Raw genomic sequence first — 114,388 nt, 5'->3', positions numbered from 1 at the left:
GCTGGACCCCGGAGCGGCGCACGCGCTGCTGGCCCCGCTGGTCCGGGGCGGCGCCCCGCTCGGCTGGCTGGAGCCGCCCGGCACCGACGAGGTCACGGCCCTCCTCGACCGGGTCCTGACCGCGGTACGGGCCGGTGACGGGTCGCTGCGCGCCGCGTATCTCGGCGAGGACCTGGTCGGGTTCGGCTACTGGCTGCGGTACACCCGCCCCACCCACCGCCCCCACGCCGACCTGGAGCGGCTCGCCGTGGACGGCGCCGCCCACGGCCACGGCATCGGCCGCGCCCTGACCGCGGCGCTCGTCGCCGACGCCCGCCGGGCCGGGATCGAAGTGCTCACCCTCGACGCCCGTGGCGACAACACCCGCGCCATCGGCCTCTACGAATCACTGGGCTTTCGTGAGTACGGCCGCCTGCCGGACTTCGTGGCGGTCGGGCCGCGCCGCTACGACAAGGTGTTCCACGTGCTCGACCTGCGCCCCGGCCGCCACGGCGGCGGCGCGGAGGACGCCGCTCAGGGCAGCCGCAGCGTCACGTAACGGATCGTGTCGCCCGGCAGCAGATACCGCTCGACCTCGACGAAGCCCTGCGTGAGCGCGAAGCGCAGCCCGTCCTCATTGGACTCCAGCACCACCGTCTCGACGGCGCCCGGCCGCAGCTCCCGCGCGTGCGCGAGCCCGCGCGCGTACAGCTCCCGGCCGAAGCCCCGCCCCCGGTGTGCGCTGAGGACCCGCGCGATGACCGTGACCACCGGCTCGTCGTCGGTCGGCGGCCGTACCGTCATGTTTCCGACCAGGACGTCGCCGAGGTAGGCGACCTCCAGGAGGTGGCGTCCGCTGCGCTCCCGGACGTCGTCCAGGGACAGCGGATGCGTGGGGATGACCGTGTTGTGGACGGCGCGCCAGTCCTGGACGAAGGCGTCGGGGCGCACGCGTTCGATGCGAAGTGTGCTCACCTGCACAGCGAAGCGGGCGCGCCCCGAGGCGTCAACCGTGATTCGGGGCGCGGCCCGCGGCTCAGGCGGTCGACGTCCAGCGGATCTGCGTGCTGCACAGGGACACGACCAGCGCCGAGGCGGCCACGGCGCCCAGGCCCCAGACCAGACCGGTCGCGTTGGCGATGAAGCCGATCACCGGCGGCCCCGCGAGCAGCCCCGTCGTGCCCATCGTCGCGACCAGCGTCAGCGCGTCCGAACCCTGACCGGCCGCCGCCACGTACACGCACGGCGTCACGGCGGCGATGCCCAGGCCGACCGCGGCGAAGCCGATCAGCGCCGGGACCACGCCGCCGCTGAGCAGCGCGATGGCCAGGCCCGCCGCGGCCAGGGCGCTGCCCGCACGGACGATCAGGCCGTCACCCCAGCGGCTGCGCCAGCCGTCGGCGAAGAGCCGGGCGAGCACCATCATGACCGAGACGACGGCGATGCCCATGGGCGCCAGTTCGGCCGAGGCCTTGGCGACGTCCTTCATGTAGATCGCCGACCAGTCGTTCATCGCACCCTCGGTGACCGTGCCGAAGGCCATCGCGCAGCCCATCCACAGGGTCATACGGGCGGGCAGTGTCCACTTGCCGCGGCTCTTGGCACCCCGTTCCTCCGCGACCGCGACCGCGTCCTCCTTCTGCTCCTGCGCCTCGGCCGCCTCGTCCTTGGCCGCGATTTGCTCTTGCGTCAGCAGCCCGGTCCTGGCGTACGCGGTCAGCAGGAGCAACAGGACGGCGGCGGCGCCGAAGTGCACCGCCATCGTCGAGGTGACGGTGTTCATTCCGGAGGCGAGCAGGGCCGCGCCGAGCGAGCCGCCGCTGAAGGTCGCGTGCAGCTTGGCCATGGCGTTGCGCCGATGGACGGCCTCCAGCGCCGCGCCCTGCGCGTTCATCGCCACATTCAGGCAGGCCACGAGCACCCCGTCACATCCCATGACGAGCAGCGCGACCGGGTAGTTCGGCATGACGGACAGCGGGATGAGCAGCAGCGTCAGGCCGACGGCCGAGAGCAGCGACAGCAGCCGCGAGCCCAGCCGCCGCATCAGCATCGCCACCAGCGGGAAAGCGGCGGCGGCGCCGATGCCGGTGGCCATCAGCAGCAGCCCCACCTGCGCGGCGGTCAGGTCCAGATGCGCCTTGATCGCGGGCAGCCGCGACGCCCAGGTGGCGTACTGGAAACCCAGCGAGAAGAAGAGCGCCCCGATCGCCAACTGCCCGCGCCGGAACGGATCGTGAACGTGCAACACAGGCGTTATCCCACTTCGTTTCGCGTTGGTGCCCCGCTCAGCAGGCCGCTGGTCGGCGTCGGACTCTCGACGGTCGGCGCGGTCGGCAGCGCCATGGACATGTACACCGAACCGGCCCCGTAGCTCTCGGAGTTCACGACCTCCTTCTGGGCGGCGAAGCCGTTCGCCGCCCAGAAGGTGTGACTGCCGCCGACCGCGACGAGCGACATCTGCTCGTATCCCTGCCGGAGCGCCCGCCCGGTGAGGTGGTGCAGCAGGCGTTTGCCCAGGCCCCGGCCGCGCAGATCCTCGGCGATGACGAGGTCGTGCACATGCAGATTGCGCGAGCGGAAGACCACCTCCTCGCCGCGGGCGAGGTCGGGCGCCTGCGAGACCGGGTACGGCAGCGCCAACAGGTAACCGGCGAGCCGCTGTTCGACGTCGAGGACGAAGCACGTCGTCGGCGACGCCCACGCCTTCGACTCCAGCGCGGCTCGCCCCTCGGACAGACCGAGCGAGGTGTAGGCGGCGGCTTCGAGCGCGACGAGGTCCGCCCAGTCGCCGTCGCCGACAGGGCGGACGCGCGCGTGCTCCGTCACCGCGCGCCGGGATGTCTCGCGGTCGCTCACCTGTCGTGCTCCTTCCGCGGGCGGCCCGGCCCGTCGCCCGCGCCGCGTACGCACACGTACGGCAGCGGGCTGAAGCCGTTGAACCCCTGAGTCATGTAACTGACGGCGTAGGCACCGCTGGACAGCACCCACACCGGGTCGCCCGACACGACCGACTCGGGTACCGGGACCAGGCTGTGCTCGCGCGAATAGGCGTCGTCGCTGTCACAGGTTGGACCGGCCACGGTGGCCTCGACGCGCGGGGTGTCGGGGTGGGTGGGGAAGACCAGCCGGTACTGCAACTCGTCCATCTCGTACAGGCCGTTGAACTTCCCGCAGCTCAGGTAGAGCCAGCGGTGGGCCGTGCCGTCCGCCGCGTGCCGGGTGGACAGCCGGGAGACGTGCGCCCGGACGGCCCCGTGGTCGGCGACAAGATGGCGGCCCGGCTCCATCACGAAGCCCAGGCCGTCGCCCGCCGCCTCCCGGCACCGCTGCATGCCCTCGCGGATGACGGCGAAGATCTTGTCGATCGGCGGGTCGAGCGGCCTGCCGCGCTTGTCGAGATAGCCGAGCGCGGGCAGGCCGCCGCCCAGATTGACGTACCGCGGCGGCATACCGCGCTCGCCGAGCACGGTCAGCGTGTCGACCAGTTGCTCGAACGCCCGCTGCCACGCCTCGGCCGTCATCTGCTGCGAACCGACGTGCACGGAGAGCCCGGCTGGCCGCAGCCCGGACTCCCGCGCCTTCTCCAGCACGGCCACGGCGTCCTCGGCCGAGCAGCCGAACTTGTTGCTCAGACCCCAGAGCGCTCCGTCACCGTCGGTCGCCAGCCGGCAGAACACCCGCGAGCCGGGGGCGTGCGCCGCGACGGCGGCGACGTCCTCCAGGCTGTCGGTGGCGAAGTCCCTGACACCGAGGCGATAGGCCGCCGCGATGTCCCGGTCCGACTTGACGGTGTTGCCGTAGTGAATTCTCCCGACCGCGACGCCGGAGCGTACGGCCTGCTCGATCTCGTTGATACTCGCCGCGTCGAATCCGCTGCCTTTCGCGACAAGACAGGCGAGCACTTCGTCCACGGGACAGGATTTCATGGCGAAGCGCACCGCGATTCCCGGCAGCTCGCGCAGCAGGGAATCATAGCGTTCCTCGATACCGCTGAGATCGAAGACGATCCGGTCCTCGGCGCTGGCCGAAAGAGCGGCGAACAGTGAGGCGTTCTCGTGCGTCATGTGCGGCGTCAGCCAGGCAGCCGCTGGAGTGTGTCGAGACCCGTTTCCCTGCTCGCCCGAATCATCGCCGACCATGTTTCCGTCAACAGGGCGTAGTCCTCGATGTCCCCGCGGGCCTCGTCCAGCAACCGCTCGCGCCGCTCCGTGAGCGAGTCCGCGAATTCCGCGTACCTGCCGCCGAGCTTGCGGTAGGACCGGTCGAGGATGTCCAGCCGCTCCACATTCTCCGCACGGTCCAACAGAGCGCTGTCCCGCAGCAATTCGGCGACCGCGGCCACCCGTATCCGGTGGTCGTCGTCCAGCAGCGCGGAACCGGCCTCGGCCATCCGGTCGTACACGGCGTTGAGATACAGCATCGACAGGAAGAATTTGGCGAAGCGCAAGTGATACGCCATGAACCCGGCGTCCGTCTTCCGCTCACCGGTGTGGTAATTGACGATGTTCCGGTTGTGCAGGACACCGGGCAGCGTCGCGTCGTGGACGAGGTGGATCAGGAAGTAGTCACTGCCGATCGTGTCCGTCGCGGGCATCAGCGGGACCTGCTCATGGACCCCGTGGAAGGCGATGTTGCACATGTCGACCCGCATCGGGTCGACCAGGGTGAGCGTCGAGTGGTCACCCGCGAAGGGCTCGTGGCCCGCGCCCTTGAAGGACTCGTCGACCAGTTCGCGCTTCTTCCGCGACGACCAGTGGACCGGCGCCCACAGCCCGACCACGTCGTAGTAGGCGTCGCGGTCGAGCCGGTGCATCTCCTCGATGTCGACGGACATCTCGCCGATGAAGGAACTGCCCACCATGGAGACGGTCTTGCCGGTGTGCGCGTCCGCCAGATCGGTCTCGGTCACCCCGGCCGCCGCGTCGCCCGCCCGCTTGCCGAGCGACAACAGCTCATGGTGGACGGGGAAGACCGGCAGACCGTCCACGGACTGGTAGCGGCTGTCGGAGTCCCTGCGGTGCACGGACTCGCAGCCCAGCGCCGCGGCGATCAGGAACGCGCGGTTGGTGCAGGCGCCGTACGAGAGCCCGGCGGGCAGCATCAGATCGAGCAGCAGCTCGGGCTTGTCCGGCGCGGCCCGCTCGATGACCCGCCGCAGGAAGTCGCGCTGCTCCGCCTCGCCGAGGTGGTGCACGACGACGCCCGGTACGGCCGGCAGACCGCGCACGACCCGAGCGTGCTGCTCGCGGGCTCCGGCGTCGGAGGAGTCCAGGACCAGCAGACGCACCTCGACGTCGAAGTGCGTGGCGGCGTGGGCCGCCTCCTCGTGCACCGCCGATATCGTTGTCGCGCAGGGCCTGTTGGTGGGAAGCGTCAGGCAGATTCGGCGCATGTCCGCTCCCCGGTCCCCTGGTCCGCGGACGGCTGCTTCCAGGAGTCGCGGCCCAGCAGCTTGGCGCCCAGGTCGGTCAGCTCCGCGGGTCCGTACCGCAGGGACTCGTGCCGGGTGGCGTCGCCGACCAGCGTGCCGTTCCACTCCGGAGTGCTGAGCGTCCGCCAGGAGTTGACGCGCGAGTCCCGCAGCTCCTGGTGCGACTCCAGGGCGGGCATCATCGAGAGGTACTGGGCGGCGCGGACGCCGCTCTGCGAGGTGTTGGGCGCGACGCCGTGCGCGAGCAGCCCGTTCCAGATCAGCAGGTCACCGGCCTTGAGATCGGGCTGGATGACGGGGTATTCGGCGCGGTCGACGCTCGGCCGGATCGGGTCGCGGTCCTCCGGCTGGAGCGCCTTCCACTCCTCGAACCGGTGGAAGAGGTCGGGTGCGCACTGGAAGCCGCCCTGGTCGGGCTTGGTGTCGTTGAGCGCGATGATCCCCTGGACGCGCTGCGGGAGCACCTCCAGCGTGGTGTCGATGTCCCAGTGCAGCGTGATGTCGAAGCCGCGCTCGGTCGGCGCGATGTGGGCGCGGTCCCGGTTCTTGATGTTGGGCGGGTTGAGGTTGAGCCGGTCCAGCGTCACCCACAGCTCTTCGCAGTCCCATACGTCGACGAAGGCGTCGTAGACGCGCTGCGACTGCCGGCTGTCCCACATGAGCTGGTGCTGGTAAGCCTCGACGAAACCGTAGATGTGCAGTTCCCTGTCGAGATCCGAGCGGAACTCCCGCTCCTCGTACCAGGTGTCCGGGCGGGCCGGATCAAGTCCCTGGAAATTCCAGGCGAATTCCAGGAGCTCGTCGGCCGCGACGGCGGGTATCGCCTGCCGCACCACGACGTATCCGTAGGTCTGCCAGAAAGTGAAGTCCTCTTCCGACAGCACACGGAGTTTCTGTGTCTTGCGGAGGTTCCGCAGCGGAGTCGGTGTGAGGTAGGTCTCGCCGTCCGAGCTGAAGTACGGGCGTTCGGAAGAGGCTCGAAAAGAATGATCAGGCGCCGACAAAGCAGTCGCTCCAGGGTTCGGTTCTCTGATGCGGATCGCCCCCGGGCTTTCCTTCGGCCGGGACGGATCGGCCGTGTGGGGACAGGCAATCGCGTCCGGTGCCGAGAGTGGTTCTGGGCGACCGCCACTACATGTGCCTACGCCAAAGCACGGCGGAACCGTGCGTTGCCGTCGGTGGGCGAGTGGGTGCGTACGGCAACGGACGTTCGCAACTTGCCCATCATTCATGGCACTACGCCGCGCTTGTCGCTCGCTGAACTCGCGTCCCACTAAAATGGATTAGACCAACCGCCCATGTCAACCGTGGAGTTGACGTGTCGCGCCGCCCGAAGGCGGCGATTCGGCCACCTCGTCGCCGTGCGCGATCCGGGCCCTACCACGGGTGACGCGGCTTCCCCGGCGGCGACGGACCAGGTCAGGCGCGGTCTCCCGGACGCCCCGGCCGATGTGGCCGGTGTACGTGCGTCAGGCACTTGACACCCCAGATCACGCTGGGCGAGTATCCGGATGGTCTGTACCAATGTCCGCCGTGTCACAAATGCGTTGGCTCTACGTGGAAGGCCCAGTTGATGTCCTCCAGCACGCCCGACAAGGAGCTGCGACGACTCGCGCTCTCCGTTCTCCAGCCCGGCTTCGTGGGGACGGAGGCGCCGGAGTGGGTGCTGCGGGCCATCGGTGACGGCCTGTCCTCCGTCGTCCTCTTCTCGCGCAACATCGCCTCGCCCCAGCAGGTGGCCCGGCTGACCGCGCAACTGCGCGCCGAGAACCCCGCGTTGATCATCGCGATCGACGAGGAAGCCGGGGACGTCACCCGTATCGAGTCCTCGACCGGCTCCACCCGGCCCGGCAACTTCGCGCTCGGCGCCGTGGACGACCCCGACCTCACCGAGTCCGTCGCCCGCGACCTCGGCCGCCAACTGCACGCCGCCGGCGTCAGCCTCAACTACGCGCCCAGCGTGGACGTCAACTCCAACCCGGACAACCCGATCATCGGGGTGCGCTCCTTCGGTGTCGACGCCGGTCTGGTCGCCCGGCACGCGGGCGCCTGGATCCAGGGCCTCCAGTCGGCCGGAGTCGCCGCCTGCGCCAAGCACTTCCCCGGTCACGGGGACGTCGCCGTCGACTCCCACCACGGCCTGCCCAGCTACGACGCCGACCTCGCGACCATCGCCGCCCAGGCCCTGCCGCCCTTCGAGGCCGCCGTCCGCGCGGGCGTGCGCGCCGTGATGAGCGGTCACCTCCTCGTGCCCGCCTACGACCCGCACGTTCCGGCCACCCTCAGCAGCCGCATCCTCGACGGGCTGCTCCGCAAGGAACTCGGCTTCGACGGCCTGATCGTCACCGACGCCATCGAGATGGGCGCCGTCACCGACCGCTACGGCATCGACGGCGCCACGGTGAAGGCCGTCGTCGCGGGCTGCGACGCGGTCTGTGTCGGCGGCGAGAACTCCGGGGCCGACACCGTCGACCTGCTCACCGACGCGCTCGCCGACGCCGTACGGTCGGGCGACCTCACGCAGGCGCGGCTGGAGGAGGCGTCCGAGCGGGTCCGCGCCTTCGCCGAGTGGTCGACCGGCCTGGCGCGGGCGGTTCCGGTCAATCCGGTCAGCGGCGACATCGGTTACGTCGCCGCCCGCCGCGCCATACGCCTCGGCGGCTCCGCGGGCGACGTCCTCCCGCTGACCGCGCCCCCGCACGTGGTCGAACTGGTGCCGTCCACCAACCTGGCCATCGGCAAGGAGACCCCCTGGGGCGTCGCGGCCCCGCTGCGCGAGCGGCTGCCCGGCACCACCTTCGTCCGCGTCCACCACCAGGAACTCGCCGCCGACGCCGCTCTCCTGGAGTCGTACGCGCTCGCGCCCGCCGCCGGGCGCCCGCTGGTCGTCGTCGTCAGGGACGCCTCCCGCAACAAGTGGATGGGCCGCGCGCTCGCCGAACTCGCCGGGGCACGTCCCGACGCGATCGTCGTCGAGATGGGCCTGCCGGGCGACTCCGTCCAGGGCGCCGCGCAGATCTTCACCCACGGCGCGACGGCCGCCTCCGGTGTCGCCGCGGCGGAAGTCCTGGTGGGCGCGCGGTAGTCGGGCCGGGCCCCGGCGGGGTCCGCGCCTTGGGCGGGTCCGACGACCACCGGGGGATACTTGGCCCGAGGCGGTCCGCGGCCGGAGACTCCGGTACGCGGCCACCGCGGTCCGAGGGGGAGCCATGATGCGGACGATGTTCGATCGTGACGATCTGTCGCCGCCGGACCGGCTGGCGGCCCTCAACGAGCTGTTCGTCACCAGCGAGCACCCGATGAGCCTGTCCAGCCGGGAGGCGGAGGACTTCAGGGCGTCGGCCAGGACCGTCGACCTCGCGGCGGTGAACGTGGTCGAGCTGAGGGTCTCGCCCTCGCAGGTCGTCCGCACGCCGAAGATGGTCCGCCAGGCGGATCCGGAACTCCTCTGCCTGGCCATGGCGCCCTCGGGCAAGCTCGTCATGAGCCAGCTCGGCCGCGAGGCGGTCCTGGAGTCGACGGACATCGCCCTCTACGACAGCTCGCGCCCCTTCGGACTCCAACTCGGCGCGGGCGGCGAGCCCACCACACTCGTACGCGTCCACATCCCGCGCGCACAGCTCGGACAGCCCGCCGACCGGATCGAACGCCTGCTGGCCCGGCCCTTACCGGGACAGGCCGGATTCGCGGGCATGCTCGTGCACTTCCTCACCGGCCTGACCACGCAGGCGGCCTACCGCCCCGACGACCTCGGGCGGCTGGCCCGTATATCCGAGGACCTGCTCACCGCCGTCGTCGCCCACCACCTCGACGCGGAAGCCGCCCTCCGCGAGGACTCACGCCGACGCACACTCCTGCTGAGCGTCGAAGCCTTCGTCCAGCAGCATCTGCACGACCCCGACCTCTCGCCGACCCACATCGCCGACGCCCTGCACGTCTCCGTCGGCTACCTCCACCGGCTCTTCACCACGCGCGAGACCACCCTCGCCGCCTGGATCCGCCGCCTCCGCCTGGAGCGCGCCCGCCGGGACCTGCGCGACCCCGCCCTCCGGGACATCCCCATTCACCGCATAGCCGCCCGCTGGGGATTCAAGGACCACTCCACCTTCACCCGTTCCTTCCGCACCGCCTACCACCTCTCGCCCCGCGACTACCGCCACGCGACGGGGAGCAGCGAACCGTAAACGGCTGGGCTCAGCGGCACCATGTCGTGCCGCATGCCTGAGGACGCCATGCCTGAGGACGCGATGGCTGAGCGCGCCATGCCTGAGCGCGCCTCTTACGCGTCAGGACCGCCCCCGTCGCCGTCGCCGTCGCCGTCGCCGTCCCCGTCCCCGTCCCCGTCCCCGTCCGCCGCGGCGATCTCGCCCAGCGGCACGGGGAAGGCCAACGGGCGGGTGGCCAGGCCGCGGTGGTCGGCGGCGGTGGCGGGGCGGCCGGTGAGGGCGGCGCTGATCGCGGTGGTCGCGAAGCCGCACACGCGGCCCTGGCACATGCCCATACCGGGGCGGGCGAGCTGCTTGAGGGTGCGCGGGTCGTCCGCGCCCAGCGTGCGGTGGGCCTCGTCGAGCGCCGCGAAGGTGACCTCCTCGCAGCGGCACACGACCGTGTCGGGTGTGAGCCACGCCGTCCAGTGCGCCGGGACCGGATGGGCGGTGTGCATCGCCGCGGCGAAGCGGCGACCCCGCCGGATGCCCGACCGCAGACGGCGTACGGCGCCGCGGTCGTAGGACCGGCCCAGGTCGGCGGCCACGGCGATCCCGCTCAACCGGCCCTCGCGCAGGGCGAGCGCGGCGCCCCCGACCCCGGTGCACTCCCCGGCGAGGTAGACGCCGGGCACGCTCGCGCGCTGCCACGCGTCCACCGCCGCGACCAGTGAGCCGTCCACGTCCACCCGCGTCCGCGCGCCCAGCGCCAGCGGCAGTTCGAGAGCGGGGGTGAAACCCCAGCCGAGCGCCACCAGATCCGCCGCGACCTCGGTGGCGCGCGCGGTGACGGGGCGGCCGTCGCGGCCCAGCGGCGCCACCCGGACCGCGCGGACGCGCGTCCCGCCGAGGATGTGGGTGACGACGGTCCTCGTCCGGTACGGGATACGGTGGCGCGCCAGCAGCGCCGCGTACCGCGCCGCCTCCACCGCCTTGGCCGGTTCCCGCGCCGCGCCGCCGGCCTCGCGCAGCCAGCCGCGCAGCGTGTTCGCCTCGCAGACCAGGGGTACGTCCGCCCCGGCCGCGGCGAGGCCCGTCGCCACCGGGAGCAGGAAGGGGCCGGTCCCGGCCACCACCGCCCGCCGCCCGGCCAGGGTGCCGTCCGCCTTGAGCAGCGCCTGCACGCCGCCCGCCGCCATGACACCGGGCAAGTCCCAGCCGGGAATGGGCAGTTGGCGGTCGTATCCGCCCGGACAGAGCACCAGGGCGCGCGCGGCCACCGTCACGGCCGGTGCGCGGGCCGTGTCGTGCGCGGGCCGGGTCCTGAGAATGAAGCCGTCGGCCCCGCGCTCGGCCCGCCAGACCTGCCGGCCGTACAGCGTCCGTACCCCGGCTCGGGACAGCCGCTCCGTCAAGTCCGCGTACGTGCCCAGGTGGTGGTGTCCCTCGTCGGCGCGCGGTCCCCCCGGTCCGTGCCGCCAGAACTGGCCGCCGGGGCGCGCCGCCGCGTCGACCAAGACGACGCTCAGCCCCGCCTCGGCGGCGGTCGCCGCCGCGGCCAGCCCCGCGGGACCCGCGCCCACCACCGCGACCTCGGCCCGCGCGACCTCGGCCTCCGCCGTCGTGGCGGCGCCCGTCATCGGTCGGTGCCTTCGTACGTGGCGGGCGCCGTCTCCAGCCGCATGCCGTCGGCCGCCGGCACCTGGCAGGCGCGCTGGTCGCGGTGGCCGTCCACGGTGATCAGGCAGTCGAAGCAGACGCCGATCCCGCAGAACAGGCCGCGCGGTCGGCCCTCGACGCGGGTCGACCGCCAGGCGACGATGCCCGCCGCCATCAGGGCGGAGCCGACGCTTTGGCCCTCGCGGGCAGGGACGGGCCGGCCGTCGAGGAACACGGTGCAGGGCGCCGCGAGGTCGTCAGCGTGAGGGGGCACGGGGTTCCTCCTGCGGTTCCTCGGTGGGCGGGCTGGTGTCGAAGCGCTCGGGGGCGAAGGGCGCGAGGTCCAGCGGTACGGCCTGGCCGGTCAGCGCACCGACGAGCAGGCTGGCCGTGCCCGCCGACAGACCGATCCCGGCGCCCTCGTGCCCGCAGGCGTGCCACAGCCCCGGCGCCCGCGGGTCGGGGCCGATCACCGGCAGGTGGTCGGGGCAGTAGGGGCGGAAGCCGACGTAGGAGCGCAGCGCCGGGACCGAGGCCAGGAACGGGAAGAGCGCGATGGCCTTGCGGGCCAGCGCCGCGGGGACGGCGGGGGACAGCCGCCGGTCGAAGCCGACGCGTTCGCGCGAGGAGCCGATCAGGACGGTGCCCGCGCGGGTGCCCTCCACCACGGGCGACGTCTGGAGTGCGGCGTCACCGCTGGCCACATCGGCGACGTACTCGGCGGCGTAGACCTTGTGCCGGATGACCAGGGGGAGCGGTCGGGTGACCAGGACGGCGCCGCGCCGGGGGAGCACCGGCACCCGTACTCCGGCCAGCGCCGCCACGTCGCCCGCCCACGGCCCCGCCGCGTTGAGCACGGCCGGGGCGTGCACCGGACCGCGGTGGGTGTCGACGCCGGTGATCCGTTCCCCGGACGTGCGGAAACCGGTCACCTCCGTGCCGGTCCTGACCCGCGCGCCCGCCTCACGGGCCAGGCGCAGCAGGTGCGCGACGACGAGCACGGGCTGCACCTGGGCGTCCTGCGGGTAGAACGCGCCGGAGACCAGCTCCCGCGACAGCAGCGGTTCGTAGCCGGGCAGTTCGTCGCCGGACACCTCGACCGCCTCGACGCCGAGGGTGCGCTGATGCCGTACGAGCGTGGCCAGCGTCCCCGAACCCTGCGCGGTGGCGGCCACGACGAGACCGCCCTTGGGCTCGTACTCCCACAGGCCGGCGTGTTCCGCGAGGTCCTCACGCCACACGCGCAGTGAGAGCAGGGCCAGATCGAGCTCGGGGCCCGGCTCCTTGTCGGAGACCAGCAGATTGCCCTCGCCCGCGCTGGAAGTGCCGCCCGCCAGCGGACCGCGGTCCAGGACCGTGACGTCGAGACCGGCGCGCGCCGCGAAGTACGCGGCGGCGGCCCCGATCACGCCCGCGCCGATGACGACCAGGTCCGCGGTGTCGGACGCCGTGGCCGGGCGCGGCGCCGTTCGCGACGCGGGCGGGTGCGGTGTGCGCATGGCGGCCTTCCCGGTCGCAGGTCAGGGGCGGGGCGTGGGGTTCACGGGCGGGTGCGGGCGGGGGGTCCACCGGCGGGTGCGGGCGCGGGGTCCACCGGCAGGGCACTACAGGAGGAATCCCGCGGGAAAGGGGTCGTCGGGGTCGAGCATGTACTGGGCGGTACCGGTGATCCATGCCCGCCCGGTGACGGTCGGTACCACCGCGGGCACGCCGCCGACCTCGGTCTCCTCCACCAGACGGCCGACGAAGCGGGTGCCGATGAACGACTCGTTCACGAAGTCGGTGTCCAGCGCGAGCTCCCCGCGGGCGTGCAACTGCGCCATCCGCGCGCTGGTCCCCGTACCGCACGGGGAGCGGTCGAACCAGCCGGGGTGGATGGCCATGGCGTGCCGGGAGTGGCGGGCGGTGGAGCCGGGCGCGGTGAGATAGACGTGGTGGCAGCCGCGGATGTCAGGGCGCTCCGGATGGACCGGCTCGTCGGCCTCGTTGATCGCCGCCATGACGGCCAGGCCCGCCTCCAGCAGCCGTCCGCCCTCCCGCCGGTCGAAGGGCAGGCCGATCCGCTCCAGGTCGACGACGGCGTAGAAGTTGCCGCCGAAGGCGAGGTCGTAGCCCACCTCGCCGAGGCCGGGCACGGTGACGGTCCGGTCCAGCGCGTGCGCGTAGGAGGCGACATTGCGCAGCGTCACCGACCTGGCGGCGCCGTCCTCGACCGCCACCTCCACGGTGACCAGCCCCGCCGGGGTGTCCAGCCGGATCACGGTGACCGGCTCGCGGACCTCCACCATGCCGGTCTCGACCAGCACGGTCGCCACCCCGATGGTGCCGTGGCCGCACATGGGCAGCACCCCGGACACCTCGATGAACAGCACGCCCCAGTCGGCGTCGGGCCGGGTCGGGGGCTGGAGGATCGCACCGCTCATCGCGGCGTGCCCGCGCGGCTCGTACATCAGCAGGGTGCGCAGATCGTCCTTGTTGGCCATGAACCACGTACGCCGCTCGGCCATGGTGCCGCCCGGCAGGACGCCCACGCCGCCGGTGATCACACGGGTCGGCATGCCCTCGGTGTGGGAGTCGACGGCGTGGAAGACGCGCCGCGCCCTCATCGGCAGCCCTCCGCGACCGCGGCCTTCGTCAGCTCGGTGATCCGCGCGGCGACGTCGTCGGGCAGCGGACCGCGCGGCGGACGGCAGGGGCCGCCGTACCGTCCGGCCACATCCATGGACAGCTTGATGGCCTGGACGAATTCCGTCTTGGAGTCCCAGCGCAGCAGCGCGTGCAGCGAGCGGTAGAGGGCGATTCCGGCCGGTACGTCGGCGGGGTCGTCCGACGTGATCAGGCGGAACATCTCGACGGTGGTGGCCGGGAAGGCGTTGGTGTACCCCGCGATCCAGCCGACCGCGCCCGCGAGCCCCAGCTCCAGCACCATGTCGTCGGCGCCGACGATCAGGTCCAGGCCCGGCGCCGACTCGGCCAGCAGATAGGCGCGGCGCGGATCGCCGCTGAACTCCTTGACCGCCACGATCAGATTCTCGGCGTGCAGTTCGGCGAGCAGGCCGGGGGTGAGGTCGACCTTGGTGTCGATGGGGTTGTTGTACGCGACCACGGGCAGCCCGACCCGCGCGGCCTCGCGGTAGTGGGCGACGACGTCGGAGCGCGAGGCCCGGTAGGAGTTGGGCGGCAGCAGCAGGACGGAGGCGGCGCCGGCCTCCGCCGCCCGCTCGATCCACTCGCAGACCTCCCGCGACCCGTACGCGGCCACGCCGGGCATCACCCCGAAGCCCTCGGGGGCCGCCTCGATCGCGGTCCGCATCACGCGGGTGCGCTCGTCGATACTGAGGGTCTGGTACTCGCCGAGCGAACCGTTGGGGCACACGCCGTGGCAGCCGCCGTCGGCCAGGAACCGGACGTGCTCGCCGTACGCGTCGAGGTCGACCGAACCGTCGGGGCGGAACGGGAGCGCGGTGGCGACGTAGACCCCGTGCCAGGGCTGCGCCTGGGTGTCGGGCATGCGGTTCTCCTCACGGGAAGGGCGGACGCGCCGCCTCGGCGGTGCGAGGACGACGGGGGCCGGGCGGGCGAACGAGCGCTCGCGGGCCGCGCGTTGGGCGCCTGGACGCTGACGGGGGCGCCGCGACGGGAGCCCGGATCGGTGGTGCGCAACGGGCTACGGACCGGCCGCCGGGACCGTGGGCGCTGCGCTGTCACAGTAGCTGTGCAATGGCACTGACGCCAGGCCCCGACGGATCTTCGAGCGAACAGCGCGAGGACGTGCGCCTTTGCCCCTTTCGTTCCCGGCTCGCGCGTCCGTGGATATCATTGCGCCGCACAATGAAACCTCATTGACCCTCCGCCCTGTCGCCGCCGTACCCCGCCCGGCTGTCATCCTGACCTCGGACAGGCGATGCGCCGGCCGAGCGGCGGGGCGCGGGAGAGCCGAAGGGCGGGGCACGTGAGCGGTGGGCAGAGCGTCGACGGCCGGGAGACCCAGCGGGACCGGGTGCGCAACGAACTGCGCGCCGCCGTGGTCTCCGGGGACCTGATCCCGGGCGCGGTCTACTCCGCTCCCAGCCTGGCGGCGCGCTTCGGCGTGTCCTCCACCCCGGTGCGGGAGGCCATGCTCGACCTGGTCAAGGAAGGGCTCGCGGTGGCCCAGCCCAACAAGGGCTTCCGGATCACCGAGGTCTCCGACCAGGACCTGGACCAGATCACCGCCGTCCGCCTTCTGATCGAACCGCCCGCCGTACGCGCCGTCGTCCCGCTGGTCCCCGCCGCCGACCTGCCCCTGCTGCGCACGCTCGCCGAGCACATCGTCGTCGCCGCGCGCGCCGGTGACCTGGTCGGATACGTCGAGGCCGACCGGATCTTCCACCTCACGCTGCTGGGCTACACCGGCAACCGGCACCTGGTGAACGTCGTCGCGGGTCTGCGCGCGCGGACCCGGCTGCTGGGCCTCGCGCCGCTGCTCGCCGACGGCAGCCTCGTCGAGTCGGCGATGGAGCACCACCAGCTCACGGACTTCGTGGAGTACGGCGACGCGGTGGGCGCCGAGCTGATGATGCACCGGCACATCGGGCATGTCCGGGGGCTCTGGGCGGCGCGCTGACGTCCCTTCCGTCCGCGTAACACAGGTTTTACCGGGCGGATCGGACGAAATTTTCTCCCCGCCCGGCGGCGCTCCGCGCGGGCTCGGCCCCGTGCGGCCCGGGGGAGTCAACTCGCAGGTGGCGGGCGGGCGTTGAGCGCCCGGGCGACGATTTCCCGACCCGCTCGCGAGCCCGGTCGGATGGCTTGAACGGTGCCCTGTGCGTCGTCGCCGATTCAAGAACTTCGTGATCGACCGTTGACCGCACCCTTGTCGCTCACTTAGCGTCCTGCTCACCCCAGTGGAAGCCAAGTTCCAATGAATGGAAGTTCAGGTGAACGCTGTGAACCCGGACGATCCGTCGGCCCTCGACGCCCGATTGACCGATGTCAGCAAGACCTACCCCGGCGGCGAGACCGCGGTGACCAGCATGAACCTCGGTGTCAGGCGAGGCGAGTTCTTCTCGCTCCTGGGACCGTCGGGATGCGGCAAGTCCACCACGCTGCGGATACTCGCCGGTCTCGAACAGCCCACGGAAGGCACCGTCGCCATCGCGGGCAAGGACATGACCGGAGTGCCGCCCAACAAGCGGCCGACCAACCTGATCTTCCAGAGACTGGCGCTCTTCCCGCACCTCACCGTGGCCGAAAACATCGCTTTCGGTCCGAAGATACGCCGCCAGTCACGGGCGGAGATCCGGTCGACCGTCACCGACATGCTGGACCTGGTCGACCTCGCGGGTTACGCCAACCGCAAGCCCGCCCAGTTGTCCGGCGGCCAGCAGCAGCGGGTGGCGATCGCCCGCGCCCTGGCCAACAAGCCCGCCGTACTGCTGCTCGACGAACCCCTGGGCGCGCTGGACCTGCGGCTGCGGGTGCAGATGCAGCGCGCCCTGAAGCAGATCCAGCAGGAGTCAGGGACCACCTTCGTCTTCGTCACCCACGACCAGACCGAGGCGTTCACCATCTCCGACCGGATCGCCCTGATGAACCAGGGCCGTGTGGAGCAGGTCGGGCGGCCCGACGAGCTCTACGACCGCCCCGCCACCGAATTCGTCGCCACGTTCCTCGGCGACACCAACATCATCCGCGGCGCCGTCGCCGACCGGGTGCTGCGCGCGGACGGCTTCACCTGCCGCACGCCGGGGCCCGGCACGGCGCTGTCGGTCCGGCCCGAGGCCATCGCCATGCGGCCCCGGCTGACCAGCGACTTCGACAACCGCTTCACCGCCCGCGTCACGGACCTGACCTTCCAGGGAGCCAGCATCCGCTTCCAGGTGGCCGTGGCCGACTCCAGGCAGGAACTGGTCGTACAACTCCCCGCCAAGGACGCACGGGGGATCGCCACGGGGGACGAGGTCGAGATCGGCTGGCCGTCCGACGCCGCCGTCATGCTCGGCGCCGACTCCTAGGACTCGTCCGCGCGACGGGCCACCGGGCCTGTCCGCGCGACAGTCCCGGCCGAGCGCGGGCCCACCACCAGAAGTGCTGTGACCACCCAGGGAGAGACCATGCACAGCAACACGGGCAGATCGAACGGGGACAAGGCGGCGGCGGCCGGAGCCGCGTCGCCCGCAGGGGAAGGCACCGGCCGTACCCCGGTGTCGCGGCGCTCGCTGCTGACCGGCGGCGGCGCGGTGGCGGCCGGACTGTTCCTGGCCGCCTGCGCCTCGAACAAGCAGCCCGGCACGTCGGCGAGTTCGGGCGCGGGCAAGGGAGCGGGCAAGAAGCTCACCATCACCATGACGCCCTTCGCGGGCGCCGATCTCGGCCTCATGCCCAGGGAGTTCGCCAAGGAGTACCAGGACAAGCACCCCAACGTGCAGATCAAGATCGACGACACGCTCAACCTCGCCAAGCAGACCGCCGCCTACCAGGCGAACCCGCACAAGCCGCTGAACAACCTGGTCTTCTCCAACGGCGGCGCGACGGCCACCGGCAAGGCCACCGGTATGTACCTCAAGCTGGACTACAGCAAGATCCCCAACACCTCGCAACTGCACGCCCAGTTCGTCGAGCGCGACCACTGCGGTGTGGTGTTCGGCGCCGACCAGATGGGGCTGGTCTACAACACCAAGACCTACCCCAAGGGCTTCGCGTCCTGGACCGACCTGTGGTCGCCCGACCAGCGCGGAAAGCTCTGTTTCTTCACCATCCCCTGGTGGGCCATCGGCATGGCCGCCAAGCTCAACGGCGGCGGCTGGGACAACATGGACCCCGGCTTCAAGCTGTGGATCGAGCACGCCAAGAACATCCGCACGATCGTGACGGCCAACCCCCAGTTCCTCAACGTGCTCTCCACCAGCGAGGCCCCGCTGACCTCGCACTACCTGGGCACCTCGACGGCCTGGCACGCCCAGGGCGCGCCGCTGGGCTTCAGCCGCCCCACCGAGGGCGCCTTCTTCGACCCGGTCGGCGTCAACATCAACTCCGGTTCCTCCGACGACCAGCTCGAGGTCTGCTACGACATCGTCAACGAGATGCTCCAGCCCAAGTGGAACCAGCGCTGGGTGGACACCTCGGTCGAGATCCCCGCCTCCAGCACCTCGAAGCTGACCCCGAAGCTCCAGGCCATCCCGGCCATCGCCGCCGGCGCCGACCAGAAGTTCGTGGACGTCGACTGGGACACCGTCGGCAAGAACATGGCCGCCTGGACCGCGCGGTGGAACGAGGAAGTCGTCTCCAAGATCTGACGGCCCCGTTCGTACGACTCAGTTCCGACGGCTCCAGATTCTTACGGCTCAGCCCTCACGGACCGGTTCCGACAGCCCGGTTCTCACGGCTCAGCCCCGACGACGTCCACCCCACGACCGGAAGGACCTGCACGATGGCGGACAACCCTCCAGGCGGCATACGAGAAGCCGCCCCGGTGAGCGGGGCGGCGACGGCCACGGCGGAGCGCCCGGCCCCGGAGAAGCCGGGACCCCGCCGAGCGCAGCCCAAAGCCTTCACCGGCAAGGGCCGCGACCGGCGCACCGCACTCCTCCTGCTCGCGCCCAGCATCGTGCTGCTGCTCGCGGTGTTCGCCTTCGCCATGGAGTCGCTCGTCGAGTACTCCCTGCAGAAGTACCAACCCGGTGGCGTCAACACCACCAACACCCTGGCCACATGGACGAAAGTCCTCACCAGCTCCTACTACTGGTCGGTGATCTGGCAGACCGTACTCGTCGGTCTGCTGGTCACCGCGATCACCGCGGTCGTCGGCTACCTCACCGCCCTGGCACTGCACCACACCAAGCGGACCGGCTGGCGCAACGCCGGATACGCGGTGGTCTTCTCCTCGCTGGTCTTCTCCGGCATCGCCAGCGTCTACGCCTGGCAACTGCTGCTCGGCCAGGAGGGTTTCCTCAACTCCGCGCTCGGCCTGTTCGGCATCGGCCCCGTCCACCTGCTCTACGAGCGCAGCGCCGTCGTCATCGCCCTCGTGCACACCCTGCTGCCGCTGATGGTCCTGCCGATCAGCAGCACCTTCCGGCAGATCGACGGCACCCTCGCCGACGCGGCCGACGACTTCGGCGCCTCCCGCTGGCGCACCTTCCGCTCGATCACCCTGCCGCTGAGCGCGCCGGGCCTGATCGCCGGATGCCAGCTCACCTTCGCCCTGACCATCTCCAGCTTCACCGCCCCCAGCCTCCTGGGAGGCGGGCGGGTCGCGACCCTGTCCACCAGCATCTACTCCCTGGTCGGCACCACGGACTATCCGGGCGCCTCCGTCTGCGCCCTGGTGCTGCTGATCCTCGCGCTGGTCTCCACCGGAGCGTTCGTCCTCCTCCAGCGCCGGTTCGCCGAGGCCGACCAGGGCGGAGTCACCATCAGCCCCTCGCCGCCCCGTGGCATCCGCGGACTCGGCGTATGGATGGCCGTGCTGTACGCCTTCCAGCTCGTGCCCGCCGCGATCGTCGTGATCAGCTCGCTGTCGTCGGTCTCCTACGGGGTATGGCCGCCGCCCGGCTTCTCCACCCGCTGGTACACCAACCTCTACCACCAGGACGGCGTCATGGACGCCTTCGTCGGCAGCCTGTGGATCGGGGCGCTGGTCGCGGTGCTCGCCGTCCTGCTCGGCTCCGCCGGCGCGGTCGCCCTGGTCCGCTACCGCTTCCGGGGCAGCGGGGTGGTGCAGTCGGCGCTCTTCTCACCCGTCGTGGTGCCCAAGATCGCCTTCGGCTTCGCCGTGTTCATGCTGCTCGCCCGGGCGGGTCTGCCCTCCGGCAGGTGGGCGGTGGTCCTCGCCCACACCGTGGCGACCGTGCCGTTCGTGATCGTGCTGCTGTCCGCCGCCCTGACCCGGGCCGACCGCACCCTGGACTACGCGGCGATCGACCTCGGCGCCTCGCCGCTGCGCGCCTTCCTGCGCACGACGCTGCCGCAGATCGCGCCCGCCCTGCTCATCAGCGGCGTCTTCGCCTTCCTCGTCAGCTTCAACGAGATCGACCTGTCGATCTTCCTGCTCACCTCCGACCAGCAGACCCTGCCGGTGTGGATGTACGGCTACCTCAACAACTACCAGGACCCGACCCCCGCGGCCCTGTCCACGATCATGACCGCGCTGTCGGTGCTCGTCGTCGGACTCGGCGCCCTGCTCCTGCGTGTCGTCCAGCGCGGCCGACGACTGGAGCTGTGACCGACCGCCACCACCGCATCGGGCCACGCCGCACCCGCGTCCGCGTACCCGCACACCACCCGCCTTCGTACCACCAAGGAGACCCCCGATGGCTGAGCTGTTCCCACGGCTGCGCCACGTCTGCGACCTGGACGCCGCCTACCTGCGCGAATACTCAGGACTGCACGACGAGTACGACGGCACGATCGTCGACCTGTCGCCTGCCGGGGTGGCCTCGGCGCTGGCCGCGCTGGGCGGTCCCGCGCTGGACGACGCGCACGACGAAGCACAGCTCGCCGCCACCGAGAACGCGATGCGGACCCGGTTCGGCCGTATCCGCCAGCACCGCTGGGACCCCTGGGTCCACATCGAGGCGCTGGACCTGTCGCCGTACGACCGGCCCTACGACGACGAGGCGGTACGCGTGCGGGCCAGGCGCCGCCACCTGCGGCTCTGGCCGGACGCCGTGGACAACGCGATCGAGGCGCTGGACGAACTGTCGTCCTCCGTCGCCGGGATGTTCCTGCCCGCGGCGCGCGGAATGTCCGCCGAGGTCCGCGCCGACGACGGCGAGGACGGCGTACGCGCCCTGGCCGCGCTGGAACGGCTGACCGCCCACCTCGAACGCGCGGCGCGCGAGGCCGCTCCGGCAGCGGGACTCGGCAGGGCCGACCTCACCGCGCTCCTCGGCTGCGAGGACCGCGTCCCGGTGGACCTGGACGAACTGGCCGCCATGGCCGACAGCGAGTACGCGCGGATGAGCGACATCCTGGACGACGCCGCGGCCCGGCTCGACCCCGCGGGCGCCGACGACCCGGCCGCCAGGACCCGGCGGCTCAGCGCCCGGGTGCGCGCCGACCACGGCGACTTCCCGCGCATCCTCGCCGACACCCAGGCCCAGGTCGCGCTGGCCGCGCGCTTCGTGCGCGAGCGCGAACTGGTGCCCGTCGTCGACGAGGCGTGCGTCATCGAACCCAGCCCGCCCGCGCGGAGTTGGGCCGCGGGCCGGGTGAGCTGGACCGCGCCGTGGGAGACGCGCGGCCACTCGCTCTTCCACGTGACCGGACCCTCGCCGCACTGGTCGCTCGACGACCACCGCGCCTGGCTGTCCCGGTTCAACCGGCCCGCGATGGCCGTGATGGCCGTCCACGAGATCGGCCCCGGCCACTGCAGCCACGCCCTGATGATGGGCAAGGTCGACCGGCCGATCCGCAAGACGCTCTGGTCCGAGCTGTTCTTCGAGGGCTGGGCGCACTACGCCGAGGAGATGATGTGGGAGGAGGGCTACCAGGACGACAGCCCCCTCTACCAGTTCGGCATGGCGCAGGAAGCCATGATGCGGGTCGTCCGCGTCCAGGCCGCGCTCGGCATCCACACCGGCGCCCTCACCCTCGACGACGCCATCGCCCTCTTCGAACGCAAGGCGTTCCTGGCGGGACCGGCCGCGCGGGCCGAGGCGCTGCGCGGTGTGTGGGAGCCGACGTACATCCGCTACACCTGGGGCAAGGTCCTCATGCGGCGGCTGCGCGACCAGGCGAAGTCCGCGTGGGGCAGCGGCTTCACGCTGCCGCGTTTCCACCGTGAGCTGATGGCCTTCGGCTCCCCGCCGGTCGGCCTGGTGGCCTCCGCGATGGGCATCGGCCCGGCGCCGCTCCCGCAGCCGGGTCCTGGCGCACCGGCGGACCAGGGGAGCGGACCGGCATGACGGCGGGCCAGCGGCCGGTCGTGGACCGGGCACTCGAACAGGGGCGGAAGGACTCCGCCCACGGCGGCACCGCCATGGTCTCCGCCATGCACCCGGCCGTCGCCGACGCGATGCTCGACGTCCTGCGGCGCGGCGGCAACGCCATGGACGCGGTGCTCACGGCCGTCCCCCTGCAAGGCGTGGTCGAACCGCAGATGACCACCCTGGCCGGTGGCATGTCCGTGCTCTACTACGACGCCGCCCGGCGCGCTTACGACTACATCGACGGCGAACTCGACCACACCCGCGACAGCCCGCCGGTCTCCGCCACCTGGGACCACTACGTGACGGTGGACGGCGCCCTCGGCGCCTCCTCCGGCCGCCGCGTCGCGGTCCCCGGCGCGGTCGCGGGCATGCACCTGGCCATGGAACGCCACGGCAGCATCCCCTGGGCCGACTACTTCGCACCCGCCGTCGAGGTCGCCGCCGCCGGCTTCCCGATGTACTCCTTCCTGTACGGCGAGGCATTCGAGGCCGCCGCGGGCCGGTTGGCGGCGCACCCTTCGGGCCGCGCCGAATTCCTGCCCGACGGCCACGTACCGCCCGTCGGGGCGCGGCTGGTCCGCCCGGCGCTGGCCGAGACGATGCGGCGGATCGCCGCCGACGGCCCCGACCACGTCTACCGCGGCGCGTGGGCGTCGCGCTTCGTGGCCGCGGTCCGCGAGACCGGCGGCACCGTGACCGCCCGCGACCTCGACGACTACACCGCCCGCGCGAGCCGCCCGGTGCGGCGCGCCTACCGGGACCACGAGATCGTCGGCGCCCCGCCCCCGTCGTCCGCGGGCATCCTCATCGGCCTCGTGCTCGGCATCCTGGAACACTTCGACCTGCCCGCCCTGGGCCACTACACCCGCGACGCCGAAGCCCTCGAAGTGCTGCGACGCGCCATGGCGTTCGCCGAATTCTTCACCGAGCGCTTCGTGAAGGACCCGCTGTCCTTCGACCTCCCGGTGGACGAACTCCTCTCGCCCGACTTCACGGCGTCGCTGGCCGCGCTGATCCGCGGCAACACCCGACGCGACCCGGCGCCCGCGAGCGGCGGTACGGTCCGGCCGCCCGGCGCGCCGCACGCCCACAACACCGACCACGTCGTGGCGGTGGACGGCGCGGGCAACATGGCGTCGCTCACCCACAGCGTCTACGGCACCACCTTCGGCACCGGCCTGGTCGTGGACGGCGTCCACGTCAACAGCGGCAACAGCTTCCCCGGCACCGGCGACGGCGACGGGCGGCGCGTCCTGTCGCCCTTCCCGCCCACCATGGTCGCCCGCGACGGAACCCCGCACCTGGCCCTCGGGTCACCGGGCCTGTCCGCGCGCGCCACCGCGATCGTCCTGGCCAACCATCTCGGATACGGCCTCGACCTGGCCGAGTCGATCGACGCGCCGCGCTTCCAGGGCGTCCAGACCGACCAGCCGTTCACCGTCGAGGCACGGATCGACCCGCGGGTGCTCGACGCGCTCGCCACCCGCTACGGCGCCGACGTACGACTGACCACCCCCTACTTCTGGCACTTCGGATCCGTCCACGCGGTGGAAGTCGACGCGGACGGCCACCGCCACGGATACTGCGACCCGCGGCGCCCGGGACGGGCCACGGGATGGTGACCGACCCGCCCGAACAGCCGCCCAACGCAACCGACTTGGGACGACAGGAGACGCACGTACCCATGGCAGAGGACACCGAAGTCCCCGTACCGGCCCCCAGCGAGAACACCAAGTCACCCAGCTACATGGGGCGCATCCTCAACTTGCTGGAGCAGTCCGTGGTCGCCGAGGGCGCACCGCTGACCCTCACCGAACTGGCGGCGGCGGCCGACGCGCCGCTGTCCACCGTGTCCCGGCTGACGGCCCAGCTCGTCACCTGGGGCTTCCTCAACGAGACCACCTCGCACCGCTTCGTGCCCGGCCGACGGCTCGCCGCCATGGCCGCGGCCGTCAGCGAACACCTCTACAGCAACGACCGCCTCCAGCAGGCCACCCGGCTGCTCACCGGCGTCACCGGCGAGAGCACCACCGCCGGACGCATCGTCGGGAACAGCATGTTCATCATCGCCCGCACCGAGTCCGAGCAGCCGCTGCGCGCGGTGAACCGCATCGGCGAGTTCATACCGCCCGACAACTCCGCGCTCGGCAAGGCCATCATGTCCCGGCTGCCCCGCGCCCGGCAGCTCGCGCTGCTGCGCGGCGCCGACGTGGCGGACCCCGAGGCCACGCTGGAGAAGATGCAGCCGGAGCTGGAGGAGGCCAGGCGGCGCGGCTACGCCGTGGACGAGGAGACCTACAGCGTGGGCCTGCGCTGCCGGGCCGCCGCTGTCGTCGGCCCCGACGGCGTCGCGGTCGCCGGACTCTCCATCAGCGGACCCGCCGCCCGCTTCACCCTCGACCTCGCCGAAGGAGCCGTTCCCGCGCTGCGCCAGGAGGCGTCCGCGATCGGCGACATGCGGTGACCCCCGCCGGGGCCGGGGACACCGTCCCCGGCCCCGGCGACGACAAGAACCCGAGCACCGATCCCCGTATCAGTACCCGTATCAGCAAGGAGACACAGCGGATGAGCGACACCACAGCCACCGGTACCCCGGCCGCGCAGCCCGGCCACACCGTCGAGACCGTCCCCGTCACCCGCGTGGACAACGGGCACGACCTCGCGCTCACCGTCCATCGCCTGACCGGCGCCCGGCCGGGGCCCACCCTCGTCGCCTTCGGCGGCGTCCACGGCGACGAGGCCATGGGACCCGAGGAGATCCGCAGGTTCGTCTCGTCGGTCGACCCCGCGGAACTGGCGGGCACGATCGTCGCCGTACCGGTGGCCAACCCGTACGCGTACGCGGCGATGTCCCGCTTCACGCCGCAGGACGGCCTCAACCTCAACCGCATCTTCCCCGGCGACCGCAACGGCTCGGTCACCGAGCAACTGGCCGCCGTGCTCGCCGAGATCATGCTTCAGGCCGACTACTTCGTGGACTTCCACTCCAGCGGCCTGTACTCCACGGTCGAGTACTCCTACATCATGGACGACGGCCGGGAGATGGCCACGTCCTTCGGCGCCGCGCTGCTCTACCACCACGAGCCCTACGAGGGCACCTCCAACGCGTGGGCGATCAAGAACGGCATCTCCTCGACCGTCTGCGAACTGGGCGGCGGCGGGCAGCTCACCGACGCCTTCCTCGACAAGGCCGTACGCCAGGGCCGCAACATGCTCAAGGGCATCGGGATGCTGGAAGGCGCCCCCGAGGCGATCGTCGAGCAGCAGACGGTGATGACCGAACTCGTCACGCTGCGCCCGACCAAGGGCGGCACGATGATCTCCCACTTCACCCCTGACCGGCTCGGCGAGGTCATCAAGGGGGGCACGGTGCTGGGCGAGGTCGTGGACCCGTACACCTTCGAGACGCTGGAACAGCTCGTCGCGCCGTACGACTCCAACATCCTGGTGCTCAGCCGCGAGGGCTACTCCCGCACCGCGCCGGGCGACTACGGCTTCATGGTCGGCAACGCCGGCACCACGACCACCGTCGACGAGCTGTTCGGCGCCTGAGCGCAGGGGCGCGAGCCAGCGGGCGACGGGTGTAGCGGAGACGAGGAGCGGCGTACCGGCATGGACATCAGACACGTCCACGTGGTGGACCCCGAGAGCGAACAGATCCTCAGGGACCGGCGGATCACCCTGGAAGGAGACCGGATCACCGCCGTCACGGCCGACACCCCCGACCCACTCGCGCCCGGCGACGTGGACGGCACCGACCTGTACGCGGTCCCCGGCTTCATCGACTGCCACGTGCACGTCACCTCGGTGACCGCCGACGAGTGGGCCGACACCGGGATGGCGCCCAGCTACGTCACCGCCCACGCGCTACGGGAACTGCGCGCGATGCTCGAACGCGGCTTCACCACCGTCCGGGACGCGGGCGGCGCCGACGCCGGGCTGGCCGACGCCCTGGACGAGGGGCTGGCGCCAGGACCCCGGCTGTACGTGTGCGGCAAGGCGCTGTCGCAGACCGGGGGCCACGGCGACCTGCGCCCCCGTGGCCGCTACCACGCCGACGACCATCCGGCCGTGCCCGGCATCGGCCGGATCGTCGACGGACCCGACGCACTGCGCACCGCCGTACGCGAAGGCGTACGGTCCGGGGCGTCGTTCGTGAAACTCATGCTCTCCGGCGGGATCTCCAGCCCCACCGACCGGATCGACACCCCGCAGTACAGCGAGGACGAGATCCGCGCGGCGGTCGACGAGGCCGCGCGGACGGGCGTCTACTGCGCCGGGCACGCCTACACCCCGCAGGCGGTGGCCCGCGCGCTGCGCCTGGGCGTACGCACCATCGAGCACGGCAATCTGATCGGCCCGGACGAGGCCCGGCTGTTCGCCGAGCACGACGCGTACTACGTGCCGACGCTGGTGACGTACACGGTGCTGGCGCAGGAGGGTCCGCTCCACGGGCTCCCGCCCGCGAGCACCGCCAAGGTCGCGGCCGTCCGGGACAGCGGCCTCACCGCGCTCGCCCACGCCCACGCCGCCGACGCCCCGATCGCCTTCGGCACCGACCTGCTCGGCGCGATGCACGTCCACCAGTCGCGGGAGTTCGCGCTGCGGGCCAGGGTACAGCCGGGCTGGGCGGTGCTGCGCAGCGCCACCACCACCGGCGCCCGGCTGCTCGGCGCGGCCGGTGAACTCGGTGTGCTCGCGCCCGGCGCCCGCGCCGACATCGTCCTGACCCGCCACAACCCCGCTGTCCACGTCGAGCGGCTGGCGGACCCGGAGGCCGAGGTCGCCGCCGTCTTCTCACGAGGCCGCCTCGCGGTACGCCGCTAGGCGCCGCCAGGGCCCCGGCGCCGCACGCGGCAGCACCATCACACGAGACAGGGAGCCGTATGCACCACCCACCGCACCTCACCAACCCGACCCGCGCGTGCGGGAGTTCGAAGGTCTTCCCGGTCGGCCTTGGCGGCATGCTGCTGTCCATCGAAGGGCGCCCGGACCGCGCCCGCGCCACGGCGACGATCCACACCGCGCTCGACGCCGGAGTGACCCTCATCGACTCCGCCTCCGCCTACCACACAGGTGCCGACGAAGTAGGCCACAACGAGACGCTGATCGCCGACGCGCTGGAGAGCTGGGACGGCGACGCCTCCGGAGTCACGGTGGTGACGAAGGCGGGCCGGGTCAGACCGGGCGACGGGCGGTGGCTCACCGACAGCAGCCCCGACCACCTCGTCCGCTCGGCCGCCGCGTCCCGCGACCGGCTCCGCCTGGACCGTATCGAGCTGTTCTTCCTGCACGCCCCCGACCCGGTGGTGCCGATCGCCGACTCACTGACGGCGCTGCTCCGGCTGGTCGCGGACGGGACCGTCACCTCGGTCGGTGTCTCCAACGTCACCGTCGCCGAACTCGACCAGGCACACGAGCTGTTGGGTGACGCCCTCGTCGCCGTGCAGAACGAGTTCTCACCCAGCGCCGTACAGCACCGCGCGGTACTGCGCCGCGCGGAGGAACTCGGTCTGGCGTTCCTGGCCTGGCGGCCGTTGGGCACCATCGGCACGAAGGACGACGAACTCACCGCCGCCTTCACCGAGATCGGCCGCGCCCACGACGCCAGCCCGCAACGCACCGCGCTGTCCTGGCTGTTGTCCACCAGCCCGGCCCTCATCCCCATACCGGGCGCCCGCCGCCCGGAGACGATCCTCGACTCAGCCCGCGCCGCCGAATTGCACCTGGGGGAGGACGAAGTGAGCCGACTGGACGCGGCGGTCGCGAGCCGCGTGCCGTCCTAGGGAAGAGGAGTTCCGAAAAGGCCGCGCCTCAGGAGTGGGGCCGCGCCATCCGTACGACCGCGGTCCCGCGCTGGAGATCGACGGTCGTACGGTTCGCGGGCGCGCCGTCCTCCTCGTCGTCCCGCAGCACGAGGGCCGACTGCCGCTCCTTCAACTCGTTCTGCTTGCCCGGCGAGAAGCTCGCGTGCAGCATCTCGAAGCCGGTGGACGAGATCTGCCCCTGGCGGCCAGGGCCGCGCCACGGCAGGATTCCGGCCCGCCCGGCCCGCATGAGCATCTGATCGGCGAAGGCCACCAGGGTCAGCAGGATGACCAGACCGGGCAGGGTCATGAAAACGACGAACGTCATGCCCCCAGTATCGCCGTCCGGGCGCCGGTGATCCATGGGCCGGCAGGGGCCGGTCCGGCCCGCGCGCCACCTCGTCGGCCGCGCGAGGCGCCCGGCGGGAGGCTCCCTCTGGGCATGGTGCTGGGCGGTCTCGTGACCGCGGGGACCGCTCACGCCGATGTGGCACCAGGGGTGTCGATCGACCTCGGCGGCGCGGGCGGCGGCGACTTCATCGCGGACACCGGCACCGGCGGCAGGCCCGACACCATTCCCGCGGGCGCTCCCAGCTTCCCGAACTGGGGACGGACCGTGGCCCACCCGATCCCCGCCGACATCTGGAACACCTCACGCGTCGGGGACTCCTCCTACCGCGTCCCCGGTCTCACCCCGGGCGCCGACTACCAGGTCCGTCTCTACTTCATGGACTGGTACTACACCCACTCCGGTCAGCGTGAGTTCGACGTCACGATCGACGGCGCCAAGGTCCTGACCGACTTCGACATCATCGGCGCGGCCGTGGCGGCGGGCGCGGACGGCCAGGAAGCCTTCGGCGTCGAGAAGGACTTCCCCGTCACCGTGGACGCCTCCGGCACCCTCTCCCTCGACTTCACCCGCGGCTCCGCCAACCAGGCCCAGGTCAACGCCATCGTCGTGACGCCCGCGAGCTGACGACCCGCCTCCGGCACGCATCGTCCACGTGATCGCGGTCGGCCGGACGGTGCCTCGATGGCGGGTCCGGCTGACCGCGCTGCCGTACGGGGGACCGGGACCCCGGTCCGGCTACGGGCGGCGGCGGGGCTTGCCGCGCTTCGCGCCGCCCGTACCGCCGCTCTTGCCGCCCTTGCCTCCGGCACCCCGGCCCGGCGCGGGCTTGCGGCGCGCCTGCGACACCTTGTCCGGGCGCTTGTCCTTCGCGTCCTTGTCCTTCGCGGCCTTCGCCCCCGGTGCGGACGGCTCCGGGAGCGGCCGGCCGCGCGTGCTGTTGACGGTGCGACCGCGCACGATGCCGATGAGGTGTTCCACCAGATCCGTGGTCTCCTCCTGCGGCCAGGACAGGGCGACGCGGGACTCGGGCGCGTCCGGGACCGGCCGGTAGGTGAGGTCCCTGCGGTGGTGCAGCCGCGCGAGCGACTGGGGGACGATCAGCAGGCCCACACCCGCCGCGACCAGTTCCACGGCGTCCGCCGTGGTGGCGGGCCGCTCCTTCGCGGGCCGCCCCGGCGGCGTCTGCCAGGTGAGGGTGTCGTCCAGGGGACGCAGCACGATGTCGTCCGCGAGATCGGCCAGCGACACCTCGTCGACCGCCGCGACCGCGTGGTCCTTGGGGACGACTACCACCGTCGTCTCCGTGTAGAGCGGGATCGCGCTGAGGTCCGCGCCGTCGACCGGCAGCCGTACGAATCCGGCGTCCGCGCCGGACCCGCCGCCGTCCCGCAGCGCGCCGAACGCCTCGGCGGCGGGCACCGGGACCAGGGTGAGCGGGACCTCCGGCAGTCGCTCGTTCCAGATCCGCACCCACTTGGTCGGCATCACGCCCGGAACGTATGCGAGCCGGAACGAAGGAGGTACTTCCGAACCTGTCACCCCAGCAGGTTATCCGCTGGTGGTCGGAGGTGGCGCACGCGCTCGTTACCCTTGACGGCATGACGTCGCAGCAGACCGCCCAGACCATGAAGCCCGCGACAGCGGCGAAGAAGCTGGGTGTGTACCTCCAGGCCACACCCGCCGAGTTCCAGGAGGGTGTCGTCTCGCGCACCGAGCTCAACGCGCTCCAGGCCGATCCCCCCGAGTGGCTGGTGGAACTGCGGCACAACGGACCGCACCCCCGCCCCGTCGTCGCGTCCAAGCTCGGCGTGTCCATCGCGGGTCTCGCGCGCGGCGGCGTGACCGAGGCGCTCACCACCGAGGAGATCGAGGCGCTGAAGCGGGACCAGCCGCAGTGGCTGGTCGAGGAGCGTGCCGTGCAGGCGGAGGTCCGCAAGGAAGCGGTGCGGATCAAGGAGAAGAACGCGGAGCGCGCCGCCCGTACCCGCTGACCTTTTTCCGCTGACCCGTACCCGCTGACCTTTGTCCCCCGACCTTTTTCCGCTGACTCCGGCGCGGATTCGTTGACCACATATTGACCAGTGGTAAGAACGGGGTCCATCATCGGTGCGTCGCCGAACACCTCGGCGTCCGGACGCCGAGACACCGGCACTCGCCCCGCGCGGACAGGACTGGTGGGCCCATGGTCAGCAGCGAGAGCCGCTGGGAGAAGCGGCAGCGGATCCGTACGCACCTCCTCGACCTCGTCGAGGAGACCGCGACCGGACGACCGCTGCCCGGTGAGCGCCAGCTCTGCGAGACCCTGGAGGTCTCCCGCCCGACGCTGCGCTCGGTGATGGACGACCTGGTGCGCGACGGACTGCTGATCCGGGCCCACGGGCGCGGCGTCTTCGTCGCCGAGGACAAGGTCGCCCAGCGCCTGGGGCCGGCCGCGGGGCCGGGACCGAGCATGGGCGTCGGCGGTGTGGACGGCGCGTGGACCAGCCGCACCGTGGAGTTCACCGCCACGGCCGCCGGACCCAGGATCGGCCGCCGCCTCGGCACCGCCCCGGCCGACCGGATCCTGCGGATCGCCCGGCTGCGGCTGGTCGACGGCGACCCGATGTGCGTCGAGACGCTGCACATACCGACGGCGCTGGTCCCCGGCCTCACCGCCCACGACCTGGAGACCGACTCCTTCTACCGCCTGCTCGGCAGCCGGTACGGCATCCTGCTCACCCGCGCCTCACAGCTCATCGAACCGACCGTGGTGGACGAGGCCGAGGCCGAACTGCTCGGCGTGCCCGTCCACACCCCGGCCCTGCTCTTCGAACGCGCCGCCAGGGACGCGGACGGGCGCGTCGTGGAGTTCACCCGCTCCGTCTACCGGGGCGACCGGTACCGCATCCTCACCGAACTGTCGCTCGCCCCCGAGCCCGACAGCGGACGCGTCCTGGGCGGCTCCTGGTCGGCGGCCTCGCGCGTACCGGGCGCCGACACCCTGGTCCTCGACCCCTACTGGAACGACAACGGGTAGCCCCCGCGCCCACCCACGACTCCTCCGTCACCCCCCACCCCGCGCCGCCGCCCCCGGCCGACGCGGCGCACCCCCACGCCCCGAAGGGACGGATCATGCTTCGTCGCAGGCTCATCCTCGCCACGGCCGCCGCCTGTTCGGCCGCCCTCGCCGGTGCCATGGCCGCGGGCGCCATGACGACCGACAGCGGTACGTCCGGACCCGGTACGTCGGCCGCCGCGTCGAGCGGCGCCGCCCACCGGCCGCCCGCCGCCCGTACCGCCGCCTCCGCCGTACAGCTACAGACCTGGCTCTACCCCGGCTCCGCAGGCGACTCCACCTGCACCGCGTCGAGCGAATACGCCGACAACCGGGTCAAGAACGGCGCGCTCAAACCCGAGTACTGGAGCGTCACCGGCAAGGGCAAGGTCAGCCTGGAGACCACGGCCGCCGGGCTCTGCAACACCTACAGCGCCGCCAACGTCGCCGACCTCAAGGCGCACTCCGCCTACCAGTACCCGACCGTCTCCGGCATGACCACCGCCGACGTCCACGCCCTGGTCAGCAGCAGTGCCAACCGAAGCGACGCCGTCTCGCAGCTCACCTCCTTCGTGGTGACCAACCAACTCACCGGCGTGGATGTCGACATGGAGGACTACTGGTCCTGGAGCGCCGTTGACTTCACCAACTACAAGACCTTCCTCGGCCAGCTCGCGACCTCCCTGCACGCGCAGGGCAAGAAGCTCGTGGTCGACGCGCCCGCGATGACCGAGGACGCCGCCTTCTACGACTACGCCGCCGTCAGCGCCAAGGGCGTCGACGAACTGGACATCATGGCGTACGACGAGGAGTTCGACACCGCGCCCGGCAGCCGCTGCCTGCCGATCACCCCGCTCGCCTGGCTCAAGCAGGTCACGCGGTACGCGCAGAGCAAGATCCCGGACCCGTCGCGGCTGGTCATCGCCCTGCCCTCGTACGGCATCAGCGCGCCCGACCCGTGCGACCTGGACGCGGTCACCGGCAACATCCAGTTCAGCGACATGAAGCACAGCCCCGGCTTCTCCACCGACCCCAGCACGATCGCCGCCCGTCGCGACGCCTCTTCCGGAGAGATCCGCTGGGTCTCCGGAGGAAAGCTCTACGACTACGTGGACAGCACCGCGCTCAACTCCAAGCTGGCGGTGCTGACCTCACTGGGCGTCACCAAAGTCTCCGTCTGGTCCCTCGGCGGCGGGAACCCCTGGTTCACCGGGTGACTCTCCGTCAGTGCGGGTGAAGCGCGCGACCCGCGGGACCGGCCCGAGTCCGGTTCCGCGTACGCCGCCTGACGCGCCCTCATGAGGCACTCGCGCCGAGCTTCACCACGACGGCCCGTTTCCCTCCGCGGTCGGTCGGTGTCAGGCTGTGGCCATGAAGGGGCACATTCCGCAGGAGACAACGAGTTTCGTCGGCCGTACGGCGGAACTCGCGCGGCTGGACATGGCGTTGGCACACCGCCGGCTGATCACCCTCACCGGGCCCGGCGGAGTCGGCAAGACGCGGCTCGCGCTGCGGGCGGCGGCGCGCGCGTCGGTCGGCCGCGTCGCCGTGGAAGTCGCCGCGGAACAGGAGCCGGGCGCGGACCGGCGAATCGGTTCTGCGGAAGACACCGACTCCTCCCGCTTCCCCGACGGCACCTGGTGGGCCGACCTCGCCACCCTCGACAGCCCGCACCTGCTGCTCGCCACCGTCAGCGACGCCGTCGACCTCGCCGACCACTCACCGCGGATGCCCGTCGAGGCACTGTGCGAATGGCTCGCCGACAAGCGCCTGTTACTCGTGCTCGACTCCTGCGAGCACCTGATCGAGGCGTGCGCCCACCTCGTCGGAGAACTGCTGACGGCCGCGCCCGGCCTGACCGTACTGGCCACCAGCCGCCGCCCGTTGGCCTCCGCCGTGGAGGAACTGATCGACGTCGCACCGCTGTCGGCCGAAGGACAGGACGCGCTCGCCCTCTTCAACCAGCGCGTCACCGGCCGCCTCGGCCACACCCCGCTCGCGGAACCCGGCGCGGCGGAGGCCGCCGCGACCATCTGCCGCCGCCTCGAAGGGATACCGCTGGCCATCGAACTGGCCGCGGCCCAGGTCGGCCCCGCCACCGTCGCCGACGTCGCCGACCGCCTCGGCTCACGCTTCGACGTCCTGTCCCGCACCGGCTTCGTCTGGCCCCGGCGCCACCAGACACTGCGCACCGCGATCGGCTGGAGCCACGAGCTGTGCACCCCGCAGGAACGGCTGCTCTGGGCCCGGCTCAGCGTCTTTCGCGGCGCCTTCGACCTGGCCGCCGCGGAAGCGGTCGCCACCGGCGGCCCGCTGCGCGCCGCTGACGTCGCGCCGACCCTGGAACGGCTGGTCACCCAGTCGGTGATCATCAGGGCGGCCCCCGCCGACGACGCGTCGAGCGGCGCAGGACACCGCGAGCGCTACCGCATGCTCGACACGATCCGCGAGTACGGCGGTGAGTGGCTGCGCGAGCTGGGCGAGTCCGCCGCGACCGCCCGCCGTCACGCCGACTACTTCACCGGCCTCGCCCGCTGGGCGGACGGGAGCTGGTCGAGCCCCGACCAGCTCCTCGGCTACCGGGTGATCGAGGACACCCACCCCGACCTGCGCTCCGCCCTCGACCACTGGCTCGTCCACGACCCGGCGCAGGCCGCCGAACTGGCCGGGCTGCTGGTCTACTTCTGGACCTGCTGCGGCCACCTCAAGGAAGCCCGCTCCTATCTGGAGCGCGCCCTGGAACTGCACACCGCGCAGGACCGGGCCCGCGCCCGCGCGCTCACCGGCCTCGGAGCCACCGTCACCCTCCAAGGGGACTACGCCCTGGCCACCGAGATCAGCGCCGAGGTGGAGGCCGCGGCCGAAGCGGGCGGCGACCAGGAGGAGCGGATCGCCGCCGCCTGCCTCACCGGCCTGCTGGGTCTGCTCATGGGCCAGCCGCGCAAGGCACTGGACGCGGTACGCGCGGCGCTCGGCGGCGCGCCCGGCTTCGCCTTCGACTCCCCGGACCGGCTGCGCTGCAACCTCGTCGAAGTGCTCTCCCTCACCGCCCTCGGGGACTTCGCCGAAGGCCGCGAGCGGGCCCTCGAACTGCGCGAGCACTGCGTACGCACCGGCGAGGTCTGGACCCGCTCCTACCTGGACTACCAGCTCTCCGTCGTCGCCCTCTTCTCCGGCGCCCCCACCGAGGCCATCGGCTACGCCCGCACCATGCTGGAGAGCAAACGCCTCATCGGGGACGCCTTCGGCATCGCGCTCGGCCTCGACCTGCTCGCCGCGGCCCTGGCCGCCGAGGGCCGGGCCGAGCAGGCCGCGTCGGTCTACGGCACCGGCGGCGCCTATTGGCGCAGCGTCGGCCACCCGCAGCGCGGCGCGCCGGAACTCCAACTGGTGCGCGAGCGCTGCGAGGAGACGGCCCGCGCGGCGCTCGGCGACCAGGCGTACGCCGCCGCGTACGCCCAAGGGTCCACCGCCCACGGCCCGACCGCCCTGGCCGCCGCCCTCCAGCCGGACAACCACACCGCGTGAGCGGCCCGTTCACCCCTGCCGGAGACCCGCGAGGGAACGGCGCGGCCGGTCGGACATCCGTCGGCCGGGGCCGGGGGGAGGTCGGCCCCGGCCGACGGGAACGTGCCGCGCTGTGGGGTTCGCGGCACCGGGCGGGAAGGAAGTAGGAGGCGGCGAAGGTCAGTTGGAGAAGTCCTGCGTCATCCAGACCGTGCCGGAACTGTCGCGGTAGACGTCGATGCCGATGTGCGTGTAGCCGCTGCTGAGGATGTTGCGGCGGTGGCCGTCGTCGGGGGCCTTCTCGTCGAGCATCATCTGCGTCAGACCGACGGCGCTCGCGGCGATCGCGGAGGCGGAGGAGCCCACACCGCCGCCCTCGCCGATGTTCTCGCCCGCCGACGTCCAGTGCACCCCGGCGGCCGTCTCGCGGTCACCGAAGGCCGGTTCGCCCGGGCACTGGTGGGACAGGCCGCAGCCGGACGCCATCACCTGATTGTGCGCGGCGGCACTCTTGTTGAGCCCTTCGAGCAGCGTGTACGGGGCGAGGCCCTCGGCGGCGCGATTGCGGTTGATCAGGTCGAGCACCTGCTGCACGGCGTCGCCGGCGCTCGGCGGGTTCGTCGCGGCGGGCGGTGCGGGAGTCGTCGCCGAGGGGCTGGGCGCCGCCGTCGTGGGCGCGGTGGTCACCGGGGTGCCGGTCGGCGTGGCCGTCGGCTTGGGGCTCGGCCGTCCGGGGCGCGGGCGGTGCGTGGTGGAGATGGTCGCGGCGGGGGCGGTGGGCCGGAAACCGGCCGGCTTGCCGCCGGGCCTGTGCCCGGCCGACGCGCTCGTGTCGCCGGAGCCGGAGCCGGACCCGGAGTCGCTGTGCCCGGCGGTGGGCGACCCCTGATGCGGCGCCCCGAGGCAGGCGAAGGCGGTGCCGCCACCGAGTACGGCCAGAGCCGCGGCTCCGGTCACCGCCATGCGTATCCGCGGCTTGCGCCTCGCCCTGTGCTGGCCATGGGCGGAGTTACGGGAGTGGGCACGGCGGGACGAACTCATCGCTGGCACCTCGTGGTGGGGGAGACGTGTCGTGAGGGGGACCCGCTCACAGGAACGGTCCGGCGGGCACGACCCTAGGCGGCCGGAGCCGTCCGATCAGCCGCCCCAGCCCAACTTCACGTTCCCCTAAGGAAAGCCGCAGATTCCGCTGAGCCCCGCCCCCGGCCGGGCGTCCGCAGGACCGCGGACACCGCTGAGCCCCGCCCCCGGCCGGGCGGGCGAAGAACCGCGGACACCGCGCCTCACCAGGACACCTCGCTGGTGACCTCCTTCGCCTGCGGACGCAGCGTCGCCGTCAGCTCCGAGCGGTGGCGCGCCCCGGTGAAGGTGATGGTGAGGGTGTCCGGCGCGCTCTGCCGGGTGCTCGTGGTGAAGCCGATCGCGGGCACCGCCGAGACCAGGCACACCGCGTCCGCGCCGAACCGTATCGACGCCTGACCGCCCGTCGACTCGAAACTGTGCGTCCCGGCGCCCCCTTCGCAGTCCGGCGGCCGGGAGGCGGTCGACGGCGGCGCGGCCGGCGCGGAGGACGGGCTGGTCGCGGTCGCCGTCGGGCGACGGGTCGAGGGGGACGGCGACACCGCGGGCTTGCGGGTCCGCGTCGGCGACTGCCGGGGCGTGGCCGTCGGCGAGCCGATCACCACGGAACTGGGCGAGTTGGTGGCGATCCCGGCCGCCACATCCCGCGCGGACGGCGGCAGCGGCGCCGTCGAACCCACCACGAAGCGCACGGTCAACGACACCGCCGTGACGGTGAGGACCGTGCACGACAGCCAGATCAGGAAATGGCGCAAGGACCGGGGCACCGGGCCATCATGGCCGATCCGTTACGGTGTGCCGCATGGCGAGCGTCCTTGTCGTAGAAGACGATCCCGGCATACGTGCCGAACTGATCGGGATACTCACCCGCGACGGGCACGAAGTCCGCAGCGCCGCCGACGGATTCAGCGGATTGCGCGAGGCGACCAGAACGCCGTTGGACGCGGTGATCCTCGACCTCGGCCTGCCCGACCTCGACGGCGGCGACGCGCTGCGCATGATCCGCGGCATCTCCCGCGTACCGGTCCTGATCGTCACCGCCAGGGACGACGAGGCCGAGATCATCCGGCTCCTCAACGCGGGCGCCGACGACTACCTGGTCAAACCCTTCTCCGGCGGACAGCTCACCGCCCGCCTCGGCGCCGTCCTGCGCCGCTCCGCGGGCCCCGACGGCAGGACCGGCGCCCCCAATCTGCGCGAGCCCGTCACCCTCGGACCGCTGCGCATCGACCCCGGACCCCGCACCGTCCACCTGCACGGACACGAAGTCCCCCTGACCCGCCGCGAGTTCGACCTGCTGTCCTTCCTCGCCGCCAACGCCGACACCGTCGTGTCCAAACGGCACATCCTCACCGAGGTCTGGCGCGACCCCTACGTCGAGGACCAGACCATCGACGTCCACCTGTCCTCCCTGCGCCGCAAACTCGGCGAGAGCGCGGCGGCGCCGAGCCTGCTGCGTACGGTGCGCGGCGTCGGCATCAAACTGGTGACCCCGCGGTGAGAGGGACCCTCGCCAGGGTCGCCCTGGCCGTCACCTCGATGGTGGCCCTGTCCTTCCTCATCCCGCTGGGCCTGCTGGTCCGCTCCGAGGCCCGCAACCAGGCGATCACCGCCGCCGAGCAGCGCGCCGCCGCCCTGGCGCCGGTCCTCACGCTCACCGACGACCCGGCTGCCGTACGGCAGGCCGTCTCGGGCCTCGACCCGTCGGGAAACCTGGCGGTCCACCAGCCCGACGGCCGCTCCATCGGCGCGGGCCACGCACCCCACTCCCTGCTGGTGCGCGCACAGCACGACGGCGAGTCACTGGCGCAGGACCTGCCGGGCGGCGGCTGGGTCTACCTCCAGCCGGTCGTGCTGCCGCAGGGCCGGGTCGCCGTCGTCGAGGAATTCGTCCCCGAAGCCGAGCTGAACCGCGGGGTGAACGCTTCGCTGACCGTGATGGCGCTGCTCGCCGTCGGCCTGGTCGTCGGCTCCGTCCTGGTCGCCGACCGCCTCGCCTCCCGCGTCGTACGGTCCTCCCGCAACCTCTCCTGCGCCGCCAACGCGCTCGGCCGCGGCGACCTGGAGTCCCGCGTCGACCCCATGGGGCCGCCGGAACTGCGTGAGGCCGGGCAGGCGTTCAACGCCATGGCCGCACGCATGCTGGAACTCCTCGCCGTCGAGCGGGAATTGGTCGCCGACCTGTCCCACCGTCTCAGGACACCCCTGACCGCCCTCCAGTTGGCCACCGAACGCATGGGTACGGGACCGGACGCCGCCCCCGTGGCCACCGCGGTCGCCCAGCTCGAAACACAACTGCACGCCGTCATCACCGCGGCCCGCACACCGCTGGCCGTCGGACACATGGGCGCGCCCCAACTCGACCGGCCCGAGCAGGTGTTGTGCGCCGCCACGGTGATCGTCCGCCGCCGCGCCGGATTCTGGACGACGCTCGCGGAACAGCAGGGCCGCCCCTGCCTGGTGGAAGTGACCGGCGAGGACGCCCTGATCGACCTGCCGGAGGACGACCTCGCCGCCGTCATCGACGCGCTCGTCGGCAACGTCTTCCGGCACACCGCGCCCGGCACCGCCTTCGCGCTGCGCCTGGTGCGCGCCGCCCAGTCCGTCACCCTCACCGTCGAGGACGCGGGCCCCGGCATCCCGGACCCCGACGACGCCCTCGTCCGCGGCGCCAGCACCGCGTCCACCGGCCTCGGCCTCGACATCGCCCGCCGCGCCGCCGCCGCGACCCGCGGCGCGCTGGACATCGACCGCGGCCCGATGGGCGGCACCCGCGTCGCCGTCCGCTTCGGCCTCGCCTCACCGCCGCCCAAGCGCGGACCGCTGCACCGCAGGCGGGCCCGCTTGCGCAAGTCGCCGGTCTGACGCGGCGGCCACGAAGGAGTCCTGCCCCGCGGCCGAGGGCGTGGGCCGCGGTGGCCGATTCAGCGCTGGGGAGCCGGTACCGCTCGCGCGGTGAGCCGGGTCCAGCCGGCGGGCGGTGCCAGAAGCGTGCGCACATGCGGCCTGCGCGTGCGCAGCCGCACCTCGCCCCGGTAGCCGCTCAGGATGAGGTGGCCGAGGTGTTCGAGGGCCCTGACGGCGAAGCCGCTCGCCGGACACATGCCCTCGCCCTTGCCGAACGGCAGGTAGGACCGCCGCTGTTCGTCGGTCGGCCGCTGCCAGCGCGAGGGGCGGAAGTCCAGCGGCGCCTCCCAGACGGCCGCCGACCGGTGGATCGCGTGCGTGCCGATGAGGACGTGCTCGCCCTCGCGGACCTCGGCCCCGGCGATCTCGTGGTCGGCGGCGGCCACTCTCATCAGTCGCCAGGCGGTCGGATACAGGCGCAGCGCTTCCCTGACCAGGTGGTGGACCTGCTCCCGCCGCACCGTCGGGGTGTCGTAGCCGTGCCGGACCCCGAGCAGCACCACCCATTCGAGCGTCACGCCGGTGAAGCCGACCGTGGACAGCACGAGGCGTTGCAGCACCTGCGCGCGATCGGCCGTCGACAGCTCGCCGGGCAGCCCCAGCACGAGGTCGACCAGATCCCGCGCTCCGTCCTCCTGAGCGGACAGCCGCCCGAGCTGTTCGGCGAGCCCGGCCCGGACGGCGGGCACCGTACGGTGCGAGCGTCTCAGCACATGGCCGACGACGTCGTCGGCGACCACACTCGACGTCACATACGTGTCGACGAGCGCGTTGATCGCGGTGTGGCTCCGGTCCGCGATGACGGGGGCGAAGTACCGCCGGACCACCTCGACGCCCCAGTGCTGGTGCCGCAGACGGCCGCGACCGTCACACACCTCGCCGAGAGCCGCGTCGAGGTCGAAGGACGACGCGGGATCGTGCCGGGCCAGGACCTTGAGCAGTTCACGCGAGGCTTCGCCCCTGACCGCCGGGGGCAGGGACTCCGGCCCGAGGCGGAAGAACCCGGACTGGGACAGATAGTCGCCCGCCTGCTCGACCAGCACGTCACGGGCCGCGTCGGCGTCGGCCACGAACAGGGTGCCGAAGCGCAGCCGGAACGGCCCGTCACGGCCCGCCGCCTGCTCCTCCCACCGCCGCAGGTCCGGCCACAGACTCTTCCTGTCGAGGAACACGGGTCGCCCGCCTTGTCGGATACGGGACGGAACGCGCGCCGCGTACGGCCGCCCGTCCCGTCCCCGCGCGGAGAAGACGTCAGGCGTTGTGCCCGTACCTGTCGCCGTACTGGTTGCGCCGCGCACGCGCCTCACCGCTGAGCGCGCGAAGGCTCCTGACGATCCATGACATCGTGGCCGTCCTCCTTGTCGGTCCGAGTGGTGCCCGGTCCTGCTGCGGGCGTCAGTCCTGCTGCCCGTAGCCGACGAAGTACCCGTGCCACCGTGCGCGCATCTCGCCGCTGAGCGCCCGAAGGCCGCTGGTCACCCATGACATGGCGTACTCCTTGTCGGTCGGTGCTCCCGGAAGGTGACGGTACTCCCACGAGCGAACCGGGCGAACCGCCGAAACCGGCCAAAGACGGCGCGAGGCGCGCCCGGTGGACCGGGCACGCCCCACGCCGTCGGACCAGGGGTCAGCCGAAGATCCACTTCTGGTTGGCGGCCCCGCCGCACGTCCAGGTCTGCAACCGCGTCCCGTCCGCCGACGCGTTGTCCTTCGCGTCAAGGCACTTGTCCGCGCCCGTGTTCGTCAGGTCGTGGGCGTCGGTGTACTTCCACTGCTGCGCCTTGGTGCCGTTGCACGTGTAGAGCTGCACGGCCGCGCCGTCCGCCGTCGAACCGCCGTCCACGTCGAGGCACTTGCCCAGCGCCCGTACCGTCCCGTCGGCGCCGAGCGTCCACTGCTGGGCCACATTGCCGGTGCAGTCGTGGAGCTGGACCGGCGTACGGTCGGCCGACGCGCCGCCCGCCACGTCCACGCACATGCCGCCGATGCCCTTGATCGAGCCGACCCGGTCGGAGCCGCCAGACCCGCCGGCGCCGCCGCCCGCCGTCGTGCCGGAGCCGCTGTCCCACTGCGACGCCCGTACGTAGTCGACCGTCATCGTCTGCGGGAAGGACGTCGAACCGTCGGGCGAGCCCGGCCAGTCACCGCCGACCGCCAGGTTGAGGATCAGGAAGAACGGGTGGTCGAACACCCACGTGTTGCCGCCCGCGTCCGACGGCGTACGCGTCTGGTAGACCGTGCCGTCCACCGTCCAGGTGATCGCGCTCGGGCTCCAGTCCACACCGAAGGTGTGGAAGTCGTCCGCGAAGGCCGCGCCGCCGGGCAGTGTGTACGGGGACCCGATACCGGCCGCGCCCGAGTAGCCGGGGCCGTGGATCGTGCCGTGGACGGTGCCGGGCTCCCGTCCGATGTTCTCCATGATGTCCAGCTCACCGCTGCGGGGCCAGCCGACGCTGCCGATGTCGCTGCCCAGCATCCAGAACGCCGGCCAGATGCCCTGGCCGCGCGGGATCTTGATGCGGGCCTCGAAGTGACCGTACGCCTGCGTGAAGGTCGAGGCCGTGTTCAGCCGCGCCGAGGTGTACTTACAGGGTCCGTACCAACAGGACAGCCCGGTGTCGGAGTTGGGCCGTGCGGTGATCACCAGGTGCCCGTCGCCGTCGAGAGCGGCGTTGGAGGTGCTGTCGGTGTAGTACTGCAACTCGTTGTTGCCGTTGCCCGAACCACCCTTCTCATGCGTCCACTTGGCGGGGTCGGGCGCGCTGCCCGCGGGGCCGTCGAACTCGTCGGACCAGGTCTGCCGGCCCTCGGCGGCGTCCGCCCTCGACGTGCCGGGACCGGTCGTCGCCACCAGGACGGCGGCCACCAGAGCGGCGGCGACCAGGACGACCAGTCCGCCGAGCGGCCATCTGCGTGCGCGGTGTGCAGCCATGGGTTACGTACCTTGTCTGTGGGGGAGATCAGGGTTCGCGTCGGCGGCGGCCGGGCGTACGGCGTCGGGGGAGGCGGGGGCCGTGGCCGGGGGAGCGCTCTCACGGGAGCGACGACCGCCGCCGACGGCCCCGATGCTACGCACGGTCACCCTGCCCGCCAACCCGCCCGGACAGCCGCCCGCACGCCCGTGACGTGCCCGAACTGCGAGGACGCCGATCGGCCCGAGGCGCTGATAAGCCGCCCTTAACCGGCCCTTAAGACACGGCGTTCGTGATCGTCCGTCACCGGCCGGACCTCCCGCGCCGCCGGACCGGCACCGACCCTCGGCGTGCCCAGGAGGACTCGGCTAGGGTACGGACGAGTCCGGGCCCCGAGACGTGACGGGCAGACCGGCCGCGGGCCGAGCGTGGGGGAGACAAGGTGGGCGCAGCCGTTCCGAGCGGCACGGATGAGCCGAACGAGCCGTCCGCCGCTGAGTCCGAGGTGACCTCCGTCGTCGTGCACGCCTCCGGAGCGGTCGTCACCCGCCGCGCGCGCGTCACGGTGCCGACCGGAACCGCAGAGACCACCGTCCGCGTCGAGGGCCTGCCGCCCACGCTCTACGAACAGTCGCTGCGCGGCCGGGTGGTGAACGGCCCGCACGGGCTGCGCGTGACCGACGTACGGCTGGACGTGGGCGCCACCGTGCACCGGGGCGAGCAACTGCCCTCGCTGCGGCTGGACCTGGAGGACGCCGAGGACCAGCAGTCCCGGCTCCAGGACCGCAAGTACCGGCTGGAGAACGAGATCGAGGAGGTGGCGGCGCTGCGCGCCGAGCCGCCGCAGCCGCGCAGGGGCGACCCGCCCCGCTGGGCGCCCGTCGAGTCCTTCCTCGCCCTGGCCGGATTCGTCGACACCCGACTCGGCGTCCTGCACGAGCGGTTGCGGGCCACCGAGGACCAACTGGCGCGCGCCGACCACGACGTGGACGTCCTGCGGGCGCGACTGCACCAGTCGTCCACCGCCCTGAGCGCCGAGCGCACCGACCCGGCCGTCGGCGCGGTCGTGACACTGGCCTCCGAGGTGACCGACACGACCGACGTACCGGACGCGTCGGCCGACGCACCGGACGCGCCCGAAACCCGCGAGGACACCTCCCCGAACGACGAGGCCCGGACACCCGCCGACGCCCCGGCCGAGATCGACGTGGAGGTCGAGGTCGAGTACCACGTCCCCGGCGCCACCTGGGTCCCCACCTACCAACTCCGCCTGGACGGCACCAGCGGCGCGGGCACGCTCGTCCTGCGCGCCTGCGTCGCCCAGCGCACCGGCGAGGACTGGTTGGGCGTACGTCTCGCGCTGTCCACCGCGGACCTGCTGCGCCGCTCCGACGTGCCCGAACTGCGGTCGCTGCGGATCGGCCGCGCCCAGCAGGAACCGCAGACCCCCGGATGGCGCGAACCGCCGCCAGGGCTCGCCGAGTTGTTCACCGGCTATGACGGCGCCGCCGCGGCGCACCCCGCCGCGTCGCGCGGTCCGGCCCGGCCGTCGGGCCCGGGCGCCCCCAGGTCCATGAACGCGTGGCTCGGCGGCGTCGAGGACGACCTGGAAGAGGCCGACCTCTCGCCGGACCTGGCGGCGGGCGGCGCGTACGGACCCGCGGAGCCCGGCGGCGCGGCCGAGGCCGTCGGCTACGGCGGTTCGTTCGGCGGCCCGGTGCCCGCACCGGGAGCGGCGCCGCCCCCGGCTCCGCTCCCCGCCGCGGCGCCCATGTCCCAGGCGCACGCCGAGCCCGCGACGGACCGCGCACGCGGCAGGTCGGCGCCCGTCGCCCGCAGCGCCCGGCGCAAAACCGCCGCGCCGCCCGTACCGCCGCCGTCCACCGCGCCGTCCGTGGACATGCTCGACTACGGCCGCCTGACCGTCGCGGGTCCCGGCGCGGGCGCCGAGCGCGGCACGCTGCGACCGGAAGCCGCCCCGATCGCCACCGTGGTCACCGAGTACCGGCGCAGGGCCGAGACCGTCGGCCGCCTCCCGCGGCCCGCGCACGCGGTCGACGTACGGACCTCGGCCGGCTCCTTCGACTACCGCTTCGACACCGCCGCGCCCGCGGACGTGGTGTCCGACGGCGCGTGGCACATCGTGCCGGTCAGCGAGGTGCCGGTCGTGACGGAGTCGCTGCACGTGTGCGTCCCCGCGGTGGACACGGCCGTCTTCGGCACCGTCCTGGTCACCAACACCTCCCCGCACGCGCTGCTCGCCGGTCCGGCCGACGTCATGGTGGACGGCGACTTCGTCCTCACCGCGGCCCTGCCGACCCTCGCCCCCGGACAGCGGCAGGCGGTCGGCGTCGGCGTGGCCGAGAGCGTCCAGGTGGCCCGCCGCACCCACATGCGCGAGTCCACCGCGGGACTGCGCGGCGGCACGACCGTCCTCGACCACACCGTGGAGATCGAGGTCGCCAACCGCCTGCCGTACCCCGTCGTCGTCGAGGTCCGCGAGCGCGTACCGGTGTCGACCGACAAGGACGTCCGTATCGAGGAGCACCGGGCGCGACCGGCCTGGACGGAACCCGAGGAACCGCTCACGGGCCAGGACGGCTCGTACGTCCGCGGAGCGCGCGTGTGGCGCGTGGAGTTGGCACCCGGCCGGACCACGACGCTCACCGGAGGGTTCGAGGTCCGCCTCCCCGCGGGCAAGTCGGTCGTCGGCGGAAACCGGAGGAAGTGAACCGTGACCACCCCGGAGACCCTGACCGACGGGACCGGCGCGCCCGGCGCCGATGACACGCCCGCCGAGCCGGACGCGCTCTTCCTCCCGGTCACCACCGTGACCTGCCTGGAGGACCGCGCCCAGGTCGAACGCACCGGCACCGCGCGGCTCACCGCGGGCGTCCAGCGCCTGCGGATCGGCCCGGTCACCCCGCTGACCGTCGACCGGTCCCTGCGCGCCGAGATCTCCGCGCACACCGAGGGGGACGACGACACGGACCTCGGCGCGGACGGTCCGCGCGTGTTCGACGCCCGCGTCATCCGCACCTACACCCCCGCGCCTCCCGGCGGGCCGGGCCCCGACGCGTCCGAGCTGCGCCGCGAAGTCGACTCCCTGGAACGGGAGATGCGCGAGGTCGGACAGCTGCGGCAGCGCCTGGAGAGCGCGCTGGCCGTGGTCCACCAAGCCAAGGCCGATCTGCACCGCGACATCGTGCAGGGCGCGGGAGCGGGCGCCGCCGACCCCGAGCGCTGGGCCGACCGCCTGGAGCGCGTGGACGAGGACGCCGAGACCCGGATCGGCGAACTCCACCGGCTGCGCCGCCGCGAGCACGACCTGAACGAGGAACTGCGCACGGCGCGTACGGCGTTGGCGGCCACCGAGACCGAACCCCCGGTGCTCACGGCCTTCGTGGAACTCGTCGTGGAGGCGCCCGAGGCCGGTTCCGCGCGGATCCGCGTCGTGAGCCTCGTCCCGTGCGCGCTGTGGCGCCCCGCCTACCGCGCGACGCTAGCCGCCGACCGCGACAGCGTCACCCTGGAGACCGACGCCTTCGTGTGGCAGGACACCGGCGAGGACTGGAACGGCGTACGGCTGTCCCTGTCCACCGCGCGCCCGACGCTCGCCGCGGCCCCGCCGGAGCTGACCGAGGACGTCCTGACCCTCAGGGAACGCACCGTCGAGGAGCGCCGGACCGTCGAGGTGGACCTGCGCGAGGAAGACGTCACGACCGTGGGCGGCGACTCGGCCGCCGACACCGCAGGCGGCGCGGGACCGCTGCCCGGCCTGCACGACGGCGGCGCGGTCCGCGTCCTGCACGCCCCCCGCCCCGTCACCGTCCCCTCCGACCGGCGCCCGCACCGCGTCCACCTGTCGGCCTTCACCGCCGCCTGCCGCACCGAGGACACCTGCGCCCCCGAACTGTCGCCCCTGGTCGTGACCACCGCGCGGTTCCCCAACGCCGCGGGCCACGTCCTGCTGGCCGGCCCCGTCGACCTGGTGCGCGACAGCGGCTACACCGGCCGGGCCACGATGCCCTTCGCCGGTACGGGCGAGGACGTACGCCTGTCCTTCGGCAGCCAGGACACCTTCCGGGTCGTCCGCCACACCGAGGAGCAGCGCGACACCACCGGTCTCGCCGGGATCAACCAGCGCACCGTGATCACCCGTCAGGTGCGGCTCTTCGTCTCCCGCCTGGACCAGCCGAGCGCCGAGCACCCCGGCGACGCCGGCCGGCCGGGCGCCGACCTCACCCGCGAGGTCGTGATCCGCGAACGCGTCCCCGTCTCCGAGGTCTCGGCCGTCGAGGTCCGCACCCTGCCCGACCGCTGCCGCCCGGCGCCCGACGAGACCGACGACGACGGCATCGTCCGCTACGTCCAGCGCCTGGCTCCCGGCGAGCGCCGCGAGATCACCCTCGTCTACGAGGTCAGCGCGTCGAGCGCGGTGACCGGTCTGTGACGCGGCCCTGACGCCCTTACGCAGGACCGCCGTTCAGCCCGCTGCCGCCCGGTAGGGGCGGTAGAATTCGCGCAACTCCCGCGCGTACAGCTCGGGTTCCTCGAACGCCGCGAAGTGGCCGCCGCGCGCGGGCGCGGTGACGCGTACGGCGTTGGCCGTACGCTCGAGCCAGGCCCGCGGCGGGCGGGCGATGTCGCCGGGGAAGAGCGAGAAGCCGGAGGGCACTTCGACGCGGCGGGTGAGCTGGGCCGACGGGATCGCGGAATTCGCGTGGTACATCCGCATCGACGAGGCGATCGTCCCGGTGAGCCAGTAGATTGTCACGTTGGTGAGGATCTCGTCCTTGGTGAAGCTCCGCTCGATGTCGCCGCCGCAGTCGCTCCACGCCCGCAGCTTCTCCACGATCCACGCGGCCAGCCCCGCGGGCGAGTCCTGGAGCCCGACGGCCGCGGTCTGCGGCTTCGTACGGTGCATGGCGGCGTATCCGCCCTCGGCCGCGCCCCAGGCGGCGGTCTGCTGGAACCAGGCGCTCTCCTCGGGTGTGAGCTCCGCCGGATCGCCCGCGAAGACGGGCAGGCCGCCGTCGGTGCGGTGGACGGCCACCACCCGGTCGGGGTGGTCGAGCCCGAGATAGCGGCTCACATGGCTGCCGATGTCCCCGCCCGCCGCACCGAACCGCGCGTAGCCGAGGACGTCCATCAGCTCCGCCCACAGGCCGCTGACGGCGACGGAGTCGAGCGGCCGTCCCGCGGCGGGGCGGTCGGAGTACCCGTAGCCCGGCATGTCGGGCACGACCACGTCGAAGGCGTCGGCCGGGTCGGCGCCGTGCGCGGCCGGGTCGGTGAGGAGCGGGACGACCTTCGCGTACCGCCAGAAGGAGTCCGGCCAGCCGTGGCTGAGGACCAGCGGCAGGACGGGCCCCGTGGGCGCGACGGCGCGGGCGTGGACGAAGTGGATGCCGAGCCCGCCGATCGGGGCCCGGAACCGGGGGAGCCGGGCCAGCGCCGCCTCCTGCGCCCGCCAGTCGAAGCCGTCCGCCCAGTAGGCGACCAGTTCGCGGAGGTAGTCCAGGTCGGTTCCGAGCGACCAGCCCGCGTCCTCGGGCGCGTCCGGCCAGCGCGTCGCGCGCAGCCGGGTCCGCAGGTCGTCGAGCGCGGCGGCGTCGGCCCGCGGGGCGAAGGGTTCGGGGCGGGGCGGGGCATCGGGCATGGGACGCATGCTAACGCCGCGTACCCCGGCGGCCCCGGAACGGGGGAGCGTGGCGAATCCGGACGTCGGCCACTGGTAGCCGACCGTTCAACAGGTCGTCTCCCGCAGGGGTCTGGCCTCCGCCCATGCGTCACGGAAAGATAACAGGTATGGACCGAACGGCCTCGATGTTCCGGGGTGTTCGGTCCCACTGGTGCTCTCCCGCACCGCCCGTCTCCGCCACCTCCGCCATGTCGAACGGAGCAACAGATGTCCGACCACGGGATCTCCCGCCGCAGCGTCCTCGCGGCCACCGCCGCCGTCGGCGCGACCGTCGCCGTCAGCGGCGTCACCGCCGCGACCCCGGCCGCGGCCGCGACCCCGGCCGCGGCCGCGACCCCGGCCGCGGCCGCGGCCCCCACGCTGCCGAACGGCACCAGCAAGGACAAGGTCCTCGTCGTGGGCATGGACGGCCTGCGCCACGACAGGATCGACGCGGCCACCGCCCCCCACCTCAAGTCCCTGATGGCGAACGGCACCTACGGCACCAGCCTGCTCTACGCGAGCCCGATGGCGGCCACCGTCTCCGGCGCCGGCTGGTCGACCATCGCCACCGGCGTGTGGCCGGACAAGCACGGCGTGAAGGACAACACCTTCGCGGGCAAGAACTACGGCGCCTACCCGGGCTTCATCAAGCGCATCGCGTCCGTGAAACCGGCCCTGTCCACCTACGTGGCCGTCGACTGGAAGCCGCTCGACGCGCAGGGCACCTTCACCGACGGCGCGGACGGCAAGGTCGTCTACGACGGCGACACAGCCGACTACATCGTCACCGACGCCCAGATCGTCGCCGACTCCGAATCCGTCCTGCGCGATCAGAACCCGGATGTCGCCTTCGTCTACTTCGGCAACACCGACGAGGTCGGGCACGCCTCGGGCGCCGCCAGCCAGGCGTACCTCAAGGCCATCGCCACCCAGGACGGCTACCTCGGCCGCCTGCTCGCCGCGGTCAAGGCCCGTCCCACCTACGCGAGCGAGCGCTGGACGGTCATCGTCGCCACCGACCACGGACACCTGGACGCGGGCGGCCACGGCGGCTCCACCATCGAGGAGCGGCGCACTTTCGTGCTGGCCCAGGGGCCCGGCATCGCGGCGGGCCTGCGGCCCATCGACACCCGCCTGGTCGACGTGGCCGCCACGGTCTTCAAGCAGCTCGGCATCGTTCCCGCCGCCTCCTGGGGCCTGGACGGCAAGCCCATTCAGGAGCGCTCGACCGATCCCTTCGACGCGCTGACGCTCTCACCGCGCACCGACGAGACCGGCATCCCCGCCGGGGTTCTGGGCTACACGCACACCACGCCCAGCGGCTGGTCGATCATCAACTCCGCGATGGGCACCGGCGGTGTCACCGAGTGGCGCGGCTGGTCCTTCGCCACCGACGAGTTCTGGTCCCGCGCCCAGGCCGACCAGTCGCGTGAACTCAACGTCCGCTCGCGCGGGGTCTTCGCGGTCGCCGACTCCGACGAGTGGGCCGACAAGTCCTTCTCCGGCACGTTCGACTCGACGCTCGTCACCCCCGCCCACGCGGTCACCGCGGGCTCCAAGGTGACCCTCGACTACGTCACGCACTACCTCCAGGAAGGCAGCCAGAAGGCCGAGATCCTCGCCTCCTGGAACGGCGGCACCCCGACGGTCGTCAAGACCTACACCACCGACACGGTCGCCAAGGTGGAGTCCCTCACCCTGACCGCGCCCGCGGGCGCCTCCACTGTCAGTTTCCGCTTCCACTACACCGGTTCCAACAACTGGTACTGGGTGATCGACGCGGTCAAGATCACCGCCTAGCCGCCCGATGTCCGGGCAGGGGGCGCCGCCACCGGCATCCGCGCCCCCTGCCCGCCCGACCCGGCACCTGAAAGTGCGGGAGAAGACGCAGGTCAGCCCTGGCCGAAAGCCGGATGCGAGGCGATCGGCCGAATGGCAGACTCCGCACATGCCCCATGCAGACGTCGCGCCCGGAGTGTCCCTCGCCTACGAGACCTTCGGCGACCCCGCCGATCCCGCCGTCCTGCTCGTGATGGGCTTCGGCGCCCAGATGATCTCCTGGCACGAGGACTTCTGCCGCGCGCTCGCGGACCGTGGCCGCCACGTCATCCGGTACGACAACCGCGACTGCGGGCTGTCCACCTCCTTCGACGCCCACCCCGTCGACATGGGCCGGTTCATCGCCGCGGTCGGCTCGGGGGACATCGCCTCCGCCCTGGCCATGGTCCCCTACACGCTCCAGGACATGGCCGACGACGGCCTCGCCCTGCTCACCGCGCTCGGCATCGACCGGGCCCATGTCTTCGGCTCCTCGATGGGCGGCATGATCGCCCAGACGATGGCCATCCACCGGCCGTCGCGGGTGCTGACCCTGACCTCGATGATGTCCTCGACCGGCGAGTCCGAATACGGCCGGCCGACCCCCGAGGCGCAGGCGGTGCTCCTCGCCCCGAAACCGGCCGACCGCGAAGGCTATGTCGCCGCGGCGGAAAGGGAGTTGGTGTGGGCCTCCCGGCGCTACGGCGACGCCGACGCCCTGCGCGACCTGGCCGCCCGCAGCTATGACCGCGCCTATCACCCCTCCGGCGTCGGTCGGCAGCTCGGCGCGATGATCCTCGGCGGCTCACGCGCGGACGCACTCCGGAAGCTCGAGGTGCCGACCCTCGTCATCCACGGCCTGGACGACACCCTGATCGGCCCCAGCGGCGGGGAGCGCACCGCGGAGTTGGTGCCAGGGGCCGAACTCGTCCTGATCCCCGATATGGGCCACGACCGCCCCCGTGAGCTGTGGCCCGAGATCATCGGCCTCGTGGCGGAGCACACCGCCTGAGCGATGACCGCGCCGCGGTCGCGCAGCGTCCGTCAGGTCGCGGAGCCCCGGCGGACCGGCCGCGCCCGCGTACGGCCCGGCGGCCGTACGGGCGCCGCTCCAGGACGTTCTCGTCGACGAGGCGGTTCAGCCGCTCGGCCGGCGCCTCGCGCGGGATGCCGAGGTCGCGCGGACCTGGCAGGGTTCTCAGTGTGCACGCGTGTCGGTCCACGGATACGTCCCCGGACGCGGCCCTGGGCGGCCGTCCGCGTACACCACCAGAGCCGCCGACCCGTTCACCGGCGCACCCGCACCAGCCATCAGGAGCTGACCACGATGCTCGCCCCCGACGTCCGCCGCGTCCTCGACGGCACCTCACTCGCCCACATCGCGACCGTCCTGCCCGACGGCGCTCCGCACACCGTCCCCGTCTGGATCGGCACCCACGGCGACCGCGTCACGATCTTCACCGGCCCGCGGTCCCGCAAAGCCCGCAATCTGCGCCGCGACCCGCGCGTGGCGCTCTCCCTCACCCCGGCCGACAACCCCTTCCAGCCGGTCGTCATCCGCGGCAAGGTCGTCGAATGGCTGGAGGGCGACGCCGTCTGGGAGATCATCGACCGGATGGCGACGAAGTACACCGGCGGCCCCTACTCGCGCGACAACGAGCTCGTCGTCGCGCTCATCGAGCCCGAGCACCAGAGCGTGGGCATGGGCTGAGGATTCCGCAGGGCCGCGCGCCGCCGTCCGGACGCGTCAACGTCCCACGGCGTAGCCCTGCATGCCGCGCGGATTCGCGGCGGCCGACAGCACGCCCGTCTCCGGATCGCGCGCGACGGCGGAGATCCGCCCCTCCGACCAGGCGCCGCCGACGCTCACCGCGTGCCCCCGGCGGCGCAGTTCGGCCACGACATGGGGACCCGTCCGCTCCTCGACGGTGAGGCTGCCCGGCGCCATGGCCCGCGGGTAGAAGGAGCCGGTGAAGCTGTCGGTGTGCCAGTTCGGCGCGTCGACGGCGCCTTGCAGGTCGTAGCCGCCGCGCACCGGGTCGCGGAGCGCCACGGCGAGGAAGAAGTGCACCTGCCACTGGTCCTGCTGGTCGCCGCCGGGGGTGCCGAAGGCGAGGACGGGCACCCCGTCGCGCAGCGCCAGCGACGGACTGAGCGTCGTGCGCGGCCTGCGGCCGGGGGACAGGGAGTTGGGCAGACCCTCCTCGACCCAGGTCATCTGGAGCCGCGTGCCGAGCGGGAAGCCCAGCTCCGGTATCACCGGATTCGACTGGAGCCACCCCCCGCTGGGCGTCGCCGAGATCATGTTGCCCCAGCGGTCCACGACATCGATATGACAGGTGTCGCCGCGCGTGCCGCCGTCCACCGCGACCGTCGGCTCGCCCGCCCCGGCCCCGGTCGGCGCCACCCGCGCACCCGCGCCCTGCCCCGCGGCGGTCGCGTACGCGCTCAGCTTCGGCGTCCGACCCTCGGGGCCGCCGGGCCGCAGTTCGTACGAGGCCCGGTCACCGATGAGTTGGCGGCGGCCGGTGTTGTACGCGGTGGACAGCAGCGCGTCGAGCGGGACGTCCGACGCGTCGCCGTACCACGCCTCGCGGTCGGCCATGGCGAGCTTCGTGCCCTCGACCAGCCGGTGGACATACGCGGCGGACCCGTACGCGGGCAGGTCGGCGGCGCGCGACGGCAGCAGGGCGAGCTGCTGGAGGAAGGCCGGGCCCTGACTCCACGGACCCGCCTTGCAGACCGTCCAGCCGTCCCACTCGTAGGTGGCGGGCTCCTCGTACGACGCGGACCAGCCCGCCAGATCGGCGGCCGTGAGCGTCCCGGTGTGCCGCTCGCCGCTGGTGTCCATGGTCGGACGGGCGGCCTGGGCGACGATCGCCTCGGCGACGAAGCCCTCCCGCCAGATCCGGCGCGCGGCCTCGATCTGCGCGACCCGGTCCCCGCCGCCGTCGGCTTCCGCCTCGGCGATCAGCCGCCGCCAGGTCGCGGCGAGCGCCGGATTGCGCCACAGCTCGCCGGGACGCGGCGCCTCGCCGCCCGGCAGATACAGCTCCGCGGACGTCGTCCACTCCGTCTCGAACAGCTCACGCACCGTCTCGACGGTCGCCGTGACGCGCTCGACCGGCGGATGACCGTCCGCCGCGTACCCGATCGCGTAACGCAGCACCTCGGCGAGGGACGCGGTGCCGTAGTCGCGCAGCAACGTCATCCAGGCGTCGAACGCGCCGGGCACGGCGGCGGCCAGCGGCCCGGTACCGGGCACCAGGTCCAGGCCGAGCGAGCGGTAGTGGGCGACGGTCGCGCCCGCGGGCGCCACCCCCTGCCCGCACAGCACCCGTACCTCCCCCTCGGCGGGCCCGACGATGATCGGCACCTCGCCGCCGGGACCGTTGAGGTGCGGCTCCACGACGTGCAGCACGAAAGCACCGGCCACGGCGGCGTCGTACGCGTTGCCGCCGCCCTCCAGTACGGCCATCGCGCTCTGGGAGGCGAGCCAGTGGGTGGAGGCCACCATGCCGAAGGTGCCTTGGAGGGTCGGCCTGGTCGTGAACATGCGCTGCGCCTCTCTCGGGTCGGGCAACTCCCGTCAAGGCGCGTCCCGTTACCCGCGTCGAGGGCCGTCCGCCGCCATGACCTGGCACATCACGGTGCCGCGTCCTTGCACGCAGGCTAGCGACCGGGAAGCGGCGGGTCCGCGGCGGTCCACCATCCGGGCCCGCGCGGGCCCTTGACGGTGCGTCAGGCGACCGGCCGTCAGCGCCGCACGGCGCCTATGGTCAGCGGGTGGATGCCCGTACCGGCGCAGTGCTCGGTCTTGTCGGCGAGGAACAGCGCCGCCTTCTGGTTCGGCGGATAGATCCGCAGCCCCTCGACCTTCGTCAGCTTGCACTGGTCGGCGCTGTAACCGCCCTGACCGTTGCTGTCGTGCAGCTCCGCGTACGCGGTCGCCTTCGGCGCCAGCGAGACGGTGCCGTGCGAACCGCCGTCACGGTCGGCCGCGGGACCGGCCTGCGCCCCGGCCGTCTTGACGTACGAGACGCCCGGATAGCCCGTCAGCGTGCACGCCGTGCTGCCGGTGTTGGTGAAGACGACCTTCGCGTGGTACTGCCCGGCGCCGACCTCGGCGTCCTTCAGCGCCACGCTGAGGTGGTCGCTGGCGCACGCGCTCGGCCCCGCCGCCTCGGCCGACGCGCCGCCGGAGCCGTCCGCCGACGACGTGGGCGTACCGCCCGGCGCGCTCTGCGTACCGTCGTCCGTCGTGGACGGCGCACCGGCGGACGGGGAGTCGGACGGCGCCGCGCTGACCGAGACGGACGAGCCCGCCGGAGCGGCGGACCCGCCGTCGTCCGAACAAGCCGTCAAGGTCAGGGCCGCCGTGGCCAGAGCCGCGGCGGGCACCATCACGCGTACGGACAGGCTGCGCATCGTGGGACCTCCGTGCGTCCTGGGGCCGGAAGACCGACCCCGTCGTACTCATTCACCCTGTGATGCCACGCCTGCCCCTGTCCTCCCTGGCTACACAGGCGCCCCAGGTCCGGGGGCACCCCGGGGCATCCGCCCCGACGGCCGCGGGCGCTACGCGTTCGGCGCCTGGGCCGCGTCCCGATCCTGCGCGTTCCCGGCCTGTTCGCGCATCGCCCACGGGGACCCGTACGCGACGAGCAGGTCGAGGAAGGGCCGCGCGTCGAACGCCTCGGGGCCGAGGACACCGCTGCCGCTCCAGGTGCCGTCGGCCAGGAGTTCGAGGGCGATCACCGGATTGATCGCCGTCTGCCAGACGACGGCCTGGGAACCGTACTCCCGCATCGACCACTGGTTGTCGACCACGTGGTAGAGGTAGACCTCGCGCGGGCGGCCGTCCTTGGTGCCCTTCACCCAGGTGCCCGCGCAGGTCTTGCCGTGCATCCGGTCGCCGAGCGCGGCCGGGTCCGGCAGCACGGCGGCGACGACGTCCCTGGGGGAGACCCGGGCCGGACCCCGGTCGGTGGCGACGGTGACCGGGTCCGTACGGTCCAGGCCCAGGTCGTGGAGGGTCTGGAGCTTGTCGATGAAGTCCTGGCCGAGACCGTACTTGAACGTCACCCGGCGGGCGTCGACCCAGCGCGGGATCAGCAGCACCTCCTCGTGCTCGACGTTCACGCACTCCACCGGTCCGATGCCCTCGGGGAAGTCGAAGATCTCGGGCTGGCTGAACGGCGCCGTGGTGTACCAGCCGCGGTCCTTCTCCCACACCACCGGCGGGTTCAGACACTCCTCGATGGTGGTCCAGATACTGAACGACGGCGCGAAGTCGTAGCCGTCCACCGTGAGATTCGCGCCGTCGCGCACCCCGATCTCGTCGATGCCGTCGAAGAGGTGGTCGGCGGCGTAGCGGGCGAAGACATCGGACATGCCCGGCTCCACGCCCATGCCGACCAGTGCCAGCAGCCCGTCCTCCTCCCACGCCTTCGCCTGCGCGAACTGGTCGTCGCCGAGCTTCGTGCCGCACTCCTCGTGGGGCCGCCGCGCGTGCGGCACCGACAGCGACATCGCCATGTCCACATACGTCGCCCCGGCCCGGTGCGCGGCCTGGAACAACGGCATGACGAAACGCGGGTCGGTCGCGTTGAGCAGCACGTCGCACCGCCGCTCCCGCAGCAGATCCTCCACGGAGAGCTGGTCGGAGGCGTCGATCCTGGCCGTGCTGAACCGGTCCGCCGCCTCGCCCAGTGCCGCGACGGCCGCCTCGGCCCGGCCCGGGTCGTAGTCGGCGACGACCATGTGCTCGAAGAAACCGCGGCGGGCGGCGATCCGGGTGATGGCGCTTCCGACGCCTCCGGCTCCGATGAGCAGTACGCGCATGGCGGGGTTCCTTCCGCTGGTCGAGTGGGTGAGCGGGTGAGCGGTGCGGCCGGGGCCCTCGCACGGGGGGGTGCTCGCGCCGTGGAGTGATGGAACCGCCGACGACGCCGTAAGGTCAATGCCGTTGGCGTAAGCTCCCGGCCGTGGCCAAGAAGGTGGTGGACGGAGCCGCGCGGCAACGACGTCGGCCGACGCGGCAGGGCGAGGTGCTCAGCCACGAACTGATCGTGGAGACCGCCCTGCGCATGCTGGCGGAACACGGCGCGCAGGGGCTGACCGCGCGGCGGCTCGGCCTGGCACTCGGCGCCGACCCCAGCTCCCTCTACCGCTACTTCCGCGGCATGGACGCCCTCGTCCTGGCCATCGCCGACGAACTGATGGGCCGGGCCCTGGCGGGCTGGACGCCCACCGGCCAGTGGCGGCGCGATCTGCGCGACCTGGGCCTGCGGATCCACCGCGCGTATCTCGCCCACCCGCAGGCGGCGGTGCTGACCGCCAGCCGGGTCAGCGGGGGGAAGCGCGAACTGGCCGCGGACGAGGCCATCCTGGGCATCCTGCACCGCGCCGGATTCACCGGCCCCGGCCTCGTACGCGTCTACCACGTCTTCATCGACGGCTGCCTGGCCTTCGCCGCCCTGGACGCGGCCTCGCTGGCGCTGCCCGCCGCCGCCCGCGCGGCCGACGAGGAGATCTGGCAGGACACGTACGCGGCCCTGTCGCCCCGCACCCACCCGCACATCGCCGCGACCGCGCCCCTGCTCGCCGCCCGGATGACCCGCAGCGCCTATCCCGACGCCCTGGACATGCTCATCGCGCAGGCCGCCCGCGAACTGCCCCCGGCCACGCGCTGACCGACCCGGCGTCCTTCCCCGGATCCGGTCCCTTACCCCTGTATCGAAAGAACGCGGTAGACCGGTTCGAGCCGGGCAAGCGACCTGAGGAAGCAAACCGCCGGACAATCTGGTTCAGGAGCGTCACATGTACATAGGTATCGGAACCATCGTTCTCATCGTCGTCGTCGTACTCGTCGTCATGATGCTGCGGCGCGGCTGACCTCAGGTCGCACGCGCCGCGGGATCTCCTCCAGAGGTGATTCACGTGAGCGATCCGTCCGATGGCGGGGCACCGGCGGCAACGCCGGTGGCCCACGCCGTGACTGTTTCCCGGCCCATGAGCGCGGCGGAAGCACGCGTCGCCGCCTCGGAGTTCGCGGACACCCTCCACCCTCCGCTGGCCGTACGGACCCTGCAGAATCTGACCCTCGTGGTCTCCGAGCTGGCCGCCAACGCCCTCCGGCACGCCGGAGCGGTACGCGAACTGCGTCTGAGCGCCGCCGCGAACACCCTTCGCGTGGCGATCGACGACCCCAGCGACACCCCGCCGCAAGGCCGCGCGCCCGACTGGAACGGCGCCAGAGGCGGCTTCGGCTGGATGATGATCCAACGGCTGGCCCACTCACTGGCGGTGACCCGCCGCCCCGGAGGCGGCAAGACCGTCCTGGTCACGCTGGCCCGATAGGGCCGCCGCGGCCTCGCGCCCGCACCCCGCCCGCCCGTGACCCGACCGGCATCCCGGTGGGGTTCGGGCGTGGCCCGCGGGGCAGACGGGCGGCATGGAGACCGCTGACCAGCCCGTACACCCCGCAGGACGACGGACCGCCCGGCCGGGCGTCCTCATCGCCGTACTGGTGATCGCCCTCGCCGTGACCGCCGCTGTGGTCCTCACCGGACACGGCCGCGACCACGGCGGAGCCGGAGCCGGCGGCCCGGCGGACAAGGGCGCGCCCGGCGCGGGAAGCGACCAGGAAAGTGCCGACCAGGGAAGCGCCGGATTCGGCAGCACCGATCCCGACGCCACGGCCCGTCTGCACGCCGACGCCGCAGACCTGTTGGTCCTCGAAGGAGTCTCGGGTCGCGTGCGGATCACCGCCGACGCGAGCGCCCACACGGTCTCGGGCACGTATCACCGCCCCGACGGCGGTACGGCGCGCGTGCGCGGTGTCGTCGACGACGCGGCGGGCCTGCGCACCCTCACCCTGGTCTGCGGTACGGACACCGGTGACGACGTCGGAGGCGACACGGCGGGCTCGTGCGACGGCGACCTGAACCTCACCGTCCCCGAGAAGACCGGCCTGCGGCTGCGGCAGACCTCGGGCGAGACCCTGCTCGAAGGACTCGGCGGCCGACTCACCGTCAATGTCGCCTCCGACCGCCTCACCGCCCACGCGCTGCACCCCTCCCACGCCGACTTCGCGGTGACCTCCAGCAGCGCCGACCTCGGCTTCAGCGCGGCACCGGACACCCTCGCCGTGGTGACGACCTCCGCGTCGACCGCCGTACGCCTCCCGGTCCCGGCGGGCGACGCCTACGCCGTCACCACGTCCGCCACCTCCGCCGACGTCCAGGTGAAGGTCCCGAACCGGGACGGCGCCGCCCACCGGGTCGCCCTGACCGTGCACTCGGGATCGCTGGCCGTCCTGCCCGCCTGACGTCAGGTCAGATCCCTGAACGGCCTTCGGCGATACGGCCCTTGAGGCGCCGTACCGCCGTCCACGAAGCGTTCCTCAAACTCGCCTGCTGCCTCATCACGCGACGACAGGTCAACTCATTGTGTTAGCCGCTGTCAGGCCATGGGTATCCCCGGCGGCCGGAAACGGAATGATGCGAAGGTGGGCTTCTCGCCGAGCGCCGCGTTCCCCGTGCCAGGGTGCCGCGGTCTCCGCGTCCGAGCGCCGCGTTCCCAGCCCGCCCGTGGTGGTCAGGACCCTGCCGCGTCCGGCCACGGCCGGTCGGTGCAGCAGCTGACGAAGTCCCGGACCACGGGATTGGCGTCGTCGGCCGGTGCCCAGGCCACGCCGACCTCGCTGTCGCTGACGCCGCTCACCGGGCGGTAGGCGATACCGGGCCTGGCGTAGAAGCGGGCGGCGGACGCGGGCGCGAGAGCGACGCCGTAACCGTTGGCGATGGCGCTGAGCCAGTCGTCGGGCAGGTCCGTGACGGCGCCGATCCGTACCGGACGGCCCTCGCGCTCCCCGGCGGCCAGCCATTCCTCCCGCCACCGGCCGGTCTCCGCCGGAGCGGCCACGAACGGCTCGTCCCACAGGTCCCGGAACGCGATCGTCTCCCGCGCGGCCAGTGGATGCGCCTCGGGCAGCGCGACCCAGCGCGGCTCGGTGAACAGCGGCACCACCCGCAGCGCCTCCTGGCCCGGGAACGGCAGCCGTACCAGCGCGACATCGACGTCCCCGTCGGCGAGCCCGGCGGTCGGATTCGCCCAGGACGCCTGCCGCATCTCCACCCGCCACCGCGGACGGCGACGCGTGAACTCCGCGATGATGTGCGGAGTCGCCTCATTGGCCGCGCTGGCGAGGAAGCCGACCCGCAGCAGCCGCAGGCCCCGGCGCTCCGCGCTCCTGGTCTCCGTCAGCACGCGGTCCCAGTCCGCCAGCAGCGCGGGCGCGCGCTGCGCCAGCAGGCGGCCCGCGTCCGTGGGTGTCATGCCGGTACGGGACCGGGTGAACAGCCGCACCCCGAGTTGACTCTCCAACTGCTTGATCTGCTTGGTGAGCGCGGGCTGCGACACGAAGAGCCGCTCGGCGGCGCGGGTGAGGGTCCCCTCTTCCGCGACGGCGACGAAGTAGCGCAGCAGCCGGGTGTCCACGTCCATGCCCCCAGGTTATAGGTGCAGGTATTGGACGGGAAAGTTGAGTGTGACGAGGCTGGTGGTCGCGGGCGCCCGCACCTTCTTCGAGCCCATGACGTTTCCGACCCCGAGGACAAGCATCGTGTTCACCGCGTATGTGATCATCACCGTCGTCACCATCCTGGCCAACGCGGGCATCGCCGTCGCGGACCTCGCCCGCGCCGAGTTCGTCCTGGCGAACTCGGCGGAGGTGGGCGTCCCGCAGAGCTGGCACATCTGGCTGGCCTCGCTCAAGGCCGCCGGCGCCGCCGGTCTTCTCCTCGGGCTCCTGGGCGTCCGGCCCGTCGGGGTCGCCGCCGCCGCGGGCCTCGTCGTCTTCTTCGTGGGCGCTGTCCTCACCCATGTGCGTGCCCGTGTGCTCTACAACATCGCGTTCCCCGGCGGCTATCTGGCCCTGGCGGTCGCGTCCCTCGCGCTCACTGTCGCCTACTAGCGGGTCGGCGGCCCGGAATCCGTTCCTTTGCGCGGGCCCGTGCCGCGCTCACCGGCGCGCGTGCGGTCCGGCCCCGACGCAGCTGTGGAGCGGGTCAGTTGGCGAGCTGGACAGTGGTGTGGAGGTGGGCCGGGTAGGCGGCCTCGCGGAGCATGAAGTGGGCGACGTCGGCGCGGGAGATACGGGGGATGCCGCGCAACGGGAGGCGTTCGCCGGTCCGGTAGCGGCCGGTGAGGGGTCCGCCGACGAGCATCACGGGATAGACCAGGGTCCAGTCCAGGCCGCTGGCGCGCAGGATCTCCTCTCCGGCCGCCTTGTCGGCGAACATCGGTCCGAGGGCCTTGTAGACGGCCCAGTACACCGCCGGCGCCTGGTCGGCGGTGTCGCCGACGCCGTGTGCGGACAGGTGGACGATCCGGTTGACTCCGGTGTCGCGCATGGCCCGCACGATCCGCGGGATCGCGGTGACGGTCAGGGTGGGCGACGTCAGGCCGTGCCAGGTGGTGGGGCTGCCGAACGCGGTCAGGACCGCGTCCTGCCCTTCGACGGCGGCGCGCACCGCCTCCTGGTCCCCGGTCACTTCCCCGGTCGCGACGCGGAGCCGGGGCCGGGGATCCGGCGGGGTGGCCCGAGGGCGGACGAAGGCGGTCATCTCGTGGCCCGCGGCCAGTCCCTGGGCGAGGAGTTGCCGCCCGGTCCTGCCGTTGGCCCCGAACACGAGGAGCTTCACGTCGGCCTCCCGGACCGGTGTGCGGGGGCGCGGTCCGCGGTGGTCCCGCGGACCGTCACCCGGCCTGTGCGCATTGTCGCCCGCGGCTACCCGGTATAGACCTCAAGACTCACCACATGGGGCGCCGCCGGGCCCTGCGCGGTGTATCCGACATAGCGGGCGGTCACCGGTGTCGCGGTGACCGTCGAGGCGGCGGGGCCCGACGCGGCGACGGGGTCGCCGAAGGGCGTCCAGACGGCGCCGTCGGATGAGACGTCGATCCGGTACGCGGTCGTGGCCCCGGACGCCTGGACCACTGTGCGTCCGACGCGCGTGGCCTTGCCCAGGTCGACGGTGAGCGCGGCTCCGGGTGCCGTCGCCCGGGCCGGATGCCAGGGGTGTCAGGGCTGTGGGTTTGGCGCTGCTGGTCCTGTCGTTGTCGCGGTTTCTGTGACAGCCGGGAAAGGGTGACGGGGGTTGTCACCTTTGGGGTGGAGGTTGGGGGGATGGACAAGAACACGAACATTCAGGATCCCGGCCGGAACGTCTCTCCCGCCGGTTCTCCCGCCGTCTCTTCCACGGTCTCTTCCGCCGTCTCTTCTGCTGGTTCTTCCGCGGGTTCCTTGGACGGGAGGATCGCTCTGGTGGCGGGGGCCACGCGTGGTGCGGGGCGGGCGTTGGCGGTTGAGCTGGGCCGTGCGGGAGCGGTGGTGTATGTGACGGGCCGTACGACGCGCGGGCGCGTCAGCGAGGTCGGCCGGGCGACGGAGACGATCGAGGAGACGGCGGAGCTGGTGACGGCGGCGGGGGGTACGGGCGTCGCTGTTCCCACTGATCATCTGGTGGTGGAGCAGGTCCGTGCTCTTGCGGCGCGGATCGGGCGTGAGCGGGGGCGGCTGGACATTCTCGTGAACGATCTGTGGGGCGGTGAGCATCTGCTGACCGGTTCGGTGTTCGGGAAGAAGAGCTGGGAGACGCCGCTGGAGGACGGTCTGCGGATTCTGGAGCTGGGGGTGCGCTCGCACGTGATCACCGCGGCGTTGGCGCTGCCGTTGCTGGTGCGGTCGGCGGAGCCTTTGCTGGTGGAGGTGACGGATGGCACGGCGGTGTCGAACCGTCGTTACCGGGAGAATCTCTTCTACGACCTGGCGAAGAACGCCCCGATCCGGATGGCGTTCGGGCTGGGTGAGGAACTGGCGGAGTTCGGCGGTACGGCGGTTGCGGTGTCGCCGGGTTTTCTGCGGTCGGAGCAGATGCTGGCGCACTTCGGCGTGTCGGAGGAGAACTGGCGTGACGCTGTCCTGACGGAGCCGGATTTCGCGGTCGCGGAGTCGCCGTACTATCTCGCGCGGGCGGTGGCGGCGCTGGCGGCTGATCCGCAGAGGTCGGCGCGGTGGAACGGCACGTCGACGTCGAGCGGGGAGTTGGCGAGGGTTTACGGTGTGCGGGACGTCGACGGCAGCCAGCCGGACGGGTGGGGGTATTTCGAGGATGTGCGGTACGGGGGGAAGGCCGGTACGGCGGACGACTACCGCTGATCCTGCGGCGGGGGGCCGTAGAGGTCGCTGAGGGCCTGCGCGTGGTCGCGGAAGCGGGCGCGCAGGCCCTGCGGGGCCAATACCTCGGCGTCGGCGCCCAGTTGGGTGAGCTGGGTGAAGGCGACGTCTTCGCTTTCGGCGGGCAGGCGGAGCGTGACGCGGCCCGCGGTGTCGGGGGTGCCGGCGCGGGCGAGTGCCTCACCGGTCGCGGCGGGGTCGGTGACGGCGGGCAGGCGGTCCAGTCCCCGGGGGGTCAGGCGGACGGTGACGGTGGTGCGCAGCAGTGCCCGGGCGAATTCCGCGGCCCTGGCCTGCCAGTGCGCGGCGAGGTCGAAGGCGGGGTCGCGGGTGAAGGGCTCGCCGGCACCGGGGGACAGGGCGGTGATCCGGTCGGCGCGGTAGGTCCGCCACGGGTCTTCGTGTTCTGCCGGTGGGCCGGGGACGCGGCCCACGACGTACCAGACCCCGGCTTTGAGGACGAGGCCGTACGGTTCCAGGTGCCGCGTCACGGTGGCGGGCGGTGTTCCGTCGCGTCCCGGCCGTGTGTAGGTGAGCTCGACGGTCCGGTCGGACCATACGGCGCGGGCGAGTTCGGGCAGCAGCGTGCAGGCCGGCGGTTCGCGGAACCAGGCCGGTGCGTCGAGGTGGAAGCGGTGCGCTGAGGACTCGGCCGCCGCGCGCAGCGACGGCAGCAGGGTCGCGGACAGTTTCAGCCGTGCGGTGTCCGCGGCGTCGGACAGTCCGAGGTCCCGCAGGGCCGAGGGCAGTCCGGTGAGGTAGAGCGTCTCGGCCTCCCCGGGACCGAGCGTGGTCAGCCGGGTCCGGTACCCCGGCGCCAGCCGGTATCCGCCCGCCCGCCCCCGCTCCGACCGTACGGGGACTCCCGCCTCCTGCAGCGCCTGTACATCCCTGATCACCGTCCGCTCGCTGACCCCCAGTTCCCGGCCGATCGCGGCGGCGGTCATACCGGGACTCGACTGGACCAGCAGGGCCATACGGATCAGCCGGGCAGCGCGCATCCCCCCATGATCCCGCACCCGCCGGCGCGGCGGTGAGGGGTCAGCCTTTGCAGCCGGGGTCGGGAAGTATGACGGGTGCGGCGTCCCGGGTGGTGACGAACGCGCGGTAGCCGGGTGCGCCCGCGACGCATTTGGTGGCGATGTTGGCGTAGTGGTCGGGGAAGTTGGTGACGTCGGCGGGCGCGTTGTCACCCTTGTGGTTCGCCACGGGTGAGTCCCCAGTCCCGCGTTTGTCGCTTGCGCACCCGGACAGAGCAGCCAGGGCGATGGCCAGCGATGCCCCCGCGATCACACATCTCGTCATACGACCTCTCACCGGCATCCTCATCATCCTCGTCTCTGCCCGCGGGGTCTCCCGCGGGTGCGGATGCCCTCAAGGACACTCCGCGCCCGGCCGTGGTTCCCTGACCCTGGCTCGTACGGTTGGCGTGTGGGTGAGGTGTCCGGCTTGCTGTGATGGCGAGGAAGACGGTCCCAAGGCGGTCGGCGAAGACCTCGCCGACAACGTCGGCGCGGGGTGCAACGGAGGCCGGGGAGCACGGCCAGGAGCGGTGTCCGGCCCGGATTGGGCGAGGGCCGTTGCACCCCCACTGCGGGGTGGCACCTCAACTGTCTCCACTGCCGGTAGTACCCCTGATCCCTCCGAGGGCAAGCCCGTCAGCGGGAAGCGCACGTCGTCTCACCAGAAGAAGGCCAAGCGCGGGCCATGTAAGCACAACCACGTCGGCCAACGGTTCGCGCTGGCCGGAGAGCTGATGCGGCGTCTGCCATGGCCGCGGGCCGCCGGCCAGGCCCGGATCGCGTGGGCGGTCAACGAGGTCTCCGACGCGGTCTGGACCGCCGATGATGTCCTGGCAGCCCTGGACCTGCGCCAGGAACCGCCCGGGGGCGTACGGCGTGCGTCCGGGTTCCTCGCCGCCGGGCCGCGCGGCATGGCCACCATGCCCTGCTGGACCACACGCCAGCAGCGCCCCGTACAGGTCGACCACCGCAACGCCGCCGTCGACGCCCCCGAGAACCGCAGCACACAGCTTCGCAACCAGCAAGAACGCAGCGAGAGCACCTGACAGAAGCCGCGCAGCGCCGCCGCATGGCGTGACGTCGACCAGCTGCTCGAGCAGGCCCTGACACCCGAGCCCCCGGCCGCCGACATCGAGGAGCTGCCGGAGCTGGCGGGCCCGCAGGACACGACCGCGACAGAGATCCGGCAGACGCGCCGGGCAGCGGCCGCGGTACTGGCCTGCTCCACCGCGCCCGGCAGCTGACCGGTACCGCCCCCCACCAGCACACCGCGGCCGCCGATGAGCAGCGACGGCCGCACCGCGGTGTTCGACACCGACGGCTACGGCAACCTCGTCAAGACCACCGACACCCGCACGACGAAGAAGGTGGTCACATCCGGAGGCGCCAGTGTCACCTACACCTTCGACGGTGACGGCAACCAGCGCTCCCGCGTTGACGCCACCGGCACCACCACGTACGCGATGGACAAGCTCAACCGCGAGACCCTGCGAACCCTGACCGACGGCTCCACCACACTGCTCACCTACACCCCCGACGGCCACGTCGACACCTACACCGACCCCACCGGCCTTGTCGACTACGGCTACGACGCCGCCGGACGCCTTACTTCACCTACACCTACGACCGCCATAACCGGCTCACCGAAGCGGACACCCCCACCCCCATTCACTACTGCCTGGACGCGGCGGGCAACATGACCGGCGCGTCGGCGCCCTCTTCACGTGCCCCGACACCAGGACCACCTACGCCTACAACCACGCCAGCCAGCTCATCTCCAAGAACGGCTCCTCCACCGGCTGGTCCTACAACGCAGCAGGAGACGAAACCGCCGCGAACCCCTGCATCAGCGCCGTGGCCCGCAACGGCGAGACCTGGTCGGACTTCAACCAGCTCACCGCCCTCACCGCCGCGTACTCCGGCACCGACAACGGCGAACGCACCCGCCTCGGCGCGACGACCTTCCACAACGGACCCGAAGGACTCGCCGCCTCCACCACCGCAGGAACCGACACCGGATACACCCGCGATCCCCAGGGCACACTCAACTCCATGAAAACCGGGGGCACTCCACAACCACAACCCCTACGGCCAGGACGCCTCGCCCCCCGTCGAAGCGCTGCCCCAGCCCTACCGCCTCCAGAGCACCTACCTCCACCCCACAGGCCCGTACAAAAAGGGCGCCCGCTACTACTACACCACCCCCGGCCACTTCACCCAAACCGGCCCCTCCGGCCAGGAAACTAACCCCTACGCCGCCTTCAGCAACGACCCCATCAGTCATACGGACCCCAACGGCACATTCATTCTGGGGGATACGATGGGAATCGTACTGGGAACCGCAGTCGGAGTTACAGCATTGGTGGTGACTCAAAACTCGTATGTCGCCGGATTCCTCAGTGGTTGTGTGGGCGGAATGGCTGCCAGCTCCATGAACAGTGGAAGCACAAAAGGTGACCTTGAGTCGTGTGTTGGGTACGGCGCTGGCGGCGCAATTGGGGGCGGGGCCGGCGGCACTGTCCTCTCAAAATGGTAGGGAAATTTTAGAAGATTCTCCATGGACCGTGGCCGGATTTGCGAAAACCTGGCCACGGTCCATAACAAATGAACCCAATATACCGGCGGTGAACATGACTGGAAAAGTAGCATTGCGGGGAATACTCGCCCTCTTGGTCGGGGTGGTCGCCGGCCTCGTGGACTTTTTCGCCACGGACAATGGGGCACATCAAGCAATTTGGACGTGCTTGTTCTTTGCAGTCCTAATGTTCGCCATATGGTCCACCTATGCATGGCTTGAGCGGTGCAAACAGTAGAAAGCTAAAAGGGCGGGCGGCTGACAGCGAGGAGGATCTGGTGGTGACGGCGGACTACACCGCCGTCGGCACCCCGGACAAGAAGGAGCCGGCGCAGCGACTGGAATCATCGTTGAATCCGTATGCAACTTGTTATCGGATACTTCGAAGTTCCCACAGCATGCCTGTCAACCATCTTTGAGTCAGGATGTGTAGCTGGCTCCGCTCTGGCGGGCGACTACGTCTCCGGCCTGGTATCCGACTAACCTGCGAGGTGAGGGCGGCCCCGATCATCGGTGGCCGCCCTCGTCACCGCTAACCATAGGAGTAGAAATTGAAGAGTGGTTTTGATATTGCAGTAGGCGGAACCCGACTGCCGGGCGGTCCCGTATTCGATCTCATAGGAATTCTGTGCCTAATCGTCATATTCGCCATTATTATTGTGGTCGGAAAAAGAAAAGCAAGAAAAATAACCAAGACCACTGAATATCTATTAAATTCATCTGCCCGGAGGTGCCGCCTTCGGGCTTCCTTTCGCAATCTGAAGGAGTCACGTGAGCACTCTGATTGTGATCATCGCAGTGATCGCTGCAGCGGCCTTTTTGGGCCCGCTGATGAGACGGAAGGGGGCGAGCTTCCGAAAAAATCGGCGTCGTAAGAACTCATAACAGAGGGCGAGATCATGCCCGACGACCCCGGAGGTCCCGATGCGCACCACCATGCGCCAGATGATGGGTGTCTTCGCCCAGTTCGACCGGGGAATGTTCGTCGCCAAGCTTCATCGCGGCCGCCGTACCGAGGGCAACAAGGGCGAGTACACGTACGGCGGGCCCGCCCCGAAGGAACCCGTCACCCGAACGCCGCACTATTAACTACGGCATCGGCTGACCTGGCCCGTACGACGGCGCCCCGTTCCCAGCATTCGAGCTGCCGGCAAGGGGCGCTCGGTGGGTCAGCCGGGCCTCGACGGCTGGCAGGGCTACAAGTCCTCCTGGTGGTCCAAGCCGTGAGCAGTGAGGACGCCCGGGAGACCGCCTGGCGGATCCACGGCGCCGACGGCGAGTGGACGGGGCAAGTGGACGCTAAGGCATCCTTTGCCCTGAAAGAGCGTTTTTTCCTGGCAGGAGTGTTTGGCAGCGCGGTGCTGCCGTGGATGATTGCGGGGTGTTGATCCAAGTGGAAGCGGTGAGGCAGGTCGCCGACGGGCGCGCGACGGTTCGGGTGCGCTCGGAGGTGGGTGCCGCTGCGGCGTTCTGGTGCGGCGATCCGACGGGAGTGGGCCGCGAACATCATGTGGAGTGGACCGTTGAAGAGGACGTGGCCTGGGGCGGCAACACTCGACCGGCCACTTCATTTTCACCGGGGGTGGATGAGGAGGAAGGCGGTCGGATTGTCTTTCGGGGGCGGCTGGGCCTGACGGGCGATGGCGGAGCCATGCTGGAAGTAGCTGGAACCCACATCTTGTTCGACCTCGCCGACCCGCCGCCATCGACTGCTGTCGATGGAACGTGGGTCGAGATCAGTGTGGAGCGGAACAGCGTCAGCCTGTGGCCCTACCTGCTGTGATTCGCAGGAGGCCGACTCTGCCGCCGTTCGGTTGTCGCGCCAGTTGTGGATCGATTCCCGGGTCAGTCTGCGGCTCGTGAGGTCGATCATCGCTATGTTGATCATGGGTTTCGGAGCAGTGAGGGTGAGTTTCGTAGTCGCGGGCGGGCCCGCGGTGGTGCATGAGCCAGCCGAACGTCCGCGCGACGACCCAGCGCCGCGGAAGCACCTTGAAGCCAAGGGCACAAGTGAGAGCGACGATCCCTGCTGCTAGGATTACAGCATTTCCGTTTACCCCCTTAGAGCTCGTAACACGATCTTGTTGAAGCGCCCTGGTCGGGCGTGACCGGTAGGGCGATTCGACCGTTCGTGGGGTGTGAGAACTCTGCCGTGGATCGTGGACGACGACTTGTGGGCTCTGATCGAGCCGCTGCTGCCGCCCTGGCCCGAGCGGTCGCCGGGCCCGCAGCCGGTGGACGACCGGCTGTGTCTGCAGGGCATCCTGTTCGTGCTCCACAACGACATAGCCTGGCAACTGCTGCCGCCGGAGTTGGGATTCGGCTCAGGACAGACCTGCTGGCGGCGCCTGGACCGCTGGCAGCAGGCCGGAGCCTTCGACCAGCTGCACCGCATCCTTCTCGCCGAACTCAACGCGGCCGGCGAACTCGACTGGTCCCGGGCCTGCGTGGACGGCTCCCACATCCGCGCGAAAAAGGGGGAGCCGACACCGGTCCGTCGCCGGTCGACCGGCGCAAGACGGGCAGCAAACACCACCTGATCTGCGACGGCCGCGGCACCCCGCTCAAAGTCATCACCACCGCGGCCAACGTCAACGACGTCACCCAGATCCTCGCCCTGGTCGACGGCATCCCACCTGTCGCCGGCCGTCTCGGACGTCCACGCCGACGTCCCGACTCGCTGCTCGGCGACAAAGGCTACGACTCCAATCCCAACCGTCGAGAGCTACGCAACCGCCGGATCCTGCCCGTCATCTCCCGCAAAGGCGCCCCGAACATCCACGGCCTGGGCAAACTCCGCTACGTCGTCGAGCAGACCTTCGCGCTCCTCCACCAGTTCAAGCGCCTCGCCGTCCGCTGGGAACGCCGCACCAAACTCCACGACGCCTTCGTCTCATTGGCCTGCAGCCTCATCTGCTGGAGGCGGCGCAAGAAACACCGACCATGATCGTGTTACGAGCTCTGAGTGATGCCAGCGATTCCCAGTGCTGCGCAAAAAAATTATGAATATTGCCAGCGTTCGTGTTGCGTCTTTGCTCATTTTTCCCGTTTTCTATTATTGGCGAGAAGCCAGCGCGGACTCCCCGAACGGTTGGCCAGATCACCTGCTGGGGCGTAGACGCACGTGCCGGTGTTGGTCGACGCGGTGACCACGGATCCGAACGGCACGGGATCACGGCCATAGGCAGGGCCGGGTGCTGGCGCAACCACCGCGCCAGCACCCGGGGAAAGTCACTCTTTTCGCTGGAATGCCCAGAAGGCGATTCCCGCCAAAACCATGCCTCCAAGCAGAGGTGGCCAGGCCGCTCCTGCCAGGGCAAAGCACCCTGTCAAACCCAACATGACAGATGCTGAAAGGGACTTCACGCCGTACGATTGACGGTCGCGCCATCGAAAGAGCGCTCCACCGATGAAAACTATTCCAGCAACCACCAACAGCACTTCGAATAATACGTGCATTAATTTTTCACCTTACCAAATAGTGAATTCGTCGCCCTCATGGTCCACACTGGTGACCATGAGCGACGCACAGAACGAGGGAGCCCGGTCAGGCACCGCCGCCACCGACTCAGCAGCAGAGTTTCGCTGACACCTTCGCCAACTTGGCACTCGTCGGCACGGAGAAGAAGAGCGACGACCCGCCCGTGGTCACCCGGGTCGACCGCCCTGGAGAGACCCGGCAAGGCTGAGCGAGCGGCCCTGCTCTTCGATGCTCCCGGTGCCGAGCACCGGGAGCATCTGCATGTCCGCAGCACGCGGCGAAGTGCTTCCGCCGCCGCACAGGCGGCCTGGGTCAGGAGCGTTCGGCGGCGTACTGGCTGCCGATGGTCCACCAGTTGCTGAGGTCGGTGCCCGGCGGGAGCGGCTGACCGAACAGGCCGACCGCGTGGGCGACCGTCCTGGGTGACGTAGCGGTCGGCGTCGCAGCAATGGAGTTGGCGGCGAATCCGGTCGTCGCCCAGCCCAGCATCTGGAAGAAAGCGCCATTGGTGCCCACCATCATCTGCGTGTAGGCATGGGCGTCGGTCATGGCGTAGGACGACAGGTGGACCCACTCGTACAGGTTGTGGGGGAGTCGCTGCGATCCGTAGCGTGCGGACTCCGCAGGCACAGCCGGGGCCCGTTCGTTTCACGGGACCCGGCCCCGGACCAGGCTGCGCCAAGTGGTGAGGTGAGTCCCGGCAAGCGCTCGCCGCAGGACCGGTCGACCGCCGTGGTGCTGCACGAGCAGCCCGCCCTTCCCGATCCGGCCGACACGGACGACGACGGCCAAGAGCAGCAGTTGGTGCTCAGCCCGGAGCGGCTGGCCTGGCTCGAGGAACTGCGGCGCCGGATAGGCGCGCTCGCCCGCGAGACACCGAAGGCCAAACCGCGCAAGCGCCTCGACGGGACCGCGACGCCGCAGCGCCATCCCGGCTACCGGCCCCCCCGTCGCTGAGGGCCGTGCCGTCAGGAGTGTTCGTCGGCGCCGTACTGCTCGGTCGTGGGTGACCGTTGTTCACGGGTCAACTGACTGTGTGGTTCCGCTCCCGCCGCCGCCATCCCCCAGTAGAATCATTCACGCCGCGGACCGCGCAGCATGAGATAGGTCAGCGTTCCGGCGGCTGCGAGCGTAACGATTCCCACGCAGATGAATGCCACTCCGCCTGCGCCCTCCTCGTTACTTCCCTGGATGATAAGAAATACGGCAGCAATGAACGTGATGATGATGAAGATCATCATTCGCCGCGCCATATTCGGACCCGATTTTCCCATTCGGCACTCTTTCGGCGTGGTGGGTGACATTGCTATCGAAACCGCCGACGCACCAGGGGCTGCTCTGGAATCCGCGGTTGGAGTAAAGCTACTCTTTTTTGGGTCCTCGAATAATCAGAAAAAGCATCACAAGGGCACAAGCAAGAGCGACGATCCCTGCTGTTAGGATTACGGCATTTCCGTTTACCCCCTGAGTGATGCCAGCGATTCCCAGTGCTGCGCAAACAATTATGAATATTACCAGCGTTCGTGTTGCGTCTTTGCTCATTTTTCCCGTTTTCTATTATTGGCGAGAGAGCCAGTACGGAGTCCCCGGACGGTTGGCCAGATCACCTGCTGCGCACGCCTTCATCGCCGTCGTCCGCGCGGACGACGGCGACCGCCACCCCGCACCCGACACCCGCACCCCGCTCACCTGCAACGAACAACCCGTCTACGGCACGGACCACCGGTTCGGCTGGTCCGACTGGCGACGTCACCACCAGGCCCGCTCCCAGACCAGCCGCTACCGACGACAAGCAACTCAGACTTGAAGATCACGAACTACGACTGGAGTATTAACCCCGATGTTGCGAGACCAGCCCCGTACCCGAGTTGCAGTGTCGCGCTACTTCTTATTTTTGAACCTGAAGATGAAGAATATTACGCCTGCTACGACGGCGCACACGCAGGTAATTACGATATCCGTTCCGGTGCTACTGGGCAGGCTCGTCCCTCCGGCGGAGAAGTTTATTGGCATTATTGTGACTCCGGCCGCTTGTATTGGATGCCATGCTTACTCGTGTCGGGCCTATCGGAGGCCATTTTGCTTTTGCCTTCGGTATCGGACGAATCCGATGCCTAGGAGTGGGGCGATCAATACAGGAAGTGTGCCGCCCCAGGCCGAAGCCGCGCTTTTTCCGCTGGCGGTCATTATGAATCCAACGATCACGTAGAAGCCTAAGAAAGCCGCAGCGAGGTACAGCCAGCCGCGAGCGGAGTTTTTCTCGATTTTATCGGAAATGAATATCACCTCTCGAAGGGGGCTGGGGGGCGCTCCTGGAGAGAGCGCTCCCCCAGCGATCTAATTCACGACAGAGCTACCTGCACTGAATATGATGCGGCCACACCGAACGCATAGCAGCCTACGGTGGAAAGTCCGGCGGATTCAGGGGCTGTTGCTGCCTCACATACGGAACCGGCCACCACTCCGGCGCTGATGCTGGCGAACCCAGACGCCGCTCCTGAAATGTCTCCGCTCAGCAGGCTAGTGCCTGCCTGCAGCCAGTCATAAGCGTCGAGCCCTTTTGCGAGGCCACTAGTCACCGACGACAGTCCGAATTGCCCGGTGGGATCGGTGTTGTTGATGGGGTCGTCGGCTGCGTAGGCGTAGTGGTTGCCCTGGGCTGGGTCGGCGAGGAAGGAGTGTGCGTCTTGGGTGGTGAAGCGGCCGGTGGTGGGGTTGTACCAGCGTTGGCCGTATTTGATCCAGCCGGTGGTGCGGTCGTAGGTGCCGCCGACGTAGGTGTAGGTGCCGGTTCCGGTGGAGGTGGTGGCGGCGGTCATCTGGTCGGCGCCGTTGTAGGCAACCGAGGACAGTGACGGGGTTTTCGTGAGGTTCCCGGCGGCGTCGTAGGTGTAGCCGCTGGTGGTGATCTGGTTGGCGGCGTTGTGGGTGAGGGTGGTCGCGCCGGTGGCGGTGGTGCGGTTGCCGCGTATGTCGTAGCCGTAGCTGTACGTGGTCCCACCCCCCGAAGTCGCCACTGACGTCAGCCGGTTGCCCGGATCGTATCCGTAGGTCGTCGTTTTCCCCGTCAGGTTGTCCTTAGACCACTGCAGGAGGCTGCGGTCGTCGGCGGCGGCGGCGGAGCAGGTGGCGCCGGGTGTGCCGCCTGTGGCGCGGCAGTAGGTGACGTCGAACTGGCGGCTGGGTGAAGTGGCCGGTCCCTGGTCGGCCCAGACGCGGGAGGGGCGGCCGGAGGCGTCGAAGTCCTGGTGGACGTGGGCCTTGTAGATGGTGTGGTTGGTGTCGGTGCCGAACCAGGTGTCGGTGCGGCGGCCGTGGTCGTCGTAGGCGAAGCGGATCTTGGTGGAGGTCGGCGCCGCGGTGACGAGCTGGGTCAGCAGGTTCGCGTCGTCGTAGCTGTAGGTGGCGGTGCCGCGGGCGTCGGCGACAGTAGTCAGGTTCCCTGACTTGTCGTATCCGTAGGTGAGGGTGCCGCCGCCGGAGGTGGCGGTGCGGGTGGCCAGGTGCCCGAGGTCGTCGTAGGTGTAGGTGGTGGTGCCGGTGGCGTCGGTGCGGGTCCGGACCCGGCCGAAGCTGTCGTAGGTGTAGCCGACGGCGTGGGTGCTGTCGGAGTAGGTGACCGAGGTGATGCGGTCGGCGTCGTCGTAGCCGTAGGTGGTGGTGATGTTCCGGCCGTCCTTGGCCGTGGCCAGGCGTCCGTACTTGTCGTAGCTGAAGGTCTGCCCGCCCAGGGAGCCGCCAGCCACCGGAGTGACAGAGGTGGCCTGGTGGGTGGCGGAGTCATAGCCGTAGGTGGCGCTGTCGCTGTTGCCCGGGTCAGTGGACGTGGCGACGGTGCCGTCGCTGTTGTAGGTCACCTTGGCGACCGCGGCGTTGGCGTCAGTGGCCTGGTCGCGCTGCCCGGTACCGGAGTAGTGGTAGGTGCTGCTGTTGGACTGCGCGTCAGTGGAGGAGGACGGCAGATACTTCGTCGCCGCGGCCGTGTTCCCGTAGAGGGCGGACTGCGTGGCGCCGGTGGGCGAGGTCGTCTTCGTCAGCGACTCGCCGCTGTTGGCGTTGTACTCGTTCGACGTGGTGGACGCGCCGGTCCCGGCACCGATGGTGCTGGTGGAGGTGTCGAAGTTCGCGGTGTACGTCTTGGAACGGACGTTGCCGTCGGCGTCGGTGGCCTTGGTGACGTGCGCGGTGTTGTCTGCGCTGAGGTCGTAGGTGGTGTGCGGAACCGTGGAAACCGACTGCGTCTGGTTGGTGTCCGGCGCAGCCAGCAGGGTCTGCGTGGCAGACGGGTACGACAGCCGGGTGACGGAGTCGCCGGGGGAGCCGGTGGCGGTGTTGTGCTGGGTGACGGAGGTGACCCCGCGGGCGCCGTAGGTGAAGTTGGTGATGCCGCCGCCGGGGTTGGTGATCGACGTCAGCTTGTGCGCGGTGTAGCCGAAGGACGTGGTGCGGTTGAGGGTGTCCTTGACCGAGGCCAGGTCGCCGCTGCTGTTGACGGTGTAGGCCACGGTGCGGACCGAGCCGTCCGAGGCGGTCTGCTTCAGCGTCGTCACATGACCCGACGCATTGGCGTACACACCGGTCCGCTGCGTGGTGGTGCCCCGCGTCGCCACAATCGAGCCAGGCAGTGCGCCGGAGTAGCCGAGCGTGGTGGCGTTGCCGTTGCGGTCGGTGATCTTCGTGAGTTTCCCGGAGGAGTCGAACGTCTGCTTGGTCTGGCTGGAGTGGTCGGTCAGGGTGTAGGTGCCGTCGCTGTTCTTGACCAAGTCCGCCTTGAACCCGCCCGGCGCGGTGAAGCCGGTGCCGGTGGACACGAACAGGCCCGTCACACCGGCCCGGCCGCGGTAGGTCACCGACCCTTCCTCATGCACCGTCAGCGAGACGTCGTACGGCGTCAGCAGCCACCCGTACCCCGCCGGAGCCGACGTCGAGGTGAACCCGGAACCCAGCGACTCGCTGTTGTACGACGCGCCGAGACCGACATCGCCGTTGATCCCGGGCAGCGTCAGATCGCTGGTGGACACCAGTACATTCCCCGAGCCCACGTCGACCTGCGCCGAGACATGGTCGCCGGCGGAGAACGACAGCCGCGTCGCACCCGGCCGTGCACCCGCGCCCAGCATCGGCGAGACATGCGTGTCCTGAAGCGTCGTCAACGCCGAGCAGGTGCCACTCTGGCACGCCTGCACCTGCCAGTCGAACTCCGTACCGATCGGCATCGACACCGGCAGCGTCAGCCGGGCCACCGAGCCCGACGCCACCGTCACCGTACCGCCGTTGACCAGATCCCACGCCCCGCCAGCGGCATACGTCCCCGCGAAGAACTTCGCCGTGACCTGCCCGCCCGACGGGCCCGACACCTTCGCCGTCAGCACCGGCTTCACACTGTCCACCAGCGCAACAGCCTGCGTCGGAACATCCGGGGCCGCCGCCACCGCCGGCGCCCCCGACGCGATGACCACCCCCGTGGTCACCACACCAACAACCGCTCCCCAGCGGCCGAACACACATCTACGCACCCGCAGCCCACCCCCGTCAGAATCAGCGCTCCGCCGTCCGGCGGCACGCCTGAGACATCCTGAGGCAGGCCACGTACGGAACGTTGCCGTCCGGCAACTGATTGCGGAGCGTGATGGGGGTGGCGTTCGGTCATCTCGGGAACATTCCGGCGGTCTGCCAGTGATCCACGGGGCAACAGGGATCCTGCCGATGGAGTCCCGGCCCGCGGGAGTCATTGACCGGGGATTGAGCCGGGCAACGAGGAGGAGAGACCTTCCTCATGACATGACCCGCGTCATCCGGGGGAAAGCCCGCAGCCATCAGGGCGCCCCCACGCGGGCATCGAGTCCTCACCGCAGCCGGGCCGACATCGCGGGGCGGCCGAAAGATCCGTGTTATGGCCGGTACCGTCCTGCCGGCCACGGGCCAGTGGCCGGGCGCACAGGTGCGGCTGCGGGTCAGCGCCACGGCGTGGGCGGGCCTGGACCGCGGGCACGGGATCCTGCGCGGGCGCCGGGCCCCGGGTGACTGCCGCCGGGACCGGCATCCACCCGGGCCGCGCCGTCGAGGTGTGGCTGCCCGGACCGGACGGACGCGCCGTCCAGGAGTTCGACAGCGAGGTGTTCGACCTCTTGGACGGCGGCCTGCTCAGGACCGGACACCCCGCCACCGCGCCGCGCCGCGGTCGACACCTGGACGGCCGGACCGGGGGTGCATCGGCGGTCACCGCGGTCTGACTTTCCGGCGCCTGACGGATCGAAGGGGGCGGCTCCTGGTTGGCGACGTGCCCGGCAGGGGTGACGGTGCCCGGTGCGGGACGGGTTGTCCGGTACGAAGCGGTCATGATCCTTTCTTCGATGCGGCGTACGGTCTTCGCCTCCGGTGCCGCTCTGGCCGTCCTGACCCTGCCGCTCGCGGGCCCGGCTGCCGCGGCTTCCGTGCCCACATCCGGCACGGCGGGGGAGACGGTTTCCCTTCCGGTGAGCCAGGCGCTGGCGGCGCTTCCGGTCCGGGCGGAGGACCGCACCGGGTACGAGCGCAGCAAGTTCCGGCACTGGATCGACGCCGACGGCGACGGGTGCTCGACCCGGCAGGAGGTGCTGAAACGGGACGCGCTCACAGCCCCGGTCCAGGGCCCGCGCTGCGCGCTGACCGGCGGCACCTGGCTCAGCCCGTACGACGACATGTACATCGACGACGCGAGCAAGCTCGACATCGACCACCTGGTATCTGCACCTACGGCGAGCTGAGAACGCGATGTCCCAGGTACAGCTGTCGACGGCATGGCGCCCACAGAACTCGCCGCAGGCACGCGCCTTTCCGCTCCTCCTGACACTGGAGCTGTGAGCGCTGACGCCCAGGTTGGCTACCAGTGCTCAGTAATGGTGCCGTCAGCGTTGATCTCCTCGCGTACCGTCGCGGCGTGCCGCTTCCAGACCGGCATCTCCGCTTCCGCAGTCGCACGAAGCCAGTCTGTGAAAGAGGCATGGCTGCGGAAGGGAACGTCGCCGTTCATGCCCTCGGAGTAGGACCAGACCTCGGGGTCTGGCCCGGTGCCGCGCATGAACTCGAACTGGTAACCCTGATGCATGGTGAAGACGCGGTCAGTTGGTTCGAAGTGGAAGGGGGAGTCGTTCTCCTCGAGAAGCTCGCGGGCCGCCTCTCCCAGTCCAAGAACGCGGGAGTAGTAGACGTCTTCCCCACGCATGAATCGACCTGCGCCACCGCCGATCAGCGAGAGGAACTCTCGGTAGGCATCTGCCATCGGAACCTGCTGGTCACGCTCGACCGCCAGCACGGCCTCTGCCGGCAGGCCCCGGATCTGCTCGGGGCGGGCCGTGGTCCCATCGGTGATGGCGTGGACGACAGCGCGAACCCGCTGCGCCGCTGTAAGCCTTCCAGGTTCGTCCCACGCGGTCGGCCATCGCTCCGTCGGAGAAGGTACGGCTGAGCTCTCTTCCCGGCGTCGCTTCCACCACATCTGGCACCTCATGCCCTTTGACGACTCGGTCACAGGCTGTCTACCAGAGCGCGAGGTGCCTGGGTCCGTCAGGCCTCGTAGTGGGCCAGGCGCCTGCGCAGGTCCAGATTCTCACCTTGGGCCACCTCCAACCCGCCGGGTCCGCACGCAATGGGGGTCCGAGCGCGAGCCGTGCGTTTTGGACGGTCCTTCCGGCAGATGCGAGCGGGCCGCCTACAGCGGCGAGCTCTGCCGCACCCACTACTCGCGTTGGCGACGGCGCACGGATCAGCAAGCCACGGTCGGGGAATGGCTGGCCGCCACCACCGCGGAGCCGCTGGCGGCAATGCCGACCTGCATCGTCCGGGGCTGTTTCAACCAGCGGGTGGTCTCCGGCCTCTGCAATACGCACCACCAGACGTGGGAGCGGGACAAGCGGCTGGGCGCCATCCGCGACCCCGAGCGGTGGGCCAGCCAGGCGGCCACCCGGCTGCTCACCAACCAGTTCACGCTGCGGGACCTGGCGGAACCTGTCCGCTGGGAGTTGCTTTACGGCCTGCAGCAGCGGGATGCCCGTGGCGGGGTCATCTAGCCGATGGCCACCCGCCTGCTGACCCGCCGGCTGGAGGGGGTCCCGAGTCTGCTGACCGTGGACGTCGAGTCCTTCGTCGAGGGGTTCACCAACTACAACAACCTTGTGGCCTTGATCCGGGAGGCCGTCCGGGGCCTACGCCGGGCCTCGCTCTCGTTCCGCGGGCTGGCCCCCACCGATGCCGACGCCTGGGACCTGGGCTGGATGAATCTGCGGTCCACGGCACTGGGCGGGCGCCGCTACCGGCCGGGGCAGGTCGACGCGTCGGCCATCCGTCAGCCGTGGCTCCGGGAAGTGATCAAGACATGGGCCGACACCGTCAGCCTGGACAGTGGCAAGTTCAAGCGGGTGTTCGCCGCCTGCGTCGTCGCTTCCGATGCCCTGCACGCCCGGCCCGGCGGGGGCCAGGACTACACGAACCTGCGGTTCGCCGACATGCAGGCGGTCTTCACCGAGATGAGCCGCATCCGCCGCACCGCCGATGACGAACTCGCCAGCCGGAGCTATCGCCAGCAGTCATTCGGGGGCTTCGTCGAGATCGTCGACTTCGGCCGCAAGACGGACATGCTGACCGGCATGCCCGGCAGCTTCGACCGGGACAAGACACTGGTCCTGCCGCCCGAGGAGACAAGCGAGGACGCCGCCGGCCGGGCCGTCCCTGAGCCCGTCATCACACAGCTTGACGCCCACCTCGCTCTGATGGGAGCCGGCTTTTCCTACGGCGAGATGGAGCCGGCCGACGTCGAGCTGATGATGCAGACGGCCTACCTGGTCCTGCGCGACACCGGCCGCCGCCCCGTCGAGATCGCCAGTCTGAGGCTGAAGTGCCTGGAGACCCGGAGGGACGAGAACACCCTCGTCTGGGACAACGTCAAGAAGCGCCGCTACGGCCGGAAGCTGCCCATCACCCGCGAGACAGCCGACGTGATCAGGGCCTGGCAGGGCCGTCGACGTCAGCTGGAGGTTCCCCCTCGCAGTCGGAAGTTCCTGTTCCCGTCGATCACCGACCGCAGCGGGATCGCGCACATGGGGGCCGGCCTGGCCGCCGCGATGCGGGAGTGGGTCGCGGCGATCCCGGTGCTGCTGAGCGATGAACTGGACGAGCACGGAAACAGGCTTCCGTTCGACCGCTCGCTGATCTTCCCCTACGCGTTCCGGCATGCCTATGCCCAGCGTCACGCTGACGCCGGCGTCCCAGTTGACGTGCTGAAAGAGCTCATGGACCACCGGTCGATCGTCACGACGATGTCGTACTACCAGGTGTCCCTGAAGCGGAAGCGCGAAGCGATCACCACCATGCGGAGGCACACCATCGACCGTTCCGGCCGCCCCGCGCCGTTCACCAGCACGACCGACTATGAGGCCCAGTCGGTCGCCGTTCCGTTCGGCAACTGCCGCGAGCCCAGCAACGTCAAGGCCGGCGGCAAGGCATGCGCGATCCGTTTCCAGTGCGCCGGCTGCGGCTTCTATCGCCCCGACCCGTCCTACCTGCCGGCGATCGAGGAGCACGTCAACGACCTGCGAGCCGACCGCGAGACCGCCAGGGCCATGGACGCCGACGATTTCGTGGTCCGCAATCTCGCCGACCAGATCACCGCGTTCACGACCGTCGCCGACACGATGCGCGACCGGCTCTGCAAGCTCCCCCAGGACGAGCGCGAGGAGATCGAGGAGGCCAGCTCGATCCTGCGGAAGGTCCGGGCCACTCGGGACCACAAGCTGCTGCCGCTGACCGTGATCCGCGAGGAGGCCTCAGATTCCTGCTGAGACATCCCAGAAGTCTTCTCGGACACCTGCTGAGGTCCTCAAAGCCGCACGTCAGCGGGACAGTGCAGACAAGCGGGGACGCGTCCTGAAGGCTGTCCAGGACATGCTCCGGGACAAGCGCCCCGTCACTTTTGCCGCGGTCGCCCGGGAAGCTGGCGTCTCCAGCTGGCTCGTCTATGCCCCTGGCCTGCGTGAACGCATCGATCAGGCACGGGCCCGCCAGGGTGCTCAAGGCCACCAGGACCAGCAGAGCGGGCGGAAGGTCTCCACCACCAGCGAGCAGACCGATCTGCTTCTCGCTCGACAGGAGATCAAGCGGCTCCGGACCGAGAACGGCCAGCTGCGGCAACAAGCCCGCACCCATCTGGGACAGCAGGTCGAACAGCTCGGCAACCACGACCTGGTCGACCGCGTGAACGAGCTCGCGGAGGAGAACCTCCGGTTGTCCACGGCAGAACGGCAAGCGACCACTCAGAATGCGGAACTGCAGCAGCGGGTCGCCGAGCTCGAAGATGACCTCGCCGCCGCCCGCACCAGCCTCCGCCGCATGATCCGCAACGAGAATCGTCCCTGATCCAGTGCGTCACGGCCAGCCGATGGCACCCCGAGAAAAGCCCTGCGGCGGCGGAGCCGTTGACGACTACGATCACCCGATGACGACCCTCCGATACCCCGCCAAGCCCCACCCTGGAGATCGCGTTGCGGTCCTCTCCCCCTCGTCCGGCCTGCCCGGGCTCCTGCCCATGCCCTACGAACTGGGACTACGCAGGCTCCAGAATGACTTCGGGCTGGAGACGGTGGAGTACCCCACGACTCGCCAGATGGGCGCGACCCCACAAGAACGCGCCGCCGATATCCACGCGGCCTTCGCCGACCCCCAGGTCAAAGCAGTGATCTCCAGCATCGGCGGCGACGACCAGATCAGCGTGCTCCCGCACCTCGACCGCGGTCTTCTCCGCGCCAACCCCAAGCCCTTCTTCGGCTACAGCGACAACACCAACCTGCTGATTTTCCTCCGGAACCTAGGCATCGTCGGCTACCACGGTGGTTCGGTAATGGTCGAGCTCGGACGGCCCGGCGCCATGCACCCGCTGACCGAAGAATCCCTCCGGGCGGCCCTGTTCACGTCGGGCGAGTACGAGCTCACGCCCTCCAAAGCTTCCGGAGACGTCAACCGCTCCTGGGAGGACCCGCAGACGTTCGAAGCCGAACCGGAGATGGAACCCGCCGGGGGATGGACCTGGAACAACGCTGACCGGGTAATCGAAGGGAGCAGTTGGGGCGGCAACCTGGAGATCCTGTCCTGGTTGCTGATGGCCAACCGCGAAATACAACAGGCCGACACCTACTCCGGCAACGTCCTCTTCCTGGAGACATCCGAAGAAATGCCGGGAGCAGAGGAGGTCTACCGAATTCTGCGCAACATGGGCGAACGCGGACTCCTCCGCCAGTTCCCGGCGCTACTGATGGGCCGGGCCAAGAGCTGGTCATTCGAACAACGGCTGACCGTCCAGGAGCGAACGGACTTCCGGCAGCAACAGCGCGAAGCCGTCCTGCGGGCACTCAGCCAGTACGCCCCCGACACGATGACGGTGTTCGACGTCGACCTGGGCCACACAGACCCGCAGATCGTCATCCCCTACGGCGGTCGTATCCGAGTCGACGGCCCAGCACGTCGAATCAGTGTCACCTACTGATCCATCCGCTGGGTTCTGCGGAACGCACTTCTTGGGCGTTCCAGGCACTGATCAAGATCGCGGACATCCCGGTGAGACGCGCACTCAATCGCTCTGCCAGTAGGCCGTACCTAACGTGCATCACACCATCGCATGCCTGTGAACTGCATAAAGACCTGCGCAACCCCAGATAACGATCGTGGTCGTCGCATACATCGAGGTCTGATCCTCATCGGACGACCTGGTGCTCTACGCGGGATAAGCCGCGGCCGAGGGCGGCGCGCCAGACCTCGCCGGGGGTGATGATCTTGGCGGCGAGGCGGTGGTATTCGGCGAGCGCGTCGGTGTCGCATCCGGGGCGGTGGGGCCGGTTGGGCCGGGCGTCGGGGTAGCGGTCTCTCCAGCCCGAGAGCAGTCCGACCTCCTTCCCGCATGCGGCCCAGCAGCCGGCCCGCACGGTCAGCACAAGATCACCGGGTAACCGGACACTGATCGCTGCGGGGCCCGCAGGATTCGGAGAGCCCGGCCACCGGCCTCGGGACTGCCGCGGCTGCGCCGGCCAGTCCTTGTTCCAGCCACGGGTCTCGATCTCCTGGACGACACCGCCGGTCACCAGGGCCTCGATGCTGTCTGCCAGCTCACCCGCTCGCCGCAGGCGGGTCTTTTCTTCCTCCCACAAGTCCCGGCGCGCCCTCGCCTCTCGTCCTGTGAGGCCGCGGGTGTTGGCGAGCTCGTGCGCACGGACCCGCTCGCGTTCCTTGACGAAGTGCGGCCTGAGCGCCGTGAGCTTGATCCTCGTGGTGCTCGGCACGGAGATGGTCACGGTGATCTTGCCGGCGTTGTTCCCCAGCGTGGTCATGTCGCCCGCCGCCGGCTACGCCTCGTCGGCGGCGGCCGCCGCGTTGGCGTACATCTCGCGCAGGTTTCCAAGGGCGAGGGCGGCGGTCTTGCGCACCGCATCCGGGGTCAAGCCCAGTTCGACGGCGATGCGGCCGGGCGTCTTGTCCTCCAGGTAGGTCATCGTGATCACCTGGCGCTGACGGCGGGGAAGGCCGGTGATCTTGATCATCAGCTCTTTGATGCTCTCGTTGTTGAAGACCACGGTGTCGGCGGACTCCGCCACGGCGTCCGCCGACTCGAACAGCTCGGGCGTGCTGACCGGCGTCTCCCGGCTGCGTGCCTGGCGACGCGAATGGTCGACGGCGGCGTGCCGGGCGCTGGTCAGCAGGAGGGCGCGAACGTTGCCGACCTCGTGGCCCCGGGCGTACTGCACGTACTTCCAGGCGACGTCGGACAGCACGTCGTCGGCCTCGTGGTCGTTCAGGCCGCGGAAGTGCAAGTACTTCCGGATGACCTCCTGGTGCAGGCTGAACTCCGACCAACGGCGGTCGATCTGTTCTTTGCTGTCCGGCCCGGGTGCGGACAGGGCTGTTGCCCCGTCCGCATCCGCGGACGGGGCAACAGGCCGGGCACCGGTGGACACGGTTACCAGCCGAAGGAAAGCTTGCGCTTGCCATTCACGCGCTTCAGCACCATCTGCTCGGGCATCAGCCCACGGAGCGCGTCCGCGAAGCGGTACGCCACGCCGTAGACCATCTCCGCGGCCAGCAGCGCAATCGCGACGGCGAGCACGCTCTCCAGGGAGTTCTGCCAGCGCGCGTCACCGTGTATCACGCGCATGACCTCGACCACGATGACCGTGATCTTGACCGTGTTTCGGCTGCGGCGCCGCCACGGGGCCGGCCGCTCCACGCACTGCGCCACCTTCAAGGTGCGCGGACGCGCCTTCTTCGCCATTTCGTCTCCTATGTTGCGAATTACCCCTGCGGATCGGCGCCTTGCTGACACTGGGAAGAGCCGTTGCCGAGAACCGAAGGGGGTTGAAGTGTCCGAAATAGTGCTCTACCGCCAGCGCTCTGTCACCTCAGGTGAGGGCAGCTGCCGGATGAGAGGCAAGTTTGAACAGTGCAGGCAGAGGAGCCAGCGACTGGCAGGACAGCCGTACCGCGAGCGCCGGATCGTGACGTAGATGACACGACCGTGCTTCGCGAATCTGAACCGGGGTCCGCCGCCTTCGGCTCTTCCCAAAGCGGCAGCGGCGGACCCGGTAGGAGACGTATGGCGATACGTCTTCACTCCCATAGCCGTGCGCGGGGCCAAAATCAGGACATGCGTGTGGCGCACGTCACACCGCTGAACGAGGGCCTGTAGGGCCGCCTCCCGGGGCCATGCCGGAAAGGCTGCTGAAGCGGTACGGGGCCTGAGGAACATCGGAACGAAAACCGGCGCTAAGCCCGCGTCGGCCCTGGTGGGCAGCTGACGGCCGCTCGGCGCGTGTCGCGGTCTGAAGTCTTCCCACGGATAACGCCCTATTATCGGTGCTATCACCGAGCGCGACCTGCGGGGACGTCTTTCGCACACTGCGTGAAGCGACCCTGTTATCTGTAGCAAGGGGGAGACGGTGCCCGCGGTCCTGCTGCTGCCGACCGGGAAGGCGCTGACCGTCCGGACGGCGGCCGACGCCTTCCTCGACTCGCTGACCAACCCGAACACCGTTCGGAGCTACGGCATCGCTGTAGGGAAGACCGCCGAGCGGATCGGCGGGGGCCGGCCGCTGGCCGCCGTCGCGGACGACGAGCTCGGCGAGGCGCTGGAGCTGCTGTGGGGCAGCTCGGCGGTGAACACCTGGAACGCCCGCCGGGGCGCGGTGCTGTCGTGGACGAGCTGGTGCGCCGAGCGCGGCTACGACGGCCCGGCGATCCCGGCCTGGGCGAAGCGGATGCCGCCCCCGGATTCCGACACCCCGGTGCGCTCGAAGATGGCGATCGACCGGCTGATCGCCCGCCGCGACATCCACCTGCGGGAGAAGACCCTGTGGCGGATGCTCTACGAGACCTGCGCCCGCTCCGAGGAGATCCTGGACCTCAACATCGAGGACCTCGATCTGGCTGGGCGCCGCTGCCCGGTGAAGGCCAAGGGTGCCCAGCCGAAGGTGCGCCGGCGCGGCGCGTCCCGCGCCGACTACGTGCTGGAGACGTGTTCTGGGACGCCGGGCACCGCCCGGCTGCTGCCCCGCCTGCTCAAGGGCCGCACCCGAGGACCGGTGTTCGTCACCCACCGCCGACCCGGCCCCGGCAAGGTGCTCTCCGCCCGGGACATCTGCCCCGACAGCGGTCTCGCTCGCCTCTCCTACGGCCAGGCCCGCGCGCTGCTCGACCAGCACACCGCGCACGCCGGGCCGGGCACCGGCTGGGACCTGCACGAGTACCGGCACTCCTCCCTGACCCACCTCGGCGAACAGAACGCCTCGGAGTTGATGCTGATGGCCAAGTCCCGGCACAAGAAGGTGGAGAACATCCGCCGGTACTTCAAGCCCTCGGCGGATGCCATCGCGGGCGTCACCGCCCTGCTCGCGCCCGGCGACGCCCGGCGCTGACGAGGTCGAGGTCCTGGCGGGTTCCGGCCTCGGGATCAATCGGGCGGCCGTGAGCGGTGAGGACGGATCTTGCTCACTGCGCCCCCTGTTCCCCACGGCCGCCATCCCCGGATTGACCACGTCTTGGCGGCTGCAACACGACGGCACCGCCGCCGGGTTCGGGCCGGGCGGCGGTGTCCCGGCCCGAGGGCCAGCGCCGCGAAGGGATCGGTCAGCAGTCCGAGAACTGCCTCGCCCCTGCGGGGAAGCCGAACAACGGCTTCCCCGCAGGGTGTCGTGTTTCTACCGCGTGGCCCGCAATCACATGTCATCGGCTGCGTCCGGGGCGCGCAGGGGACGCAGGCCCCCCGGGCAGGTCAGGAAGCTGGAAGAAATACCGCCCCAGCACGTTGATGTGGTAGCGCACGAACGGGGAGAGCCGGGCGACATCCTCGTCGCGTCCACGGCGCGCATCCCCAGTGCGGCGATCTCCTCAGCTGCCAACCACACCGATTCCACGCCATCGATCCGGGCCACGGCCGACCCCGTACTTGGCCGACAGAGCCCCGCTGGAATCCGCCGCCCACAACACGACTTCAACAACGGGCACTCACCGGGGGCTACACGTCGTTGAAGCCAGCCGCGAGCTCGACGGGCCCTGGCAAACAGGGCGGCGCACCTGGGGAGGACGTCACCGTACACATCGGCGACTGACGCTCCGGCCCGAGCTGTCGCGCGCCCGCTGCCCGGCCAGGGGCAGTCTGTACACGGCGGTGCGCCCGTGAGAGGAAGGTGCGGCGGAACAAATCTCTGGGCCGGGCTGCGGGGCCAGGCCTGCTGTCGCTCGGCGCAACCGGCGCCGGTCTACCGCTGTCTGGTGGTCAGCCGTACCGGAGCCAAGGTCGCCTCTTCCACAGGGAGACCGTGGCTACGGAGCATGCACCAGGTGTCCTCGAGCCGGGCGATGCCCACCCATATCTCAGGCGTCATGTGATGGACGTCCAGCTCGTAGCGACCCCAGCTGGCGGTCACCTCATGCGTGGTCCAGACGTCGGGACGCGTCTGTGTGAGCGCTGCCGCCACGGCACTCTCGAAATCCTCCCCGCCTGTGGTCAGGCCTCCGGCGGGAGATGTTCCGTGCGTATCGACCAGGATGTGGCGCACGGTGTTTTCCAGGGACTGTTGCCGGAACATCGCGAGGTCCGTCGTGTACTGGCGGGGCTGGCTGGCGACGACAAGCCGACGGCCGCTCTCGTCGGTATGGCTGATCGTGTAAGGAGGCGTCAGATGCTTCCAGAGGACAACGCCCCTGCGGCGGCTTCGTACGCGCTGGTTGAGGTGGCGTCGGCCGCTAAAGCCAGGCCCGAGTCCGTAGACCACAGCCGGTTCATCCGAGTACGGCTTGCCGGTCATTGCCTGTTGTAACTGGCGGCGTCGTACCCACTTCGCGAAGACCATGAGATAACCGTAGCCCGCTCCCCCGTACCGGGGAAGCGGGCCGAATCCACCAGGCTAGACCGCGCACGCCAGTTCAGCTATGGACGGTAATGCAGGGCGTTCCGCCCTCGGAGCCGCCCCAGTAGTTGCACAGTTTGGTGCCGTCCTTCCATGAACGCGGCAAGTCGTCGAACCTTGATTGGTAACGGCCAGCGCCGTACCACGGCTGGTAAAGGACCTCCAGCACGGTCGTATTGACGATGTAGCTGGCTGGCACTGTCCCGGCGGCGCAGGAACAGAAATAGGCGTCCGTGGTCCAGTTGCTGACTGTGAGACCGGAGCCGGTGACTTCGATGCAGGTGGCGAAGGCGCTGCCTGTTGGATTGCATTTGCTGGCGCTGTTGGGCGAAACCGACGATTTGACGGCCGACTGAGAGACGCCGGGGACGTCCTTGACGTGACCGACCAGGACGTACTCCGGGTAGTGCGTCCCCTGGGGCGGCTTGGGCAGAGACGGTGAGTCTCCCGGCACACGGGTGAGCGTCACCTGCTGGTTCCCTTCAATGTGGGTTCCAAGCTTGACGGAGGAGATCCACGAAAAGTCATCGGGCGAGGCATGGGCCGATGCCGGCCCACTCCATGCGAGAACAACCGCGAACGCGATCGTTAGCGCACCGAGGAGCTTCGAAATCCGAAAGCGTAAAGTCATGCGACCCCCTTCGGTCTATGGTGTCGAACAATAATATTCGCCCGACCTGGAGAGACGATTCTTGTCGAGCCGTCGGAACAGGAAAGCCAAGAACGCCACCTTGGCTGATTCTTTACTGCATATGACTCAAATCATCGCGGAATATTGCACTCCGAATGAAATGGGAATATTTCAGTCCGAGCGGAATTTTATATTTCGCTTCAGGTGACGTCTGCGCCGACCGGCATAACTGCAGGCCGGGGCCCAAGGCAGACCACACGCCGACGTTATGGAGCAGACGACGGGCGGGCGGCGTCGGTGGGCCGACCGGCTCGCCGACGCTGCGGAGCAGGTGAGGGGCTGGAGGTGCGGGTGAAGGCGGTACGGGGCACCGTGGTCTTCTCGGCCGGTGGCGCTGCCCCGCGTCCGGATTCGGTCCGTGAGGCGATCGGCGGGTCCGGCGAGTCGGGGTGGCCGGGACGGGTGCTGAACGGCCCCCGCCCGGACGGAGGCCGGGGCGGGAGCCGTGTGCGCCCGTTCCAGGATCTCGGCACGGTTCGGGCGCTGGTGCCCTTCCGAACCAGAAAGGGCGGCGGCTGTGGGGCCGTCGGGTCCATTGACGCGTGCCAGCGGGGGTGGTGCGGCGGGATCGGGCGTTTCTGCCCTCAAACAGGTACAAGGTGGCATCATCGGCGCCCGCCGACAGGGGAGTTGGGGTAGGGCCGCGGAACGTCGCCCCCTAATGTTCCGTGATCATGGATCTACGTGGAGTTATCGACCGGGCCCGGCCATGCTGGCGTCTGGTCCTCCGCCAGGCGTGCTCGGACCGGCGGTGTGACGACGGGATCCGGCTGGACACCGGCGCGGAGTGCGCCAACTGCGGCAACGTGGTCCACATCCGGCGTGCTCACCGCGCCCGGATCGCGGCGGAAGTCGAGGCGCAGTTGCCCGGTCTGACCGAGACCGAGCGCCGCCAGGTCCTCGAGGAGCGGCTGCGCGCGCAGGCCGCCCTGGAGGCCGAAGACCTCGCGTGGCGGCGGGAGCAGGCGGCAGCCGAGCAGGCCCGGCGGGATGCGGCCCGGGTGGCTGACCTGGAGCGGGCCGATGCCGAGCGCGCGGCCGCGGCCGTCGCCGAAGCGGCCCGGCAGGCGCTGCCGTGCACCGACTGCGGGCAGTCGCAGGCAGGCGGGCTGTGCGAGACGTGCGACTGCCGACGCCGCACCGAGGCGCTGGTCGTGGAGGCCGGGCTGGTCGCGGCTGCCTGGTCGGCGGCCCTGGACGACCCGGGCGACGTCGCCGACGTCGTCGACCACGTCCGGGCAGAGCTGGACGCCGGTATCGGCGTCGCCTGGCGCGAGTTCCTGGAGCTGGTGGAGCCGGGCGAGATGGAGTCAGACCCTGCCCGGACAGCGTTGGCGCAGGCGTTGACCGCGCTGCAGGTGGCGGAGCAGGCGGCCCCGGAGTACCGGCGGTGCGCACTGGAGATGCTGGCCCGCACCCCGGAAGCCGAAGCCGAGGCGGAGCGGGCGTACGCGACCGAGCAGCGCCGCCGCTGGTTCCGTGCCAACCCCAATGGCGCGGACGCCCTCGCTGCGGCCGCCAAGGCCGCTGATGCCGCGAGGGAGCGCACCGCGCAGTTCCTGCTGAACGAGCGCCTGGAGCAGCTGCGCGAGCAGAGCGCCGCACGTGCCGCGACGGCCGGGGCGGTGATCGCGTGACCAGCGACGTGAGCGGGGTCGACCTGGCCCGCCAGGCCCTGCTGGCCGCCTGGGAACAGGCGAAGAAGGACGGCGCTGCGGTGAAAGGAGCCGAAGCGGCGCACCCGGCAGGCGGTGCGGCGCGACGGCCGCGAGCCGCTCGGACTCGGCGAGGCGATCGGCATGATGATGACCGAGCGCGGCCTGACCGTCCCGGCAGCCGGCGGCAGCGTCCTCGCCGCGGCCGCGCCCGAGCTCGTCGGCCACGTCCCGGCCGTGAAGTTCGACTCGGACACCGGCCGCCTGGGCGTCGTCCTCGACTCGCCAGCCTAGGGCACCAAGCTGCGCTGGAGCGCGCAGGCGCTGGTCCACTCGTTGACGACGGTCCCGGCCTCTTGAACGGTACCGGAGCAAACCTGGGTTTCTCCGAGCCTGCCGAACTGAGGGGCACTGGCGGAACCCGCTGATCAGCGGGTAGCTGGCCGATCGTCAGGGTGTTCGTTTCCCATCCTCATACGGAATTGCCCGGGAGGTAGAGCGCAGCGAGGCGCGGCAGTCGGCGGTGCATCTGTTCGTCGTCGTCGAAGTCGAAGTCCTCGCCCATGTCCTGCGCGGCCTGCTCATGAGGTTGGGCCTTCCGGTACTGGTCCCATGCCTCGTAGAAGTCGTGCCTGTCGCCGGTCAGTTGCCCGAACGCATCGGCGGCGGCGTAGTTCACTTCTTCGTCGAAGAGGACGTGGTCCTGGCCCGCCTCTGCTGCTGCGGCGATGAGCGGGTGCTCAGCCAGGCTGTCGGGATTGGCGGCTACGCGCTCATACCAGGCCTGGCCTTCGGCAATGACGCCAGCGCGGAAGTCGGTGAAGCTGTCGTCGGAGCAGCCGCCGCCGATCAGATATGCCGCTGCCCAGACGTCCCACCGATACAGGGCGCCACGGAATGCGTCGAAGCGCTCCTGGTACTCGAGGATCTCGCGCTTCGAACGTGCTGTCAGTGTTTCGACCAGTGCCCGGTCGAAGGAGCCTTCCGCCGTGGTGCGCGAGCTAGCGGCCTGTATGAGCTGCCAGAAGTCTTCCGATTCCATGACCGGTCACTCTGCCATCCAGGTCCGACAGACGCCCGTGGGCCCCGCTGCCGGGGAAAGTGCCCTGTCCATTGCAGAAGCAGGACTGGACTGGGTCTCGCTCAGCTCAAGAGGCCCCTGCGGTTCAGCGAGTTCATGAGTTCGGTGCGCGCCTCAAGGAAGGCGTCACGAGCCCCAGACAGGTCGGCCAACGTCTGCTGGTACCGCTCGGGGTCAGAGCGCTTCCACTCCGGGGGGACCTCTACGTAGGCCGGGGGGCTGGAGCCGTTGTCCGGGTCATGCATGCCGTCGAGTTCGTCGATCAGTCGGCGGAGGCTGTCCATGAACGTAGCGTGCGCGTTCGCCAGCTCAGGATCGAGGAATTTGATGTCGTTGTCGGTGATGAGGGCATCCCAGGCCGTGTCGATCGCTCGCGTGACGTCCGCCCTGACCCTGCGCATCGTTGGCCGGCCTTGGAGCATGCGGAGCCAGGGCGCGTCAAAGGGCATCGCAGCGAGGATCCGCTGCGTCTTGGACCGGTCCGCGGTGTTCCCGTGGAGTGCGACGGACCCCTCGGTCGCCCGATGCACGCCGCTGTCGTCAGCAGTTGGGGCTCCGATGGCCACCCACCCTGCGGACAACTGGCGGTGAGCCTCCTGACGGCTCCAGAAAACAGTCTGGTCTCCCCGTCGCACGGGCACAGCGAGACCTGTGACTGACTGCGAGTCCGTCCCGATAGGCGCCGGAATCACGAACGGGCGCGCGCTGGCAGGCTGAGCTGGGACGTCAATGCTCAACACTCCCTTGTCATCACCCCACTTGACCCAATTCAGCTCCAGGCCCTCGATGTGCGGGTAGACCCGCTCGTCGATCAGCTTGCGGTACGTCTCAGTGTCGACCAGCGTCCGTGGCACTGCGTTGACTTTTGAGACGGTCTCCACCCCGTTGGCCTTGGTCACCTTGAAGCCGATGATGAGCAGCCCACCGGTCGCGGTGTTGGCAAAGCCAGCGACGTCCTTGACAAGCTCTTCCTTGTGGTGGGGCCCCTTGTCGACCATGTAGGGCGCAGACTTCACGTCCATCCATCCGCACTCGTCGAGGCCTATCAGTGCCGCAAGGTCTCCCGCGCTGAGCGCCGCACGTACGTCTTCGATGTTCACGGGGCCCAGCATGGACCAGGGCGGCGCTGTGAGCGGCGTGAACACTGCGCTCAGCGCCCCTCCAGCGCGTATTCGGGGGGCCCGCAAGGCCCCGACGCCTTGGCCCGTCTGAGAGGCAGATCCGGCTGTCGCAGGAGGTCGTCGAGCCAGGCGCGTATGGCGTAGGTGAGGGCCAGCAGGCCGGGTGAGAAGACACCGGCCCATGCCGTGCCCAGGAGGAAGGGGTTGAGATGGATGCCGTGGATGTTGCTGAAGACCACCGCGACCAGCACGGTCGTCCCGAGTGCCCCCAGGAGCAGTAGTAGGTCTATCAATGTACGTCGCATTCGGAGATGTCCGTAGAGCAGGGCGACCACCAGATGGAAGAGGACGATGCTGGGGGGCAGGAGCCAGTAGTTCGGTCCGCTGGCGTCGTCGGAGAGGTAGGCGACGTTGCCGGTCACGAAGGCTACGAGCGTCAGGTGGGCGAGCGCCAGGGCGGTCAGGACGGTCCGTGTGGCCGGGTGGGTGGCCTGGTGGGCGCCGGCAGTCTTCAATACGTGGGGTGCCGCCGGCACGGGGGTCAGCGGTGCCGGTCCGGCGGCGCGGGGGGTGAGCTCCGCTTGCCTCTCGGGTTCTTCCAGGTCAGCGACGTCTTCCGGCGGGTCGTCTGGATCGGAGTCGCGGCCGGGTGGTGGGGGTGCGTCGACCGAGTCGAAGTAGTCCTCGAGTCCGGTCTCCAGGTGGGTGAGTGTTGACGACGTCGGCGGCCCAGGCGGAGGTGTGCGGGTCGGCGTCGGGCTGCCGGGCCCGTTCGGTGAGGGCTTCCTGCAGTTCGTGCAGCCACGGACGGGCAACTTCAGGGGCGAGTTCGGCGGCGACGGTCCTGGCCGCCAGGGGCAGAAGCTGCTGGGGGGCCGCAGCCACGGCGCGGGCTGCGCCGGCGGCGAGAGCTGGTTGCTCCGGTATGGCCCGGGCGACGACGGTCAGGCTCTGATGGCGTTGCTCCGGCGAGAGGTTGGGGTGGGGCAGGAGGTGTTCGATGAACTGCCGGTCGCTGGCTTCTTCTACTTCGGCGACCAGGGCGGCACCGAGGACGTCGGGTCCCATGGAGCCCCAGTGGGCTCCGTCGCCGGAGGGGTAGGCGGCGGTGAGGATGTCCTCGTACGCGGCGAGCCTGGCTTCGTCGTGCGGTGCCGTATTGGGGAAGCCGCTGTAGTGCACGTCGAAGCCGGCCGCGACGGCGGCCTGGGCGTTGGCCTGCTTGCGGGCGCCGGCCACAGCCTGGACGCAGACGAGGGTGCGCATCAGTTTTTCGTCGAAGAACAGCCCACGAGCCTCCACGATCCTGCGCCAGTAGCTCATCTCGTGGGCGATCAGAACGTCCATGGGCTTTTCGTGGCGGGCGAAGAAGTCGTTGAGCGTGGTGAGGACTTCGGCGAGCGCCGCCATGTGTAAGGAGACGATCCTGTCGTCGTCCGGGTTCGCGCTGCCCGTGTAGACGTCGCCTTCCTTGATGCCTGAGGTGGGGGTCAGGGGCGACGTGGCCCATTGGTGCCCGGCGGCTCGCAGAGCACTGATGCGCTCATTGAAGGCCCGCTTGGCGTCGTCGAAGACGGATTGCGTGTCAGTGTCGCTGAGTGCGTCGTCCGGTTCGATGGCAACGGGCGTGCCGGTGCTGATCACGCTCGTGCCCTGCCGGGCGCGGCGCAGGGAGGGCCACCAGTTGTCGTGGCCGCGGGCCAGCAGGAGCAGGCGCACCGGTTGGCCTCCGCGGCGCGCGGCGAGGATGTCGAGGACCTGGTCGATCTGGGTGCGGCGGGTCTCGGCGTAGTCGACGGCGATCAGCAGCGGGTACTTGCTGGCGCCGAGCATGCCGTAAGGCGGGGGTTGAAAGCGCGGGGTGTCGGCAAGGAATCCGCCGGTCCATCCTCGTGCGGTGGGCTGCTCCGGGCGGGGCTGGGCCAGGCGGTGGAGTAACTCGGTGACCAGGCGGGTCTTGCCGACGCCGCCGATGCCGGTGACAGCGGTGATGTCCGAAGCGCGGCTGGTACGGCACCAGGCGTCCAGCGTGTCGAGCTGGCCGGTCATGCCGGACATGGGGACGACAGCCGAGCGCGCGTGGAGGAGGTAGGAGGAGGAGGAGGAGAGCTGCGGGTCGGGCACGTCGGTGAACAGCACGCTCAAGTCGGCGGGCTGCAGTTGCGGGGCCATCCCCGTCACGGAGGTGACCGCGTCAGTGAAGCCGGGCGACGCGAACAGCCGTGCGGCCGGCATCAGGTACAGCAGTCCGCACGGCCAGTGGTCCGAGGCGAAGGTCGCGACTCCCACGAGCATGTCGTGGCAGAACGCTGCAGCCCCGGACATGCCGCGCCACAGGTCGGCTGAGCCAGCGGAGGCATCGCTCAATTCGAAGCCGTAGTGGCCGCTCCGGGATCCGGTAGCGGGCTTGATGTGCCCGTCGACGGTCTTCAGGTCGGCGACGAATGTCTGCGGGGCATCGGGCAACGCCAGCCGCATCGCCCGCGGGAAGCCGGTCATCGTGCACATCGGCCGCGCGGCCGGATAGTCACAGGTCAGTTCTCCCCAACGGGCGACCGCGAGATCCGTCCCCAGCACGGAGTGATCCGAGGCCAGTAAGACGACGTCCAGCGCCGCATCTGCCCAGACGACCTCGGCTTGCGCTGTCCGGCCGGCCTTGTCTCGGACGGTGACGGGCTGCATGTCCCCACCCGGGCAGGCCACATGCTGCGCGGTCAGCACCACTCCGGGCGCGATCAGGCAGCCCGAACCGAACATCGACACACGCGGATTGATAACTTCGACGGTCCGCTGCTCCACCGGAACGCCGTTACATACCTGCAGGAGGAACGGGGACCGGATCCAGACCCCGCTCGTCACCGATAACCGTTCGGCGGCCGCCCGGCGCGGGCTCGACTTCCAGCGTGACGGTCATACGGTGGGTCACCGAACGGGCACGCCCCCCACGGGCATCGGCGGAAACGACGAACGCCTTGATCCCGCCGCCGGCTGACGCTTCATGGCGTAGCTCGATCCCCAGATCGAGAGTGACGTCCTTGACGGTGAATCGCACGGGAGAGCCGTCCCCGTCCTGCTGGGCGGTTACGAGTCCGGCGCGAACCGCCTTGATCGCTTCGGACAGCTCAGTTCCGTCTAACTCCATGTGACCCCCGGCGTGATTTCCGTGACGGGTTCAGTCTGCCGACCGGTTCGTGGATAGGGAAGGCGGCCCCGCGCCGATCAGGAATCCGGGCGTCCAGCCCGGCGCCGACCGTCGGCGGCGCGCCGGATGCTGCACCGGGCTGGTCAGTCCGGTGCGCACCCGAGGACGGCTTCGACGGCTACGGCTCGCTGTTGGAGCGCGCACCACCACTGCAGTTCGGCATGCGGCGTGAGACACATCCCGTTCCGGAAGGTGGGCGGCCAGCGGAGTTACTGGTGGCGCCACAGCTCATACAGCCGGCGGACTTCGCTGGAGATGGCCGTGCGCAACTCGTTGTCGTCGATCGGGATGTCACGGCCGAGGGCTGCTGCGACGCTGCGGAACCGCGAGGCGATCTCCGGGTCGCCCGCCGCGGTCAGGGCCGACAGGAGCGGTTGGTCCGGCGGCGTCGCTTGGTCGACGCGGATCAGCACGTCCAGCCGCTCGGCAGGGGTCATCCGCGGCAGAGCGGACCCGAGCTGGGTGCGCAGACGGGACCACGAGGTCGTCTCGCCTGCGCGTGCCGCCTTCTTCAGCGCCCCGCACACGGCAGCCGCCGCAGAGTCGAGTTTGTCGGCCGACAGTACCCCGGCGATACCGGCTCGGTGGCCGCGCGACTCAGCTGTGGGCTGGGCGGGCACCGTGCTACTGCCGGACTGCTCGCCCTTGGGCTTCCCGGCCTTCCAGCGGGCGATGTCGTGACGCTGACGGGTGGGGACGTGTCCAGCAGCGGCCTCGGCGCGTTCCAGGTCCTCCAGAGCAGTTCCGTACTCGGTGGCGGACATGGTGGGGGCGCCTGCTTCCAGGCGGGCCAGCAACGCGGTGATCTCAACCCGGGCGGCCCGGCGCGCATGCTTGGCCTTCTGGGTGTCTGCAGCCTTGGCCGTCTTGACCGGCTTGGGGGCCGGCCGCGCCGGGGTCGGCCGCTGCACGTCGTTCGGCGGGATCCAGGACAGAGTGCGGGGCTGCACCCGGGACCTGGTCTGCAGCGTCCGGCCGCGCCAGCGGGTCCAGATGGACTCCGCGGCGGCCAGCAGTGCCGCCTCCTCTTCGGTGGGGGCGTCGTCCCGGCGGACCGCTTCCCGGGCCTCCTTGAGCCAGGTTCCGACCGCGCCGCCCCTCTCGGAGTCGACTGCCTCGCGCAGCCGGCGGAAGACCCAGCGGCGGTTCTTGTCCCGCTCGTCCAACCAGTCTTGCGCCTGCGCGGCGGCTTCCTCCAGCTTCTCCAGCGCAATGCCCTCACACCGCGCCTTCGCACCTTCGGCTGCCTGCAGTAGACCACGGACAGCGCTGACCTGGCCGCCCTGCCTGCCAGCAGCCAGGAGACGCACGAGGCTTCCGATCTGTACCGGTCCGCGAGTACCGGCATCGGCGTCCGCGGTGGGCACGGCATCGCCGGACGGCGGCGCCGACGCGACAAATCCCTCGAGCGCGGGGGTCTTTAGGCGGCCCTCCGCAGTGATCTCGCACCGCTCTAGGGAGTACCACTCACTGACTCCGCTGTCCGGGAACACGGTGCAGAACAGCAGCACCCGCTTGCTGCCCTCGCTGCGCATCATGAAGCGGTTGACGTACCCACGGCGGCGCAGCGTCGCGCTGTCAACGCGGACGTTCGGACCGAGCACTAGCTCCGGCCCGGCCTCGCCACCCCAGTCCAGGGGCAGCGCGGGGTCGCTGTGGAAGCGCAGGTTCAGCCCCTCGCTCGTAATGTCGACCAAAGATCCGGGCGGGGCCGTGTCGTCGTGCCCGGAGAACCGGTACTTCGGGTCACGGCCCTGCCCACGCAGCCAGGACTTCGTGCTCTTGAGGATGTACAAGTGGTCGGCGCTGGCGACCCCTGCAGTCTTCTCCCTGCGCCCGCAGGCCGGCCGGTCTGGGTTGGCCAAGTGGTAGAAGTGGCAGACCCGGCTCTCACCCCTGCGCGTACCCAACTCGAAGCCGCAACCGCCCAACAGCTCACCGCAGAAGAACCGGTGGCCTGCGTGCTCTTCGCGGAAGGCGAGCAGCTCATCAAGTTCGGTCGGGCACACCACCGGTTCATCGGAGTCCGCGCGGTCCAGGACCGCAGTCTGGATCTGCCGGTTGTCGAACGCCATCGCCAGCCTCTCTGCCAGCAAAACTACGCAGCCGCCTTCAGCTCTCCGTGACCGGCGAAAAGGTCAACTCGCACTGAAACGAACGGCATCCCATCAACTAACGAACATATCGTCACCCTCCGACACCGCGCCCCTTCCGAGGCGGGTGCGGGCAGGACGCATCCGGCAACATGCCGTTCCCACTTCTCCCTAACGTGTGATTCATGTGTGATTCAATGTGTGATCCATGGTAGGTTGCGGCATGGAGGTGAGCTATGCCCACCGAGAACGAGCTGTTCAGCGCTGTCGATGCACTGCTGCAACAGGTCCCGTCCAATGACCTTCCGCCACCTGTGGAGCGCAGGCGGCTACGGAGGCTGCGGGGCTGAGCCAGACCCAGATCGCGACCGCGCTCGGCACCCGCCGTGAGGCGGTCGGGAGCTGGGAGGCCGGGCAGCGTGAACCGCGGTCGCCGCAGCGCGCCGCCTACGCCCGGCTGCTCGAAGGCCTCGCTCAGCGCTTCCCCGCAGCGTCGGCCGACGCGCCGCAGCAGGCGCCGGAAGCGCGACCGCTATCCACAGGCCTCGCGACCGATGCTGCGATCATGACGAACCAAGAGAACACCCAGCCGACCACCACGCCCGCCACCCCCGCTCCGGCCGCCGCGCCCCGTCCGACGACCACCGCCAGGAGCACGTCGACGTCGCGCCGCCCGGCCGCACGCAAGGCCACCGCGAAGGCCGCCGCGGCCGCGCCGTCGGCGGCCGCGGTCGATCCGCGGTTCGCGCACGGCCCGCTCGGCGTGCTGGACGGCGACGGCTCCCTGTACTGCGCGGGCGGCCTGGTCCTTCAGTGTCCGGCCACGTCGGTGCCGGACCTGGTGGCCTGGACGCTGGCAGAAGCCCGGCTCGGCGCGAGCCGGCTGCACCGGGCGGGCAAGGACTCCGACCCGCTGATCGTGGTGACCGCCGCGGCGGCGATGCGGCTCGGGCTGCCAGAGCACCTGGAGGACCGGCGGTCGATGCGGCTGCCGGAGGACCACAAGGTCGTCAAGCAGATCGGCCGCGCGAAGTGGCAGCTCACCAAGCGGGGGTTCGGGCCGTGGGCCAGGATCTACCGGCCGGCCAAGGGCAGCGAGCGGCAGTGCGTGCAGCTGGCCGTGCTGCCGTGGGGCGCGCTGGACTCCCGGGCGTGGGGCGACGCGGACCAGCTGGCGCTGGCGGAGCTCGCCCGGGTGCTGACCGCCTACGCCGCCCGGGTGCTGACCCCGCGCGGCTCCACCGCGGTCGCGGGCCTGGAGTTGATGACCGCCTTGCGGCCGCCGACCCGCGCGGTGAAGGACGACACGACCGACGCCTGGGTGTCCGGGCCGGTCCCGGGCTCGCTCACCGCGGCGGTCGACCCGGCGCCGCCGGAGGCCCCGGATGAACACCCCGTCGTGCACGGCCTGTACCCGCCTGCCCAGCCGCGCACCGCGGCGGAAGTCCTCGATGAGGAGGCGTTCGACTGGATCCGCCCCACCGAGCTGCTCACCGATGCCGAGTGCGCGAAGGCGTTCGCGGTCGGCGTCGACGTGAACACCGCCTTCCTCGCCGCCGCGAACCGGTTGGTGGTCGGGCTGTCCGGACCGGAGTACGTCAAGGCGCCGCGGTTCGACAAGGCGGTGCCCGGCTCCTGGCTGGTGGACCTGTCCGGGATCGAGCTGGACCCGCGGCTGCCGTCGCCGTTCACGCCGCACGGCCGCCGCCCGGAGGGGCCGGCCTGGTACGCCACCCCGACCGTGGCGTACGCGCAGGAGCTGATCGACCAGTTCGGGCTGCCGGTGGAGCTCCGCCCGCTCGTGGCCTACGTGCGGCGCGAGACCGGCCCGTACCTGGACCCCTGGTACAAGCACCTGGCGGAGGCGTACAAGCAGACGATGGCCGACCTCGGCATCACCGCCGACCTGTCCCCGGCCGCGTTCCTGGCCGCGATGGAGACCCACAAGGACGGCGACCCGAGCATGGCCGCGGTGCTGTCCGCGATCAAGTCCACCGTGAAGGGCGGCATCGGCAAGCTGCGCGAGCGCCCGCAGGGCACCAGGTACCGGCCGGGCGAGCGGTGGTCGGCGCTGGAGCGCCCGACCTGGCGCCCGGACATCCGCGCCGCGGTGATCTCGGCGGCCCGGGTCAACATGCACCGCAAGCTGGTCAAGACCGCCCTGGCCACGCAGGCCGGCCCCGCGCCCACCGGTGCGGTGACCTTCGGTGAGGACGCGCTGCTGCCGATCGCGCTGCTTTCGGACTGCGCGGTCTACCCGGCCGCCGGACCCTCGCCGCTGGACGTCCTGCCCTACGACCCGGCCGGGAAGCCGGCGCCGGGCACGTTCCGGCTCGGCGTCTCGCCCGGCATGGTCAAACACGAAGGCACGCAGCCGCTGTTGTGGGCGGTGGAGCTCCTGGAGCAGCAGCACAACCCGGCCCGGCACATCAAGGGCGACGACACGCTGGACGACGGGGAGTAGAGACGTGGGCGAGATCGAAGACGCACTGACGCGGGCCGCGGCGAACACCGCGACCCGCCCCATTCCGAAGTCCGCGCAGGCACAGATGCGGTTCCTGCTCAAGACGGAGATGATGGTCTGCGGGGGAGTGTCAGTTGGGCATCGTCATTTGAGTGTCAGTGGCGCAGGCTCAGTGACCTGGTAGTTGGTGCTGACGGGTGGTGCACACCTGTTGCTGACATGAGTGACGAAGGGCCATGTCATTCTCACGCAGACTGCTATGGCGGATGCAGAGTTTGTGCTGGCCAGAGGACGAGTTCCATGCTGTGGAACGGTTGGCCTTGGCAGCCAGCGACTGGTACGTGGACGGCGGCAGTGACAGCGCATGATGGCTCTTGCGTGTCCAGGCTGGCTGGTTCCGGGGCTGCAGCGGCCGAGTGTGGGGCGGGTGAAGGCTCACGGCAGCGTGCCATCGAGGCCGGACATGGTCTGGACCGCGTTCTGACAACCGACAACCTGGTGCGCGACGTCGTACGGTGTGTGCCCCGCAGTGGAGCTGCCGGGCACACCCGTTCCGGGGAGAGTCTGGCGGCCCTGGTCGGCCGTCATCACCGTGCAGCGCACTCAGGTCGCCGGTGTCACAGGGAATCGAAGACGGTTGCGCTCCTGTCCTCGGGTTCGATGGGCCCAGTCCAGAAACGATGAGGCAGGGGTTTCCTGGTCTTCCGGTTGGCTTCCCACCTCTTCTTCTCCATGGCTTGGAGATCATCCGCCTTTGCCGCGCGCAGGCTCGATTCGATGACGAAGTGCCGCGCCCAGTCGTAGTCGTCGGACGTTACCTCCTCCAGGACCCTTCCGATGTAGTAGCGCTTGTCGCCGTTTCCGTAGGTGCGGACCTGGGGGGTCAGGATGTGGAAGCGGGCCATGCTCGCGTAGTCGATGCCGAGACTGATGGCGGCCAACAGAGTGTCCTGGGTGATTGCCATGAAGTTGTCGAGCTTCTCGAGTCGCCTGAGACCAGGGTCCCGATACTCCCCGCGAGGCTCATCGAAAGGGGAGGGCTTCTCACCGAAGCTGAAGGCTGACCATCCGGTTGCCCCTTCACCGCTCCGGTAGTTGGTGAGCAGTGCCTGGAATGCCAGGTTGAGGCCGGCCATGGCCTGGACGTAGTCGCCGATCTCGGCATGCGTTTGTGTGTCGCGCAGCAGTTGCTTGACCTCGTGCTGAGTTAGCAGGTCGACCATGTCGATGGTGTCGAGCTCGATGCCGAAGATATTGGGGGTGACCGTGGTGAAGAAATCGACAACGGTCTCGCGGGCCTGCTCGATCTGGTGCGCGGAGGGGAAGGTTCCGTTGTGCTTGAGAGCGACGCGGGCGTCGTTGAGGCGCCTCATCTGATCTTTCTTGGGGAGTTCATAGACCGGTTTGATTGCTTCCCAATAGCTGAGGAACTCCGCGTTCTTCTTCAGGTCCACGCCCAAATGCTGCGCGGCGAGGCCGATGAAGTTCTCCACCGCGTCGTGGAAGGACGTGATGGCCCGGGAGCGCAGTGGCGAGGGTTGCCCACTCTGCTCGACCCCCTCGCGGTACAGGTACCGGACATACGCGAGCCGCTGAACTGTCAGCGGATCAAGAGGCTGCGCCATTACAACTCCAGGGGATCGTCATGTGCTTGAGATTGTGACGGCGTACGGTGCCCTGCCGCACCAATATTTCCGTGCGATCCGCGCAGCCCAATCGCCCAACCGCAGCTGCGGCTGCACATTTGCCCACCACGATGGTCTGCGGGGGAATGTCGCTTGGGTATCGTCGTCTGAGTGTCAGGCGTCTCAGTCCAACGCGTCGAACAGCAACTGCTGAGCGAGGCTGGAGGAAGCAGTAGGCTGCCGTACCGGCCGTTGGCCAGCGCGTGACGGCACGCGTCCCACAGGGCGAGCATCTCGTGCCGTGCACCGTGCACCGGCCGTAGCCGAACGTCTGACAGCCCAGCCCTCAGTACCCGCCCCGCCGCTCCAAGACCACAGGACTCCGAAGGCAGTGGGCATTGTTGGGCGGTGGACTCTCTACGTGGCTTCTGTCTGCAGTGGCCAGCTCAGGGTGGCAAGCCCCGTCGGACCGCCGATGTGCACGTACTGCGTGCGGCCGGGGGTGTGGACGATGTTGGTGACCGGCGCCGCGGTGAGCAGGGAATGCACGAGACGCCCGGTGAGGGGCTCCCACAGCCGCATGCCGGTGCCGTTGCCGGCTGCCAGCAGACAGGTTCCCTGGACGTGGGGGAGCGGGGTCATGACGGAGGTGTACGGGGTCTCCATCCGGCTGATCGGGCTCCGTTCTCGAGGGTCCCAGATCACGAGCTCGTGGGGCGTGGCGACGGCCACCGCGATACGGCCATCGGGCAGTGGGACGAGAGACAGCGAAGTGGCTGCGGTGCGGTGGGGCAGCGTGCTGTCCTCGACGAGTTCGCCACTGGCCACGTCCCACACCAGCAGTCGGGAGCGCGCGGCCCCCATCACCAGGCAGCGGCCGGTGGGGGAGGGCAGCGCCAGCAGCGCGGTGATGCGCTGCCCGCCGTCGGGTAGTCCGGCCACCTCGCCGGTGATGGCATCGACGACGACTGCTCCGGTGTCGCTGGCCACTACGACAGCGATCCGGTCGTCCGGAAGCCGCACGGCGCAGCAGCGGTTTTCCTTGAACGATCCGCTTGCGATCGGCTTGGCGGCATTACGCCCGACGTGCCACAGATGAATGGTCTTTTCGTCACCCACCACCACGGCGGTCTCGTCGCCCGGGCCGGGTACTGCCTCCAGGAACGTCACGGGCTTGGGGTGCTCGTAGTACTCCAGGCATTGGCCTGTCGCGGCGTCGAGGATCTCCACAATGTAGGCAGTGGGGACGGCGAGCCGCTGTGCGCCGTCAGCGGGTGGCAGCGCGGTCATCATACGTGCTGTGGCCAAGGCACGCGGCGGCTCGTTCATCGCAGTCCGGTGGCTGGGAAGTGTGCTCCGTCCGGCCCGGTGCAGCAGGATGCCCTCGTCGCCGCTCACCGCAAGCTTCCACTTTCCGTTCGGGGCCGAGACGGCGGCGAACATTGCTCGTGGCTGCGCCGGATACGCTCCCACCTGCCGCGGCTCGGGTTGGGACACATCCCATACTGCGATGGCCTCGTCCGTGACGACGCCCGCCAAGCCGGCACCGTCCGCAGCGGTCACGCTCACTACGCGCCGGGCCGCGCCGGGCAGTCGGCCCGCCTCTTCGCCCATCCAGAAGGCAGTGGGGAAGATGCCGTCTCGGAAGGGGTCGAACAGCATCACCGGCTGGTTCTGGCCGAGTACTGCCAGCAGGTCGCCTCCGGACGGACCCCGTACGGCCGCGATGGACAGGTCCATGGAGAACGGCACATCCAAGGGGAGCACGTCCTGCGTCAGGGGATCGAACAGCACCCACCCGGCGCGATACCGCTTGAGCAGGTGATAGCCCCGGCCTTCCGGGTTACGGACCCAGGTCAGCCGCTCCGGGAGGCGGACACCATCGGGCAAGCGCACTGGGCGGACCGCTCCTTCCGAGGGTTGCCACAGGATCAGTTCGTTCTGCCTGCTGGCCACCACCATCGTCCACCGGGCGTCACCATCGCGTGCCACCGTCACCGTGCGCACGCTGTTCCGCTCCAAGCGCGCCAACTGGCGGCCCGAGAGCGGGTCGAACACCGCCGCGCTGCGAGGCTGGGCCGCCACCAGGAAGGGACGCCCGCTGGTGCCCCTTGCGACGGTCAGGGCGTGTGCCACACCTGTATTGATGTGCGTGAGCTGCTGGCCCGTCGCGCTGTCCCAGATGCCGATGCCGCCGCGGGTGCTGGCAGCGAGCAACTGCCGACCGTCCAGCGTGCTGAACGTGCACAAGGCGTGTACCCGGCCGGAGGGGGAGGCCACCACGTTGGCACGCCCCTGCCAGTGCCCCCACTGCGTGTCCAGAGCCGCGCCGATGGTGCGGGCGGAAGGAGGAGGCGACGGCCGCACCGGGCTGTTGTCCCAGTCCGACACGTTGTTCGCCGCCAGATGGAAGGCGATGCTGCTCAGGCGGGACGGCACATCTACGGATGCATCCAGGTAGGGCTCGATGAGCCCGGCCGCCGTGAGAACCCGGCGCTGGGTGTGGCCCACCGGCAGCGGCAGGCCCAGCCGCCCGCGCAGCGACCCCGAACTCTCCCAGACCGCCAGCTCCACCGGCATGATCGAATCGTCCAGTGTGTGGCCCAGCTCGGCATGGGCCACCGTGTGGCGGCGCACATAGGGATGCGGTGCCAGGCGGCCGCCCTGCTCGGCCAGCCGAGCGCAAGCCTCGGCGATGGCACGGTGGACCTGCTCTGCGGGCTGCATGGACGCCATCTCGGCAGCCCATTTCTCAGGAACGCCGGTTGCTGGGCCAATGGCCAGCGAGCCGGGCTCGGTCAGGAGTACCTCAGCCACCCGCTGGTGGGCGGGCCGGTAGGTGACCCGGCCGTCTTCCTCGCCGATGGCTAGGTAGCCAACCAGGCGGCTGTGGCGCACCGTGCGGATTACCGCGTCGATTTCGCCGGAGGCCGGTGAAGCTGGGCCGAGGACCGCGGCTGTGACCGCCGGCCATACTTCCGCCCACGGTAGCCCCGCGGCGCCCTGGGCGAAGGCGGTGGCCCGCAGCACCGCCAGCAGCAGCCGCAGATCGGTGTCCTGGTCCTCGGCCACCTGCCGTAGATCGCTGGCGAGCAGCGCTGTTGTACCGGCCAGCAACCGGTCGCGCCAGTGGGAATCCGTCACGTCCTGCCGGCCGGATGCAGACCTCAGCTGTGCGGCGGCCAGACGGGCGTCGAGGAACGACGGCGTAACCGCCTGCGCGATCACCACCGCAACATCGGCCGTCGCCGCGCCATGGCCGGCATACGGGCTGTCCTCGGTCGCCTGCAGAACCATCTCCACGTAGGCGGTGATGTCGTCGACGGTCTGGGTACCGTCCGTGCGCAGCAGAGCCAGCGGCACGGTGCTCTCGCCCATCCCCGCTTGCAACGCGGTATGCAAAAAGCCCAGCAGCTGGTCGGCCGCTGCATCCTGCAGCTTGCCACCCTCGACGTCCTGCGCCGAACTACGCATCCCCAGCACCAGACGCACTGCCGGCTCCCCGCCCGCAGTACGCAGCTGGGCCAGAGGCGTGATTACGTCGGACAGACAGGCGGTGGGCTCCTGCGCCTCGTCCAGTCCGTCGATCACGATCGTCACCGGACCCGTCCCGCTCGCACAGGCGGCGCAGACGCGGTCCAGCAACGCCTGCAGAGGAGGTTCGGCCTCTGCGGCCTGGGCGCCGAAAGCGGCCAATAGATCGTCGATCAGCGTCACCGACGATGCCCCTCGCGCCAGTACGGCCGCGTCCACGGCGCTCGCATCAGGGCGCAGCCGAGCGGGAATCGCTGCGACGGTGTCCGAGAACCGGGACCGGGTGATGAACAGGGGATCACTCAGGGTGACCAGTCGGGCCAGCAGCGCCGATTTGCCCGAGCCAGCTGCCCCAGTGACCACGAGCACTCCTGCACCGGCGTGGACGAACTCCACCAACGCCTGCATCAGTGTCTGGCGGCCGCTGAAGTACCAGCCCAGATCGCCGTCGTCGGTGCGGCCCGAGGCACGGGCCAGCCAGTACTGCTCAAGGGCGGACGCCGACAGCGACACTGATTGCCGGGAGGCTTCGACGATCTGTTCCTGCGGCCGGTATTGCGGGTTGGGCAGGCACAGGCTCGGCTCGTCGCGGCGGGAATCGGGCCACACCCACAGCGCCCGCAACAGGTCGGGATGGTCCTCCTCCACCGTCTTGAGGAGCTTCTCCCATTCCTCGAACGACAGGTGCGGGGCGGTGAAACCGGCCGATTCGTCCCGGACCTTGTCCAGCGCCAATCTCAGCAGTCGCGTGAACTCGCCCCGGTACGGCTCCTTCTCGAAGTCGCCACTGGTGATCACAGCGAGGGTCTTCAACCTGCGCCGCTGATCACTCAATTCCTCGAACAAACAACCCAGTTCAGACTTGAGACTTCCGGAGAAGCACGAGTCGACGAGCACCAGCACGTGCTCCGCCTCGCTGTCCATGACCTGTGTAATCAACTCGCTGGTGGGGAACGCGGTGCCCAGCAGCCGGTCCTCCTCCGTGGAGCCGAAGGTCAGGAAATGACGCCGAGACTGGCCCCGCAGGCCGTGCCCGGTGATGTAGACCACCAGAGCCTCGTCCCATGCCGCCCGGGCCAGCGCCTGATCGGCCATGAAGACGCGCAGATCCTCCGGCTGCGTCAGATCCTTGGGCCGGGTGACCTCGAACCGCCGGTCCTCGTCCATTGCCGGACCTGCCAGCCAGCCGGTGATCGTCTCCACCTGCTCCCGGATCCCCGCGGTGAACTCGTCATCGCCGGTGAGGTATTCATCGACCGCGACGACCACCAGTCGCCGCGGCCCCAGCGCCACGTTCTTCAACCCACTCCCCCTCAGCACGCACTGCCGAGCACTTTAGCCACCGGCAGGCCCTCGGCCGATGCGGCGCTGTCTCCGTCCGGGGCCGGATACGATCCCAGCAGTCAGAACAACCCCGCCTCCGGCGGGGAGCACGTCCGGGGGAAGGGGCAGCGTGCACATCGTCGGAATCCATGGCATCTGGCAGGGCAACACCAACGCCGTGAAACTCTCGGCCGACTGGGCCGGTGCCCTGACCAAAGGCCTGCGCCGCTACTACGGTCCCGACTGCCCCGTTCCGCCACTGCACGTGGCCTACTACGGAAACCTCTTCCACACCCCGAGTCAACGCCTGGGCGCGCACGAGGACACCCCTCTCGTCGACGACACCGAACCCTTCACCGACCAGGAGGAGGCGTTCGTCCTCGACATTCTCGCCCTGTACACCCCACTCGGGCTGGATCCCGAGCAGCTCGAGACCGAAACCCTCGGCCTGGGCGTCCCCTACATCCCCCGCCCCGTCGCCCGTGCCCTAGCTGCCGCCGACCACAGGATCGGCCGTGACATGGGCCGGCGCCTGCTGCGCTTCGTCCGTCAGGTCTACCGTTACCTGCACCACGACATCGGTGAGCGCATCCGCGCCGAAGTCCGGACCGAACTGCACCGCCCCGGACCTCGTCTCGTCATCGCCCACTCCCTGGGCAGCATCATCGCCTTCGACATGCTCACCCGCGCCGACACCGGACCCGGGCCCGACGGCCTGACCGCCCTGGTCACCTGCGGATCCCCCCTTGCCTGGCCCACTGTCCGCCATTCCCTGGGCCAGGACGGCCCCCTCCAACTGCCCGATGGCATCAGTTGGATGAACCTCTACGCCGCCGGTGACATCGTCGCCCAGAGCGGACTGGCAGCCGTCGCTCCGGCCGTCCGCGACGAAGTTGTCCACAACGGCATAGCCGAGCCGCACGCGGCCTTGCGCTACCTGGACAAGCAGCCGCTCGCCGACCTCATCGCGAAAACCGGCACCCCGTGAGCCCAAGCCGCCGCCCCGCAAAAACCACGAGACGAACCTGGTGGCGCAGCACTGCCGATCTTTCGGACTGAGTTCGCCCGCCGCGTCGTCGCCTCCAGCGCAGACGTCACCGCTGCCGTCCACCAATGGCTGCTCGGTCCGAGAGGGCGACTCTCTCGTCCTCCGAACAGCAATCAGGACGACGCTGGGCACCCCGGACCGTAAGGGCCTGTAGCCTATCGGGCCTTCAGCGCCCTGCAGTCGGCGATCGCGGAGCCTTGAGAAACGTTGCAACGTAGGCGGGGTCATTCCCACTGTGCTGCCTCGGGCGCGTTCGCGGCGGAGATCCTGCTTCCCGCGACACTGGTGAACCGCCATCTGACCGCCTCCGGACCTACCGCCGGCGACGTCGTGGAGCTGTGGCGGGCCGGCGGAGCCTCGCGTATGGCAGTGTGCGTCCGAGCAGCTCAGCACCTGCCCGCCCCCGGCCACGTCATCCTGCTGGGCGACGACGGCCGCACCGCGTTCGCGGCCTCCAGCGGCCTGCCACCGCTGAAGCGCGGCAGCTTCCAAGGTGACATCCCCGTGATCGACCGGGCCCGCGCCTCCGGCGGACACGCGCGCGGGCGCACCCGCCTCCACTACCGCGACAGCATCCAGGGCCAGGAACTGTACGCCCAGACCGCAAGGATGGGCGGCTACCTCGTCGTCGTCCTCGTCACCGACCTGGCCCCCTGGCTTGCCTTCGCGCCTTCATCGGCAGACACCAGTCCCCAGGCGAGCGAGTACATCTGCGAACACTGCGGCCACGAATACCGTTCCTTCGAGCGCTCCTGCACCTCCTGCCGCATCCCCCCGTGCCCGGAGTGCGGACGCTGCGGATGCGCCCCGAAAGTCGCCGAGCGCCTGTGCCAGGGCTGCTTCATCGTCCATCCACCCGCGATGTTCACGTCCGGCAGCGACCGTTGCCGCGAATGCTCCTGACGCCTGCCGGTCCCCATCCGTACCGGCGAGTTACGTCGTCTGTTCCCGGCGAGGCACCCGCACCGGATGCCCACCCGACAGCGGAACCTGGTGCCGGCAACGGGCCCACCGCACCACGGCCGGCAGAACAGCGAGACGTAACCCGATGCTCAGCACAAAATCAGCCTTCAGCAGGTTCGACGAGAACCTCAACCTCGATATCAAGGACCGCCTGAGCGCTCAGAACCGGCACGTGAAGATCACGGACCGGCTCACCGCGCTCGGCCTGGCAGCCAGCACGTTCCTGCAGGGCAGCTTCGCCCGCAAGACCATGCTCAAGCCGTTGAAGGACGTCGACATGGTCATCGTGATGCACACGGACCTGGAGGCTGACCTGCGAAGCCCTGGCGGCCCGGTTCACGCGATGTCCCTGATCCAGGAAGCCGTGTCCGAGCTGTTCCCGACGGCCGAGTTCGATGTCGACGACAAACCCGCCCACGCCCTGCAGGTGACCTTCACCGACCTCGGTTTCACCTTCGACCTGGTACCCGCCCTCGCCGACCCCGATCCCGACAGCGAGATCGTGCACATCGCCGACCGCGAGAACGACACCTGGGAGTGGTCCAACACCCGCACCCTCAACCGCGTCATCAGCGCCCGCAACCAGGCCACCGGCGGCCGTTTCGTCCATCAGGTGCGCATGCTGAAGTCGTACAAGAAGGACCATCCGGTGCTCGACGACACCTGCGGGCTGCTGTGGGAGGCGTTCGCCCACGATGCCGTCACCGCCCAGGTCGAGGACGCCCGTGCCCTTGCCGACACCCTCGCTTACGCCGCCCAGGCGGTCCTCGGCCAGGTCTACGACCCCACCGGCGTCGACGACCTCACCGTGGACTGGACCGGCATCGAGCGCTCCTCCTACGCCGCCCTCCTGTCGGCCGCGGCCCGCCGCGCGGCTGAGGCCCGCCGCCTAGAACAGGACGGCGACCACCCGGCCGCGATCGAGATCTGGCACGCGCTGATCGGTGGCCCGTTCCCGCAGGCCGAGGCCCAGTCCGCTGCCGACGCCCTGCGAGCCCTGGCCGCAGGCAGCATCACGTCCGCCGGCCGCGCCGTGTCCTCCCGCCGCGCCCAGCAGCCCGCACGCCCCGCGCGGTCATGGCGTACCCGCTGAGCCGCGCGCTCGCCGACCCGGCAGCAGCAGCCCGGCACCTGCTGTCCTCCGAAGACATCTTCGGGGTGCAGCAGGCGTCGGGCCGCGCCGGGCCCGGCGGCGCAGCCATCCTCGAACTCACCCTGCACCCCCTGCCCGCGCTGCACCACGACGGATACCCCGACGAACGCGTACGCCTGATCGTCCGGGCCGACCTGACCGTGCACGCCTTCCCGCTTGCCAGCGCCGGACGCCGCTTCAAGCACCGCAACCCCGCCCCCGTCCGCGACCTGTGCCTGCAGTATCCACACGACGACCCTGCGCTGCGCTGGATCCCCGGCGACGGTCTGGATGCACTGATCACCCTCGTGCACCGGCACCTGATGTACGAGGAGGCCTGGCGCCGGACCAACGTATGGCCAGCTGAGGACGCCCCGCACGGCGAGCCTCCCGGCGACGCACATCCCGTCCGCTCCCTCGCCCTGCAGCACGAAGCACGGCGGTGGGCCCGGTGACCATCGCCCCCGCCCCCCACCCGACGATCCTCAGCACGGCAGCCAGCCACACCAGCACCACCGCGACGGCCACCAACAACTCACTGACCACCATCCTGCTGCTGGTCCTCGGCTCATCCGTCGTCGTCGGCGCCCTCGGCCACATCCTGACCGGCCTTCGCGCCGGAGCGGCAGCCCGCCGCGACCACTACGCCACCGCCGTACGACTCCTGGTCGCACGCATCGAATACCCCTACCGTATCCGCCGCCGCACAAACGACAGCCCGGAAACACTCGCAGCCCTCGCCTCAGCAGGCCACGACCTCCAAGAACGCCTCGCCCAGACCCGCGCATGGATCACCGCGGAGAGCCGCCCCCTCGGGGAGCTCTTCGATCACTGCCTCTCCACGATCAACACCCCGGTCGCCACAGCCTGCTGTGACGCCTGGGCAGCGCCACCCATCACCGCCGCCGGCCAGATGAACCTCGGCGGGTTCGGCCCCGGCAGCCAGTCCGCCACCATCGCCTCGATGGAACACGCGATCAGCTACCGCTTCGGGATCCACCGCCTGCTGCCCACAGCCATCATTAGCTATCGGCTTCGCCGCCGCGGATACCTGCCCTGACTCATCAACGACAGGGGGCACAGCACTCGCCCGGACCTGACGCGCCCCCGATACGGCTACTGAAGAGTTACGTTGTCTGTCCCGGATGAAGCGCCGTACAGGCGCCGCACGGGATCCCGGCACCGGCTCCGGGCACCGCCACTTCATGCCGGCAAGAGCAGCGAGTACGAAAATGGCAATCCAGATCACAGCCGTCCGGATCTCCGGCGAGATCGCGCACGAGCACATCGTCCACCTGTGGTGGACAAACCCCGCCACCGGAAAGACGGGCAACAACTCCCGGGCCGAGATCGTCGACTGGATCGAAGTCCAGAACGGCAAGGCATACACCGATGACGCCCGAGGCCACCGGGCCGACGTCCTGGTCGTGACCCCGGCTCACGGCGAGAAGTACCTCCGCACCCGCTCGGACGGCACCTGGACCGACAACCTGTTGGCGCTTCCACGACGCTGAGGTACGACCGCAGACACGGCGAGATGGCCCACACAAAATCCGTGCGGGGCCATCGGCCAATTCTTTCTCTATGCCCACTTCATGCCCACCTCCCGCAGCGCGCCCAACTGTTCGGCGGTGAGTTTGTCGCGCCTCGATTTGGTGTTGGAGATCCACACACCCAGCTTGATGACCACGCGCTCGGTCTGGCCGTCGACGGTGATCGTCTCGCTGTGCCCTCTCGGTACGGGCCGGTCTGGGCCTTCCCGTTCGACCCACTGGGCGAGGGCCGCAAGTCCCCGTTGGAACGCCTGCGCCGCTTTACGCGACGGCCCCTTCGCCGCGCCTGTGGCCGACGGGGTGGGAGCGGTCGCCTGACAGGGCTGTACACCCAGCTCGGTCAGCCGTTCCTGCTGTTCGGGGGCGAGCTGCGCCCAGGTGGTCGGCTGCTTGTTCCGCTGGATCCAGGTGCCGAGGTCGTCGCCATCCCACATCGCGCCGGGCTCGATGTCCGGCAGGACGCCGCCGGCTTCGTCGGCGGCGAGGTCGGCCAGGACGCGGTGGTGCCGCTGCCAGTCCAGGGGCCAGGGGCAGTTCCAGTCCTCGTCGATCGCGGTCAGTTGGATGGCGCGCACCCGGGCCCGCTCCGGGTCCTTGCCGAGGCCGCCGGTGCGGCGGAGGTTGGCCATGTGCTGTCCGACCGGCACGAGTTCTCCGGCGGCGTCACCCTCGCCCCACACGGCATCCTGCCGCGGCGCGAGGTGCCCGGTGGCCCGCCGGTAGGACCGCAGCGCGCTCAGCTTGGCCTCCCACGCCTCCTGGCTGGGTTCCCAGAGCATCCCCGCCGCGGGCGCGTCCAGCAGCTCCTTACGCCGAGGCTCCAGCTCTCCGGCCCGCAACGCCTTGCGCTGCTGGTGGACCCACCGCCCGAGTGGGAAGGATTTCGTGATGCCCACGGTCGTCTCGGTGTCGTAGGGCACGGCGTGCAGGCCGGTGATGCCGCTCTCCGCCCGCCAGCGGAGCAACGCTTGGTATCCCTCGAGCCAGACGAGAGATTCGGGCCGGTAGACCCGGGTGCGCAGGAACGCGGCGATGGTGGCGGGGTCGCGGGGGCTGGCGAAGTTCAGCAGCGCCGACTCGGCAGCCCCGCAGCCCTGCCCCTGCTCCTGGTTCTCCCCGTCGCCCTCGCCGCTGGCCCCGGTGATCCGGCCGTTCTCGTCACGGTGCATGTGCACCCGCCGCTGTTCGCGGCCTCGGGTCAGGGCGCGGGAGGCGAGTTGTTCCACCAGGCGTTCGTCGTGCGAGCGGAGTCCTTGGAGTACAGCTACGAGGGGCGCGAAACTGGCGGAGGCGATCATGTCGGTGGGGTCTTCGCCGGGTTCGAGGAAGACGGGCACGATGATCCTGGCGACCTTCGTGCTGCCGTCGGGGTTGGGGCGCAGGGCGCGGCCGATGTTCTGGACGATCTCGACCTGGGAGCCGCGGGTGTCGGCGAAGCAGATCGCCTCGACGCCCCGGGTGCCCACGATGTCGACGCCCTCCCCGAGCACGCGAACGCTGGCGAGGAAGGCGCGGTGGACGCGCCGGCCGGCGGCGTCGATTCCGTTCGCGAATTGGCGCAGCGCCTCGCGGCGTTCGGCGACGGTGTGGTCGCCGAACAGCCAACGCGACCAGACCCGGTCCGGGTGCACGTGGCGGCCGGCCTCTACCTCGTCGGGCTCTGCCCCGAGTGGGGAGTCAGGGCGTTCGTCGGCCTGTTCCAGGACGTGGTCGGTGACCGCGTCGGTGTACAGGTCGGCGGCCGTCTCCGGCAGCTTGTCGGCGAAAGCCTCGGCTTCCTCGACCCGGTGGTGGAACGTCATCACCGTCTTGAGATTGAGGCGGGCGGCGTGCTCCAGCAGCGCGGCCTGCAGCAGCGCTAGACGCCTGCCCCGCCTGGCCTCCTGCGACAGGCCCACGAAGTAGTCGGGGTCCTCGATCTCCAGCACGTCGATCTCGAACCCCGCCAGGACCCCCCTCTCCACCGCCTCCGACAGCCCCAGCTCCGCACCGGGAAGCCAGACCCCGAAGGTGCCCTCCGGGTCGCTGATCATGCTCGCGATCTCCAACTCCTTGCCGCCGGCGCCCTTCTGCGGCCGGGGCGCGGCCAGGATGCGGGGGGTGGCGGTGAGGTAGAGGCGGAAGTCCGCGGGGATGCGGACGTTGTCGTGGATCGCCGCCCATGGCCGCGCCATGTTCCCGGTAGTTCCGTGGGCTTCGTCCACGATGGCGAGGTTGAAGCCGTTCATGCGCTGGCCGTAGAGCCGGTCTCCGCCCGCCAGAGCGGCCTCCAGCGGCCCGCGAACCTTCCGCCGACCGGTCATGTCCTCGGGGTCCTCGCGGTCCACCAGAGAGGCGTACGTGGCGAACACCACGACCGGCCCGGCCCCGGCCCACAGGGCGAGCTGGATCGGGTTGGTGGTGGTGCGCACCCCCAGTTCGCCCAGCACTGCGTCGTTCTCCAGCGAGCACACCGCGACCATGGGCGAGCGGTGGCCCACGGTCCGCCACGCCTGGGCGGTCTGCACCAGCAGGTCCAGGGTCGGGACGGTGACGAGGATCCTGCCTTCGGGGAAGGACTCCAGCGCGCTCGCAGCGGCCATGATCGTCTTACCGGACCCGGTCGCTGACACGACCGTGCCCCGGTTCCCCCGCTCGGGCACAGATGATCTTGCGGGGAATCCCACCCACTTCCGGAAAGCCGCCTTCTGCTTCACCTGATGTTCTTTGAGCGAAATAAAAGACATTCCCTACCTCCCCTTGCGTGAATGTCAGGCGGTCTTGTACGGGTAGTTGTAGGGCCGGTCGTCAATCCAGGTGATGCGGTTGCACTGGTGCGCTCCGGGCATCGCCTTACTCGGTGCCAGGCCGCGCTGCGGGGTGTAGCCCTCTGGGTCGTAGTGGCCGGCCTGCCGGGTGCAGACGATGACGTCGCCGGTGGAGTATTCGATGCTGCGGGCGTTGCACAGCCCGCCCGCCTCGCCCAGGGCCTCTAGGACGTGGCGGCGCTCCATGGTGTTCGGGTGCGTGCGCGGCAGGACCGTCTCGCAGACGAACGCCTCCAGGCGCTCCAGCCCGCCCCGCTCGCCCCGCCTCACGTCCGCGATGTGCACGGCCAGTTCAGCGGAACCGGCCGACTGGCCGCCGCGCCGGGACCAGTCCCGGTCGGCGATGCATGCCCACCAGGGCCTCGCTCACGGCCGTTACGCCGTCATCCCAACCGTCTGCGACCACCTCGCCCCGAGAGGCCGGCGCCATGCTTTCCAGCTCGACCACCTCGCTCTGCGCACCGGCGACTGCCCCGGCCTCCACCGCGGCCACCAGTCCGCCTCGCCCGCGGGCACGCCCTGCGCCTCCAGCAGCGCGAACAGCCTCAACCGGGCGTTGACAGCGGCAGTCTGGTACTGCGTCACTGCGCGCACCTGGTCACCTGCCGGCATCAGTTCTCCTCCGGGGAGTCGGTGGGTCCGTGCAGGGCCTCGATGGTGTCGAGGTCGATCCCGGCGGCCAGGCTGTCGAGGTAGTGGCGCTGGTCCCAGGTCAGGTCCAGCGCGCGGTCGTCGGCGAGCCGGGCGAGGGTGGCGGCAGCGAAGCCGGGCGCGACGGCCTGGACGGCGTGCCGCATCGCCTCCAGCGTGGCCTCGGGCCTGCGCTCGTCGGCCTCACAGGTGTAGTGCAGCGCGATCTCGTACGCCTCCCAGGCCCGGCCGGCCAGCGCCTCCAGAGCACGGGCCACGCCCGGATCCTGATCGGAGGCAAGGAGAACCGGAGCGGAACTCGCGGCTGGGGCACCCCCGGCGCCTGCCGACGGCCGGACGTCGGCGGCTTCCGCCAGGCCAGGCCGTGGTGGTCCAGGTAGGCCAGGAGGAACACCGCCAGGGCTCGGCCGGGGTCGCTGGCGTGCTCGATCCCGGGCGGCTCGCTGGTCCAGCCGAAGAGAGCCTGGTGGGGCCGGGGGTATACGCCGCTGCCGTGCGGGTCGGGGAAGACGACGGCGCGGGTGAAGAAGTCGTTCGGGACGCGGACCTGGTCCGCGTCCTGGCTGTCCGGCTCACGGCTCCCAGGGCGTTCTCCAAGATGGTGGTCAGGTACCGCCAGCGTGCGTCCTCCAGCTGGTAGGCCCCGCCGACCGGGCGTTCCTCGGGATCCGCCTCCGCGGCGTCACCGTTCGCGCGCTTCTCGCTCTCCTGCTGCCAGCGGTCCACGGCCGGGTCGTTCTCGGGGGAGTAGGTTTCCCACCCCGAGTCGGCCATCCAGCTCAAGAGCCGCTTCAGTTCGTTTCGCCGGACCGCCGCCAGCCGCTCCTTCGTACTGACCGCTGGCCGGTCGTCCTTTTCCAGGCCGTGAGCAGCCACCCAGAGTTCGTGAATTTGATCCGAAGTCAGCCCAGTAATCTCACGTTGGATTTCCTTCCGCGCCTCATGGCGCATTTCGAAGCTCAACGAATTCAAAGCCTCCTCGCCTCTCGCGCTCCGGCCTGTGGCCGGGAGCTGTCCCGTGTTTCCGCCAACAGTACATGCTGCATCAGTCAGATGCACCCGGTACACTGGAACCCACACGAACGAGCGACCCCCACCACTCTCATCACCGGCCCCCGCCCGGGGGTCGGCCAACCCACACCGCCCATTCCCTCCTTGCCCACCTGCTCGCCGTGTGCGTGGTGGGTGTGCTGCCGAGAGGGCAGAAGCCGGGTATGGGCAATCCGGTGAGTACTTCGCGCCATGCGCGTCTGGGGAGGCGCCGCCGTTGGTCGATCCGCCTGTGGGCACTGGGTTTGGTGATCTTTTACGCGGGGTTCGTGATCGACCTTGTCCTCGGGGATATGACGGGCACGTCTCTGACGTTGTCTGTCACCAGCGCCGTACTGCTCACCGCATCGGCAATTGTGGGCGTGTGGCTGACGATGCGCCGCAGCCGGCAACCCTGAGTCCCAACCGAGACCATCCTTCTCTGTCGGCATCCGAAGCAGCCCGCCGTGTTCACTGCGGCAGTGCGGGAAAAGAGACGGATATGAAGCATCGTCTGAATGCATACGTTCCGCCGGCATGGACCAGGCCAGGCAACCGATGGGGCCCGCGACTCTACTGGCCGATGCTCTGCCTGAGCATCGGCCTGTTGGTTTGGCGGGTGATTGACGATGGCAGCGCCGGTGGCATCGCAGTGGGAGTCTTTCTTGTCCTCATCTGGGTCTGCTTGCTTGTCGCCAACCGAACCTCACGCCGCAAGCAAATCGGCCGCTAGTCCTCGTTGCCGGCCCAGTCGTCCTTCCCCTCTTGCCAGTCTGCTTGTTGCCCGCGCCTGGTAGGGGGCGTGGGCATGCCGCCTGTTTCCGCGGTTTGGGGGAGGGAATCCGGCATCCATGACTCAGAACCCCGTCCTGCAGATGGCATCAGGCCTCAGCGAAGGCAACCCCTTCGTCATTCTGTTCCTGTGCGTCTTCCTCGCCGTCGGCCTACTCCAGGTGGTGCGCCCGCAGCTGCTGTGGAGGTTCAACAGGCGCCTGCAAACCGGCTGGGTGAGAAACCCTGACGGGACCGAGCCCACGGGCAGGGGTTACGCAGCGCAGCGAGTGACTGGAGTGATCTTCGTGGCGGTCGCGGCGTGGATGCTGGTCAAACAGTTCTGACTTTCTTTCCTGATCCGCCCCACGCGCCCGGGCCTACCCTCCTCGCCAGCCTGCTTGTTGCCCCACCCCGTACGGGCCGCGCTGAACGGCCTTTCCCGCAACCGTGACGGGGCGCGAAGCGCTCCGTCAGGACCCGAGCGGAGCGAGGGGCCAGGCCCGCCAGGAAGTGGGCGGAGCCCGCGCCCTGGCGGGCCGTCAACCCTGGAGCGAAGCGGAGGGGGCTGCCCCCGGAGTCGGGGGCAGACCGCGCGGAGCGCGGTCACGCAGAGCGAAGCGCTGCGTGACGCTTGCACATCGCGCAGCGATGTGGTACCCGCTCCGCGGG

Annotated in this window: 99 protein-coding genes and 5 pseudogenes (1 of these 104 cut by a window edge); 57 read left to right on the top strand and 47 right to left on the bottom strand. The window is 70.4% G+C overall.

Annotation, left to right across the window (positions count from 1 at the left end; genetic code table 11):
• Positions 1-538, top strand: the 3' portion of a protein-coding gene (locus ACIQCJ_RS17420) for a GNAT family N-acetyltransferase (RefSeq protein WP_402711825.1). 59 nt of this gene lie to the left of the window's left edge; the window shows 538 of its 597 coding nt (coding positions 60-597); its start codon lies off the left edge, out of view; it ends in the stop codon at positions 536-538.
• Here the strand turns inward: ACIQCJ_RS17420 and ACIQCJ_RS17415 are convergent.
• The 6 genes from ACIQCJ_RS17415 to ACIQCJ_RS17390 form a co-directional block, all read right to left on the bottom strand.
• Complete coding sequence (locus tag ACIQCJ_RS17415) at positions 514-954, bottom strand: GNAT family N-acetyltransferase (protein ID WP_402711824.1); 441 nt, start codon at positions 952-954, stop codon at positions 514-516. The two genes, ACIQCJ_RS17420 and ACIQCJ_RS17415, sit on opposite strands and share 25 nt — an antisense overlap.
• A gap of 61 nt (positions 955-1,015) precedes the next feature.
• Entirely contained in the window at positions 1,016-2,227 is a 1,212-nt protein-coding gene (locus tag ACIQCJ_RS17410) for an MFS transporter (protein WP_391049942.1), read from the bottom strand.
• Positions 2,228-2,232: 5 nt separating this feature from the next.
• Positions 2,233-2,835 (bottom strand): GNAT family N-acetyltransferase, encoded by a 603-nt coding sequence (locus ACIQCJ_RS17405; protein WP_402711823.1) that lies wholly within the window; start codon positions 2,833-2,835, stop codon positions 2,233-2,235.
• Complete coding sequence (locus tag ACIQCJ_RS17400) at positions 2,832-4,043, bottom strand: type III PLP-dependent enzyme (RefSeq protein WP_402711822.1); 1,212 nt, start codon at positions 4,041-4,043, stop codon at positions 2,832-2,834. The genes ACIQCJ_RS17405 and ACIQCJ_RS17400 overlap by 4 nt, the downstream gene beginning before the upstream one ends.
• An 8-nt stretch (positions 4,044-4,051) precedes the next feature.
• Positions 4,052-5,371, bottom strand: a complete 1,320-nt coding sequence (locus tag ACIQCJ_RS17395) for a DUF6271 family protein (protein ID WP_401858368.1) — start codon at positions 5,369-5,371, stop codon at positions 4,052-4,054.
• Complete coding sequence (locus tag ACIQCJ_RS17390) at positions 5,353-6,414, bottom strand: phytanoyl-CoA dioxygenase family protein (RefSeq protein ID WP_391161801.1); 1,062 nt, start codon at positions 6,412-6,414, stop codon at positions 5,353-5,355. Before ACIQCJ_RS17390 ends, ACIQCJ_RS17395 begins: the two co-directional genes overlap by 19 nt.
• A gap of 569 nt (positions 6,415-6,983) precedes the next feature.
• On the opposite strand from ACIQCJ_RS17390, the gene ACIQCJ_RS17385 reads away from it, so the two are divergent.
• Entirely contained in the window at positions 6,984-8,495 is a 1,512-nt protein-coding gene (locus ACIQCJ_RS17385) for a glycoside hydrolase family 3 protein (protein WP_402711821.1), read from the top strand.
• 136 nt (positions 8,496-8,631) lie between these two features.
• A complete protein-coding gene (locus tag ACIQCJ_RS17380) occupies positions 8,632-9,594 on the top strand; it encodes a helix-turn-helix domain-containing protein (RefSeq protein WP_402711820.1) in 963 nt (320 codons plus the stop codon).
• A gap of 95 nt (positions 9,595-9,689) precedes the next feature.
• Here ACIQCJ_RS17380 and ACIQCJ_RS17375 read toward each other — a convergent pair whose 3' ends face one another.
• The 5 genes from ACIQCJ_RS17375 to ACIQCJ_RS17355 all read right to left on the bottom strand — a co-directional run bounded on the left by ACIQCJ_RS17375 (position 9,690) and on the right by ACIQCJ_RS17355 (position 14,725).
• Positions 9,690-11,195 carry an FAD-dependent oxidoreductase gene (locus tag ACIQCJ_RS17375; RefSeq protein ID WP_402711819.1) on the bottom strand — a complete coding sequence of 502 codons (1,506 nt, stop codon included), beginning with the start codon at positions 11,193-11,195 and terminating at the stop codon, positions 9,690-9,692.
• Complete coding sequence (locus ACIQCJ_RS17370) at positions 11,192-11,488, bottom strand: (2Fe-2S)-binding protein (protein WP_401858380.1); 297 nt, start codon at positions 11,486-11,488, stop codon at positions 11,192-11,194. Before ACIQCJ_RS17370 ends, ACIQCJ_RS17375 begins: the two co-directional genes overlap by 4 nt.
• Entirely contained in the window at positions 11,472-12,713 is a 1,242-nt protein-coding gene (locus tag ACIQCJ_RS17365; protein ID WP_402711818.1) for an NAD(P)/FAD-dependent oxidoreductase, read from the bottom strand. The genes ACIQCJ_RS17370 and ACIQCJ_RS17365 overlap by 17 nt, the downstream gene beginning before the upstream one ends.
• Positions 12,714-12,818: 105 nt before the next feature.
• Positions 12,819-13,820, bottom strand: a complete 1,002-nt coding sequence (locus ACIQCJ_RS17360; RefSeq protein ID WP_391049962.1) for a proline racemase family protein — start codon at positions 13,818-13,820, stop codon at positions 12,819-12,821.
• Positions 13,817-14,725: a dihydrodipicolinate synthase family protein gene (locus ACIQCJ_RS17355; RefSeq protein ID WP_401312413.1), complete on the bottom strand. Its 909-nt coding sequence runs from the start codon at positions 14,723-14,725 to the stop codon at positions 13,817-13,819. Before ACIQCJ_RS17355 ends, ACIQCJ_RS17360 begins: the two co-directional genes overlap by 4 nt.
• 441 nt (positions 14,726-15,166) lie before the next feature.
• Between ACIQCJ_RS17355 and ACIQCJ_RS17350 the strand changes: the two genes are divergently transcribed.
• The 10 genes from ACIQCJ_RS17350 (at position 15,167) to ACIQCJ_RS17305 (ending at position 27,913) form a co-directional block, all read left to right on the top strand.
• Complete coding sequence (locus ACIQCJ_RS17350) at positions 15,167-15,820, top strand: FCD domain-containing protein (protein ID WP_391161793.1); 654 nt, start codon at positions 15,167-15,169, stop codon at positions 15,818-15,820.
• Positions 15,821-16,133: 313 nt separating this feature from the next.
• Positions 16,134-17,210, top strand: coding sequence for an ATP-binding cassette domain-containing protein (locus ACIQCJ_RS17345; protein WP_391049967.1), 1,077 nt, complete (start codon positions 16,134-16,136; stop codon positions 17,208-17,210).
• A 99-nt stretch (positions 17,211-17,309) separates the two neighbouring features.
• Positions 17,310-18,491: a substrate-binding domain-containing protein gene (locus ACIQCJ_RS17340; RefSeq protein ID WP_355348418.1), complete on the top strand. Its 1,182-nt coding sequence runs from the start codon at positions 17,310-17,312 to the stop codon at positions 18,489-18,491.
• A gap of 134 nt (positions 18,492-18,625) precedes the next feature.
• Positions 18,626-20,419, top strand: coding sequence for an iron ABC transporter permease (locus ACIQCJ_RS17335; protein WP_355348421.1), 1,794 nt, complete (start codon positions 18,626-18,628; stop codon positions 20,417-20,419).
• Positions 20,420-20,507: 88 nt separating this feature from the next.
• Complete coding sequence (locus ACIQCJ_RS17330; protein ID WP_402711817.1) at positions 20,508-22,103, top strand: DUF885 family protein; 1,596 nt, start codon at positions 20,508-20,510, stop codon at positions 22,101-22,103.
• Positions 22,100-23,749, top strand: a complete 1,650-nt coding sequence (locus ACIQCJ_RS17325; protein WP_402711816.1) for a gamma-glutamyltransferase family protein — start codon at positions 22,100-22,102, stop codon at positions 23,747-23,749. Before ACIQCJ_RS17330 ends, ACIQCJ_RS17325 begins: the two co-directional genes overlap by 4 nt.
• 62 nt (positions 23,750-23,811) lie before the next feature.
• Entirely contained in the window at positions 23,812-24,591 is a 780-nt protein-coding gene (locus ACIQCJ_RS17320) for an IclR family transcriptional regulator (protein ID WP_355348430.1), read from the top strand.
• Between the two features lie 101 nt (positions 24,592-24,692).
• Positions 24,693-25,679 carry a M14 family metallopeptidase gene (locus ACIQCJ_RS17315; protein ID WP_355348433.1) on the top strand — a complete coding sequence of 329 codons (987 nt, stop codon included), beginning with the start codon at positions 24,693-24,695 and terminating at the stop codon, positions 25,677-25,679.
• 60 nt (positions 25,680-25,739) lie between these two features.
• Positions 25,740-26,954, top strand: a complete 1,215-nt coding sequence (locus ACIQCJ_RS17310) for an amidohydrolase family protein (RefSeq protein ID WP_401312398.1) — start codon at positions 25,740-25,742, stop codon at positions 26,952-26,954.
• A gap of 59 nt (positions 26,955-27,013) precedes the next feature.
• The gene (locus ACIQCJ_RS17305) at positions 27,014-27,913 is read left to right on the top strand and encodes an aldo/keto reductase (protein ID WP_355348439.1); all 900 of its coding nucleotides are present in this window, start codon (positions 27,014-27,016) and stop codon (positions 27,911-27,913) included.
• Positions 27,914-27,941: 28 nt separating this feature from the next.
• On the opposite strand, the gene ACIQCJ_RS17300 is transcribed toward ACIQCJ_RS17305, so the two are convergent.
• Positions 27,942-28,262: a DUF6191 domain-containing protein gene (locus ACIQCJ_RS17300; protein WP_391049977.1), complete on the bottom strand. Its 321-nt coding sequence runs from the start codon at positions 28,260-28,262 to the stop codon at positions 27,942-27,944.
• 132 nt (positions 28,263-28,394) lie between these two features.
• Here ACIQCJ_RS17300 and ACIQCJ_RS17295 point away from each other — a divergent pair, with 132 nt between their 5' ends.
• Positions 28,395-28,910: a malectin domain-containing carbohydrate-binding protein gene (locus ACIQCJ_RS17295; RefSeq protein WP_402711815.1), complete on the top strand. Its 516-nt coding sequence runs from the start codon at positions 28,395-28,397 to the stop codon at positions 28,908-28,910.
• Positions 28,911-29,021: 111 nt separating this feature from the next.
• Here ACIQCJ_RS17295 and ACIQCJ_RS17290 read toward each other — a convergent pair whose 3' ends face one another.
• Positions 29,022-29,825, bottom strand: a complete 804-nt coding sequence (locus ACIQCJ_RS17290) for a LysR substrate-binding domain-containing protein (protein WP_402711814.1) — start codon at positions 29,823-29,825, stop codon at positions 29,022-29,024.
• 59 nt (positions 29,826-29,884) lie between these two features.
• On the opposite strand from ACIQCJ_RS17290, the gene ACIQCJ_RS17285 reads away from it, so the two are divergent.
• The 4 genes from ACIQCJ_RS17285 to ACIQCJ_RS17270 all read left to right on the top strand — a co-directional run bounded on the left by ACIQCJ_RS17285 (position 29,885) and on the right by ACIQCJ_RS17270 (position 34,848).
• A complete protein-coding gene (locus tag ACIQCJ_RS17285; protein WP_391161785.1) occupies positions 29,885-30,277 on the top strand; it encodes a DUF5997 family protein in 393 nt (130 codons plus the stop codon).
• Between the two features lie 191 nt (positions 30,278-30,468).
• A complete protein-coding gene (locus ACIQCJ_RS17280; protein ID WP_402711813.1) occupies positions 30,469-31,302 on the top strand; it encodes a GntR family transcriptional regulator in 834 nt (277 codons plus the stop codon).
• Between the two features lie 95 nt (positions 31,303-31,397).
• On the top strand, positions 31,398-32,537 hold the full coding sequence (locus ACIQCJ_RS17275) for a glycosyl hydrolase family 18 protein (protein ID WP_402711812.1): 1,140 nt from the start codon (positions 31,398-31,400) through the stop codon (positions 32,535-32,537).
• Between the two features lie 154 nt (positions 32,538-32,691).
• Entirely contained in the window at positions 32,692-34,848 is a 2,157-nt protein-coding gene (locus ACIQCJ_RS17270) for an ATP-binding protein (RefSeq protein WP_402711811.1), read from the top strand.
• 159 nt (positions 34,849-35,007) lie between these two features.
• On the opposite strand, the gene ACIQCJ_RS17265 is transcribed toward ACIQCJ_RS17270, so the two are convergent.
• Both ACIQCJ_RS17265 and ACIQCJ_RS17260 read right to left on the bottom strand, forming a co-directional pair.
• A complete protein-coding gene (locus tag ACIQCJ_RS17265) occupies positions 35,008-35,790 on the bottom strand; it encodes a CAP domain-containing protein (RefSeq protein WP_402711810.1) in 783 nt (260 codons plus the stop codon).
• A 320-nt stretch (positions 35,791-36,110) separates the two neighbouring features.
• Positions 36,111-36,674: a hypothetical protein gene (locus tag ACIQCJ_RS17260; protein ID WP_401715957.1), complete on the bottom strand. Its 564-nt coding sequence runs from the start codon at positions 36,672-36,674 to the stop codon at positions 36,111-36,113.
• Positions 36,675-36,709: 35 nt separating this feature from the next.
• On the opposite strand from ACIQCJ_RS17260, the gene ACIQCJ_RS17255 reads away from it, so the two are divergent.
• Positions 36,710-37,408: a response regulator transcription factor gene (locus ACIQCJ_RS17255; RefSeq protein WP_355348469.1), complete on the top strand. Its 699-nt coding sequence runs from the start codon at positions 36,710-36,712 to the stop codon at positions 37,406-37,408.
• Positions 37,405-38,772 (top strand): ATP-binding protein, encoded by a 1,368-nt coding sequence (locus ACIQCJ_RS17250; RefSeq protein WP_402711809.1) that lies wholly within the window; start codon positions 37,405-37,407, stop codon positions 38,770-38,772. Before ACIQCJ_RS17255 ends, ACIQCJ_RS17250 begins: the two co-directional genes overlap by 4 nt.
• Positions 38,773-38,831: 59 nt before the next feature.
• Here ACIQCJ_RS17250 and ACIQCJ_RS17245 read toward each other — a convergent pair whose 3' ends face one another.
• Positions 38,832-39,986: a cytochrome P450 gene (locus tag ACIQCJ_RS17245; RefSeq protein WP_402711808.1), complete on the bottom strand. Its 1,155-nt coding sequence runs from the start codon at positions 39,984-39,986 to the stop codon at positions 38,832-38,834.
• 455 nt (positions 39,987-40,441) lie between these two features.
• Complete coding sequence (locus tag ACIQCJ_RS17240) at positions 40,442-41,746, bottom strand: ricin-type beta-trefoil lectin domain protein (protein WP_402711807.1); 1,305 nt, start codon at positions 41,744-41,746, stop codon at positions 40,442-40,444.
• A gap of 422 nt (positions 41,747-42,168) precedes the next feature.
• Here ACIQCJ_RS17240 and ACIQCJ_RS17235 point away from each other — a divergent pair, with 422 nt between their 5' ends.
• Together ACIQCJ_RS17235 and ACIQCJ_RS17230 are read left to right on the top strand one after the other, a co-directional pair.
• Entirely contained in the window at positions 42,169-44,457 is a 2,289-nt protein-coding gene (locus ACIQCJ_RS17235; protein WP_402711806.1) for a DUF4139 domain-containing protein, read from the top strand.
• Positions 44,458-44,460: 3 nt separating this feature from the next.
• Positions 44,461-46,179, top strand: a complete 1,719-nt coding sequence (locus ACIQCJ_RS17230; RefSeq protein ID WP_402711805.1) for a mucoidy inhibitor MuiA family protein — start codon at positions 44,461-44,463, stop codon at positions 46,177-46,179.
• Positions 46,180-46,212: 33 nt separating this feature from the next.
• On the opposite strand, the gene ACIQCJ_RS17225 is transcribed toward ACIQCJ_RS17230, so the two are convergent.
• The gene (locus ACIQCJ_RS17225) at positions 46,213-47,388 is read right to left on the bottom strand and encodes an epoxide hydrolase family protein (RefSeq protein ID WP_402711804.1); all 1,176 of its coding nucleotides are present in this window, start codon (positions 47,386-47,388) and stop codon (positions 46,213-46,215) included.
• A 249-nt stretch (positions 47,389-47,637) separates the two neighbouring features.
• Between ACIQCJ_RS17225 and ACIQCJ_RS17220 the strand changes: the two genes are divergently transcribed.
• The 3 genes from ACIQCJ_RS17220 to ACIQCJ_RS17210 all read left to right on the top strand — a co-directional run bounded on the left by ACIQCJ_RS17220 (position 47,638) and on the right by ACIQCJ_RS17210 (position 50,941).
• Positions 47,638-49,212, top strand: coding sequence for an alkaline phosphatase family protein (locus ACIQCJ_RS17220; RefSeq protein ID WP_402711803.1), 1,575 nt, complete (start codon positions 47,638-47,640; stop codon positions 49,210-49,212).
• A gap of 148 nt (positions 49,213-49,360) precedes the next feature.
• On the top strand, positions 49,361-50,242 hold the full coding sequence (locus tag ACIQCJ_RS17215) for an alpha/beta fold hydrolase (RefSeq protein WP_402711802.1): 882 nt from the start codon (positions 49,361-49,363) through the stop codon (positions 50,240-50,242).
• Positions 50,243-50,557: 315 nt separating this feature from the next.
• A complete protein-coding gene (locus tag ACIQCJ_RS17210; RefSeq protein ID WP_402711801.1) occupies positions 50,558-50,941 on the top strand; it encodes a PPOX class F420-dependent oxidoreductase in 384 nt (127 codons plus the stop codon).
• A gap of 36 nt (positions 50,942-50,977) precedes the next feature.
• Here the strand turns inward: ACIQCJ_RS17210 and ACIQCJ_RS17205 are convergent, their stop codons facing one another.
• From ACIQCJ_RS17205 to ACIQCJ_RS17195, 3 genes are all read right to left on the bottom strand, one after another.
• Entirely contained in the window at positions 50,978-52,786 is a 1,809-nt protein-coding gene (locus ACIQCJ_RS17205; protein WP_402711800.1) for a gamma-glutamyltransferase family protein, read from the bottom strand.
• A 200-nt stretch (positions 52,787-52,986) separates the two neighbouring features.
• Positions 52,987-53,658, bottom strand: coding sequence for a DUF4232 domain-containing protein (locus ACIQCJ_RS17200; RefSeq protein ID WP_391050013.1), 672 nt, complete (start codon positions 53,656-53,658; stop codon positions 52,987-52,989).
• A 150-nt stretch (positions 53,659-53,808) separates the two neighbouring features.
• Positions 53,809-55,074 carry a saccharopine dehydrogenase C-terminal domain-containing protein gene (locus ACIQCJ_RS17195; protein ID WP_402711799.1) on the bottom strand — a complete coding sequence of 422 codons (1,266 nt, stop codon included), beginning with the start codon at positions 55,072-55,074 and terminating at the stop codon, positions 53,809-53,811.
• Between the two features lie 143 nt (positions 55,075-55,217).
• Here ACIQCJ_RS17195 and ACIQCJ_RS17190 point away from each other — a divergent pair, with 143 nt between their 5' ends.
• The 3 genes from ACIQCJ_RS17190 (at position 55,218) to ACIQCJ_RS17180 (ending at position 57,562) form a co-directional block, all read left to right on the top strand.
• A complete protein-coding gene (locus ACIQCJ_RS17190) occupies positions 55,218-55,925 on the top strand; it encodes a helix-turn-helix domain-containing protein (protein WP_355348507.1) in 708 nt (235 codons plus the stop codon).
• 319 nt (positions 55,926-56,244) lie between these two features.
• Entirely contained in the window at positions 56,245-56,592 is a 348-nt protein-coding gene (locus ACIQCJ_RS17185; protein ID WP_188283376.1) for an ATP-binding protein, read from the top strand.
• A gap of 94 nt (positions 56,593-56,686) precedes the next feature.
• A complete protein-coding gene (locus tag ACIQCJ_RS17180; protein WP_402711798.1) occupies positions 56,687-57,562 on the top strand; it encodes a hypothetical protein in 876 nt (291 codons plus the stop codon).
• A gap of 269 nt (positions 57,563-57,831) precedes the next feature.
• Here ACIQCJ_RS17180 and ACIQCJ_RS17175 read toward each other — a convergent pair whose 3' ends face one another.
• Positions 57,832-58,740, bottom strand: a complete 909-nt coding sequence (locus ACIQCJ_RS17175; protein WP_402711797.1) for a LysR family transcriptional regulator — start codon at positions 58,738-58,740, stop codon at positions 57,832-57,834.
• 88 nt (positions 58,741-58,828) lie between these two features.
• On the opposite strand from ACIQCJ_RS17175, the gene ACIQCJ_RS17170 reads away from it, so the two are divergent.
• Positions 58,829-59,209 carry a DoxX family protein gene (locus tag ACIQCJ_RS17170; RefSeq protein WP_391162205.1) on the top strand — a complete coding sequence of 127 codons (381 nt, stop codon included), beginning with the start codon at positions 58,829-58,831 and terminating at the stop codon, positions 59,207-59,209.
• Positions 59,210-59,303: 94 nt separating this feature from the next.
• On the opposite strand, the gene ACIQCJ_RS17165 is transcribed toward ACIQCJ_RS17170, so the two are convergent.
• Positions 59,304-59,939 carry an NAD(P)-dependent oxidoreductase gene (locus tag ACIQCJ_RS17165; protein ID WP_402711796.1) on the bottom strand — a complete coding sequence of 212 codons (636 nt, stop codon included), beginning with the start codon at positions 59,937-59,939 and terminating at the stop codon, positions 59,304-59,306.
• An 86-nt stretch (positions 59,940-60,025) separates the two neighbouring features.
• Positions 60,026-60,301, bottom strand: a pseudogene (locus ACIQCJ_RS17160) (discoidin domain-containing protein); the annotation flags it as partial.
• A gap of 84 nt (positions 60,302-60,385) precedes the next feature.
• Between ACIQCJ_RS17160 and ACIQCJ_RS17155 the strand changes: the two are divergent.
• Positions 60,386-61,456: an SDR family oxidoreductase gene (locus tag ACIQCJ_RS17155; protein WP_402711795.1), complete on the top strand. Its 1,071-nt coding sequence runs from the start codon at positions 60,386-60,388 to the stop codon at positions 61,454-61,456.
• Here ACIQCJ_RS17155 and ACIQCJ_RS17150 read toward each other — a convergent pair.
• Together ACIQCJ_RS17150 and ACIQCJ_RS17145 are read right to left on the bottom strand one after the other, a co-directional pair.
• On the bottom strand, positions 61,447-62,475 hold the full coding sequence (locus ACIQCJ_RS17150) for a helix-turn-helix transcriptional regulator (protein WP_402711794.1): 1,029 nt from the start codon (positions 62,473-62,475) through the stop codon (positions 61,447-61,449). The genes ACIQCJ_RS17155 and ACIQCJ_RS17150 overlap by 10 nt on opposite strands.
• A gap of 40 nt (positions 62,476-62,515) precedes the next feature.
• Complete coding sequence (locus ACIQCJ_RS17145) at positions 62,516-62,683, bottom strand: hypothetical protein (RefSeq protein ID WP_355348527.1); 168 nt, start codon at positions 62,681-62,683, stop codon at positions 62,516-62,518.
• A gap of 547 nt (positions 62,684-63,230) precedes the next feature.
• Here ACIQCJ_RS17145 and ACIQCJ_RS17140 point away from each other — a divergent pair.
• The 6 genes and pseudogenes from ACIQCJ_RS17140 (at position 63,231) to ACIQCJ_RS17115 (ending at position 66,854) form a co-directional block, all read left to right on the top strand.
• Entirely contained in the window at positions 63,231-63,542 is a 312-nt protein-coding gene (locus ACIQCJ_RS17140) for a hypothetical protein (protein WP_402711793.1), read from the top strand.
• Between the two features lie 234 nt (positions 63,543-63,776).
• Positions 63,777-64,196 carry a hypothetical protein gene (locus tag ACIQCJ_RS17135; protein ID WP_402711792.1) on the top strand — a complete coding sequence of 140 codons (420 nt, stop codon included), beginning with the start codon at positions 63,777-63,779 and terminating at the stop codon, positions 64,194-64,196.
• Between the two features lie 392 nt (positions 64,197-64,588).
• Positions 64,589-65,032: pseudogene (locus ACIQCJ_RS17130) on the top strand (RHS repeat-associated core domain-containing protein); the annotation flags it as partial.
• A 963-nt stretch (positions 65,033-65,995) separates the two neighbouring features.
• The gene (locus ACIQCJ_RS17125; RefSeq protein WP_402711791.1) at positions 65,996-66,160 is read left to right on the top strand and encodes a hypothetical protein; all 165 of its coding nucleotides are present in this window, start codon (positions 65,996-65,998) and stop codon (positions 66,158-66,160) included.
• Positions 66,161-66,294: 134 nt separating this feature from the next.
• The gene (locus ACIQCJ_RS17120; protein ID WP_402711790.1) at positions 66,295-66,459 is read left to right on the top strand and encodes a hypothetical protein; all 165 of its coding nucleotides are present in this window, start codon (positions 66,295-66,297) and stop codon (positions 66,457-66,459) included.
• Positions 66,453-66,854: a hypothetical protein gene (locus ACIQCJ_RS17115; RefSeq protein WP_391161758.1), complete on the top strand. Its 402-nt coding sequence runs from the start codon at positions 66,453-66,455 to the stop codon at positions 66,852-66,854. The genes ACIQCJ_RS17120 and ACIQCJ_RS17115 overlap by 7 nt, the downstream gene beginning before the upstream one ends.
• 130 nt (positions 66,855-66,984) lie before the next feature.
• Here the strand turns inward: ACIQCJ_RS17115 and ACIQCJ_RS17110 are convergent.
• Positions 66,985-67,077 (bottom strand): annotated as a pseudogene (locus ACIQCJ_RS17110) (IS5/IS1182 family transposase); the annotation flags it as partial.
• A 141-nt stretch (positions 67,078-67,218) separates the two neighbouring features.
• Here ACIQCJ_RS17110 and ACIQCJ_RS17105 point away from each other — a divergent pair.
• A protein-coding gene (locus tag ACIQCJ_RS17105; protein ID WP_402712123.1) for an IS5 family transposase occupies positions 67,219-68,018 on the top strand; the annotation gives its coding sequence in 2 pieces (ribosomal slippage) (positions 67,219-67,549 and positions 67,549-68,018; 801 coding nt in all).
• An 846-nt stretch (positions 68,019-68,864) separates the two neighbouring features.
• Here the strand turns inward: ACIQCJ_RS17105 and ACIQCJ_RS17100 are convergent.
• Entirely contained in the window at positions 68,865-69,101 is a 237-nt protein-coding gene (locus ACIQCJ_RS17100; RefSeq protein ID WP_391050041.1) for a hypothetical protein, read from the bottom strand.
• A gap of 141 nt (positions 69,102-69,242) precedes the next feature.
• On the opposite strand from ACIQCJ_RS17100, the gene ACIQCJ_RS17095 reads away from it, so the two are divergent.
• On the top strand, positions 69,243-69,509 hold the full coding sequence (locus tag ACIQCJ_RS17095; protein ID WP_402711789.1) for a hypothetical protein: 267 nt from the start codon (positions 69,243-69,245) through the stop codon (positions 69,507-69,509).
• Positions 69,510-69,625: 116 nt separating this feature from the next.
• On the opposite strand, the gene ACIQCJ_RS17090 is transcribed toward ACIQCJ_RS17095, so the two are convergent.
• Positions 69,626-69,793: a hypothetical protein gene (locus tag ACIQCJ_RS17090; RefSeq protein WP_402711788.1), complete on the bottom strand. Its 168-nt coding sequence runs from the start codon at positions 69,791-69,793 to the stop codon at positions 69,626-69,628.
• Positions 69,794-70,164: 371 nt separating this feature from the next.
• On the opposite strand from ACIQCJ_RS17090, the pseudogene ACIQCJ_RS17085 reads away from it, so the two are divergent.
• Positions 70,165-70,359: pseudogene (locus ACIQCJ_RS17085) on the top strand (IS701 family transposase); the annotation flags it as partial.
• Positions 70,360-70,894: 535 nt separating this feature from the next.
• On the opposite strand, the gene ACIQCJ_RS17080 reads toward ACIQCJ_RS17085, so the two are convergent.
• Positions 70,895-73,942 carry an RHS repeat domain-containing protein gene (locus tag ACIQCJ_RS17080; RefSeq protein ID WP_402711787.1) on the bottom strand — a complete coding sequence of 1,016 codons (3,048 nt, stop codon included), beginning with the start codon at positions 73,940-73,942 and terminating at the stop codon, positions 70,895-70,897.
• A 630-nt stretch (positions 73,943-74,572) separates the two neighbouring features.
• Between ACIQCJ_RS17080 and ACIQCJ_RS17075 the strand changes: the two genes are divergently transcribed.
• Both ACIQCJ_RS17075 and ACIQCJ_RS17070 read left to right on the top strand, forming a co-directional pair.
• The gene (locus tag ACIQCJ_RS17075) at positions 74,573-74,785 is read left to right on the top strand and encodes a hypothetical protein (protein ID WP_402711786.1); all 213 of its coding nucleotides are present in this window, start codon (positions 74,573-74,575) and stop codon (positions 74,783-74,785) included.
• 105 nt (positions 74,786-74,890) lie between these two features.
• Positions 74,891-75,298 (top strand): hypothetical protein, encoded by a 408-nt coding sequence (locus ACIQCJ_RS17070; protein ID WP_355343426.1) that lies wholly within the window; start codon positions 74,891-74,893, stop codon positions 75,296-75,298.
• A gap of 116 nt (positions 75,299-75,414) precedes the next feature.
• Here the strand turns inward: ACIQCJ_RS17070 and ACIQCJ_RS17065 are convergent, their stop codons facing one another.
• On the bottom strand, positions 75,415-75,846 hold the full coding sequence (locus ACIQCJ_RS17065) for a hypothetical protein (RefSeq protein WP_355343423.1): 432 nt from the start codon (positions 75,844-75,846) through the stop codon (positions 75,415-75,417).
• Between the two features lie 508 nt (positions 75,847-76,354).
• On the opposite strand from ACIQCJ_RS17065, the gene ACIQCJ_RS17060 reads away from it, so the two are divergent.
• The 4 genes from ACIQCJ_RS17060 to ACIQCJ_RS17045 all read left to right on the top strand — a co-directional run bounded on the left by ACIQCJ_RS17060 (position 76,355) and on the right by ACIQCJ_RS17045 (position 80,064).
• A complete protein-coding gene (locus ACIQCJ_RS17060) occupies positions 76,355-76,600 on the top strand; it encodes a hypothetical protein (RefSeq protein WP_402711785.1) in 246 nt (81 codons plus the stop codon).
• Between the two features lie 3 nt (positions 76,601-76,603).
• Positions 76,604-78,367 (top strand): tyrosine-type recombinase/integrase, encoded by a 1,764-nt coding sequence (locus tag ACIQCJ_RS17055; protein WP_402711784.1) that lies wholly within the window; start codon positions 76,604-76,606, stop codon positions 78,365-78,367.
• Positions 78,357-78,941 (top strand): DUF6262 family protein, encoded by a 585-nt coding sequence (locus tag ACIQCJ_RS17050; RefSeq protein WP_391052830.1) that lies wholly within the window; start codon positions 78,357-78,359, stop codon positions 78,939-78,941. The genes ACIQCJ_RS17055 and ACIQCJ_RS17050 overlap by 11 nt, the downstream gene beginning before the upstream one ends.
• A 79-nt stretch (positions 78,942-79,020) precedes the next feature.
• Entirely contained in the window at positions 79,021-80,064 is a 1,044-nt protein-coding gene (locus ACIQCJ_RS17045) for an LD-carboxypeptidase (RefSeq protein WP_391052787.1), read from the top strand.
• A 208-nt stretch (positions 80,065-80,272) separates the two neighbouring features.
• On the opposite strand, the gene ACIQCJ_RS17040 is transcribed toward ACIQCJ_RS17045, so the two are convergent.
• Genes ACIQCJ_RS17040 through ACIQCJ_RS17030 form a run of 3 tightly spaced genes read right to left on the bottom strand, consistent with a single transcriptional unit; the run spans position 80,273 to position 81,840 of the window.
• Positions 80,273-80,902 (bottom strand): hypothetical protein, encoded by a 630-nt coding sequence (locus ACIQCJ_RS17040; protein WP_402711783.1) that lies wholly within the window; start codon positions 80,900-80,902, stop codon positions 80,273-80,275.
• A gap of 15 nt (positions 80,903-80,917) precedes the next feature.
• Positions 80,918-81,526 carry a sigma-70 family RNA polymerase sigma factor gene (locus tag ACIQCJ_RS17035; protein WP_402711782.1) on the bottom strand — a complete coding sequence of 203 codons (609 nt, stop codon included), beginning with the start codon at positions 81,524-81,526 and terminating at the stop codon, positions 80,918-80,920.
• 2 nt (positions 81,527-81,528) lie between these two features.
• Positions 81,529-81,840, bottom strand: coding sequence for a hypothetical protein (locus tag ACIQCJ_RS17030; RefSeq protein WP_402711781.1), 312 nt, complete (start codon positions 81,838-81,840; stop codon positions 81,529-81,531).
• 664 nt (positions 81,841-82,504) lie between these two features.
• Here ACIQCJ_RS17030 and ACIQCJ_RS17025 point away from each other — a divergent pair.
• Positions 82,505-83,479 (top strand): tyrosine-type recombinase/integrase, encoded by a 975-nt coding sequence (locus ACIQCJ_RS17025; protein WP_402711780.1) that lies wholly within the window; start codon positions 82,505-82,507, stop codon positions 83,477-83,479.
• Between the two features lie 843 nt (positions 83,480-84,322).
• Here the strand turns inward: ACIQCJ_RS17025 and ACIQCJ_RS17020 are convergent.
• Together ACIQCJ_RS17020 and ACIQCJ_RS17015 are read right to left on the bottom strand one after the other, a co-directional pair.
• On the bottom strand, positions 84,323-84,916 hold the full coding sequence (locus tag ACIQCJ_RS17020; protein WP_402711779.1) for a hypothetical protein: 594 nt from the start codon (positions 84,914-84,916) through the stop codon (positions 84,323-84,325).
• Positions 84,917-84,989: 73 nt separating this feature from the next.
• On the bottom strand, positions 84,990-85,604 hold the full coding sequence (locus ACIQCJ_RS17015) for a hypothetical protein (RefSeq protein ID WP_402711778.1): 615 nt from the start codon (positions 85,602-85,604) through the stop codon (positions 84,990-84,992).
• Positions 85,605-86,338: 734 nt separating this feature from the next.
• Here ACIQCJ_RS17015 and ACIQCJ_RS17010 point away from each other — a divergent pair.
• Complete coding sequence (locus ACIQCJ_RS17010) at positions 86,339-87,301, top strand: hypothetical protein (RefSeq protein ID WP_402711777.1); 963 nt, start codon at positions 86,339-86,341, stop codon at positions 87,299-87,301.
• Between the two features lie 114 nt (positions 87,302-87,415).
• The gene (locus ACIQCJ_RS17005; RefSeq protein WP_402711776.1) at positions 87,416-87,613 is read left to right on the top strand and encodes a hypothetical protein; all 198 of its coding nucleotides are present in this window, start codon (positions 87,416-87,418) and stop codon (positions 87,611-87,613) included.
• A gap of 178 nt (positions 87,614-87,791) precedes the next feature.
• Here ACIQCJ_RS17005 and ACIQCJ_RS17000 read toward each other — a convergent pair whose 3' ends face one another.
• The 6 genes from ACIQCJ_RS17000 to ACIQCJ_RS16975 form a co-directional block, all read right to left on the bottom strand.
• Entirely contained in the window at positions 87,792-88,361 is a 570-nt protein-coding gene (locus tag ACIQCJ_RS17000) for a DUF4240 domain-containing protein (RefSeq protein WP_402711775.1), read from the bottom strand.
• Between the two features lie 101 nt (positions 88,362-88,462).
• Positions 88,463-89,500, bottom strand: coding sequence for a helix-turn-helix domain-containing protein (locus ACIQCJ_RS16995; protein WP_402711774.1), 1,038 nt, complete (start codon positions 89,498-89,500; stop codon positions 88,463-88,465).
• 50 nt (positions 89,501-89,550) lie between these two features.
• A complete protein-coding gene (locus ACIQCJ_RS16990) occupies positions 89,551-90,036 on the bottom strand; it encodes a hypothetical protein (RefSeq protein ID WP_402711773.1) in 486 nt (161 codons plus the stop codon).
• Positions 90,037-90,124: 88 nt separating this feature from the next.
• On the bottom strand, positions 90,125-92,320 hold the full coding sequence (locus tag ACIQCJ_RS16985) for a serine protease (RefSeq protein ID WP_402711772.1): 2,196 nt from the start codon (positions 92,318-92,320) through the stop codon (positions 90,125-90,127).
• Positions 92,321-92,330: 10 nt separating this feature from the next.
• Positions 92,331-92,663: a trypco2 family protein gene (locus ACIQCJ_RS16980; protein ID WP_051675299.1), complete on the bottom strand. Its 333-nt coding sequence runs from the start codon at positions 92,661-92,663 to the stop codon at positions 92,331-92,333.
• 269 nt (positions 92,664-92,932) lie between these two features.
• Positions 92,933-94,798: a hypothetical protein gene (locus ACIQCJ_RS16975; RefSeq protein WP_402711771.1), complete on the bottom strand. Its 1,866-nt coding sequence runs from the start codon at positions 94,796-94,798 to the stop codon at positions 92,933-92,935.
• 254 nt (positions 94,799-95,052) lie between these two features.
• Here ACIQCJ_RS16975 and tap point away from each other — a divergent pair.
• A pseudogene (gene tap / locus ACIQCJ_RS16970) lies at positions 95,053-97,280 on the top strand (telomere-associated protein Tap).
• Positions 97,281-97,897: 617 nt separating this feature from the next.
• Here tap and ACIQCJ_RS16965 read toward each other — a convergent pair.
• Positions 97,898-98,905 (bottom strand): hypothetical protein, encoded by a 1,008-nt coding sequence (locus ACIQCJ_RS16965; protein ID WP_402711770.1) that lies wholly within the window; start codon positions 98,903-98,905, stop codon positions 97,898-97,900.
• A gap of 417 nt (positions 98,906-99,322) precedes the next feature.
• Positions 99,323-103,732, bottom strand: a complete 4,410-nt coding sequence (locus tag ACIQCJ_RS16960) for an AAA family ATPase (RefSeq protein WP_402712122.1) — start codon at positions 103,730-103,732, stop codon at positions 99,323-99,325.
• Between the two features lie 160 nt (positions 103,733-103,892).
• Between ACIQCJ_RS16960 and ACIQCJ_RS16955 the strand changes: the two genes are divergently transcribed.
• The 6 genes from ACIQCJ_RS16955 to ACIQCJ_RS16930 all read left to right on the top strand — a co-directional run bounded on the left by ACIQCJ_RS16955 (position 103,893) and on the right by ACIQCJ_RS16930 (position 108,419).
• The gene (locus tag ACIQCJ_RS16955) at positions 103,893-104,750 is read left to right on the top strand and encodes a hypothetical protein (protein ID WP_402711769.1); all 858 of its coding nucleotides are present in this window, start codon (positions 103,893-103,895) and stop codon (positions 104,748-104,750) included.
• A 423-nt stretch (positions 104,751-105,173) separates the two neighbouring features.
• On the top strand, positions 105,174-105,713 hold the full coding sequence (locus tag ACIQCJ_RS16950; protein ID WP_402711768.1) for a hypothetical protein: 540 nt from the start codon (positions 105,174-105,176) through the stop codon (positions 105,711-105,713).
• Between the two features lie 145 nt (positions 105,714-105,858).
• A complete protein-coding gene (locus ACIQCJ_RS16945; RefSeq protein ID WP_402711767.1) occupies positions 105,859-106,866 on the top strand; it encodes a hypothetical protein in 1,008 nt (335 codons plus the stop codon).
• Positions 106,851-107,360: a hypothetical protein gene (locus ACIQCJ_RS16940; RefSeq protein ID WP_402711766.1), complete on the top strand. Its 510-nt coding sequence runs from the start codon at positions 106,851-106,853 to the stop codon at positions 107,358-107,360. Before ACIQCJ_RS16945 ends, ACIQCJ_RS16940 begins: the two co-directional genes overlap by 16 nt.
• Positions 107,357-107,965 carry a hypothetical protein gene (locus ACIQCJ_RS16935; protein WP_402711765.1) on the top strand — a complete coding sequence of 203 codons (609 nt, stop codon included), beginning with the start codon at positions 107,357-107,359 and terminating at the stop codon, positions 107,963-107,965. The genes ACIQCJ_RS16940 and ACIQCJ_RS16935 overlap by 4 nt, the downstream gene beginning before the upstream one ends.
• Positions 107,966-108,137: 172 nt before the next feature.
• Positions 108,138-108,419 (top strand): DUF3892 domain-containing protein, encoded by a 282-nt coding sequence (locus ACIQCJ_RS16930; RefSeq protein WP_402711764.1) that lies wholly within the window; start codon positions 108,138-108,140, stop codon positions 108,417-108,419.
• Between the two features lie 68 nt (positions 108,420-108,487).
• On the opposite strand, the gene ACIQCJ_RS16925 is transcribed toward ACIQCJ_RS16930, so the two are convergent.
• The 3 genes from ACIQCJ_RS16925 to ACIQCJ_RS16915 all read right to left on the bottom strand — a co-directional run bounded on the left by ACIQCJ_RS16925 (position 108,488) and on the right by ACIQCJ_RS16915 (position 112,173).
• The gene (locus ACIQCJ_RS16925) at positions 108,488-111,184 is read right to left on the bottom strand and encodes a Helicase associated domain protein (RefSeq protein WP_402711763.1); all 2,697 of its coding nucleotides are present in this window, start codon (positions 111,182-111,184) and stop codon (positions 108,488-108,490) included.
• 24 nt (positions 111,185-111,208) lie between these two features.
• Entirely contained in the window at positions 111,209-111,550 is a 342-nt protein-coding gene (locus ACIQCJ_RS16920; protein WP_402711762.1) for a hypothetical protein, read from the bottom strand.
• Positions 111,551-111,876: 326 nt separating this feature from the next.
• Positions 111,877-112,173 carry a hypothetical protein gene (locus tag ACIQCJ_RS16915; protein WP_402711761.1) on the bottom strand — a complete coding sequence of 99 codons (297 nt, stop codon included), beginning with the start codon at positions 112,171-112,173 and terminating at the stop codon, positions 111,877-111,879.
• Positions 112,174-113,130: 957 nt separating this feature from the next.
• On the opposite strand from ACIQCJ_RS16915, the gene ACIQCJ_RS16910 reads away from it, so the two are divergent.
• Positions 113,131-113,364, top strand: coding sequence for a hypothetical protein (locus ACIQCJ_RS16910; protein WP_402711760.1), 234 nt, complete (start codon positions 113,131-113,133; stop codon positions 113,362-113,364).
• 432 nt (positions 113,365-113,796) lie between these two features.
• Positions 113,797-114,063 carry a DUF6199 family natural product biosynthesis protein gene (locus ACIQCJ_RS16905; protein ID WP_402711759.1) on the top strand — a complete coding sequence of 89 codons (267 nt, stop codon included), beginning with the start codon at positions 113,797-113,799 and terminating at the stop codon, positions 114,061-114,063.
• Positions 114,064-114,388: the final 325 nt, after the last annotated feature.

The sequence above is a fragment of the Streptomyces sp. NPDC093221 genome (assembly GCF_044753885.1).
Lineage (GTDB): Bacteria > Actinomycetota > Actinomycetes > Streptomycetales > Streptomycetaceae > Actinacidiphila.
Note: the sequence above shows the minus strand (reverse complement) of the source record. Positions and strands in the feature narration are given on the sequence as shown.

Excerpts from the sequence above, each read along its gene's own strand:
- ACIQCJ_RS16945 (WP_402711767.1), top strand. The coding sequence starts at position 105,859 with ATGCTCAGCACAAAATCAGCCTTCAGCAGGTTCGACGAGAACCTCAAC.
- ACIQCJ_RS16950 (WP_402711768.1), top strand. The coding sequence starts at position 105,174 with ATGGCAGTGTGCGTCCGAGCAGCTCAGCACCTGCCCGCCCCCGGCCAC.
- ACIQCJ_RS17335 (WP_355348421.1), top strand. The coding sequence starts at position 18,626 with ATGGCGGACAACCCTCCAGGCGGCATACGAGAAGCCGCCCCGGTGAGC.
- ACIQCJ_RS16965 (WP_402711770.1), bottom strand. The coding sequence starts at position 98,905 with ATGGCGCAGCCTCTTGATCCGCTGACAGTTCAGCGGCTCGCGTATGTC.
- ACIQCJ_RS17340 (WP_355348418.1), top strand. The coding sequence starts at position 17,310 with ATGCACAGCAACACGGGCAGATCGAACGGGGACAAGGCGGCGGCGGCC.
- ACIQCJ_RS17015 (WP_402711778.1), bottom strand. The coding sequence starts at position 85,604 with ATGACTTTACGCTTTCGGATTTCGAAGCTCCTCGGTGCGCTAACGATC.
- ACIQCJ_RS17305 (WP_355348439.1), top strand. The coding sequence starts at position 27,014 with ATGCACCACCCACCGCACCTCACCAACCCGACCCGCGCGTGCGGGAGT.
- ACIQCJ_RS16925 (WP_402711763.1), bottom strand. The coding sequence starts at position 111,184 with ATGTCTTTTATTTCGCTCAAAGAACATCAGGTGAAGCAGAAGGCGGCT.
- ACIQCJ_RS17285 (WP_391161785.1), top strand. The coding sequence starts at position 29,885 with ATGACGTCGCAGCAGACCGCCCAGACCATGAAGCCCGCGACAGCGGCG.
- ACIQCJ_RS17180 (WP_402711798.1), top strand. The coding sequence starts at position 56,687 with ATGGAGACCGCTGACCAGCCCGTACACCCCGCAGGACGACGGACCGCC.
- ACIQCJ_RS17070 (WP_355343426.1), top strand. The coding sequence starts at position 74,891 with ATGATCCTTTCTTCGATGCGGCGTACGGTCTTCGCCTCCGGTGCCGCT.
- ACIQCJ_RS17045 (WP_391052787.1), top strand. The coding sequence starts at position 79,021 with ATGACGACCCTCCGATACCCCGCCAAGCCCCACCCTGGAGATCGCGTT.
- ACIQCJ_RS16930 (WP_402711764.1), top strand. The coding sequence starts at position 108,138 with ATGGCAATCCAGATCACAGCCGTCCGGATCTCCGGCGAGATCGCGCAC.
- ACIQCJ_RS17265 (WP_402711810.1), bottom strand. The coding sequence starts at position 35,790 with ATGGCGGTGACCGGAGCCGCGGCTCTGGCCGTACTCGGTGGCGGCACC.
- ACIQCJ_RS17330 (WP_402711817.1), top strand. The coding sequence starts at position 20,508 with ATGGCTGAGCTGTTCCCACGGCTGCGCCACGTCTGCGACCTGGACGCC.
- ACIQCJ_RS17240 (WP_402711807.1), bottom strand. The coding sequence starts at position 41,746 with ATGGCTGCACACCGCGCACGCAGATGGCCGCTCGGCGGACTGGTCGTC.
- ACIQCJ_RS17325 (WP_402711816.1), top strand. The coding sequence starts at position 22,100 with ATGACGGCGGGCCAGCGGCCGGTCGTGGACCGGGCACTCGAACAGGGG.
- ACIQCJ_RS17030 (WP_402711781.1), bottom strand. The coding sequence starts at position 81,840 with ATGGCGAAGAAGGCGCGTCCGCGCACCTTGAAGGTGGCGCAGTGCGTG.
- ACIQCJ_RS17020 (WP_402711779.1), bottom strand. The coding sequence starts at position 84,916 with ATGGTCTTCGCGAAGTGGGTACGACGCCGCCAGTTACAACAGGCAATG.
- ACIQCJ_RS16980 (WP_051675299.1), bottom strand. The coding sequence starts at position 92,663 with ATGGAGTTAGACGGAACTGAGCTGTCCGAAGCGATCAAGGCGGTTCGC.
- ACIQCJ_RS16910 (WP_402711760.1), top strand. The coding sequence starts at position 113,131 with ATGGGCAATCCGGTGAGTACTTCGCGCCATGCGCGTCTGGGGAGGCGC.
- ACIQCJ_RS17185 (WP_188283376.1), top strand. The coding sequence starts at position 56,245 with ATGAGCGCGGCGGAAGCACGCGTCGCCGCCTCGGAGTTCGCGGACACC.
- ACIQCJ_RS17135 (WP_402711792.1), top strand. The coding sequence starts at position 63,777 with ATGAGCAGCGACGGCCGCACCGCGGTGTTCGACACCGACGGCTACGGC.
- ACIQCJ_RS17010 (WP_402711777.1), top strand. The coding sequence starts at position 86,339 with ATGGATCTACGTGGAGTTATCGACCGGGCCCGGCCATGCTGGCGTCTG.
- ACIQCJ_RS17400 (WP_402711822.1), bottom strand. The coding sequence starts at position 4,043 with ATGACGCACGAGAACGCCTCACTGTTCGCCGCTCTTTCGGCCAGCGCC.
- ACIQCJ_RS16940 (WP_402711766.1), top strand. The coding sequence starts at position 106,851 with ATGGCGTACCCGCTGAGCCGCGCGCTCGCCGACCCGGCAGCAGCAGCC.
- ACIQCJ_RS17170 (WP_391162205.1), top strand. The coding sequence starts at position 58,829 with ATGACGTTTCCGACCCCGAGGACAAGCATCGTGTTCACCGCGTATGTG.
- ACIQCJ_RS17310 (WP_401312398.1), top strand. The coding sequence starts at position 25,740 with ATGGACATCAGACACGTCCACGTGGTGGACCCCGAGAGCGAACAGATC.
- ACIQCJ_RS17255 (WP_355348469.1), top strand. The coding sequence starts at position 36,710 with ATGGCGAGCGTCCTTGTCGTAGAAGACGATCCCGGCATACGTGCCGAA.
- ACIQCJ_RS17275 (WP_402711812.1), top strand. The coding sequence starts at position 31,398 with ATGCTTCGTCGCAGGCTCATCCTCGCCACGGCCGCCGCCTGTTCGGCC.
- ACIQCJ_RS17195 (WP_402711799.1), bottom strand. The coding sequence starts at position 55,074 with ATGCGCGTACTGCTCATCGGAGCCGGAGGCGTCGGAAGCGCCATCACC.
- ACIQCJ_RS17320 (WP_355348430.1), top strand. The coding sequence starts at position 23,812 with ATGGCAGAGGACACCGAAGTCCCCGTACCGGCCCCCAGCGAGAACACC.
- ACIQCJ_RS17210 (WP_402711801.1), top strand. The coding sequence starts at position 50,558 with ATGCTCGCCCCCGACGTCCGCCGCGTCCTCGACGGCACCTCACTCGCC.
- ACIQCJ_RS17220 (WP_402711803.1), top strand. The coding sequence starts at position 47,638 with ATGTCCGACCACGGGATCTCCCGCCGCAGCGTCCTCGCGGCCACCGCC.
- ACIQCJ_RS17055 (WP_402711784.1), top strand. The coding sequence starts at position 76,604 with ATGGCCACCCGCCTGCTGACCCGCCGGCTGGAGGGGGTCCCGAGTCTG.
- ACIQCJ_RS17360 (WP_391049962.1), bottom strand. The coding sequence starts at position 13,820 with ATGAGGGCGCGGCGCGTCTTCCACGCCGTCGACTCCCACACCGAGGGC.
- ACIQCJ_RS17150 (WP_402711794.1), bottom strand. The coding sequence starts at position 62,475 with ATGCGCGCTGCCCGGCTGATCCGTATGGCCCTGCTGGTCCAGTCGAGT.
- ACIQCJ_RS17395 (WP_401858368.1), bottom strand. The coding sequence starts at position 5,371 with ATGCGCCGAATCTGCCTGACGCTTCCCACCAACAGGCCCTGCGCGACA.
- ACIQCJ_RS17280 (WP_402711813.1), top strand. The coding sequence starts at position 30,469 with ATGGTCAGCAGCGAGAGCCGCTGGGAGAAGCGGCAGCGGATCCGTACG.
- ACIQCJ_RS17385 (WP_402711821.1), top strand. The coding sequence starts at position 6,984 with ATGTCCTCCAGCACGCCCGACAAGGAGCTGCGACGACTCGCGCTCTCC.
- ACIQCJ_RS17375 (WP_402711819.1), bottom strand. The coding sequence starts at position 11,195 with ATGACGGGCGCCGCCACGACGGCGGAGGCCGAGGTCGCGCGGGCCGAG.
- ACIQCJ_RS17060 (WP_402711785.1), top strand. The coding sequence starts at position 76,355 with ATGCCGACCTGCATCGTCCGGGGCTGTTTCAACCAGCGGGTGGTCTCC.
- ACIQCJ_RS17125 (WP_402711791.1), top strand. The coding sequence starts at position 65,996 with ATGCGCACCACCATGCGCCAGATGATGGGTGTCTTCGCCCAGTTCGAC.
- ACIQCJ_RS17090 (WP_402711788.1), bottom strand. The coding sequence starts at position 69,793 with ATGATGATCTTCATCATCATCACGTTCATTGCTGCCGTATTTCTTATC.
- ACIQCJ_RS17225 (WP_402711804.1), bottom strand. The coding sequence starts at position 47,388 with ATGCCCGATGCCCCGCCCCGCCCCGAACCCTTCGCCCCGCGGGCCGAC.
- ACIQCJ_RS16975 (WP_402711771.1), bottom strand. The coding sequence starts at position 94,798 with ATGGCGTTCGACAACCGGCAGATCCAGACTGCGGTCCTGGACCGCGCG.
- ACIQCJ_RS17355 (WP_401312413.1), bottom strand. The coding sequence starts at position 14,725 with ATGCCCGACACCCAGGCGCAGCCCTGGCACGGGGTCTACGTCGCCACC.
- ACIQCJ_RS17000 (WP_402711775.1), bottom strand. The coding sequence starts at position 88,361 with ATGGAATCGGAAGACTTCTGGCAGCTCATACAGGCCGCTAGCTCGCGC.
- ACIQCJ_RS17040 (WP_402711783.1), bottom strand. The coding sequence starts at position 80,902 with ATGACCACGCTGGGGAACAACGCCGGCAAGATCACCGTGACCATCTCC.
- ACIQCJ_RS17200 (WP_391050013.1), bottom strand. The coding sequence starts at position 53,658 with ATGCGCAGCCTGTCCGTACGCGTGATGGTGCCCGCCGCGGCTCTGGCC.
- ACIQCJ_RS17315 (WP_355348433.1), top strand. The coding sequence starts at position 24,693 with ATGAGCGACACCACAGCCACCGGTACCCCGGCCGCGCAGCCCGGCCAC.
- ACIQCJ_RS17270 (WP_402711811.1), top strand. The coding sequence starts at position 32,692 with ATGAAGGGGCACATTCCGCAGGAGACAACGAGTTTCGTCGGCCGTACG.
- ACIQCJ_RS17300 (WP_391049977.1), bottom strand. The coding sequence starts at position 28,262 with ATGACGTTCGTCGTTTTCATGACCCTGCCCGGTCTGGTCATCCTGCTG.
- ACIQCJ_RS17140 (WP_402711793.1), top strand. The coding sequence starts at position 63,231 with ATGCGGCGTCTGCCATGGCCGCGGGCCGCCGGCCAGGCCCGGATCGCG.
- ACIQCJ_RS17215 (WP_402711802.1), top strand. The coding sequence starts at position 49,361 with ATGCCCCATGCAGACGTCGCGCCCGGAGTGTCCCTCGCCTACGAGACC.
- ACIQCJ_RS17380 (WP_402711820.1), top strand. The coding sequence starts at position 8,632 with ATGTTCGATCGTGACGATCTGTCGCCGCCGGACCGGCTGGCGGCCCTC.
- ACIQCJ_RS17100 (WP_391050041.1), bottom strand. The coding sequence starts at position 69,101 with ATGACCGACGCCCATGCCTACACGCAGATGATGGTGGGCACCAATGGC.
- ACIQCJ_RS17205 (WP_402711800.1), bottom strand. The coding sequence starts at position 52,786 with ATGTTCACGACCAGGCCGACCCTCCAAGGCACCTTCGGCATGGTGGCC.
- ACIQCJ_RS16905 (WP_402711759.1), top strand. The coding sequence starts at position 113,797 with ATGACTCAGAACCCCGTCCTGCAGATGGCATCAGGCCTCAGCGAAGGC.
- ACIQCJ_RS17365 (WP_402711818.1), bottom strand. The coding sequence starts at position 12,713 with ATGCGCACACCGCACCCGCCCGCGTCGCGAACGGCGCCGCGCCCGGCC.
- ACIQCJ_RS17175 (WP_402711797.1), bottom strand. The coding sequence starts at position 58,740 with ATGGACGTGGACACCCGGCTGCTGCGCTACTTCGTCGCCGTCGCGGAA.